The 92,500-nt window shown below is 65.2% G+C and carries 97 protein-coding genes, 1 tRNA gene, 2 rRNA genes and 1 pseudogene (1 of these 101 cut by a window edge); 49 read left to right on the top strand and 52 right to left on the bottom strand.

All coding sequences use genetic code 11. The features are described 5' to 3' along the window. Nucleotides 1–224 (top strand): annotated as a pseudogene (locus tag B5D62_RS33860) (IS110 family transposase); the annotation flags it as partial. 170 nt (nt 225–394) lie between these two features. Here the strand turns inward: B5D62_RS33860 and B5D62_RS27425 are convergent. Continuing rightward, a complete protein-coding gene (locus tag B5D62_RS27425) occupies nt 395–2,485 on the bottom strand; it encodes an acetate--CoA ligase family protein (protein WP_085937259.1) in 2,091 nt (696 codons plus the stop codon). A 44-nt stretch (nt 2,486–2,529) separates the two neighbouring features. Between B5D62_RS27425 and B5D62_RS27430 the strand changes: the two genes are divergently transcribed. After that, nucleotides 2,530–2,931 (top strand): RidA family protein, encoded by a 402-nt coding sequence (locus B5D62_RS27430; protein ID WP_085937260.1) that lies wholly within the window; start codon nt 2,530–2,532, stop codon nt 2,929–2,931. On the opposite strand, the gene B5D62_RS33535 is transcribed toward B5D62_RS27430, so the two are convergent. Beyond that, entirely contained in the window at nt 2,928–3,074 is a 147-nt protein-coding gene (locus B5D62_RS33535) for a hypothetical protein (protein WP_170921169.1), read from the bottom strand. The two genes, B5D62_RS27430 and B5D62_RS33535, sit on opposite strands and share 4 nt — an antisense overlap. Nucleotides 3,075–3,455: 381 nt before the next feature. Then, the gene (locus tag B5D62_RS27435) at nt 3,456–4,310 is read right to left on the bottom strand and encodes a LysR substrate-binding domain-containing protein (protein ID WP_085937261.1); all 855 of its coding nucleotides are present in this window, start codon (nt 4,308–4,310) and stop codon (nt 3,456–3,458) included. A gap of 212 nt (nt 4,311–4,522) precedes the next feature. Here B5D62_RS27435 and B5D62_RS27440 point away from each other — a divergent pair, with 212 nt between their 5' ends. From B5D62_RS27440 to B5D62_RS27450, 3 genes are all read left to right on the top strand, one after another. Beyond that, nucleotides 4,523–5,635 carry a mandelate racemase/muconate lactonizing enzyme family protein gene (locus tag B5D62_RS27440; RefSeq protein ID WP_170921170.1) on the top strand — a complete coding sequence of 371 codons (1,113 nt, stop codon included), beginning with the start codon at nt 4,523–4,525 and terminating at the stop codon, nt 5,633–5,635. Between the two features lie 229 nt (nt 5,636–5,864). Then, entirely contained in the window at nt 5,865–6,314 is a 450-nt protein-coding gene (locus B5D62_RS33115; protein ID WP_139374119.1) for a GNAT family N-acetyltransferase, read from the top strand. A 319-nt stretch (nt 6,315–6,633) separates the two neighbouring features. After that, nucleotides 6,634–6,813 carry a RidA family protein gene (locus B5D62_RS27450; RefSeq protein WP_218191351.1) on the top strand — a complete coding sequence of 60 codons (180 nt, stop codon included), beginning with the start codon at nt 6,634–6,636 and terminating at the stop codon, nt 6,811–6,813. Here the strand turns inward: B5D62_RS27450 and B5D62_RS27455 are convergent. From B5D62_RS27455 to B5D62_RS27475, 5 genes are all read right to left on the bottom strand, one after another. Beyond that, nucleotides 6,810–8,114: a TRAP transporter large permease gene (locus tag B5D62_RS27455; protein WP_085937265.1), complete on the bottom strand. Its 1,305-nt coding sequence runs from the start codon at nt 8,112–8,114 to the stop codon at nt 6,810–6,812. The genes B5D62_RS27450 and B5D62_RS27455 overlap by 4 nt on opposite strands. Further along, nucleotides 8,111–8,605 carry a TRAP transporter small permease gene (locus B5D62_RS27460; protein ID WP_085937266.1) on the bottom strand — a complete coding sequence of 165 codons (495 nt, stop codon included), beginning with the start codon at nt 8,603–8,605 and terminating at the stop codon, nt 8,111–8,113. Before B5D62_RS27460 ends, B5D62_RS27455 begins: the two co-directional genes overlap by 4 nt. After that, nucleotides 8,605–9,609 carry a TRAP transporter substrate-binding protein DctP gene (gene dctP / locus B5D62_RS27465; protein WP_085937267.1) on the bottom strand — a complete coding sequence of 335 codons (1,005 nt, stop codon included), beginning with the start codon at nt 9,607–9,609 and terminating at the stop codon, nt 8,605–8,607. Before dctP ends, B5D62_RS27460 begins: the two co-directional genes overlap by 1 nt. 44 nt (nt 9,610–9,653) lie before the next feature. Continuing rightward, the gene (locus tag B5D62_RS27470; RefSeq protein WP_085937268.1) at nt 9,654–10,574 is read right to left on the bottom strand and encodes an SMP-30/gluconolactonase/LRE family protein; all 921 of its coding nucleotides are present in this window, start codon (nt 10,572–10,574) and stop codon (nt 9,654–9,656) included. Nucleotides 10,575–10,771: 197 nt separating this feature from the next. Continuing rightward, nucleotides 10,772–12,175, bottom strand: a complete 1,404-nt coding sequence (locus B5D62_RS27475; protein WP_085937269.1) for an aspartate aminotransferase family protein — start codon at nt 12,173–12,175, stop codon at nt 10,772–10,774. Between the two features lie 101 nt (nt 12,176–12,276). Here B5D62_RS27475 and B5D62_RS27480 point away from each other — a divergent pair, with 101 nt between their 5' ends. Together B5D62_RS27480 and B5D62_RS27485 are read left to right on the top strand one after the other, a co-directional pair. Further along, nucleotides 12,277–13,467: a pyridoxal-phosphate-dependent aminotransferase family protein gene (locus B5D62_RS27480; RefSeq protein WP_231714961.1), complete on the top strand. Its 1,191-nt coding sequence runs from the start codon at nt 12,277–12,279 to the stop codon at nt 13,465–13,467. A 61-nt stretch (nt 13,468–13,528) separates the two neighbouring features. Then, nucleotides 13,529–13,975 carry a YiiD C-terminal domain-containing protein gene (locus B5D62_RS27485; protein WP_085937271.1) on the top strand — a complete coding sequence of 149 codons (447 nt, stop codon included), beginning with the start codon at nt 13,529–13,531 and terminating at the stop codon, nt 13,973–13,975. On the opposite strand, the gene B5D62_RS27490 is transcribed toward B5D62_RS27485, so the two are convergent. After that, a complete protein-coding gene (locus B5D62_RS27490; protein ID WP_085937272.1) occupies nt 13,972–14,703 on the bottom strand; it encodes a carbonic anhydrase in 732 nt (243 codons plus the stop codon). The genes B5D62_RS27485 and B5D62_RS27490 overlap by 4 nt on opposite strands. Nucleotides 14,704–14,745: 42 nt before the next feature. On the opposite strand from B5D62_RS27490, the gene B5D62_RS27495 reads away from it, so the two are divergent. Continuing rightward, on the top strand, nt 14,746–15,525 hold the full coding sequence (locus B5D62_RS27495; protein WP_218191352.1) for an enoyl-CoA hydratase/isomerase family protein: 780 nt from the start codon (nt 14,746–14,748) through the stop codon (nt 15,523–15,525). Continuing rightward, nucleotides 15,522–15,929: a hypothetical protein gene (locus B5D62_RS27500; RefSeq protein ID WP_085937274.1), complete on the top strand. Its 408-nt coding sequence runs from the start codon at nt 15,522–15,524 to the stop codon at nt 15,927–15,929. Before B5D62_RS27495 ends, B5D62_RS27500 begins: the two co-directional genes overlap by 4 nt. 11 nt (nt 15,930–15,940) lie before the next feature. On the opposite strand, the gene B5D62_RS27505 is transcribed toward B5D62_RS27500, so the two are convergent. Then, the gene (locus B5D62_RS27505) at nt 15,941–17,179 is read right to left on the bottom strand and encodes an MFS transporter (protein WP_085937275.1); all 1,239 of its coding nucleotides are present in this window, start codon (nt 17,177–17,179) and stop codon (nt 15,941–15,943) included. A gap of 53 nt (nt 17,180–17,232) precedes the next feature. Further along, entirely contained in the window at nt 17,233–17,976 is a 744-nt protein-coding gene (locus B5D62_RS27510) for a 2-keto-4-pentenoate hydratase (protein ID WP_085937276.1), read from the bottom strand. Nucleotides 17,977–18,017: 41 nt separating this feature from the next. Here B5D62_RS27510 and B5D62_RS27515 point away from each other — a divergent pair, with 41 nt between their 5' ends. Both B5D62_RS27515 and B5D62_RS27520 read left to right on the top strand, forming a co-directional pair. Next, nucleotides 18,018–19,199, top strand: a complete 1,182-nt coding sequence (locus tag B5D62_RS27515) for an amidohydrolase family protein (protein WP_085937277.1) — start codon at nt 18,018–18,020, stop codon at nt 19,197–19,199. Further along, nucleotides 19,196–20,026: an enoyl-CoA hydratase gene (locus B5D62_RS27520; RefSeq protein ID WP_085937278.1), complete on the top strand. Its 831-nt coding sequence runs from the start codon at nt 19,196–19,198 to the stop codon at nt 20,024–20,026. Before B5D62_RS27515 ends, B5D62_RS27520 begins: the two co-directional genes overlap by 4 nt. A gap of 45 nt (nt 20,027–20,071) precedes the next feature. Here the strand turns inward: B5D62_RS27520 and B5D62_RS27525 are convergent, their stop codons facing one another. Continuing rightward, nucleotides 20,072–20,983, bottom strand: coding sequence for a LysR family transcriptional regulator (locus B5D62_RS27525; protein ID WP_085937394.1), 912 nt, complete (start codon nt 20,981–20,983; stop codon nt 20,072–20,074). 108 nt (nt 20,984–21,091) lie between these two features. Here B5D62_RS27525 and B5D62_RS27530 point away from each other — a divergent pair, with 108 nt between their 5' ends. The 7 genes from B5D62_RS27530 (at nt 21,092) to B5D62_RS27560 (ending at nt 29,024) form a co-directional block, all read left to right on the top strand. Further along, nucleotides 21,092–22,210 carry an HlyD family secretion protein gene (locus tag B5D62_RS27530; RefSeq protein WP_085937279.1) on the top strand — a complete coding sequence of 373 codons (1,119 nt, stop codon included), beginning with the start codon at nt 21,092–21,094 and terminating at the stop codon, nt 22,208–22,210. A gap of 28 nt (nt 22,211–22,238) precedes the next feature. Continuing rightward, a complete protein-coding gene (locus B5D62_RS27535; RefSeq protein ID WP_085937280.1) occupies nt 22,239–23,819 on the top strand; it encodes an MDR family MFS transporter in 1,581 nt (526 codons plus the stop codon). A 16-nt stretch (nt 23,820–23,835) separates the two neighbouring features. Beyond that, a complete protein-coding gene (locus tag B5D62_RS27540; RefSeq protein WP_085937281.1) occupies nt 23,836–24,303 on the top strand; it encodes a carboxymuconolactone decarboxylase family protein in 468 nt (155 codons plus the stop codon). Between the two features lie 92 nt (nt 24,304–24,395). Then, on the top strand, nt 24,396–25,799 hold the full coding sequence (gene leuC / locus B5D62_RS27545) for a 3-isopropylmalate dehydratase large subunit (protein WP_085937282.1): 1,404 nt from the start codon (nt 24,396–24,398) through the stop codon (nt 25,797–25,799). Nucleotides 25,800–25,809: 10 nt separating this feature from the next. Then, nucleotides 25,810–26,412 carry a 3-isopropylmalate dehydratase small subunit gene (gene leuD, locus B5D62_RS27550; protein WP_085937283.1) on the top strand — a complete coding sequence of 201 codons (603 nt, stop codon included), beginning with the start codon at nt 25,810–25,812 and terminating at the stop codon, nt 26,410–26,412. A gap of 68 nt (nt 26,413–26,480) precedes the next feature. After that, nucleotides 26,481–27,761, top strand: coding sequence for an MFS transporter (locus tag B5D62_RS27555; RefSeq protein ID WP_269435135.1), 1,281 nt, complete (start codon nt 26,481–26,483; stop codon nt 27,759–27,761). A 15-nt stretch (nt 27,762–27,776) separates the two neighbouring features. After that, the gene (locus B5D62_RS27560) at nt 27,777–29,024 is read left to right on the top strand and encodes an arsenic transporter (protein WP_419188824.1); all 1,248 of its coding nucleotides are present in this window, start codon (nt 27,777–27,779) and stop codon (nt 29,022–29,024) included. Between the two features lie 4 nt (nt 29,025–29,028). Here B5D62_RS27560 and B5D62_RS27565 read toward each other — a convergent pair whose 3' ends face one another. From B5D62_RS27565 to B5D62_RS27575, 3 genes are all read right to left on the bottom strand, one after another. Then, nucleotides 29,029–30,378 carry an MFS transporter gene (locus tag B5D62_RS27565; protein ID WP_085937285.1) on the bottom strand — a complete coding sequence of 450 codons (1,350 nt, stop codon included), beginning with the start codon at nt 30,376–30,378 and terminating at the stop codon, nt 29,029–29,031. 160 nt (nt 30,379–30,538) lie between these two features. Then, entirely contained in the window at nt 30,539–31,015 is a 477-nt protein-coding gene (locus B5D62_RS27570) for a GlcG/HbpS family heme-binding protein (protein WP_085937286.1), read from the bottom strand. A 30-nt stretch (nt 31,016–31,045) separates the two neighbouring features. Beyond that, on the bottom strand, nt 31,046–32,584 hold the full coding sequence (locus B5D62_RS27575) for a hypothetical protein (protein WP_085937287.1): 1,539 nt from the start codon (nt 32,582–32,584) through the stop codon (nt 31,046–31,048). Between the two features lie 323 nt (nt 32,585–32,907). Here B5D62_RS27575 and B5D62_RS27580 point away from each other — a divergent pair, with 323 nt between their 5' ends. The 5 genes from B5D62_RS27580 to B5D62_RS27600 all read left to right on the top strand — a co-directional run bounded on the left by B5D62_RS27580 (nt 32,908) and on the right by B5D62_RS27600 (nt 35,556). Beyond that, entirely contained in the window at nt 32,908–33,651 is a 744-nt protein-coding gene (locus B5D62_RS27580; RefSeq protein ID WP_085937288.1) for an iron-containing redox enzyme family protein, read from the top strand. 3 nt (nt 33,652–33,654) lie between these two features. Then, on the top strand, nt 33,655–34,002 hold the full coding sequence (locus B5D62_RS27585; RefSeq protein ID WP_085937289.1) for a 2Fe-2S iron-sulfur cluster-binding protein: 348 nt from the start codon (nt 33,655–33,657) through the stop codon (nt 34,000–34,002). Between the two features lie 18 nt (nt 34,003–34,020). Continuing rightward, nucleotides 34,021–34,317 carry a ferredoxin gene (locus tag B5D62_RS27590; RefSeq protein ID WP_085937290.1) on the top strand — a complete coding sequence of 99 codons (297 nt, stop codon included), beginning with the start codon at nt 34,021–34,023 and terminating at the stop codon, nt 34,315–34,317. Further along, nucleotides 34,314–34,700: a 2Fe-2S iron-sulfur cluster-binding protein gene (locus B5D62_RS27595; RefSeq protein WP_085937291.1), complete on the top strand. Its 387-nt coding sequence runs from the start codon at nt 34,314–34,316 to the stop codon at nt 34,698–34,700. Before B5D62_RS27590 ends, B5D62_RS27595 begins: the two co-directional genes overlap by 4 nt. A gap of 91 nt (nt 34,701–34,791) precedes the next feature. Further along, nucleotides 34,792–35,556 (top strand): GntR family transcriptional regulator, encoded by a 765-nt coding sequence (locus tag B5D62_RS27600; RefSeq protein ID WP_085937292.1) that lies wholly within the window; start codon nt 34,792–34,794, stop codon nt 35,554–35,556. A gap of 61 nt (nt 35,557–35,617) precedes the next feature. Here B5D62_RS27600 and B5D62_RS27605 read toward each other — a convergent pair whose 3' ends face one another. The 6 genes from B5D62_RS27605 to B5D62_RS27630 form a co-directional block, all read right to left on the bottom strand. Beyond that, the gene (locus tag B5D62_RS27605; protein ID WP_085937397.1) at nt 35,618–36,970 is read right to left on the bottom strand and encodes an ABC transporter substrate-binding protein; all 1,353 of its coding nucleotides are present in this window, start codon (nt 36,968–36,970) and stop codon (nt 35,618–35,620) included. A gap of 275 nt (nt 36,971–37,245) precedes the next feature. Then, entirely contained in the window at nt 37,246–38,685 is a 1,440-nt protein-coding gene (locus tag B5D62_RS27610) for a TolC family protein (RefSeq protein WP_085937293.1), read from the bottom strand. After that, complete coding sequence (locus B5D62_RS27615; protein WP_085937294.1) at nt 38,682–41,816, bottom strand: efflux RND transporter permease subunit; 3,135 nt, start codon at nt 41,814–41,816, stop codon at nt 38,682–38,684. The genes B5D62_RS27610 and B5D62_RS27615 overlap by 4 nt, the downstream gene beginning before the upstream one ends. A 12-nt stretch (nt 41,817–41,828) precedes the next feature. Beyond that, complete coding sequence (locus B5D62_RS27620) at nt 41,829–43,007, bottom strand: efflux RND transporter periplasmic adaptor subunit (RefSeq protein WP_170921171.1); 1,179 nt, start codon at nt 43,005–43,007, stop codon at nt 41,829–41,831. A gap of 117 nt (nt 43,008–43,124) precedes the next feature. Further along, nucleotides 43,125–43,547, bottom strand: a complete 423-nt coding sequence (locus B5D62_RS27625) for a hypothetical protein (RefSeq protein WP_085937296.1) — start codon at nt 43,545–43,547, stop codon at nt 43,125–43,127. 144 nt (nt 43,548–43,691) lie between these two features. Continuing rightward, a complete protein-coding gene (locus B5D62_RS27630; RefSeq protein WP_085937297.1) occupies nt 43,692–44,090 on the bottom strand; it encodes a DUF1801 domain-containing protein in 399 nt (132 codons plus the stop codon). 209 nt (nt 44,091–44,299) lie between these two features. Here B5D62_RS27630 and B5D62_RS27635 point away from each other — a divergent pair, with 209 nt between their 5' ends. After that, complete coding sequence (locus tag B5D62_RS27635; RefSeq protein WP_085937298.1) at nt 44,300–44,884, top strand: hypothetical protein; 585 nt, start codon at nt 44,300–44,302, stop codon at nt 44,882–44,884. 28 nt (nt 44,885–44,912) lie between these two features. Here the strand turns inward: B5D62_RS27635 and B5D62_RS27640 are convergent, their stop codons facing one another. The 3 genes from B5D62_RS27640 to B5D62_RS27650 form a co-directional block, all read right to left on the bottom strand. Then, nucleotides 44,913–45,275 (bottom strand): hypothetical protein, encoded by a 363-nt coding sequence (locus B5D62_RS27640; RefSeq protein WP_085937299.1) that lies wholly within the window; start codon nt 45,273–45,275, stop codon nt 44,913–44,915. A 517-nt stretch (nt 45,276–45,792) separates the two neighbouring features. Beyond that, complete coding sequence (locus B5D62_RS27645; protein ID WP_085937300.1) at nt 45,793–46,302, bottom strand: helix-turn-helix domain-containing protein; 510 nt, start codon at nt 46,300–46,302, stop codon at nt 45,793–45,795. Nucleotides 46,303–46,506: 204 nt separating this feature from the next. Continuing rightward, nucleotides 46,507–47,499 (bottom strand): ABC transporter substrate-binding protein, encoded by a 993-nt coding sequence (locus B5D62_RS27650; RefSeq protein ID WP_170921172.1) that lies wholly within the window; start codon nt 47,497–47,499, stop codon nt 46,507–46,509. A gap of 171 nt (nt 47,500–47,670) precedes the next feature. Between B5D62_RS27650 and ilvD the strand changes: the two genes are divergently transcribed. Together ilvD and B5D62_RS27660 are read left to right on the top strand one after the other, a co-directional pair. After that, the gene (gene ilvD, locus B5D62_RS27655; protein ID WP_218191353.1) at nt 47,671–49,410 is read left to right on the top strand and encodes a dihydroxy-acid dehydratase; all 1,740 of its coding nucleotides are present in this window, start codon (nt 47,671–47,673) and stop codon (nt 49,408–49,410) included. Nucleotides 49,411–49,457: 47 nt separating this feature from the next. Beyond that, nucleotides 49,458–50,789: an MFS transporter gene (locus tag B5D62_RS27660; protein WP_085937302.1), complete on the top strand. Its 1,332-nt coding sequence runs from the start codon at nt 49,458–49,460 to the stop codon at nt 50,787–50,789. A 30-nt stretch (nt 50,790–50,819) separates the two neighbouring features. On the opposite strand, the gene B5D62_RS27665 is transcribed toward B5D62_RS27660, so the two are convergent. Further along, on the bottom strand, nt 50,820–51,677 hold the full coding sequence (locus B5D62_RS27665; RefSeq protein ID WP_085937303.1) for a LysR family transcriptional regulator: 858 nt from the start codon (nt 51,675–51,677) through the stop codon (nt 50,820–50,822). A gap of 95 nt (nt 51,678–51,772) precedes the next feature. Here B5D62_RS27665 and B5D62_RS27670 point away from each other — a divergent pair, with 95 nt between their 5' ends. Continuing rightward, entirely contained in the window at nt 51,773–52,675 is a 903-nt protein-coding gene (locus tag B5D62_RS27670; RefSeq protein ID WP_085937304.1) for a DMT family transporter, read from the top strand. Between the two features lie 112 nt (nt 52,676–52,787). Here the strand turns inward: B5D62_RS27670 and B5D62_RS27675 are convergent, their stop codons facing one another. The 6 genes from B5D62_RS27675 to B5D62_RS27695 form a co-directional block, all read right to left on the bottom strand. Continuing rightward, entirely contained in the window at nt 52,788–53,348 is a 561-nt protein-coding gene (locus B5D62_RS27675; protein ID WP_218191355.1) for a CBS domain-containing protein, read from the bottom strand. 110 nt (nt 53,349–53,458) lie between these two features. Beyond that, nucleotides 53,459–53,869, bottom strand: a complete 411-nt coding sequence (locus B5D62_RS27680; RefSeq protein ID WP_085937305.1) for a hypothetical protein — start codon at nt 53,867–53,869, stop codon at nt 53,459–53,461. Between the two features lie 168 nt (nt 53,870–54,037). Beyond that, the gene (locus tag B5D62_RS27685; protein ID WP_085937306.1) at nt 54,038–54,403 is read right to left on the bottom strand and encodes a hypothetical protein; all 366 of its coding nucleotides are present in this window, start codon (nt 54,401–54,403) and stop codon (nt 54,038–54,040) included. A 163-nt stretch (nt 54,404–54,566) separates the two neighbouring features. Then, entirely contained in the window at nt 54,567–54,959 is a 393-nt protein-coding gene (locus tag B5D62_RS27690) for a hypothetical protein (RefSeq protein ID WP_085937307.1), read from the bottom strand. Between the two features lie 77 nt (nt 54,960–55,036). Then, nucleotides 55,037–55,429, bottom strand: coding sequence for a hypothetical protein (locus B5D62_RS33120; RefSeq protein WP_139374120.1), 393 nt, complete (start codon nt 55,427–55,429; stop codon nt 55,037–55,039). 457 nt (nt 55,430–55,886) lie between these two features. Then, a complete protein-coding gene (locus tag B5D62_RS27695; RefSeq protein ID WP_085937308.1) occupies nt 55,887–56,339 on the bottom strand; it encodes a hypothetical protein in 453 nt (150 codons plus the stop codon). Nucleotides 56,340–56,666: 327 nt separating this feature from the next. Here B5D62_RS27695 and trxC point away from each other — a divergent pair, with 327 nt between their 5' ends. Together trxC and B5D62_RS27705 are read left to right on the top strand one after the other, a co-directional pair. Further along, complete coding sequence (gene trxC / locus B5D62_RS27700) at nt 56,667–57,113, top strand: thioredoxin TrxC (RefSeq protein ID WP_085937309.1); 447 nt, start codon at nt 56,667–56,669, stop codon at nt 57,111–57,113. A gap of 23 nt (nt 57,114–57,136) precedes the next feature. Next, nucleotides 57,137–57,394: a hypothetical protein gene (locus B5D62_RS27705; RefSeq protein WP_085937310.1), complete on the top strand. Its 258-nt coding sequence runs from the start codon at nt 57,137–57,139 to the stop codon at nt 57,392–57,394. A 12-nt stretch (nt 57,395–57,406) separates the two neighbouring features. On the opposite strand, the gene B5D62_RS27710 is transcribed toward B5D62_RS27705, so the two are convergent. After that, nucleotides 57,407–58,729 (bottom strand): lyase family protein, encoded by a 1,323-nt coding sequence (locus tag B5D62_RS27710; protein ID WP_170921173.1) that lies wholly within the window; start codon nt 58,727–58,729, stop codon nt 57,407–57,409. Nucleotides 58,730–58,932: 203 nt separating this feature from the next. On the opposite strand from B5D62_RS27710, the gene B5D62_RS27715 reads away from it, so the two are divergent. Beyond that, complete coding sequence (locus B5D62_RS27715) at nt 58,933–59,817, top strand: hypothetical protein (protein ID WP_085937312.1); 885 nt, start codon at nt 58,933–58,935, stop codon at nt 59,815–59,817. Between the two features lie 18 nt (nt 59,818–59,835). Here B5D62_RS27715 and B5D62_RS27720 read toward each other — a convergent pair whose 3' ends face one another. Continuing rightward, nucleotides 59,836–60,765, bottom strand: a complete 930-nt coding sequence (locus B5D62_RS27720) for a 1-phosphofructokinase family hexose kinase (protein WP_085937313.1) — start codon at nt 60,763–60,765, stop codon at nt 59,836–59,838. A 244-nt stretch (nt 60,766–61,009) separates the two neighbouring features. Between B5D62_RS27720 and B5D62_RS27725 the strand changes: the two genes are divergently transcribed. From B5D62_RS27725 to B5D62_RS27800, 16 genes are all read left to right on the top strand, one after another. Next, nucleotides 61,010–62,146, top strand: coding sequence for a 4Fe-4S dicluster domain-containing protein (locus B5D62_RS27725; protein WP_085937314.1), 1,137 nt, complete (start codon nt 61,010–61,012; stop codon nt 62,144–62,146). Continuing rightward, nucleotides 62,136–62,603 carry a cyclic nucleotide-binding domain-containing protein gene (locus B5D62_RS27730; protein ID WP_218191356.1) on the top strand — a complete coding sequence of 156 codons (468 nt, stop codon included), beginning with the start codon at nt 62,136–62,138 and terminating at the stop codon, nt 62,601–62,603. Before B5D62_RS27725 ends, B5D62_RS27730 begins: the two co-directional genes overlap by 11 nt. Further along, a complete protein-coding gene (locus B5D62_RS27735; RefSeq protein WP_085937315.1) occupies nt 62,581–63,441 on the top strand; it encodes an FAD/NAD(P)-binding protein in 861 nt (286 codons plus the stop codon). The genes B5D62_RS27730 and B5D62_RS27735 overlap by 23 nt, the downstream gene beginning before the upstream one ends. A 1-nt stretch (nt 63,442) precedes the next feature. Next, the gene (locus B5D62_RS27740; RefSeq protein ID WP_085937316.1) at nt 63,443–64,225 is read left to right on the top strand and encodes an NADH-quinone oxidoreductase subunit B family protein; all 783 of its coding nucleotides are present in this window, start codon (nt 63,443–63,445) and stop codon (nt 64,223–64,225) included. Further along, nucleotides 64,215–65,504: a Ni/Fe hydrogenase subunit alpha gene (locus tag B5D62_RS27745; protein WP_085937317.1), complete on the top strand. Its 1,290-nt coding sequence runs from the start codon at nt 64,215–64,217 to the stop codon at nt 65,502–65,504. The genes B5D62_RS27740 and B5D62_RS27745 overlap by 11 nt, the downstream gene beginning before the upstream one ends. Before the next feature lies 1 nt (nt 65,505). Beyond that, nucleotides 65,506–65,997, top strand: coding sequence for a hydrogenase maturation protease (locus B5D62_RS27750; RefSeq protein WP_085937318.1), 492 nt, complete (start codon nt 65,506–65,508; stop codon nt 65,995–65,997). Continuing rightward, nucleotides 65,990–66,253 carry a hydrogenase maturation nickel metallochaperone HypA/HybF gene (locus tag B5D62_RS27755; RefSeq protein ID WP_085937319.1) on the top strand — a complete coding sequence of 88 codons (264 nt, stop codon included), beginning with the start codon at nt 65,990–65,992 and terminating at the stop codon, nt 66,251–66,253. The genes B5D62_RS27750 and B5D62_RS27755 overlap by 8 nt, the downstream gene beginning before the upstream one ends. Nucleotides 66,254–66,280: 27 nt before the next feature. Further along, complete coding sequence (gene hypF, locus B5D62_RS27760) at nt 66,281–68,581, top strand: carbamoyltransferase HypF (RefSeq protein ID WP_085937402.1); 2,301 nt, start codon at nt 66,281–66,283, stop codon at nt 68,579–68,581. Next, on the top strand, nt 68,572–68,808 hold the full coding sequence (locus B5D62_RS27765) for a HypC/HybG/HupF family hydrogenase formation chaperone (protein ID WP_085937320.1): 237 nt from the start codon (nt 68,572–68,574) through the stop codon (nt 68,806–68,808). The genes hypF and B5D62_RS27765 overlap by 10 nt, the downstream gene beginning before the upstream one ends. Then, nucleotides 68,805–69,914 carry a hydrogenase formation protein HypD gene (gene hypD / locus B5D62_RS27770; protein ID WP_085937321.1) on the top strand — a complete coding sequence of 370 codons (1,110 nt, stop codon included), beginning with the start codon at nt 68,805–68,807 and terminating at the stop codon, nt 69,912–69,914. Before B5D62_RS27765 ends, hypD begins: the two co-directional genes overlap by 4 nt. Continuing rightward, nucleotides 69,907–70,977 carry a hydrogenase expression/formation protein HypE gene (gene hypE / locus B5D62_RS27775; protein WP_085937322.1) on the top strand — a complete coding sequence of 357 codons (1,071 nt, stop codon included), beginning with the start codon at nt 69,907–69,909 and terminating at the stop codon, nt 70,975–70,977. Before hypD ends, hypE begins: the two co-directional genes overlap by 8 nt. Nucleotides 70,978–71,141: 164 nt before the next feature. Next, nucleotides 71,142–72,518, top strand: a complete 1,377-nt coding sequence (locus B5D62_RS27780) for an MFS transporter (protein WP_085937323.1) — start codon at nt 71,142–71,144, stop codon at nt 72,516–72,518. Nucleotides 72,519–72,620: 102 nt separating this feature from the next. Further along, on the top strand, nt 72,621–73,583 hold the full coding sequence (locus B5D62_RS27785) for an ABC transporter substrate-binding protein (protein ID WP_085937324.1): 963 nt from the start codon (nt 72,621–72,623) through the stop codon (nt 73,581–73,583). Beyond that, nucleotides 73,580–74,368, top strand: a complete 789-nt coding sequence (locus B5D62_RS27790) for an ABC transporter ATP-binding protein (RefSeq protein ID WP_085937325.1) — start codon at nt 73,580–73,582, stop codon at nt 74,366–74,368. Before B5D62_RS27785 ends, B5D62_RS27790 begins: the two co-directional genes overlap by 4 nt. Further along, on the top strand, nt 74,365–75,123 hold the full coding sequence (locus tag B5D62_RS27795; RefSeq protein WP_231714962.1) for an ABC transporter permease: 759 nt from the start codon (nt 74,365–74,367) through the stop codon (nt 75,121–75,123). Before B5D62_RS27790 ends, B5D62_RS27795 begins: the two co-directional genes overlap by 4 nt. Then, entirely contained in the window at nt 75,120–75,863 is a 744-nt protein-coding gene (locus tag B5D62_RS27800; RefSeq protein ID WP_231714963.1) for an ABC transporter permease, read from the top strand. Before B5D62_RS27795 ends, B5D62_RS27800 begins: the two co-directional genes overlap by 4 nt. 77 nt (nt 75,864–75,940) lie before the next feature. Here the strand turns inward: B5D62_RS27800 and B5D62_RS27805 are convergent, their stop codons facing one another. The 3 genes from B5D62_RS27805 to B5D62_RS27810 form a co-directional block, all read right to left on the bottom strand. Further along, a complete protein-coding gene (locus B5D62_RS27805; protein WP_085937326.1) occupies nt 75,941–76,822 on the bottom strand; it encodes an isocitrate lyase/PEP mutase family protein in 882 nt (293 codons plus the stop codon). Nucleotides 76,823–77,030: 208 nt separating this feature from the next. Next, entirely contained in the window at nt 77,031–77,162 is a 132-nt protein-coding gene (locus B5D62_RS34225; RefSeq protein WP_269435136.1) for a hypothetical protein, read from the bottom strand. A 78-nt stretch (nt 77,163–77,240) separates the two neighbouring features. Next, the gene (locus tag B5D62_RS27810; RefSeq protein ID WP_085937327.1) at nt 77,241–77,789 is read right to left on the bottom strand and encodes a MarR family winged helix-turn-helix transcriptional regulator; all 549 of its coding nucleotides are present in this window, start codon (nt 77,787–77,789) and stop codon (nt 77,241–77,243) included. 199 nt (nt 77,790–77,988) lie between these two features. Between B5D62_RS27810 and B5D62_RS27815 the strand changes: the two genes are divergently transcribed. Both B5D62_RS27815 and B5D62_RS33540 read left to right on the top strand, forming a co-directional pair. Continuing rightward, on the top strand, nt 77,989–79,251 hold the full coding sequence (locus B5D62_RS27815; protein ID WP_085937328.1) for a Rieske 2Fe-2S domain-containing protein: 1,263 nt from the start codon (nt 77,989–77,991) through the stop codon (nt 79,249–79,251). Nucleotides 79,252–79,262: 11 nt separating this feature from the next. After that, nucleotides 79,263–80,243: a Bug family tripartite tricarboxylate transporter substrate binding protein gene (locus B5D62_RS33540; RefSeq protein WP_170921174.1), complete on the top strand. Its 981-nt coding sequence runs from the start codon at nt 79,263–79,265 to the stop codon at nt 80,241–80,243. A gap of 69 nt (nt 80,244–80,312) precedes the next feature. On the opposite strand, the gene B5D62_RS27825 is transcribed toward B5D62_RS33540, so the two are convergent. From B5D62_RS27825 to B5D62_RS27885, 13 genes are read right to left on the bottom strand one after another with little or no spacing between them, the layout of a single operon-like run. Next, a complete protein-coding gene (locus B5D62_RS27825; protein WP_085937329.1) occupies nt 80,313–81,287 on the bottom strand; it encodes a Bug family tripartite tricarboxylate transporter substrate binding protein in 975 nt (324 codons plus the stop codon). Continuing rightward, entirely contained in the window at nt 81,284–82,096 is an 813-nt protein-coding gene (locus B5D62_RS27830; RefSeq protein ID WP_085937330.1) for an alpha/beta fold hydrolase, read from the bottom strand. Before B5D62_RS27830 ends, B5D62_RS27825 begins: the two co-directional genes overlap by 4 nt. Nucleotides 82,097–82,098: 2 nt before the next feature. Then, complete coding sequence (locus tag B5D62_RS27835; RefSeq protein ID WP_085937331.1) at nt 82,099–83,052, bottom strand: cupin domain-containing protein; 954 nt, start codon at nt 83,050–83,052, stop codon at nt 82,099–82,101. 28 nt (nt 83,053–83,080) lie between these two features. Next, nucleotides 83,081–83,872, bottom strand: coding sequence for an IclR family transcriptional regulator (locus B5D62_RS27840; RefSeq protein WP_085937332.1), 792 nt, complete (start codon nt 83,870–83,872; stop codon nt 83,081–83,083). Between the two features lie 9 nt (nt 83,873–83,881). Continuing rightward, nucleotides 83,882–84,640: an SDR family oxidoreductase gene (locus B5D62_RS27845; RefSeq protein ID WP_085937333.1), complete on the bottom strand. Its 759-nt coding sequence runs from the start codon at nt 84,638–84,640 to the stop codon at nt 83,882–83,884. Then, the gene (locus tag B5D62_RS27850; RefSeq protein ID WP_085937334.1) at nt 84,637–85,440 is read right to left on the bottom strand and encodes an ABC transporter permease; all 804 of its coding nucleotides are present in this window, start codon (nt 85,438–85,440) and stop codon (nt 84,637–84,639) included. Before B5D62_RS27850 ends, B5D62_RS27845 begins: the two co-directional genes overlap by 4 nt. Beyond that, nucleotides 85,437–86,420 (bottom strand): ABC transporter substrate-binding protein, encoded by a 984-nt coding sequence (locus tag B5D62_RS27855; protein WP_085937335.1) that lies wholly within the window; start codon nt 86,418–86,420, stop codon nt 85,437–85,439. Before B5D62_RS27855 ends, B5D62_RS27850 begins: the two co-directional genes overlap by 4 nt. Before the next feature lie 24 nt (nt 86,421–86,444). After that, the gene (locus tag B5D62_RS27860; RefSeq protein ID WP_085937336.1) at nt 86,445–87,230 is read right to left on the bottom strand and encodes an ABC transporter ATP-binding protein; all 786 of its coding nucleotides are present in this window, start codon (nt 87,228–87,230) and stop codon (nt 86,445–86,447) included. A 5-nt stretch (nt 87,231–87,235) separates the two neighbouring features. After that, on the bottom strand, nt 87,236–88,147 hold the full coding sequence (locus tag B5D62_RS27865) for a VOC family protein (protein WP_085937337.1): 912 nt from the start codon (nt 88,145–88,147) through the stop codon (nt 87,236–87,238). After that, nucleotides 88,134–88,550 carry a RidA family protein gene (locus B5D62_RS27870; protein ID WP_085937338.1) on the bottom strand — a complete coding sequence of 139 codons (417 nt, stop codon included), beginning with the start codon at nt 88,548–88,550 and terminating at the stop codon, nt 88,134–88,136. The genes B5D62_RS27865 and B5D62_RS27870 overlap by 14 nt, the downstream gene beginning before the upstream one ends. Before the next feature lie 10 nt (nt 88,551–88,560). After that, nucleotides 88,561–89,595: an aromatic ring-hydroxylating oxygenase subunit alpha gene (locus B5D62_RS27875; protein WP_085937339.1), complete on the bottom strand. Its 1,035-nt coding sequence runs from the start codon at nt 89,593–89,595 to the stop codon at nt 88,561–88,563. Between the two features lie 11 nt (nt 89,596–89,606). Further along, nucleotides 89,607–89,828: a recombinase-like helix-turn-helix domain-containing protein gene (locus B5D62_RS27880; RefSeq protein ID WP_085937340.1), complete on the bottom strand. Its 222-nt coding sequence runs from the start codon at nt 89,826–89,828 to the stop codon at nt 89,607–89,609. Then, the gene (locus B5D62_RS27885; RefSeq protein WP_085937341.1) at nt 89,828–90,157 is read right to left on the bottom strand and encodes a hypothetical protein; all 330 of its coding nucleotides are present in this window, start codon (nt 90,155–90,157) and stop codon (nt 89,828–89,830) included. Before B5D62_RS27885 ends, B5D62_RS27880 begins: the two co-directional genes overlap by 1 nt. A gap of 82 nt (nt 90,158–90,239) precedes the next feature. Between B5D62_RS27885 and B5D62_RS27890 the strand changes: the two genes are divergently transcribed. Next, on the top strand, nt 90,240–91,019 hold the full coding sequence (locus B5D62_RS27890) for an SDR family oxidoreductase (RefSeq protein ID WP_085937342.1): 780 nt from the start codon (nt 90,240–90,242) through the stop codon (nt 91,017–91,019). 155 nt (nt 91,020–91,174) lie between these two features. On the opposite strand, the gene B5D62_RS27895 is transcribed toward B5D62_RS27890, so the two are convergent. The 3 genes from B5D62_RS27895 to B5D62_RS27905 form a co-directional block, all read right to left on the bottom strand. Further along, nucleotides 91,175–91,251, bottom strand: a tRNA-Met gene (locus B5D62_RS27895). A 59-nt stretch (nt 91,252–91,310) separates the two neighbouring features. Next, a 5S ribosomal RNA gene (gene rrf / locus B5D62_RS27900) occupies nt 91,311–91,425 on the bottom strand. Between the two features lie 98 nt (nt 91,426–91,523). Continuing rightward, a 23S ribosomal RNA gene (locus B5D62_RS27905) occupies nt 91,524–92,500 on the bottom strand (it continues 1,753 nt past the right edge of the window).

The following is a 92,500-nucleotide window of genomic DNA, read 5'->3' on the forward strand; positions in this document are numbered from 1 at the left end:
TACGCGGGCGCCGCACCATCCTCGGCGGCCGCGCAAACGTGCGGACCGCCCTGTATATGGCCACACTGGTCGCCACTCGGCGCAATCCCGTCATCGTCGACTTCTACCGACGCCTGCGCGCCGCCGGAAAACCCGCCAAGCTGGCCTTGACCGCCTGCATGCGAAAGCTCCTCACCATCTTAAACGCTGTCCTCAGGGAGCGACGTCCATGGCAAAGCGCTTGACACAAAAGACAGTCGCTCTCCCCCTTCGGGGGCGAGGAACATGAGGAGAGCGAAGGCAGTCTTTCGGACTCCTCGCCCCCGAAGGGGGAGAGGTGGGGTGAGGGGGGCAAGGCATGGGCTGGTGTACCGAAAAAGATCCTGAAGCCGCGATCGGGGTTGCCTCGTAGTGTTCAGCGGCGCGACAGCAGGACCAGGCCGTCGACGGCGACCACGCCTTCGCCCTCGGGCTTGACCAGGAGCGGATTGATTTCCGCTTCGGCGACATCGGCGAAGTCGTCATGCGCCAGGCGCGAGAAAGCGGCGATGGCCTGCGCCAAGGCCGCCACGTCGCCGCGCGGCAGGTTGCGATAGCCGCGGATCGTGGCGAGGCCCTTCACCTCCTCGATCATCGCCCGCGCTTCGGCTTCGTCGACCGGTGCGATGCGCGTGGCGGCATCCTTGTAGATTTCGGCCAGCACGCCGCCCAGCCCGACCGTCACGGTCGGCCCGACCAGGGGATCGCGGCGAAAGCCCAGGATCACCTCGGCGAGACCGCGCTCCATTTTCTGCACCAGGAAACCTTCGAGCCGGGCTCCGGGGACATGCCGCTTCACGCGCTTCTCGATCTCGCGCGCCGCCAGCGCCGCCGTCTGCCCGTCGGGCAATCCCAGCGCCACGCCGCCCGCCTCGGTCTTGTGCGGCACATCGGCCGACAGGATCTTCAGCGCCACCGGCGCGCCCACCTCGGCCACCGCGGCCGGAATGCGCCGCGCATCCGGCACCGCCAGGGCCTTGGCCGTGGTCACGCCGATGGCGGCAAAGAGCGCGGCGGCTCGACGTTCATCGAAGCCCGAGGCACGGCCGGCTTCCAGCGCCGCCAAGGCCGCGGGCGTCGGCGGATCCAGCTTCGGCTCGGCCTGCGGGGTCGGCCGCAGCAGGCAGAGCGCCATCGCCTCGGCGCAGGACTCAGGATGACGGAAGGCCGGAACGCCGGCCGCCGTCAGCAGCGCCAGCGACTTGTCGGCCGCGGGCGTGAGCGAGACGGCAAACGGCTTGGCCGCGCCGGCGAAGCGCAGCAGCGGCTCGACCGCCAATTCGGGATTGAACTGCGCCGACGACCCGACGACGAAGATCACCGCATCGTTGGCCTCGTCCGCCAGCAACCGCTCGATCGTGCCGGCGACGATCTCCGGCTTGGCCCCGGCCAGCGTGAGGTCGACCAGCTTGCCCTCGCCGGCGGCGATGCCGAGCGGCTTGAGCCAATCCACGAGATCGCGCGGCGGTCCCGCGATGTCGAGACCCGCGACGGCCATGTTGTCGACCACCATCGCCGCGCCGCCGCCGGTCGTCGTGGCAACCGCCACGCGCCGACCGGTCGGCCGCGGCCGCCCGACCAGCAGCGCCGGTACGTCGAGCAGCGATTCGAACATCGACACGCGCGCGATGCCATGGCGACGGCAGAAGGCATCGAAGGTGGCGTCGGAGCCGGCGATCGCGCCAGTATGCGACTTCGCCAGTTCCTGGCCGATCTCGGAGCGGCCGAGCTTGTAGGCGATCACCGGCTTGCCGGCGGCATGCGCCCGTCGCGCCGCGCGCGCCAGTCGCGGGCCGTCGCGCAGCGTTTCCATGAACAGCAGGATCGCCTTCGTCTTCGGATCGTCGACCAGCAGGTCGGTGACCTCGCCAACCGCAAGATCGACCTCGTTACCGACGGAGATCAGCCGCGAGAAGCCGATGCCGCGCGCATCCGCCCGCGACAGCAGCGCACCGATCAGGCTGCCGCTCTGACTCACCAGCGCCCAATCGCCGGTCCTCAACCTGTCGACGGCGAAGGCGGCATTGGCGGTCAGCGCGATCGGCGGATCGGTGCTGACCGTGCCGATGCTGTTGGGACCGACAAGCCGGATGCCGGTCTCGCGCACGATCCGCACCAGCTCGTCCTGTAGCGACGCACCAGCGGCGCCGGCATCCGCGAAGCCACCGGCGAGAATCGACGCGACCTTCACGCCGCGGCGTCCGCAAGCGGCCAGCGCCTCGACCGCATCCTTGCCGTTCAGCAGGATATACGCATGGTCGATCTCGCCCTCGATGGCATCGAGGTTCTTGTACGACCGAAGGCCGAGAATCTCCGTACGGCCCGGATTGACCGGCAGGATCTCGCCCGTGAAGCCATGCTTTGCCAGGAAGCGCTGCGGGCGCGACGTCGTCTTCTTCTCGTCGGCGGAGGCACCGATCAGCGCGATGCGCCGCGGTTCGAAAAGAGCGTGAAAAAGGGAACTCATGCGGCGACTATATCGCCACGAAAACGAAAGAGGAGGAAAAGCCGATGACAATCCGCCGCGTCACCTCGCCCGCCGCTCCCGAGCCGCCGCCGGAGCGCTGGTCCAACTGCCTCGTCGTCGACGGCATCGCCTATGTCTCCGGCATGACCGCGCGCGGCGAAGACCCCAAGGTGTTGGCGGGCATGGACGAATATGCGCAAGCCAAGGTGATCTTCACCAAGATCAAGGGGCTGATCGAGGCGGCGGGCGGCATGATGTCCGACATCGTGAAGATCACGGTCTTCGTCACCGACATCGCAAACAACGTGAAGGTCTGGCAGGCTCGCCGCGAGTTCTTCAGCGGCAATTTCCCCGCCTCGACCCTGGTCGAGGTGAGCGCTCTCGCGGCGCCGGAGATCCGGGTCGAGATCGAGGCCGTTGCGCATATCGGCAAGGGCCCACGCTAGCCGCTCTTCATGTGTTGCGGCAGCCAGAGCGCGATTTCGGGCCAGAAGACCAGCAGCACCAGCAGCACCAGCAGCACGAACATGATCAGGTGGAACGGGATGGTGCCGTAGACCACCTCCGACAGCTTGCCGGTCCAGTGCATTGGCGAGATCTGGCGTGAGTGCCGACGGCACAACGCCCCAGCCTCGATCAATCTGGCGAAGCGTCGAAGTAGGCAGCGATAATTCCTAGGCGTCCAGGGCTTATAGTTCTTTGATGCAAGGCTTTGCTCGAAGGACTCACAGTATTGATCGAGGGTGGTAGATTGGTCATATGTGTCCGTTGTCGCGCTCCCAGGTTTTTGGAGCACCAAGGATTACGTCGTTAAGAACGACAAAGAATGCCGGACCGCAGCTTAGTACCGCTCCACACAGCAACTCGGCACGGTTCAGAGGGGCCCGGGCAGAAGGATGCCGTCGAGCAACAAGTGGGCTCCGTACCAGCGAAGGTGATCCCGGATTGACGTGATCTTCCTCAAAGCGTGTCAGCGCAGTCCACTCATCAGGGCGCGGATCGCTTCGTCGACTGCAGGCGTTCTGGTCGCGCGGGCATAAAGCCCGTATTGGACGATTACCGGCGGCGGCATCGTTTGGGAACGAGGCAGAACCCGCATGAGTGGCACGCGGATGCACTCTGGCGTCAGGAGGGCGATGCCAAGGCCATTCTCTACTGCCGCTTGCACCGCAGCTACGCTCGGGCTGGTAAAGGCGATGCGATGGTCCACGCCTGCTTCGGCGAGTATCTCAAACATGCGCCGTCGCCAAGTGCAAGGTTCTGGGAAAACCACCAAGTCGAGCGGCCGCGCGGTGTCCGGGGCATGATCGAGCCCGCAGACCCACTGAAGTTCGACGCTCCAACTCGCCACCGCGTCGTCCGGTACGCCGGACGGGTTGGCGATCATGATGTCGAGGCGTCCCTGCTGCCACAGCGGTCCGATGGCAGCGGTGTTGTCGACGATGATGTCCAGGCTGACATCAGGATGGATACGGTGGAACTGTCCAAGCGCAGAGGGGAGAGAGGCGAGAGCCACCTCTTCGGGAAGACCGATTGTAACCGTACCCGCGAGAGGAATCTGGCGGAGTCGCGCCGCCGCTTCGTCTCCCAAGGTCAGGATGCGCGACGCATAGCCAAGGAAAACCTCGCCCTCTGCAGTCGGGAGCACCCCCCGCCCAGTGCGGCGAAGCAGCTTCTTTCCTAGCAGACCCTCCAGCCGACGCATCTGCATGCTCATAGCCGATTGAGTCCGCCCGGTCGCTTCCGCCGCACGGCTGAGATTTCCGATACGGCACGCGGCCACGAAGGCTCGAAGAAGGTCCAAGTCTACCGCCGCTGGTATCATTTAGATTGAACTCAGAGATCAATGATATCGAGGTTCATTTATATCACGCCTGCCATCATTATAGTAGGCAGAGCCCTTTGGTCGTGAACGAGCGATGGCCGTGCATCCGTCGGATTTGCTTGGGCATGAAAATTTGCTCGGACCTTTTTGGGGTGTGTCGCGTCATCAGACCTCTGAGCCGACTGCCACGCGTGCTTGAATGGAGAGTGAGCGTGAAGATCATCGCACTGCGCACCGAAATCGTGCGTCTGCCGCTGCCGCGTCCAATATGGTCGGCAACCCTTGAAATTCGCTCGACCGACGCGGTTCTGGTGTTCATCGACACCGACCAGGGCGTCACCGGCGAGGGCCTGTGTTTCGCCATCAACGGCAACCGCCTCGAAATCCTGCGCGACATGGTCCGTTCGTTCGAGCCGCTCCTGATCGGCCTCGACCCGACAATGGCGCCATCTTTTTACAAACGCGCATGGGCGGATATCGGCTTCTTCGGCCATGCCGGCATGAGCGTCGCGGGCCTTGCCGGCGTGGACTGCGCGCTGTGGGACCTGCGCGGCCGCGCTGCAGGCCTCAATGTCTCCCGCCTGATAGGTGCCGCCGCGACCGCCGTGCCGACTTACGCGAGCGGCGGACTCTGGCTCTCGTCCTCCATCGACGAGTTGCAGCGCGAAGCGGCCGACTTCCTCGCTCGCGGTTTCCGGGCGATAAAGATGCGCGTCGGTTCCCGCCCGGTCGCATGGAACGTCGAACGGATCCGCGCCGTCCGCGATGCCATCGGCCCCGACGTCAAGCTTATGGCCGACGCTAACCAGTCGCTCAGTGTACCCGAGGCGATCCGGCTCGGCCGCGCGCTGGAAGAGTACGGCCTCGATTGGTTCGAGGAGCCCGTCCGGTACTGGAACCACGCGGGCGAGGCCGAGATCGCCGCTGCCCTCGATACGCCGATCGCCAGCGGCGAGACCGAGTACACCAGCCGCGGGATGTTGACGATGTTGCAGATGAAGTCGGCCGACGTGCTGATGCCAGATCTGCAGCGCATGGGCGGACCGACCGAGTTCATCCGTGCGAGCCATGTCGCCGCAGCCTTTGAGGTGAAGCTGTCCTCGCACTTGTTCAGCGAAATGAGCCTCTCCCTACTCGCCGCCGCGCCCAACGCGTATATCCTGGAGCACATGCCCTGGTTCGAACCGATATATTCGGAAAGAATCGAGCTGGATGGCGAGGGCCGCGCGATTGCCCCCGACCGGCCTGGCTGGGGCTTCTCCTTCAATATGGACGCGGTGCGTCGACTTCAGCGGCTTTCCTCGGACAGTTCCCCCCTCGGATGAAGCGCGATTCTTTCGGACGAAGCTCGCGCCGCACAGACCTCGGCTTGCGCTTCCGAACCGCTGCAGCTCCCCGGGCTTCGCGCGTTTCACTCGCCTTTCCCTCTCGAGACAGCCATGCAGAAGCATCGCCACTGGCAAGTTCGTCCGAACCCCTTTGACGGACGCGGTCCGTACGGCGCCACAGAGCGAGGTTCTTCACTTGACTGCTAACAATGTGACGAGGCTCACCATGGCGGATATCGTCCGTCCAGCCGGCATGTCTGACCTAGATGCTATGACGCGAATCGTCATGGACGCCTACACGAAATACATCGACAGGATTGGCAAGGCTCCTGGTCCAATGCTGGACGACTACTCCGTCCACATCCGCAATCATACGGCTTGGGTTATCGAATTCAATGGGACGGTAGCTGGTCTTATCGTGCTCCTGCCAGAAGACGATCATCTTCTACTTGATAACGTTGCAGTTGACCCGGCGCGCCACGGGCGTGGCATCGGTCGGGCCTTGATGCGATTCGCGGAGATAGAGGCTTCGAGGCGCGGGTACAGCGAGCTCCGCCTCTATACTCATGTGACAATGACGGAGAACCTCGCAATGTACCTTGCCCTAGGATGGCAGGAGACAGGTCGAGGTGAGCAGGCCGGGTATCAACGCGTTTTCCTTAGGAAGCCGCTTTAAGCGTTCGCTCGCACCGGGGCAGGAGTGCCTTCGGCTGTACGGGCCCTAGTTGCCACTGCGGGCAGGGTTTGGTGTTCTTGGAGACGAGGGAGTGATGGGTGATTGCGCTCACCGACGTCAACATCGAAACGCCCCAACTTCATCGAGACCACAGATCCACAAGACCAATACTCATGCTCAGGCGGTCATCGGACGCGGAGTAGCGCAGCTGCGGGCTTTACCGGATGCCTCCTGCTTAAGCTAGGATTATGCCGATCCTCCTCGCGAGAGGCAGGCGCATGATCCATGGTCATTTGCAGCATTCGGCATAAGGTTCATCGTGAAGATCACCGTGTTCGTCACCGACATCGCAAACAACGTGAAGGTCTGGCAGGCCCGCCGCGAGTTCTTCAGCGGCAATTTCCCCGCCTCGACCTTGGTCGAGGTGAGCGCTCTCGCCGCGCCGGAGATCCGGGTCGAGATCGAGGCCGTTGCGCATATCGGCAAGGGCCCGCGTTAGCCCGTCTTCATGTGTTGCGGCAGCCAGAGGGCGATCTCGGGCCAGAAGACCAGCAGCACCAGCAGGACGAACATGATCAGGTGGAACGGGATGGTGCCGTAGACCACTTCCGACAGCTTGCCGTTCCAGATGCTCTGGATCACGAACAGGTTGATGCCGATGGGGGGAGAGATCTGGCCGAGCTCGATGAACAGGACCAGGATGATCCCGAACCATACCGGATCGATGCCGTATTTCAGCAGCACCGGATAGAGGAGCGGCACCGTGACGACGATCATGCCGAGGCTTTCCACCAGACAGCCGAGGACGGTGTAGAGCACGAACAGGGCCAGGAAGAACTCCAGCCGCGACAGCTTCAACGCCACCATCCAGGCCGTCAGCGACTCGCCCACGCCCGCGACGCTGATGGCATAGGAGAAGACGAAGGCAGTGTAGACGATCAGCAGGATATTGCCGCTGGTCATGATCGCGGACACCATCGCGGCCCGCAGCTCCTTCCAGCCGAGATGCCCCCAGATGGCCGAGACGACGAAGGCGGCGGCGCAGCCCACAGCCGCTGCCTCCGTCGGCGTTACCCAGCCGAAATAGAGGCTCCCCATGGTGCCGCCGATGACCACGGCGAAAGGGACGAGATCGCTGACGGCGGACATGAACTCCTTGAAGGTGCGCGGTCCGGTTTCGCGCGGGGCGATCTCCGGCTTGAGCAGCGCCTTGACCAGCACATAGGCCATGAACAACGCGGTCAGCAGCAGGCCCGGAACGATCCCGGCCATGAACAGCTTGGATACCGACGTCTCGGTGAAGGTTCCGTAGACGATCATGGCGATCGACGGCGGGATCAGGATGCCCAGTGTGCCGCCGGCCGCCAGCGATCCCGCCGCCAGCGGCCGATCATAGCCGCGCTGCACCAGTTGCGGCAGCGCCACCGAGCCGATGGCCGCCGCCGTGGCGACCGAGGAACCGGAAATCGCGGCGAACAGCGCACAGCCGGCGATGTTCGTCTGCAGCAACCCGCCCGGGACCACGCAGACGAGTTTGCCGAGCCCCCGATAGATCCTGAAGCTCAATCCCGAATGCTGCATGATCTCGGCCATCAGGATGAACAGCGGAATGGCGGTGAGCGCGAAGTTGTTCATCGAGCCCCAGCTCATGAGCCCAATACCCTTCAGCGCCGGCACCCCGCCATGCAGCAGAAGGTAGACGATCGCCGGTACGCCGATGGCGAAGGGAATGGCCATACCCGCTGCCAACAGGCCCAGGAACACGACCAGGACGATCGCGACTTCAAGACCTGCACTCATGTTGCCAGTCCTCGCAGGTCGTTGAGAATCGCCCTGGCCAGCACGAGCAGCAGCATGCTGGCCCCGAGGATCATCACCATCTCGGGGATCCAGAGGGGTGTCGCGAGCGGCGTGCTCGCGACCGCCTCGCGCCTGTAGGAGCTCATGACGAACTGGATGAAGTACCAGTCGGTCAGCGCGATATAGGCAAAGGACAGCAGGTCGAAGATCAGCGCGGAAACGGCCCTGCCGCGCGCGCCGAGGCGCATCTGAACGATCTCGACACGATGGAAGGCGCCGCGCGACTGGCACAGCGCCAGGCTGAGGAAGGACACGCCCACCAGCAGGTAGCCGACGAGTTCGTCCGAATTATCGGTGGTGCTGTCGAAGACTCCCCGCAGGACGATCTCGGTCAGCATCAGGAGGGTCATGGCGATCATGCAGAGCGACGCCAGCCACAGGCTCGCCCGTTCAAGCCAGTCGAACGGACGGCCGTCGGACCCTGCGCTCATCAACGACCTACCGCGTCGCGGACCTTCTTCAACGCCTCTTGCGCCTGGGCGCCGTGTCGCTTGGCCCAGGCGTCCCAATAGTCTTCCATCGCCTTGGCGCCGCGCTTGTAGTCGTCCGGCGTCGCCGCGGTCTGGATCATGCCTTCGGCCTTGCGCTTGGCTTTCTCGGTTTCCTCGTCCTCGAACAGCAGCTTGGTCATCTGGGGCGCGAGGTCGACCACCGCCTTGGTGAGGGCGTCGCGCTGCGGCGGCGGCAGCTTGGCGTAGGCCTCCTTGTTCACCACGAGGTTGGCCTCGAAGAAATTGATGCCGAGATCGTAGGTGTATTTCAGCAGGTCGTGCCAGGTGCGGCCACCGCCGGAATGCGCCGTCAGCACGCCATCGACGACGCCGCGTTCGAGCGCCGAGGGCACTTCCGCCGCGCTGACGGTAAGGCCGCTCGCGCCGAAGCGCTTGAGGAACTCGATCTGCTCCGGCGAAGTCGCCCGGATCTTCTGACCCTTGAAGTCGTCGAGGCCCGTGAGCTTCTTCGTCGACCACGCGAACTGCAGTGGATAGTAGTAGGTTGCGAGCACCGTCGCGCCGAGCTTGTCGTAGCCCTTGTCGACATAGGGCTTCATCACGGCCAGAGCCTTGTCGAATTCCTGTGGCGTGGTCAGCAACATCGGCAGCCTCAGGATACCGGTGACCGGCACATTGCCCTGCTGCATGCCGTCGTCGCCCATCTGGATGACGTTGTCGCCGACGGCGGTGGTGATATCGGTGCCCTTGATGGTGAGCGCGCCGCCGAGATGATATTTGAGCTGGAGCTGCCCGTTGGTTTCCTTGGCCACGCGCTCGACGATCTCGGCCATTACCCGAGCCGGCGCCAACGTCGCGGCCGGAACATAGGTGTAGACGATCCAGGTCGTCGGCGACTGCGCCCGCAGCACGGCCGGCGCAGCCACGGTTCCAGCGGCAAGCACGGTCAGCGCCTGCCGACGCGTCAACGGTCCATTGATCATGCGATCCCCTCCCAATCGTTCTTGGCGGGGACCGTAACGCGCCCTCAGGCGTGTGAATACATAGGCTTTCCGCCTACCGGCATCCTGGCTCGCAGGATGGTGCCTCCCGCCACTTTTTCACTGGACCGTGACACCACGAGGTAGAGGTCATGGCCGTTGAAGGCGATGTTGGTGCAGAAGATGTCGTCGCCCGCATCGACATGATGGGTCGGGCGACCGAGATGATCGAAGCGCCACACCGTCGTGCTGGGATGGGCGACGAGCAGCCCGCCCTCCGCATCGAGTGCCATGCCGTCCGGTCCGGCATGACCACCGCTCATCTGGATGAACAACCCGACCTTGCTTGCCGTGCCGTCCGCCATCAGCGGCAGGCGCCATACGGCATTGCCGCGCGTCACGCCGACATAGAGCACGGTCTCCGCCTTGTTCATCACGAGCCCGTTCGGACTCGGCACCGTGTTGACCAGCAGCGTGAGCCTGCCCGTCGCGTCGTAGCGATAGACGCGGCCAGTCGGATCATGCAGCCCCGTCTGGCCCTGGTCGGTGAAATAGAGATCGCCGTTGGCGGCGAAGAACAGATCGTTGACGCCCTTGAAGCTCTCCGAGCCGCGATGATCGATCACCGGCGTGACCTTGCCGCTATCCGGATCGAGCTGGACGATTCCGCGCTTGTAGTCGGTGATGAAGATGCGGCCGTCCTTGTGGATCTTGAGCCCGTTCGGCCAACCGTCATATTCCGTAACCAAGGTCCACTCGCCGGCCGGGCTGATGCGGAACACGCGGCCGAACGGGATGTCGGTGACGTAGAGATTGCCGGCACGATCGAAGCTCGGCCCTTCGAGGAATGAATCGAGTTCCATGCCCGCGGCATTGGCATCGCCCCACGAGGTGCGGCGCGGCTTGCGGTACTTGTCCGGCATGCGCGTGAATTCCGTTGCCGGTACTGGCTTCGTCAATCCGTACATTGCGTTTCCTCTTCAACTGCCGGGCAGATGAGCGCGCAGACGCATACCCCTCGTCTCTTTTCATGCTCCTCGCCCCCGCTAGGGGGAGAGGTGGGGTGAGGGGGTGAGGCACGTCCGGTTGCAACGAGCCCCCTCACCTAGGCTCTCCCCCAAGGGGGAGAGGAACATGAAGAAGGCGCGGACTGCGCGCGTCCGACCTAAGCCGCCTTCACTTCTTTCTCGGCCTTGAGGGCGCGCACGGTCTGGCGCAGGGCGTGCACCGTCTTCTCGATCTCGGCGCCGCCATGCGTGGCGGAGACGAAACCGCCCGGCGCGCCCATCACGTCGACGCCGTGGGTCATCAGGCCCATGCGGATTTTGCCCGTGAGCGGACCCGCGCCGCGCGCGCCCTTGAGCTTCTCGATCGGCACCTTCAGGGGATCGAAGCTGGCGGGATCGATCGGGTCGCCGTAGGGATTGGGATAGATCAGGAAGGTCGAGCTCTGGCCGTAGATGCCCCACGGCACGCCTTCCTGCACCAGCACCTCGGTCAGCGCCTTGCGCAGTTCGGCCGCCGTCTTGTTGGCCTTCTCCGCCAGATCCTCATCGCGCAGCAGCGTCAGCGCCGTCACCGCGGCCGCGGCCGACAGCGGATTGGCATTGTACGTGCCGGGATGGAGGATGCGCTCGATCTTGCGGGCCGCCGTCGCGGCGTGATCGATGCGGTCGAGGATCTCGCGCTTGCCGGACACGGCACCGCCCGGCAGGCCGCCGGCCACGATCTTGGCCTGGATGCACAGGTCCGGCGTGATGCCGAAGGCCTTCTGGGCGCCACCCGACGACCAGCGATAGCCGGTGATGACCTCGTCCATCAGCATGACGACGCCCTTCTTCGCGGTGGCGTCACGCACCGCCTGGATGAAGCCCGGCGGTAGCGGCACCTGGCCCCAGGAGGCACCCGACGGCTCGAACATCACGGCGGCGATGTCATCACGCTCCTCGATCAGCTTCACCACTGCGGCGACGTCGTTGCTCGGCATGATGATCGACAGCGCGCTCACCTCCTGCGGCACGCCCGGCGTCGTGCCACCGTCGTAGGTGGCGCCAGCGCCGGCCGTCACGTTGTCGTGCCAGCCGTGGAAGTGGCCGAGGAAGCGGACGATCTTGTCCTTGCCGGTGTGGGCGCGCGCGAGACGGATCGCCATGTGCGAGGCCTCGGTGCCCGACGCGGTGAAGCGCACCTTCTCCGCGCACGGCGTCAGCTCGCACACGAGCTCGGCCCAGCGCACCTCGAGTTCGTGGCTGGAGCCGTAGTGCGTTCCCAGTTCCATCTGCCGCTGTACCGCCTCGACGACGGCGGGATGCGAATGGCCCAGCAGCATGGCGCCGTGGCCACCGAAGTAATCGACATACTCGTTGCCGTCGACATCCCACTTGCGCGGTCCCTTGGCCTTGCCGACGTGGATGGAATAGGGATCGAGATAGCGGGCATCATGGGTAATGCCGCTGGGCAGAACCTTGCGCGCGCGCTCGAACAGCGCCGCGGAGCCGCCGGTGCGGGCGCGGTAATCGGCGACAATGGCGGAGTTGGTTGCTTGCGAATCGTTCTTCGGCGTACTCATTTGCCCTCACGTAACTAATGCCCGAACATCGCAAGCCTCGCTTGCTTCGCCAAGGGCCACGGTCCTATCGTCCCCTGTCTTTCGCAGACCGGAGCCTGCCAGTGAACGCCTCAGTGAACACCAAGCCGCGCGGACGTCAGTTCTTCAATAATCCCGGCCCCACCAACATTCCCGACCGCATTTTGCGGGCGATGGACAGGCCGGTGATGGACTTCATGGCGCCGGAGTTCCTGGAGATCCAGCGCGCTTGCATGGCTGGTGTGAAGCGCGTCCTGAAGACCGACCAGACGCTGTTCGCCCATGCCTCGACCGGACATGGTGCGTGGGAGGCCGCCGTCGCCAACCTGTTCTCACCGGGCGATACGGTGCTGGTGGTGGAGACCGGCTATTTCTCGCTGAGCTGGAAAGAGATGGCCGAGACGCTCGGCATCAAGGTCGAGACCGTGGCGGCCGACTGGCGCAAGGGCGTCGACATCGCCAAGGTCGCGGAGCGGCTCTCCCAGGACAAGGCGCACGAGATCAAGGCGATCCTCGCGGTCCATAACGAGACCGCGACCGGCCTCGTCCTGCCGCTGCCGGAGATCCGCCGCGCCCTCGACGACGCCAAGCATCCGGCCCTGCTGCTCTCCGACACCATCTCCTCCCTCGGCAGCATGGAATACAAGATGGATGCCTGGGGCATCGACGTCACCATCGGCGGCAGCCAGAAGGGATTGATGCTGCCCACCGGCATGGCGATCACGGGCGTCAGCGCCAAGGCGATGGAAGCGTCGCGCAAGTCGAAGCTGCCGAAATACTACTTCAGCTGGGAGCTTATGGAGGCGCGCAAGCCGCAGCGCTTCATCGGCACCGTGCCGGTGCATTTCTTCTTCGGGCTCCAGGAGTCTCTCAAGATGCTGGAGGAGGAAGGGCTCGATTCCGTGTTTGCGCGTCACGCCCGCCTTGCCGAGGCGACGCGAGCCGCCGTGCGCGCCTGGGGCGCCGATGGCAAGGGCCCGACTCTGTACGGCCAGACGCCCGACCGCCTGTCCAATTCCGTGACGACGGTGTTGATGCCCGAGGGTGTCAGCTCAGACGGCATGCGCAAGGCGGCGCTGGAGCGCTTCAACCTGTCGCTGGGCGGCGGACTCGGGCCGCTGATGGGCAAGGTGTTCCGCATCGGCCACATGGGCGATCTCAACGAACCCATGCTGCTGGGCTGCCTCGCCACGACCGAGCTGGCGATGAAGACGGCCGGCGTGCCGTTCTGCCCCGGCGGCGTCGACGCGGCGATCCAGTCGCTGGCCGGCTAGACTCTGCGGAGCGCGGACCTGCCCGCGCTCCTGCGATCCATCGTCGAAAGCCGGTTGGCCGATGCACTCGCTCGAAGCCTACCTGCACGCGCACATACCGCTCTCCGCGAGCATGGGCGTGTCGGTCGTCAGCGCCTCCCAGGACGAGGTGGTGCTGCGTGCACCGCTGGAGCCGAACATCAATCACAAGAGCACGGTGTTCGGCGGCAGCGCGTCGGCGCTGGCCATCCTCGCGGCCTGGTCGCTCTTGCACCTGCGGCTTACGGCCGAGGGTCTGCACGGTCAGCTCGTGATCCAATCCAACCGGATGGACTACGACCGTCCGATGACGGGTGCGTTCATGGCCGCGTCCACATTGGCCGACCCGGCCGCCTGGCCCCTGTTCGTCAGGACGCTCACGCGGCACAAGCGCGCGCGCATCGAGGCGCTGTCGACGCTCAGCTGTGACAATGCAGTTGCCGGCAGGCTGTCCGGCCGCTTCGTCGCTCTCCTGATGGAGAAGCCTTAGAAGTCCGGCTTTCCCGACGCCTTGTCGATCAGGCGCTGCGGGCTGACGGCCGACAAGGCGGTGTCCTTGCCGATCGTGGCGGTGATCTCGACGCCCTTCACCGGCTCGAACGCCGTGCTGGCCGGATTGAAAGCGTAGAGCTGCCCTTCGACGAGATTGAACCACCAGGCGTGCAGCCGGAGCTTGCCCGCGGCCACGCGCTCGGCCAGCCACGGGAAGCTCATCAGGTTCTGGACGCTCTTCAGCACCGCCGCCTGTTCGACGACGCGAGCGATCTGTTCGCGCGGCTTGCCGTCGAGCTGGCGCACGGCGACGTCGCGCACTTCCTGGGCCACCGCCATCCAGGTCGAAATATAGTCGTAACCGGCATAGGCGCTCGACCGACCGTCCACCAGGGCGGCGATGCCGCCGCACAGCGCATGCCCCAGGACCACGACATGCTCGACCTCGAGCGCCCGCACGGCAAACTCGATGGCCGCCGACGTGCCGTGATAGTGCAAGTCGGGCTCCGCCGGCGGCACCATCGCGGAAACATTGCGGATGGTGAAAATGTCCCCGGGCCGCGTCTGGGTAATGATGCCCGGATCGACCCGGGCATCGGAGCAGCCAATGAACAGGATCTTGGGGGATTGGCCTTCGGTCGCCAGCTTGTCGAACAGGTCGAGATGCTCGCGATAATAGCCAAGACGAAAATCCGCGAAGCCCTTGAGAAGTCGTTCCAACGCCATGACGCCTCGCTTACGATGGGGGCCATTCCACGGACCAGGGACATGACCCAAGAACTCCTCTACGACAAGCGCGGCGATATCGGCTGGATCACCTTCAACCGGCCGCAGGCCCGCAATGCCATGACCTTCGCCATGTATGAAGGCCTGGCCGAGATTTGTAGCCGCGTCGGCACGACGCACGAAGTCAAGGTCCTGGTGATCACCGGCGCCGGCGACAAGGCTTTCGCCGCCGGCACCGACATCGGCCAGTTCAAGTCGTTCCAGAGCGGCGAGGACGGCATCGCCTACGAGCGCAAGATGGACGGCATCCTGGGCAGCATCGAACGCTGCGCCGTGCCCACCATCGCCGCGATCGCCGGCTTCTGCACCGGCGGCGGCGCCACGATCGCCGCCGTCTGCGACTTCCGGATCGCCACGACGACGGCGCAGTTCGGCTTTCCCATCGCGCGCACTCTGGGCAATTGCCTGTCAATGTCCAACTACGCGCGCTTCGCCACGCTGATCGGGCCGCAGCGCGTCAAGGAGATGGTCTTCCTCGCCAAGCTCATGGATGCGCAAACGGCCCTTCACGTCGGGCTGGTGAGCGAACTGCTGGCCGATGTCCCGGCGCTGCAGGCTCGGGCGCAGGAACTCGCGACCATCATCGCCGGCAACGCGCCGATCACGATGCAGACGACCAAGGAAGCGCTGCGCCGCCTGCAGGCGAAGCTCGCCGACGAAAACATCGACGACCTGGTCCGGCACACTTATGGTAGCGCCGATTTCCGCGAAGGCATGACGGCCTTTCTCGAAAAGCGGGCCCCGAAGTGGAGTGGTCGATGATGACAAGTGTGTTGCGTGTATTGTCGGCCGTCGGCCTGGTGGTCGCTCTCGGCGCCTGCGATCACCGCGCCAACGTGGCGAACAAGGAAGACATGATGGTGGCGTCGGGCTTCCGCTTCGTGCCCGTGAACACGCCGGAGCGGCTGGCCCTGTTCCAGCAGCTTCCGCCGCACAAGTTCCTGAAGCAGATCAAGGGCGACAAGATCATCTATATCTACCCGGATCCGACCGTCTGCGGCTGCCTCTATGTCGGCAACGCACAGGCCTATACGAACTATCGCAAGGCCGTGTTCGACAAGCGGCTGGCCGACGAACAGGCGATGGCGGCGCAGGATCTCGATAACGCGAGCTGGAACTGGTACCCGTGGGGCCCCTACGTCGTGGATCCGGTCTTTTATTATTGAGCCGATAGACGTCAGGCGGAGCCGATGCGACTGGGCGTTGTCGCGGCGGCTCGACCGGCCAGGAACAGGGCGACGGCAGCAAGCTGGATGATCGCAGCCCCGACATAGACCGGGGTGCCACCGTCGCCGGCCAGGTCCCGCAGCGCGCCGAAGGTGGCGGGCGCGAAGGCATAGGTTCCCTGGCCGATGGCGACAATCAGGGGCACGACACGCGCCACCTGCTCGCGGCTGAATTCCACCTGGGCGATGAGCGGCGGCAGCGACGTCGTATTGCCGATGCCGGCGCCGAACAGCAGGACGCCGACAATCAGCAGCGCAACGTCCTGCCCGGCGGAGAAGATCAGCGCCACCGAGCCCGCGATCTGCACAAGGTGGCTCAAGCAGGCAACCAGACGGCGGTCGGTACCGGCCGGCATCGCCCAGCCGACCAGGGAACGGCCGCCGATCGCGGCCGCCGTCGCCGCCCCCATCACGAGGCCCGCCGTCTCCTCGCCCAGCACCGGCGCGATTAGCGAAAAGAGATGCGCGATCAACCCGATCTGGGCGAACAGGCCGAGCGCCATGGCAGCCGCGAGCGTGAGGAATTTCGGATCGCGCCACAGGCTCGCATTGTCGCGGGCCACGGCGGCAACAGGCGCCGGTTCAGGCGACAGGCCATCGGCGGACTGGCCCATGCTCTCGGGCGTCCGGCTGAACAGGCGGTCCGTCAGTAGCCAGATCGTCACGACGGTAACGATGCCGATGGCAAGGGCAGCAATCGGAAAGCCAAGCACGGCGATGGCCACGACCCACAGCGGCGAGAACAGCACGCCGCCGATGCTGGCGCCGTTATAGGCCATGGAGAGTGCCGCCGGCCGCTTCTTCACGAACCAGGGGGCGATGATCGCGTTGACCGCCGCGGCTCCCATGGCCACCCAGCCGCCGCCGCTGAAGACGGTGGCGAGCATGAGCTGCCACGGTTCGCGCGCCAGCGCCCAACCCAGGACACCTCCCGCCAGCGACAAGGCGCCGGCCCGTGTGATGGCGGGAATGCCGAAGTGCCGATAGAGCGCCGGCAGATTCGCGACCACGATCGCGCCGATCAAGAAGTGGACGGTAACGGCGGTCGAGACCAGCACCACCGGCCATCCCCGCGCCTCCTGCACCGCGTGCAGGAAAACCGGTGGACCGTAGAAGCCGAGTCCCCAGCCGAAGACGGCGAGAACGAAGACGCCGGCGACGACGCGCCAGCCGAAGAAGGGTTGTTGCATGGGCGGACCCTGCCGCCCTGGAACCGGCCTTCGTTACGGTGCGAGCCGAACTGTCAGAAGCGCGCTTCGACGGCGCCGAGCCCGACGAACTCGCCGCGCGCCACAGTGCCCGGCGGGTAGTAGCGCAGCCCGGTCCAGGAGCCGGTGGTGATGGCCTGTCCGCTTCGGATGCCACCGCGCAAACGCACAGCATGATCGATCATCCAGACGAGCGGCCGTACCGGATCGACGGCGCCGAGGCCGCCCTTCTGGTCGACCTCGACCTTGCCGTCGATCTCCAGCCTCACCTGCAGGTTCGGCCAGTCGAGCGTGCGCCAATTCCTGATGCTGTCACCGATCACCAGGGCCTCATTCATCTGGTTGTCGGCGAGAAGCCATTCGGGGGCAGTCTTCTGGAACTCGGCCAGGCGGGTATCCACCACTTCCATGCCGACAAACGCGTCGCCGACCGCCGCCAGCGCCTCCTCACGCTCCACCCGCTCACTGCGCGCGGGGATGTCGCGGACAATATGGAACGAGATCTCGATCTCCACGCCGATCATGTGCATTGCGTTGCCGTCGAACGTCGCCGGTGAGGCGACCAATGCGCCGGCGAGCAGAGGCGCGGGATTGGGCTCGGCGGTCGGCGTGCGCGCGCCGACCTTCCAGCCCGAGACAGGGCCGGTCGCGGCCGCGACACCGTCCTGGATGGCGAAGATCGCGTCACGGTCGGACAGGGCGAAGGGAGGCACGATCTGCGTGCCGGAACGGCGCGCCGCCAGCAGGGCTTCGACGGCGTGGGAAATATCGGGGGGCATGCTACGCTCCGGCAAAACGCTATAAAGACACTGGAGGGAACATGCCCTACGCAAGCGGGCGCGTCATTCACGACGCCGATGCCCATATCATGGAAGTGCCCGGCTTTCTCGAGAATCACCTCGAGGCGAAATACAGGGCCATCGTCACCGACGCAGTCCTCTTTCCGCGCCGTGACGGCTTTCACAGCCATCTGACGGACGCCCATCGCGGCGATGCCGGCGCCGATGCATTCGACGACACCCGCATCATGCTCGCCAAGAACTGGGATGCGCTGGGCTCCTATCGCCGACAGGATCGCCCGCGCTCGATCGACCTGCTGGGCTTCGCCAGCCAGCTCATGTTCACGACGGCCTTGCTGAATTATTCGACCGTGCTCGAGAGCGGCCGCGACCTCGATCTCGCCTATGCCGTGGCCCGCGCCCATACGCGGCACATGGTCGAGTTCTGCGCCGTCGACCGCCGGCTGCTGCCCACGGGCTACATCCCGCTGCTCGACTTCGAACGCACCGCGCGGGCCGCGCGCGAGGCGATCGAGCTTGGCGCCAAGGCGCTGATGATTCCGTCGCGCTGTCCCGACAGCCACTCTCCCAGTCACATCGGCTTCGATCCGCTGTGGGCGCTCGCACAGGAGGCCGGCCTGCCGATCGTGTTCCATGTCGGCGGCGGCGGGAAGCTCCTGGAAGACGCCTACTTCAACAATGGCCTGCCGCCGGTGCCGGACTTCCATGGCGGCGACGACAATTTCAAGTCGATCGACTACATGGCGATCGCCTATCCGCCCATGAAGGCGATGACGGCGCTGATCGTCGATCGCGTGCTCGACCGCTTCCCGCGCCTCAAGTTCGGCGTCATCGAGCAGGGCGCGTCCTGGGTGCCGGGCTGGATGCGCAACATGGATTCGGCCCACAACGCCTTCTACAAGAACGAAGAGCGGCTGCAGAAGATGTCGCTCAAGCCCAGCGAGTACGTGAAGCGCCAGGTGCGCGTCACCCCCTACCCGCACGAGGACACCGGCTGGATCATCGCCAACACCGGCGACGAGGTGTGCCTGTTCTCGTCCGACTATCCGCATGTCGAGGGCGGGCGCCATCCGATCAAGCGCTTCGAGGCGTCGATGGATCATGCCGGCATCAGCGAGGCGCAGAAGCAGCGCTTCTATTGCGACAACTTCATCGATCTGATGGGGGCCGGCCTCGCACCGGAACTGCGGGCCGCCGCATGACCGCCTATGAGACGCTGCTGACCGAGCAGACGGGGTCGGTCCTCAAGATCACCACCAACCGGCCGGAAGTCCTGAACGCGCAGAGCCGGATCCTGCTCGAAGAACTGGACCGGGCTTTCCAACGGGCGGTCGACGACGATACCGTGCGCGTCATTATCCTGGCCGGCGCCGGCAAGCACTTCTCCGCTGGACACGATCTCGGCAGCCCGCAGGAGATGGAGGACCAGAAGAAGACGGCGCTCGAGCCTGGCTTCAAGGGCGAGTATCGCCGTCTGTGGGAACGCTTCTTCGAGAACACGATGCGCTGGCGCGACCTGCCCAAGCCCACCATCGCCCAGGTCCAGGGCTATTGCATCATGGGCGGCATGATGATCGCCTCGGCCTGCGACCTCATTATCGCCAGCGACGATGCGCTGTTCGCCGACCGTGCCGTGAAGTGGGGTGGCGCCCACGTGCAGTATTTCTCGATGCCTTGGGATCTCGGGCCGCGCAAGGCGAAGGAATATCTCTTCACCGGCGACTTCATCACCGCAACCGAGGCCGAAAGAGCCGGCCTGGTGAACCGCGTCGTGCCCCGGGCCGAACTGGAGACGGAGACCATGGCACTGGCGCAGCGGATCGCCGAACGCGATCCCTTCGCGCTGAAATTCGCCAAGGCCTCGGTCAATGAAACCCAGAATGCGCAGGGCTGGCGCGAGGCGATGGAGGGCGCGTTCAAGAACTACATGCTCACCATCCCGCACAGAATCGAACTCGGCACCTACGGCGCCGCGGCGCGCGAGAAGGCGCCGAAGGATCGCTTCGGCGTGTTGAACAAGAAGTCGTAATGCCGGGGCGCTGTCACGCCGGCTGCATGACGTCGACCGGTCGGATCAGTCGAAACCCAGTTCCCCTCGATGGCGGGCGATGTGCTCGGCGGCGAGATCGAGGAAAGCCCGCACCTTGCTCGAGAGATGGTGCCGCGTCGGATAGGTCGCGTTGATGGCGAAGTCGATCGGCCGGTGATCCGGCAAGAGCCGCACGAGCTGTCCGCTGCGCACCTCGTCGGCCAGGCCGAGAAAGCTGGCGGCCAGGATGATGCCGTGCCCGGCCCGCGCCGCCTGCAACATGGTGGCGGCGTTGTTGGTGAACAGATTGCCGGTGACCTTGACCGAGACCTGCGTCTCTCCCGGTCCGATGAACTGCCATTCGTCGCCGAACGGGTAGAGCGCAAAGCGCAGGCAATTGTGCTGCGCCAGATCCTCGAGCCGGTGCGGCATGCCATGCCGCTCGATATAGGACGGCGCACAACACAGGATGTGATGCCAGCTGGCCAGCTTGCGGAGGACAATGTGACCGTCGGCGGGCTGCACCGCACGGATGGCAAGATCGAGTCCTTCATCGACGATATCGACCTCGCGCTCGCCGGTGTTGAGATCGATCGAGGCTTCCGGATGGCGCTGCAGGAATTCGAGCACCACGGGCGCCAGAAAGGGCACCATGTGCACCCCGATATAGAGCCGCAGCGTGCCGCGCACCGTGGATTGCAGCAGACCGGCCGCCTGGTCGGCCTCTTCCAGCTCGGCCAGGATGCGACGGCAGTGCTCGTAGTAGGTGCGGCCGACGTCGGTCAGGCTGACCCGTCGCGTGGTGCGGTTCAGCAGCCGCGCACCGAGATGATTTTCCAGCGCCTGAATATGGTTACTCACGGCCGTCGTGGACATGTTCAGGCGTCGTGCAGCAGCCGAAAATCCCGCTGACTCAGCGACTTGTACGAACACACTCAGGCTGGTGAGACGGTCCATTGCGCCATGCCGATTATCAACCAGGTCGGAATAATCCATTCAAGATAGGAAGAATTATCAATCGCGTCCATCGGACCCATCTAGGCGACCAGTAATCCGGAGTACCCCATGTCGCTGCTTTCCGATGCCGCCTTTTCGGGCCTCGCCCTTCGCGCGACGCCCGTCCTTCCGTCCAAGAAGATGCTCAAGCGGTCCGCCCTCGGCGTCGCGCTGCTGGCGGCCCTCGGCCTCGGCGCCGACCGCGGCTATGACTACTGGACGGTCGGCCAGTACCAGCAGTCGACCGACAATGCCTACGTGCAGGCCGACTATACGACGGTCGCGCCCAAGATCTCCGGCTACATCACTGAGGTTCTGGTCCAGGACAATCAGAAGGTGAAGGCGGGCCAGATCCTGGCCCGCATCGACGATCGCGATTTCCGCGTCGCGCTCGATCAGGCCAAGGCCGACGTCGAGGGGGCGGAAGCGGCATTGCGCAACCTCGATGCGCAGATCGCCCAGCAGCAATCCGTCATCGATCAGCAGAAGGCCGACATCGCTTCGGCGCAGGCGTCGCTCAGCTACGCCCAGGCCGACAACGTGCGCTACAGCAACCTGGTCAAGACCGGCTACGGCACGGTGCAGCGGGCGGAGCAGGCCGAGACGGCCCTCAAGGAAAAGACCGCACAACTGCAGCACAACCGCGCCGCCCTTCTCGTCGCCCAGCGCAAGATCGACGTGCTCACATCCGATCGCGCCCGGGCCGAAGCGACGCGCGATCGCAGCCTGGCGAACCAGCACCAGGCCGAGCTCAATCTCTCCTATACCTCGATCGTGGCACCGGTCGACGGCACCGTCGGCGCCCGCTCGCTTCGGGTTGGGCAGTTCGTACAGGCCGGCTCGGCACTGATGGCGGTCGTGCCCCTGCACGCTGTCTATATCGTCGCCAACTACAAGGAGACACAGCTCACACAGGTCCGGCCGGGGCAGCCGGTCGAGGTCGAGATCGACACTTTTCCCGGTGTGATCCTGAAGGGTCACGTCGACAGCCTGTCGCCGGCCAGCGGCCTCGAATTCTCGCTGCTGCCGCCCGACAACGCGACCGGCAACTTCACCAAGATCGTGCAGCGCATCCCGGTGAAGATCGCCCTCGACGACGACAATCTGACCGGCCTGTTGCGACCGGGCATGTCGGTCGAACCGACGATCGACACGCGCGGCGCGACGGACGTCGCCGCAGCGCGCTGATTTCCGGGACTCCAGAACGGAGGACGCCATGACCGCCGTCGCCGTAACCGTGCCTGCCGCAACGCCCAGCCTCCCGGCCAAGACCTGGATCGCCGTGATGGGCGCGGCGCTCGGCGCCTTCATGGCGGTGCTGAACATCCAGATCGTCAATGCCTCGCTTGCCGATATCCAGGGCGCGATCGGCGCTGGCATCGACGATGGCGGCTGGATCTCTACCGCCTATCTGGTGGCCGAGATCGTGGTCATTCCCCTTAGCGCCTGGCTGGCGCGCGTCTTCTCGGTGCGGATCTACCTGCTGGTGAATGCGGCGCTGTTCCTCGCCTTCTCCGTTGCCTGCGCCTTCGCCCACAATCTCGAGCAGATGATCGTGCTGCGCGCCTTTCAGGGTTTCAGCGGCGGCGTGCTGATCCCGATGGCCTTCACCCTGATCATCACCCTGCTGCCGCCGGCGAAGCAGCCGATCGGCCTGGCGCTGTTCGCCCTCTCCGCCACCTTTGCTCCGGCCATCGGTCCGACCATCGGCGGCTATCTGACCGAGAACTGGGGCTGGCAGTACATCTTCTACGTCAACCTCGTGCCCGGCGCGGTGATGCTGCTGATGCTCTGGTTCTCGCTCGATGCGGCGCCGATGCAGCTCGGCCTTCTGCGTCAAGGCGACTGGCCTGGCATCGCCACCATGGCGATCGGGCTCAGTGCGCTGCAGACCGTGCTGGAAGAGGGCAACAAGGACGACTGGTTCGGCTCGCCCTTCATCCTGCGCCTCTCTGTCGTTGCCGCCGTCGCGCTGACGCTCTTCATCTGGATCGAGCTGCGCAGCCCGCGACCGCTCCTGAACCTCAAGCTGCTGCTCCGACGGAATTTCGGCTTCGGCATGATGGCCAATTTTCTCCTGGGCATCGCGCTCTACGGTTCGGTCTATATCCTCCCCGTCTATCTCGCGCGCATCCAGGGCTACAATGCCGAGCAGATCGGCATGGTGCTGGCGTGGACCGGCCTGCCGCAGCTCGTGCTGATCCCCCTGGTACCGCGGCTGATGAGGCGCTTCGACGCCCGACTTGTGATCGCGGCGGGCTTTGCCTTGTTCGCCGCCAGCAACTTCATGAACATCTGGATGACGGCCGACACCGCAGCCGACCAGCTGATGTGGCCCAATATCGTGCGCGCTGTGGGGCAGGCGCTGGTGATGACGCCGCTGTCCGCGGTCGCGACTGCCGGCATCGAACGGGAGCAGGCAGGATCGGCCTCCGCTCTTTTCAATATGATGCGCAACCTGGGCGGCGCGATCGGCATTGCCCTGCTGCAGACCTTCCTGACCAAGCGCGAGCAGTTCCATTCCAACGTGCTGAGCCAGTCGGTCTCAGTGTTCGACGAGGCGACACGTCATCGCATCGACCAGCTGGTTCGATATTTCCTGTCCCACGGGACGATCGATCCGGCGCTGGCCTGGCATAATGCCGTGGTGGCCATCGGTCGGCGGGTGCAGCAGCAGGCCTTCACCATGGCCTTCGCCGACACCTTCTACCTGCTGGGTGTCGCCCTGGCCGCCGCCTTGATTGCCGCTCTGCTGCTCAAGAAGCCCGGACAGATGAGTGCGGGCGGCGCGCATTGATCGAACGGAGGCGAGCATGAAACCGAGACTGAACCCTTATCAGGCGGCTCCCGGGATGATGAAGGCGCTGATGGCCCTGGAAGGCCAGGTCGCCAACAGCGGTCTCGAGCCCGGCCTGATCGAGCTGGTGAAGATCCGCGCCTCGCAGATCAATGGCTGTGCCTTCTGTCTGCATATGCATACCCGGGACGCGCGCGCCAAGGGTGAAAACGAGGAGCGCATCTACCTGCTCGATGCCTGGCGGGAGTCGCCGCTGTTCACCGATCGCGAGCGAGCGGCGCTCGCCTGGACCGAGGCGGTCACGCTCGTCAGCCAAACCCATGTCCCCGACGAGGTCTATGAGCAGGCCCGCTCCCAGTTCTCTGAGGAGGAGCTGGTCAAGCTCACCCTCCTCGTCACGACAATCAACACCTGGAACCGGCTGGCGATCAGTTTCCGGTCGATCCATCCGGTGAACGTGAAGGCGGCGTCAGCAGCCGCCTAGATCGTTCTGCAAAGCGACCCCTCACCATCGAGTGACTCGGCAAGGCCCGTGATCGACTGATATCATCCACCCACAACGAAAGGGTGGAAACGATGGCCGATCCGCGGACCATGTTCGAGAAGATCTGGCAGCGCCACGTCGTCGTCGATCGCGACGACGGCTATACGCTCCTCTATATCGACCGGCACCTGATGCACGACGGCTCTGCGCCGGCCTTCGCGCGCCTGCAGGCGCGCGGCATGAAGGTCCGTCGGCCCGATCGCAGTTTTGCGACGCCCGATCACTACATCCTCACCAGCAGCAGCCGCCCGCAGGACATTGCCGATCCGCAGCAGCGCCATCTGGTGGAAGTGATCAAGGAGAACTGCGACGCCGATGGCGTCACCGTATTCCCCGCCGGCGATCCGCGCCAGGGTATCATCCATGTCGTCGGCCCGGAGCAGGGCCTGACACAGCCCGGTCTGTTGATCGTGTGCGGCGACTCCCATACCTCGACGCATGGCGCCCTGGGTGCTCTTGCCTTCGGCATCGGTTCCTCGGAAGTGACGCATGTGATGGCGACGCAATGCCTCTGGCAGCGCAAACCCAAGGCCATGCGCATCAACGTCGATGGAACGCTGGGCGAAGGCATCACCGGCAAGGACATCATCCTCGCCATCATCGCCAGGATCGGCGCCGCCGGTGCGGTCGGTCACGTGATGGAATATGCCGGCAGCGCCATCCGCGCGCTCTCCATGGAAGGCCGCCTCACCCTCTGCAACATGTCGATCGAAGCCGGCGGGCGCGCCGGCATGGTCGCCCCCGACGACACCACCTTCACCTATCTCCAGGGCAAGCCCTTCGCGCCCAAGGGCGAAAACTGGGACAAGGCCATGGCCTTGTGGAAGAGCCTGCCGACCGACGAGGGGGCGACCTTCGATCGCGAGGTGACCCTGAACGCAGCCGAGATCGCTCCCATGGTCACCTGGGGCACCAGTCCCGAGGATGCGTTGTCCGTGACGGCGCGCGTGCCGGATCCCGCCTCCGCACCGGATCAGACAAAGCAGGAAAGCATGCGCCGCGCATTGGACTACATGGACCTGAAGCCGGGCACGCCGATGGAGCAAGTCGCGGTCGACCGCGTGTTCATCGGTTCGTGCACCAACAGCCGCATCGAGGATCTGCGTCTCGCGGCCAAGGTCGCGAAAGGGCGCAAGGCTCAGGTGCCGGCCTGGGTCGTTGCCGGGTCCGGCCTGATCAAGGCGCAGGCCGAGGCCGAGGGCCTCGACAAGATCTTTCGCGACGCCGGCTTCGAATGGCGTGAGCCTGGCTGCTCCATGTGCATCGGCGTCAATGGCGATACCGGCCTTCCGGGCCAACGCATCGCCTCAACCTCCAATCGCAACTTCGTCGGTCGCCAGGGCCAGGGGGTGCGCACGCATCTCGTCAGCCCGGCCATGGCGGCAGCAGCCGCCGTAACGGGCCGCTTCACCGACGTGCGCAAGATGCTGGGTTGAGGAGATCGCCATGGACCCGTTCACCACGCTTTCCGCCATCGCGGTGCCGATCGACCAGGCCAATGTCGATACCGACCAGATCATTCCGGCGCGCTATCTCGGCAAGCCGCGCGAACAGCAGGTCGAGGGCTTCTTCCACGACATGCGGCTCGACCCGAACGGCCGGCCGCGCGAGGGCGTGACGCTCAACAACCCTGCCTACAAGGGCGCGCAGATCATCGTCGGCAACCAGAACTTCGCCTGCGGCTCGTCGCGCGAGAATGCGGTGACGGTGATGGTCGACCACGGCTACCGCGCCTTCATCGCCCCGAGCTTCGGCGACATCTTCTTCAACAACTGCTTCCAGAACGGTTGCCTGCCGATCCGGCTCCCGGCCGAGCGTGTCGCTCGCCTGCGCGTGATCCTGCACGAGCTGCCGGGTGCAAAGATCTCGATCGATCTTGCCGGCCAGACGGTCAAGGGGCCCGACGGCCAGACCGATTCGTTCGAGATCGATTCCTTCCGCAAGGAGATGCTGCTGAAGGGGACCGATTCGATCACCTTCACACTCGGCTACGAAAAGGACATCGCCCGCTTCGAGACGGCGCAGCGTCAGGACGTGCCCTGGCTCTGAGTCGCGCCGGCAGGTCGATACCCGGACGCTGACGGCAACTTTTCCCTGTCACGTCCGTTACGAGGCGGTTGACTGCTACTGCTGCCTCCGTGGCGCGCAGCAAGCCGGGTGTCTGGCCGCTGCAGGCGCTCAACTTCTTCATGGCCGACATGCAGGCCGGGATCGGGCCGTTCCTGGGAGTCTTCCTGCTGGGCCACGGTTGGCTGAGCGGTCCCATCGGCACCGTCATGACCGCCGGCTCGATTGCCGGCATGCTGATTGCCGCCCCCGCCGGCGCCCTCGTCGACGCCACCCGTTACAAGCGCGCGATGGTCGTCGCCACGGGAACCTGCACCGTCCTGGCCTCAGGCCTCGTGCTGTTGTCGCAGAATTTCTGGCTCGTGACAGTGTCGCAGGTGGCGACGGCCATCGCGGGGGGCGCCATCGGTCCCGCCGTGAACGGCATCACCCTTGGGATCGTGCGGCAAGCCGGCTTCAACTGGCAGAACGGCAAGAACCAGGCGTTCAACCATGCCGGCAACATGGTGGGAGCAGCGCTGTCCGGCTTTCTCGGTTGGCGCTTTGGCCTGCCCGCCGTGTTCTGGCTGGCGGCGCTGTTCGCCGTACTTTCGATCGTCTCGGTCCTGATGATCCCAGCCGACGCCATCAACCGGCGCGCCGCCCGCGGCCTGGCCGAAGAGGGAGCCGACGACGAAGGCCTGTTGGGATTGGGTGTCCTTCACCGCTGCAAGCCGCTGCTGATCCTCGCCATCGCCCTGGCAATGTTTCATCTCGGCAATGCAGCCATGATGCCGCTATACGGATTGGCAGTGGTCTCGGCCGGCCGGGGCGAACCTGCCAGCTTCGTTGCCAAGACCATCGTGGTCGGCCAGGGCGTGATGATCCTGGGATCGCTGACGGCAACGATCTTGGCCGAACGCAAGGGCTTCTGGGTGGTGATGCTGATTTCGTTCGCAACGCTTCCGATCCGCGGGGTCGTTGCCGCGCATGTGATCGCGGATTGGGGTGTCTATCCGGTCCAGATCCTGGATGGCATCGGCTCCGGTTTGCAGACTGCGGCGGTACCGGTCCTGGTGGCGCAGATGCTGCATGGCAGTGGCCGTGTGAATGTCGGACAGGGCGCGGTGATGACGGTGCAGGGTATAGGCGGCGCATTCAGCCCTGCGATCGGCGGCTGGCTGGCACAGACCATCGGCTACTATCCCACCTTCATGATCCTCGGCGCTTTCGCGCTCGGATCGATCGGCCTGTGGGTCGCGTTCGCCGGCCTGCTTCGACCGGAATGCGAGAGGCCTCTGGGCCATCGGTCGTCACCGCACGCCCACGTCACAGCGCGTCGCACGGCCTGAGCGATGTCCGTCGACATGGCCATCTGGGCGATCGCTGCGATCGCCACCGCCGGAGTCATCGTGCGGCCGTTCGGAGCGCCGGAGGCGATCTGGGCCGTGCTCGGTGCCGGCCTGCTCGTTCTGGCCGGCCTGATCTCTCCCGGCGATGCCCTGGTGGGAATCGGCAAGGGCACGGACGTCTATCTGTTCCTGATCGGCATGATGCTGCTGGCGGAGACGGCGCGCGCCGAAGGCCTGTTCGACTGGATGGCCGCACATGCCACGCGCCGCGCCCGCGGCTCGGCGTCCCGCATGTTCACCCTTGTCTACGCGGTCGGCACCCTCGTCACCATCTTCCTGTCCAACGACGCGACCGCCGTGGTGCTGACCCCAGCTGTGGCCGCCGCCGCCCGGACCGCCCGCGTCAAGCATCCCCTGCCCTATCTTCTGATCTGCGCTTTCATCGCCAATGCCGCCTCATTCGTGCTGCCGATCTCGAACCCGGCCAATCTCGTCCTCTATGGCAGCCATGCACCCGCCCTGCTCGACTGGCTGCCGCGCTATCTTCCGGCATCGGTGGTCTCGATCGTCGTGACCTACGGCATATTGCGCTGGACGCAGCGCAAGGCGTTGGCGCAGCCGATCGCCGCGGACGTGCCCGTCCCTCGTCTCTCCCGTACCGGCATGGCGGCCGCCGCCGGCATCGTGGTCACCGGCATCGTCCTGCTGGCGGCCTCGGCGTTGGACAGTCAGCTTGGGTTGCCGACCGCGATTGCCGGCGTGGCGACGACGGCCCTCGTCCTGCTGTCGGCGCGCAAGGCGCCGTGGCAGACCCTCAAGGATATCTCCTGGAGCGTGCTGCCTCTGGTCGCGGGACTGTTCGTCCTTGTCGAAGCGCTCGCCCGGACCGGCCTGATCGGGCTGCTGGGAGAGGCCCTTCATCATGCCGCGGCACAGTCCGTGGCATCGACCAGCTGGGCGGTGGGCGTGCTGGTCGCGATCGCCAGCAACCTGATGAACAATCTGCCGGTCGGCCTGATCGCCGGCAGCGTCGTATCGAGCGCCGGTCTCTCGGATCAGGTGACGCAGGCTGCGCTTATCGGCGTCGATCTCGGCCCCAACCTGTCGGTCACGGGATCGCTGGCCACGATCCTGTGGCTTACGGCGCTGCGACGCGAGGCGCATCACGTCAGCGCCTTCACCTTCCTCAAGCTGGGCCTGCTGGTCATGCCGCCGGCGTTGCTGCTCGCTCTCGCCGTCGCCTTGTTGCCGTGCTGGACGTGACCGCCTACTGATGCTTCACACGCAGCAGGCTGAGCAGCGCGGCCACGGCAGCGATTGCCGTCGCCAGCCCGATCGCCAGCGGGATGCTGTTGGCGGGATAGAGCCCGAACAGCAACGCGACGACCGCCGCGCCTATGGTCTGGCCGATCAGGCGTGCCGTCGCCAGCATGCCGCTCGCACCGCCGGAGCGCTCGCGCGGCGCCGAGGAGAGCAGCGTACGATTATTCGGTGATTGGAAAAGGCCGAAGCCCAGGCCGCAGATCGCCATGCGCCAGGCAATGTCGAAATCAGAGGGATGCGCCGACAAGGTCGCCAGCAATCCAAGCCCGATCGCCATCGCTCCCAGGCCGATGCCGCCCAGCATGCCGGATGGATAGCGATCCGCGAGTCGTCCGGCCAAGGGAGCGATGACCGCCGTCATCAGAGGCCATGGCGTCATCAGCAGGCCGGTCGTCACCTCGCTGCGGCCGAGCGCGTTCTGCAGGTAGAAGGGCATCGACACATAGGCGAGCATCTGCGCACCGAAGGAGCAGATCGAGGTCAGGATCGAAAGGCGGAAGACCGGGATGCGCAGCAGATCGACGGGCAGCAGCGGTGACGGCAGCGAGAGCTGGCGGCGCACCAGAGCCACGCCGATGAGTGCCGCGAGGACCAGCTGAATGATCTCGAGGCCGCCGCTCTCGCCCTGCCCCAGCCCGTCGATGCCGGTGATCAGCAGCCCGAACGTGAGAGCGTTCAGGAGCGCGCTCAGCATGTCGAAGCGCTGACCGCTCAAAGGATTGACCGGAAGCGAGCGGGCGGCGATGGCGAAGGCCGCCAATCCGATCGGCACATTGACAGCGAACAGCCACGGCCATGACGCGACCGACAGGATACCGGCCGCCACCGTCGGCCCAACCGCCGACGAGACTCCGACCAGGAGGGCATTGAGACCGATGCCGCGGCCGAGCTGATGGCGCGGGTAGATGTAGCGCACCAGCGCGCCGTTGACGCTCATGATGCCGGCGGCCCCGAATCCCTGCACGACGCGCGCGAGCGTCAGCGTGGTGAGCGAGCTCGACAGGGCGCAGGCCAACGAGCCGATGGTGAAGACCGCCAGCCCGACCTGATAGACGCGGCGATAGCCATAGTGCTCGCCGAGCGACGCCATCGGCAGCAGCGAGATGGTGATGACGAGCTGATAGGCGTTCACCACCCAGATCGAACTGGCCGGACTCGCCTGCACATCGGCGGCGATGGTCGGTAGGGCCACATTGGCAATGGCGCCATCCAGCACCGCCATGATGAGGGCGAGTGCCACGGTGAGCATCGCCCAGTAGCGTTGCGGAACCGGCAGACCGTCTGGTGCCTCCATACCTCTCCACTCCAGCTCTTGCGTCGCCCCTCGGGCACAACGACCGACAGCGGCCGACGGGTTCTACTGTCGGGAAAGAGTCAAGGTAAGCGCTGGTCGGTCGTCGAAGGGCCAGGCCTGGTCACGCTCAAGTGATCGGCAGGAGTGTCGCGTCCTCCTTCTACTTCTTGATGTCGGCCTGCACCAATACGCTGTGCTTGCCGGCCAGCAACTCCTGCAGCGCCTGCAGGGCTGCCACGCCGCAGGCGGTGTCCTGCTCGCCATTGCCGCCGCTCAGGCCGACGCCGCCGATCACCTCGCCGTCGACCACGATGGGGAAACCGCCAACGAAGACGGCGAACTTGCCCTCGAAGCTCCACTGGATGCCGAAGGCCTCGTTGCCCGGCAGGGCCGGGCCGTTGGGCGGCTGGTTGAACAGATGCGTCGAGCGCTTGTGCCCAGCGGCCGTGAAGGCCTTGTTCCAGGCGATCTGCGGCCCGGTCACGCGCGCGCCGTCCATCCGTTCGAGCGCCAGCGGATAGCCGCCCTCGTCGGTGATGCACACCGTTTCGAGCACGCCGATTTCCTTGGCCTTGCCGATGGCCGCCGCGATCATGCGGCGGGCTTCCTCGAGTTCGAGCTTGAGGGAGGTCTTCATCTTCTTCCTTCTCCTTTTACAGTCGCGTCGTCAGCCCCAGAACACCACGGCGAACAGCGTCGAGGCGACGAGGCCGGTTAACACCGGCACCAGCAGAGCGCGCACCGTCTCCAGCACCGGCACACGGGCGAAGCCGGCTACGGCGATCAGCGACGACCACGCGATCAGCGTCCCACCGCCGGTCCACACCGCGCCCATCTGCCCGATGGCGCAAAGGGTCGTGACATCGATGCCGACTGCTGGTCCCAGCGCGCCCGACAGCGAGCCCGTCAGCGGCAGCCCGGCGAAGCCGGAGCCATCGATGCCGGTGATCATGCCGACGATGAGGACGCCGAAAGCCACCAGCGTGTGATTGTGGGGGATCCAGGATTCGGCCGCACTCACCAGGTCGAACAGCAGCGACGGTGCGCTGCCGGGTGGCACATTAAGGACTGCCGCCGCCATCTCGCCGCCGGCGCCCGTAAAGAAGAAGCCGGCAATCGGCAGCACGGCGCCCATCGCCTTGAAGGCGAAGACGAAGCCGTCGGTGATGTGATCGGCACAGACGTCGAGCGCCTTGCGCGCGCCTTCTCCGGCGACGGTCGCCAGGATCATCAGCGCCGCGCCCATGCCGCCGACCAGGGCAGCGGCGTCACCGCCCTTGAGGTCGGCCACGCCCACGCCCAGCCGTGGCAGCACCATGACCGCGATCACCGCGGCGAAGCCAAGCGGCGTCACGACGGCAAAAACCTTGGACCACAGCGCCCGCCGTGGATCGATCGCCTGCGCCCCGCCGTTGCGCAGCCTGGCGTCGAGCGGCTCCTCGCCGGTGGCGCGGGCGATCTCGGCCTTGTCGAAGGTGCCGACAGTCTCCAGCCGCGCCGTCTCCCCATCGCCGGATTGGCGCTGCCACTGATCGAGCAACGCCTCGCTGCCCGGGCGGATGGACTTGCGGATCGAGATATAGGCCAGCGCCAGGGCAATGATGCCGGTGACCAGGGACAGGACGAGCGCCCGGTCAGCGACCTGGGCCGCGCTTACCGCAGCGCCCGCCGCCTTGGCGCTGATGCCTGGCGCGACGCCGATGACATAGTCCGACGACAGCGCCATGCCCTGCCCCGCGATCGCGATGGCCAAGGCGCCGGCGAGCGGCGGCAGTCCGGCGACGATCGCGGCCGGCAGCAGCACGGCCGATACCAGCGGCACCGCCGGCGTCGGCCAGAAGAACAGGGAGATGACATAGGTGATCGCCGCCAGGATGAAGAACGCCGTGTGACCGTTGGTCATCACGGCACGGAAGGGCTGCACCATCAGCACGTCGGACCGCAGGGCCTTCAACGCGTTCAGCAGCGAGGTGATCAGTGCGATCACCAGGAAGATGTTGAACAGCTCCTTGGCGGCAACGAAGCTCGCATTGAAGATACTTCCGAGGGCATTGACCGGGCTGTGCGTCCAGGCCAGCGACACCACGAAGGTGGCGACGATGGACGGCACGACGACGTTGGCGCGCAGCACCATCGTCAGCACCACGGCGATCACGCCGGCCAGATAGGCCCAGTGGGCCGCGGTAATTGCCACATGCGATGTCATTGAGTGATGTCTCCCCCTGATTGGCCAGACCTGCGACGCATCCCAGCACCGCCGAGCCGACAGCGCTTTGTATACGATCCAGTTGCGCCTGCTAGCAAGAAGCGGTCCATGTCGACGTGGACGCCAGACGGCATCGCTCCTGTGGATAGCGATGGATGTTGGTTCCAAAGGCTTTGCCGGGTCCTCCCCGCCAGAGGGCGAAGAGCGGCCGGCAACCTTTTCACGGCGACGTGCGTTGACAGCCTTGGTGGATTGTATACAAATTTGAACCTGTCTGGCGTCATTCCACCACCCACACCACCCGCAAGACTGGGAGCGCGCGCATGCCTCAACTGATGGATAAAGCGGAGTTCCGCACCGCCCTCGAAAACGCGATCAAGAGCCAGAGCGCCAACAAGGCGCCGTTCAGCATCGCCTGGGCCAACGGGCTGCTGAGCCGCGACCATCTCGCCCGCTGGGCCGAGAACCATTACCACTATGTCGGCCCGTTCGCCGATTATCTGGCCTACGTCTACGGCCGCATGCCCGAGCGCTACACCGAGGCCAAGGACTTCCTGCTGCACAACATGTACGAGGAGGAGATCGGCGGCGACCGTCACACCGATCTGCTGATCCGCTTCGCCGAGGCCTGCGGCACCACGCGCGAGCGCGTGAAGGATCCCGACAACATGAGCGCCACCACGCGCGGCCTGCAGAGCTGGTGTTACACGATCGCCATGCGCGAGGATCCGATCGTCGCGGTGGCCGGTCTCGTGGTCGGCCTCGAATCGCAGGTGCCGTCGATCTACCGCAAGCAGACCCCGACGCTGCGCGACCGGTACAAGTTCACTGACGAGGAGGTCGAGTTCTTCGACCTGCACATCGTCTCCGACGAGATCCACGGCGAGCGCGGCTACCAGATCGTGCTGGAGCATGCCGACACGCCGGAGCTGCAGCAGCGCTGCCTGAAGATCTGCGAGATCGGCGCCCAGATGCGGCTGCTCTACACCACCGCGCTCTATTGGGACTACGTCGCCAAGGATCTCCCGATCAGCCAGCTCGAGGCGCTCGAGCGCAAGGCGGCCTGATCGGTGCCCAAGGTCGTCCTGCATCGCGAGGGGCAGGTCCATGAGGGCGAGGTGAAGGACAACACCAACCTCGTCGTCATGGCCGGCATCCGCCAGTTCCCCTACCCCAACCTGCGCTACGGCTGCGGCATGGGGAAATGCGCGCGCTGCGCCTGCCGCGTGCTGTCGGGCGGCGAACACCTGCCGGAACCGAACTGGAAGGAGAAGAAGCAGCTCGGACCGCGGCTGGAGGAAGGCTATCGCCTGATCTGCCAGCTGTGGATCACGCACGATATCGAGCTGCTGCAGGACAAGGATCCGATCCGCCCGATGACGGCGCCGGCCACGACCGCCGGCACCGCCTCGGGCTGAGCCGGCCGGGGTCGCGCCATGTATGTCATCCTGACCAGCAAGCCCGGCAAGTTCCGCACCGAGATCGTGCCGGGCCTTCGCCCGCACGAGGCCTACGACTATCTGTTCTACGGCCGGCACGAGGCTCACTTCGTCATCGCCGAGCTGGTCGATTCAGCGGCGCGCATCCGCGTGATCGAGGAGGAAAGCGGCCTGGTGAACGAAGTGCCGTCGAAGTTCCTGGAGAAGTTCGAGACCGCCGAGGGCGCGCTCGACGGGCTGCGCCAGCTCGTCACCTTCGGCCGCATGGACACCACCCTGCGCAGGGCATCGTGAGCGATCCGTCGCAAGTCTCCTCGCCACCGCCGGCCACGACCGTGCGCGTCACCTTCGTGACCAGCGGCAAGCAGGCGACCGCGCCGGCCAACAGCAACCTGCTGCGCGTCTCCCTGCGCGAACAGGGCGGCATTCCCTTCAAGTGCGGCGGCGGCATCTGCGGCACCTGCAAGTGCCGCATCGAGCAGGGCATCGAGAACACCGACGCGATCAAGCCCAAGGAACGCAAGCACCTCACCGAGGAGCAGTTCGCCAAGGGCTGGCGCATGGCCTGCCAGACCTTCCTCAAGGGCGATGTCAGCGTCGCCTGGGATCCGCCGGCCGCCGGTGCCGGCCTGCGTCCCGCCTCTCCGACCACGACCGCGGCAGGCGGCCAGAGCTGACGGCGGATGCGGGTCGCTCGCAGCCCTGTTGTGGGAAGGAGCGGCGAGAAGCGGCAGGTATTCCTGCTCGATCTGATCTAAGGTCCGCGCCATGGCCGCACCTCGCCCCAAGATCAAGAATCCGCCGGATGGCGGGCAATCTTCCCTGCATCGCCGCGTCGTCGACGAGCTGCGGCAGCTCATCCTCGCCCGCCGGTTCAAGCCCGGCGAACGCCTGGTCGAGGAGCGGCTGGCGGAAGAGCTGGGCGTGTCGCGCAATCCCGTGCGCGAGGCGATCCGCGTCCTGGCCGCCGAGGGCCTGGTCGAGGTCAGCGCCAATCGCGGCGCCTCGGTCACCACCATGTCGGCGCAGGAGGCGCGGGAGACGATCGAGCTGCGCGCGCTGCTCGAGGGCCACAATGCCCGTCTGGCGACGCGTCGCCAGGACAAGGAAGTCATCAAGCGCATCGAAGCGGTCCTCACCAAGGGCTCCCTCGCCGTCGCCAACGGCCGCTTCGAGCAACTGGGCGACCTCAACCAGAAGTTCCACGCCGAGCTCGCGGCGGCGAGCCAGAATACCGTGCTGGGCGACGTGCTGAAGCGGCTGCGCGACCGCACCGCCATGCTGTTCTCGACCGACGATCCCGATTACCAGGAGCGGACCTGGAACGAGCATGCCGCGATCCTGCGCGCCATCATCGATGGCGACGAGCGGCGCGCCGCATCGCTGGCGGCCGAGCACGTGATGCACGCCGGCTCGGATTACCTGCTCGCCCTCGACCTGCAGATGCCGTGGGATGCGGCGGCGCCGGAGCATGCGCGCCGCACCGAGATCGCCCCGCCGCGGACGCGCACGCCCCGCAAGTCCGCGGCCTGACCCTACAGCCGCGCGACGGCGCTTCATCGGTTCACGCCGTCGCGGCAACGGTGATGGCGCCTCAGTTGCGCATGAAGCCCTCCAGCTCGCTTTCGGCCCAGGCGATGGTCTTCTCCATCGCCTCGCCGCGGAAGTAGCGCACGGCCATCTGCGTCTGCGTCGCCTGGGTGTAGATGCGTTCGGCGATCGCATGCGGCGCCGGCGCGCCGGCCACCGACAGGACCTGGTGGTTGTAGGGATTGGGATAGTGGAACAGCGTCCCCTTGGGCGGTTCCGCCTCGGCCCACACCTTGAACAGCGTCAGCTTCTCGAACGACGGCAGATCGTAGCCGCCCGACGCCTCGACCATCTGCTCCGACGCCGAGGCGCTCGACAGGTAGGCCAGCAGGCTCTTGGCGGCCGGGATGTTCTTGCTGAAGTTCCAGATGCTCCAGAAGAACGGCGTGAACGGCGCGAAGCGGCCCTTGGGCCCCTGCGCGAAGCCGTGCGTCCACAGCTGCTCGGCGACCTTGGGCGCGTCGCGCTTGGCGACCGCCCAAGCGCTGGGCGGGTTCATGATCATCGAGCCCTGGCCCGACACCAGGAACTTGTTGTTCGAGGCATCGTCCCATGCGGCCACGTCGGCCGGCAGGAACTGCATCAGCTTCTTGTAGAAGTCGAGCGCCTGGCGCACGGCATCGCTCTTGGCGGTGATGTTGCCCTTGTCGTCCACCAGCATGGCGCCGAAGCCGTGGAAGATCGCGCCCGCCGTGTCGACATTGTCGGCCGTGGTGCCGAGCCCGATGCCGAACGGATGGCCGCCCTTGTGGCACGCCTCCGCCGCCTTCAGGAAGGTATCGTAGGTCCAGGCCTCGGCCTTCGGCGGCGATCCCGCCGGATACATCGCCTGCACATCGATGTTGGCATATTGCTTCATGTAGTCGATGCGCGAGCACGGACCCTTGATCTGGCTGCCCACCGTCGCAGGAATGCCGATCCAGTGGCCGCCGATCTTGCCGAGATATTCGACCGTGGCGTTGACGGCACCGTTCTGCTGGATCAGCGGCCCCATCACGTCGTCGACCGGCACGAGCTGCCGCGCATAGCGGGCCGGCAGCCAGGTCGCGAGCGCCAGGATATCGTGCCCGGCCTGCGCCTGCGATTCGGCGGCGCTGGTCAGCAGGAGCTTGTTGCCCTGCGAGGTGATGAAGTCGATCTGGACCTCGACCTTTTCCTTCTCGGCCCACTCCTTCACCAGCTTCTCCGTGGCGCCATTGGCGCCCGGCACCCAGTGATCCCAGAAACCCAAGGAAAGCTTGCCGGCCGCATGGGCGCCGCGCACGAACGGTGCGGCGACCAGGCCGGCGGACAAAGCCGCCGTGCCGGCGATGAAGCGACGACGCGTACGCACGAACGCCTTGTTCGACGATGCCATCATCATTTCCTCCACTGGAAACCGGCCCCATCTGACGCGGGACCTTGCCGCCGACGGTAGGCGCGTGAGGATGCACGGGCAATGAAATTCCGCTGTAAGGAATCGGTGGCTGGGATCGACTGCAACAAGCACCTCGCCGGTGGCCATCCTTCGAGATGCGCTTCGCGCTCCTCAGGATGAGGACACTCGGGATCCTTCGCGAGAGTCCGGGTGAAGTCGCCAGCCTGTGGCCTACCATCCAACCGTAGGGCCAATCTGCGAGATCGAACTGTTACTTAGCTAGGCGCGGGCAGCTTCAGGCTCGTCTCGTCCGCGTCGAACATCGGGACCTGCAGCGCGTCCTCGATCTGGGCCAGGGCCTCGCGCTGCTGGACGATGGCCTCGAAGCGCGCCTGTTCGACCACGACCTGTTCGAGTTCGGCGGTCAGGCCGGCGAGGCGGTCGGCCTCGCCGAGCCGGACCGCGCGCTCGATCCGGGCGCGGCGGAGCGTCTCGGCCCGCACCAGTTCCTCGGCGGTGCCGAGTCCGCGGCCGGCCGATTGCCATGCCGCCAGCGAGCGGTCGATGCTGCCGATGACGGTCGCCTGCAGCGCCACCACGCGCGCCGCCGCCTCGCCGCGGCGCGCTTCCGCTTCGGCGATCGGGCCCTGGTTCTGGTTGAGGATCGGCACCTCGGTGCCGACGGCGAAGGTATAGAGATTGTCGCCCTGGTCGTAGGCATAGCCGGGCCCGACCGAGAGGTCGGGATACTGCTTGGCGATCGCCAGCTTGAGCGCCGATTGCGCCGCCTCGTATTGCGCCAGCAGGCCGAGCACGTCGGTGCGCGCGCGCAGCGCCGTGCGGCGCATCTCCCCGGCCGACAAAGCCGCGGGATCTGGCGTGCGCAGTGGATCGTCGAAGGCGGCGAAAGCCGGCCGCAGCGCCTCGACTGCACGCAGCGGCACGCCGACGGCGGTGGCCAGACGCGCCCGCGCATCGGCGGCCTGGCGCTCGGCCTCGCGCAGGGCCAGTCGCGCCTGGCCGAGGGCGATGCGCTCGCGCGCGACATCGAGCGCCGAGGCCTCGCCGGCGCCGAAGCGGCGCTCCAGCAGGGCAACCACCTGCTCCTGCACCGCCTGGCGGCGCACAGCGAGCCGATGACGCCCGTCGGCCGCCCAGAGATCGAGCAAGCCGGTGCGCACGCCGCCGCGCACCTGCCAGCCGGCGGTGGCGAGATCCTGGCGCGCCGCGTCGACGAGGTTGCGCGCCTGCTCCAGCCGCTTGTCGCGCTTGCCCGCCGTCTCCAGCACGAAGGTGATGAGGAAGCCGACCGTCCAGGGCGAGGGATCGACGACGACGCCATGCTGGGTCGGGTCGAGGGTGAAGGTGGGATTCGGCAGCTGCCCCGCCGTCTTCACGCCCGCCCGCGCCAGCGCCAGCCGTGCCTTCGAGATCTCGAGGTCGGGATGGAAATAGAGCGCGGCCAGGGTGAGCGACGAGAGATCCCAGGATGCGGTGTTGGCTGCCGCCTGCTGCGGTCGCGCCGCGGCGAGGAAGCTTTGCAGGCCGGCATCGTCGAGCGAGCGCTTTTCCAGCGCGGCGGCGGTCGCGGCCGGCTCGATCGGCCGCGCCGTGTAGGAGGCGCAGCCGGCCGCCAACAGCATCGCCATCGCGACGGTCGCGCGCGCGACCGCCTGTCGGCACCACAAGGACGACTTCAAGATGGAAGGCCTCATGACAGGGCGCCTCCTGTCGCCGGCCCAGTGGAGGGCTGCGTCGAGGCCGCCCGGCGCGCGGCGCGGCGCGCTTCGACCCACTCGTACATCAGCGGCAGCAGCAGGAGCGTGAGCAGGGTCGAGGTGACGAGGCCGCCGACGACCACGGTCGCCAGCGGCCGCTGCGTCTCGGCGCCGACGCCCTGCGACAGCAGCATCGGCAGCAGGCCGAGGATCGCCACCGAGGCGGTCATCAGGACCGGCCGCAGACGCAGCGCCGCCGCCTCCCGCACGGCGTCGCGGACCGAATGGCCGGCGCGGCGCTGCTCGTTCATGAACGAGACCAGCACAATGCCGTTCAGCATCGCGACGCCGAACACCGCGATGAAGCCGATCGCCGACGGCACCGAGAGATGCTGGCCGGTCACGAACAGGCCGACGATGCCGCCCACCAGCGCGAACGGCACGTTGGCGATGATCATGGTGGCGTGCGGCACCGAGCCGAAGGCGGTGTAGAGCAGGATGAAGATCAGCCCGATGGTGAGCGGCACGATCAGCCCCAGCCGCGCCAGCGCGCGCTGCTGGTTCTCGAAGGCACCGCCCCATTCGACATAGTAGCCGGTGGGCAGCTTCACCTTGGCAGCGATGGCGCGGTTGGCGTCGGCGACGAAGGCATCGACGGCGCGGCCGCGCACATCCATCTGGATGACGGCATAGCGCTGAAGCTGCTCGCGGCGGACAAAGGAATAACCGTCGTCGACCTCGATGCGGGCGAGCTGCGCCAGTGGCACCAGCGCGCCCGACTGGGTGCGCACGGGGATGTCCTGGATCGCGGCGATGTCCTTGCGATAGGCCTCGGGCAGCCACACCACGATGCTGAAGCGGCGGGTGCCGTCGATCAGCGTGCTGACCGCCTGGCTGCCGATGCCGGCCCGCACCACCTCGAGCAGTTCCGCCGCGCTGACGCCGTAGCGGGCCATGGCCGCGCGGTCGGCGCGGATGGCGATCTGCGGCTTGCCGGTGTTGGCTTCGAGCGACAAGTCGGCGACGCCCGGCACGGTCGCCAGCACGTTCTTGATCTCGCCCGAGACGCGGTCGAGGGTCGGCAGGTCGGGACCGTAGAGCTTCAGCGCCAGCGTGGCGCGCACGCCGGAGATCAGTTCCTCGACGCGCGACTGGATCGGCTGCGTCGGCACCGCGACCATGGTCGGGATCGCCGCGGTCAGCTTCTTCTGCATCTCGAGCGCCAGCGCCTGGTAGGACATCGGCACCGGCCAGGCGTCGAGCGGCTTCAGCGTGACGTTGACCTCCATGTAGTTGACGTCGTTGGTCTCGCCCTTCTCGGCGCGGCCGATCGCGGCCAGCGTCGAGACAACCTGCGGGAAGGTCTTGAGCACGTCGTCGACCTCCTGCGAGACGCGGATCGATTCGTCGAGCGAGGTCGAGGGGATGCCGACGACGCGGAACTGGATCATGCCTTCCTGAAGGTCGGGCATGAATTCCTTACCCAACATCGGGAACAGCGCCGCCGCCCCCGCCAGCAGCGCCAGCGCCGCCGCCAGGGTGCGGCCCTTGTGCACCAGCGCGCGGTCGAGCAGCGGCAGGTAGAGTTCCTTGGCCCAGCGCACGATGAAGGTGTCCTTCTCCGCCTTCGGTCGCAGCAGCAGCGCCGACAGGACCGGCACCAGCGTCAGGGTGAGAACGAGCGATCCGACCATGGCGAAGGTGATGGTGAACGCCATCGGCTTGAACAGCTTGCCTTCGAGATCGCTCAGACTGAACAGCGGCAGGAACACGACGATGATGATCAGGATGGCGAAGGCGATCGGGTTGGCGACCTCCTTGGCCGCCTCCAGGATGACGGCGCTGCGCGACCGGCTGTCCGCGCCGCCGCGATGGGCCAGCAGCCGGAAGCCGTTCTCCACCATCACCACCGCGCCATCGACCATCATGCCGATGCCGATCGCCAGCCCGGCCAGCGACATCAGGTTGGCCGACAGTCCGGTCGCCTGCATCAGGATGAAGGCGATCAGCATGGCGAGCGGCAGGGCCACGATGACCACCACCGCCGAGCGCAGTTCGCCCAGGAACAGGAACAGCACGATCGCGACCAGCACCGAGCCCTCGACGAGGGCGCTCTGCGCCGTGCCCACGGCCTTGTCGACCAGTTCGGTGCGATCGTAGACGATGTCGAGCGAGACGCCGGCCGGCAGCGCCTTGCGCGCGACCTCGAGCTTGGCCTTCACCGACTCGGCGACGCGCGCGGCATTCTCGCCGATGCGCTGCAGGGCGATGCCCAGCACGGTCTCCTTGCCGTCCTGCGTGACGGCGCCGAAGCGCAGCGCCGGCCCTTCCCGCACCTCGGCAACGTCCTTGATGCGAATCGGCGTGTCCGCGCGCGTGGCGATGACGATGTCGGCAATGTCGGCGACGCTGCCGACGCGGCCCAGCCCGCGCACCAGGAACTGCTCGCGGCCGCGATCGATGTACTGGCCGCCGACCTGGCGGTTGTTGGTGTCGAGCGCCTCCATCACGTCCTTGAAGCCGAGGCCGTACTTGATGAGGCGACGCGGGTCGATCAGCACCTGGTACTGCTTCTCGTGGCCGCCCCAGGAGGTGACGTCGTCGATCCCCGGCGCGGTGCGCAGCAGCAGGCGGACGGTCCAGTCCTGCAGCGTGCGCAGGTCCATGTTCGAGAGCTTTCCGTCCTCCGACTTCAGCGTGTACCAGAGCACCTGCCCCAGGCCGGTCGAGTTGGGCCCGAGTTCCGGCTCGCCGTAGCCGGCCGGAATGCGCGCCCGCGCCTCGGCCAGCTTTTCGCCGACGAGGCGGCGGGCAAAATAGATGTCGGTCGAATCGTTGAAGTAGACGCTGACATAGGAAAGGCCGAACAGCGATACCGAGCGGACCTGCTCGACACCCGGCAGGCCCGCCATCGCCGTCTCGACCGGCACGGTGAGCAGCGTCTCGACATCCTCGGCCGCCAGGCCCGGCGACTCGGTGTAGACATTCACCTGCACCGGCGTGACGTCCGGAAAGGCATCGACGGGCACCTGCTGGAAAGCCCGCACGCCGAGGAAGACGACGATCGCGAAGGCCACGATCACCAGCAGCTTGTAGCGCAGCGACAGGTCGACAAGGGCGGTCAGCATCGCAGGCGGCTCCTAGTTCGAGTCGCCAAGCAGCGACTTCAGCAGCCGCGCCTTCAGCGCATAGGCGCCGTCGACGACGACGCGGTCGCCCGCCTCGAGGCCCGAGCGCACGACGATCCAGCCGCCGCCGCGGCTGGCGATCTCCACCGGGCGCGGCACGAAGCCCTCACCCTCGGCGACGAACACGGTCATCTGGCCCTGCAGCAGCAGGACGGCTTCCTCCGGCACGCGCAGGACGGCGCGCCGGCCCGGCCGCGCGATCTCGACATTGGCGAACAGGCCGGGCTTCAGCAGGCCGTCGGGATTGGCGACCTCGATGCGGGCCATCGCGGTGCGCGTCTCCTTGTCGAGGATGTTGCCGATATAGGTGACGGTGCCGTCGAAGCGGCGGCCCGGATAGGCCCCCAGCCGCACGGTCGCCGCGGCACCGACGGCAACGCCGGCCAGGTCGCGTTCGTACAGGCTGGCCTCGACCCAGACCGTCGACAGGTCCGCCACGGCGAAGAGCGGCTGATAGGCCTGGGCATATTCGCCCAGCACGGCGGTGCGCTCGACCACGGTGCCGGCCAGCGGCGCGGTGACGGCGAGCAGCGCCGGCGAGGTGCCGGCCGGCACGGCGGCGGTCACGCCGAGGGTGGCGAGCCGGGCGTCGGAGGCGGCCAGCGCCGCGCGCGCCCGCTCGTAATCGGCGCGTGCCCGCAGGACGTCCTTCTGCGCGATCGAGGCGTCGACAGCGAGCTTCTGCGCCCGCTCGTAGTTGACCTGGGCGAGATCGAGCTCGGTCTTGTTCTGCTGATGGGCGGTGCGCGCTTCCGCCAGATCGGGACTTTCGAGCTGGGCAAGCAGGGCGCCGGCCGCAACCGTCGCGCCGAGATCGACCGCGATCGTGGTCAGCCGCCCGGCCACCGGCGCGCTTACCCGGGCGAAGCGATTGCGATTCGGCCCGACCGTTCCGAACGCCTCGAGCATCTCGCCGACCTCGGTCGGTTCGATGCGCTCGACCTTGAGACCGGCGCGGCGCGCCGCATCGGCATCGAGCGTGAGCGCCGCGGCATGATCGGCGCCTGCCGCGGCAGCCGTGGCGGCGGTATCACTCGAGGCCGTTACCGGCGGCGTGAAGTGGACGATCGCGCCCGCCGCGGCGATCGCGGCAAGAACGCAGGCATAGAAAATCTTCTTTGAACGCAACATGAAGCAGCCCTCGTCGACATGGCGAGGGTGGCGCGACATGCGGCGCCGGTCCTTCGCCCCAGCCAGGTCCGGACACCGCGCGCCCGCGCCCGAAGGCGCAGGTGCCGCAGGCCGGTCTCAGACGAGGGCCGGCGGGCCGCGAGGATCGAAGCTGGTGGAGGCGGACGCCGCCGCTTGTGGCGGCGCGCGCGGCTGCTGTAGCCGCAGGACGATGCCGCGGCGGACGATCACGACGTCGGCCGGCAGGAGGACGGCGCCGAGCGGACCGGAGACGAAGGACTGATCGAGCCCGGTGCAGAACTTGCTGCCGCAGATCGGGCAGACCGCAACCTGCTGTTCAGGCGCGGTGCCTACGGTGCGATCCGCAGGAGCGATCTCGACTCGCCGCTCTATCGTCGTGTTGAAATGCCCGTACCAGGGGCGGTTCTCCGTCCATGCCCCCAGCAGCGACACCAACGCCAGCAGCACGACGAGTCCGTTCGCCGTAGCGAACCGACGTCGTCCGCCGAACGGCAGGGTGAGACGCGACAGGAAGGTCATGACGGGAGGCTCATACAGCAACCGCCTCGCGTTATGCAATTGCGCGATCGAGGCCGAATAGCGTCACGAAGCGGTCATAATCGCGGCCGCGCAGGTATTCAGATGATGTCCGCGACGAGAGCGACGCTCCAGGTCGAGGCGCACTCAACGCCGTCGTTTCGATTTGTTCAGGGCCACGGCGGCGCGGATCAGCGCTTTCAAGGCCTGCTCGTCGATCGTCTCGCCTTCATGGAGATCGATCGCCCGTCGCGTGTTGCCCTCCAGGCTGGCATTGAACAGGCGGGCGGGATCGTCGAGTGATGCGCCCTTGGCGAAGGTCATCTTCACGACGTTCTTGTAGGTCTCGCCGGTGCAGATGATGCCGTCGTGCGACCACACCGGAACCCCTCGCCACTTCCACTCCTCGACGACCTTGGGGTCCGCTTCCCTGATGAGAGCGCGCAGGCGCGCGAGCTTCTCGCCCCGCCAATCACCCAGCTCCCGGATACGCGCGTCGATCAGTCGGGAAGCGGATCTGCTGTCGGGCGACGTGGTCTTCGTCATGCGTGCTTGTCCTCCTTGAGTCCGAGGGCGCGACATCCGGCGGCGATGCAGTTGACGCAAGTCGCCGTCTCGATGCAAGCCGTTCGCAGCGATCCCCTCGGCAAACCGGCCGATTGAATCGAAGCCGCGGCCAGCTACGATGCGGTGACGGGAGAGTCGGGTCGCAGCGGTATCCTCGCCGCTCGTGACCCTCGGGGGAGAGAGAAGCTATGTGGCGCGTCGCGAGCGTTGTGGCGTTGTCGGTCGGCCTGGCCGTGCCGGCCCTGGCGAGGGATACAGCCAAATGGGGCCAGGTCGGCGGCTGGCAGATCATGGTGGACCGCACGGTCGGCAACGGCTGCTTCGCCTCGCAGGTGTTCGAGCATGGAACAGCCGTGCGCATCGGCTTCGACATCAACGAGCAAGCCATCTACCTGCTGTTCGGCAACGACGACTGGCAGTCGCTCGAAGTGGGCAAGATCTATCCGATGCGCATCGTCTTCGACGACGGCGTGGCGGTCTATGACGGCGAGATGCAGGGCGCAGCGCTGGGCGACGAGTCCACCGTCTTTCTCTCCCACCACGATATCAGCCCCGACTTCGTCAAGGACTTCATGGAGCGCAACGTCCTGCAGGTCTTCTACCAGGATCGGGAAATCGCCCGCCTGTCGCTGGCGAACACCTACAAGGCGGTCGCGGAGATCCTGAATTGCCAGAAGGAGCTCGGCTTCGGCACCAAGGCGCAACCCGGCGCGTCCTCCGACCCGTTCGCCCGCCCTGCCCCGGTGCGCACGCGCGATCCGTTCAGCCGGTAGAGCCATCGCCTCCGTAAAGGCCGCCGCCTCAGCGACCGGCGCAGACGGTCCTGGAGGGCAAATCGGGAAGATTGAGCAGCGGGAAGTTGAGGCAGTCTCGGCTGCGGTGCGCGGTAACGTCGACGAACGGCGCAATGGAGAGAGCGATGATCGTCACCAGCGCGGCGACGATCGCAGCTTTAGCGCCCATGAACAGCCTCTTCTGTCGGCGCTCCAGGCCGCGCCACTTCTCGAACAACCACTTCTCGACCTCGCCGCGGTCGATGGCGCCGCAGGGGAAGCCGTGGACGACGTCGCGACGATCGCGGTTGCTGGCATCCAGGCATCGGACGGTCACGGCCCTTGCGCCGATCCGTTCGAGTTCGCGGCGTTGCGGGACGGTCAGTGGCATGATGGCCTCCCTCTCCTGGACTACGGAAAGGCAGCGCGACGAGCGGGCCGCATCCTGCGCCGCCTGCTCTCGCCTGGACGCCGACCCGTACGGGGATCGACGAGATGGACGCCGCCACAGGCCACGCAGGGCTGAGCGACGTAGTGATCGGCCGGAGGGAGACCCTCGATCCTGTCCTGAACGAGGACGTCCTTGAGAGGACAATGGAAGATGACGTGCAACATGGGACGAGCGTTCGACGAAGAGAGCGGAGGCGTGAGCAGGGACCCTCCAGAAAGTGCTCCATGCCAGTACCGGAACGCGGCACCCGTAATGGTTGTACAGATGACGGAATCGCAGACGACCTGCGTTGACTTGAATCAAGCAAGCGGCCTGTCCCGCCCCCGAACGCTGTACGAATTGGTACAGGTCAAAAGAGTGACGCGCGCGTCATGGTTGTAGATGGGCTGATCGAGCCTGCCCAAAATCGAGGCGTGCTGCCTACTCGATGAAGTCAGGCCGGATTTGTCCTATCGGATCAATCGTTCGCCGCCGGCGGCGCGGCCAACAGTTCCTCTTTCAATGCCCCTTGCGGGTTTGCGGCATTGCCAATGCGCCGCACCATCTGGATCACATGGCGGCGCAAGTGATCGTCCCGGATATCGCAAAAGGCCCGCACGAGATTCAGGGTCTCGTGCAGCGCCATGACGTCGAACAGATGCCGGGCATGCTTGCGGATGCGGATTTCGCCCTGATCGATGTCCAATGCCGCCAGCATGTCGTCGAAGAAGTAGGAGACGGGAACGCCCATTGCCGCGGCGAATTCGTACAAGCGGCCGGCACTCAGGCTGTTGGCGCCGATTTCGTATTTCTGGATCTGTTGCGCGCTGAGGCCGACCGCCGCCGCCAGATCCTGCTGGTTCCAGCCCAGCAGGGCTCGCGCCTGGCGCAGCCTGAGGCCGATATAGATATCGACGGGATGGAGTACGGCCATCGACTTCGCCGGCGACGACGGAAGAGGATCGACACGCAACTGATGCAGACTCATACGCAACGCTCGAACTTAAAAAAAAGTGCCCTCGGCCGATAGGCCGAGGGACACAAGGAGGAAGGACCATATCCGACTGGAGATCGGACGCGCCGCCCGGGCTGATGGGAGCCGTGGGCGACGCGCTGTCAGCGAAGCAAATTCAAGACCAGAGTCGGGCGCGTCATGATCACAAGGCTGCGACCGGCGAGGCCAGCGCCTCCATTACTCGACGATCCGGTCCGCGCGGCCGAGAATCGATGGCGGAAAGGTAAGCCCCAGCCGTTTGGCAGTCTTGAGATTGACCGAGAGCAGGAAGGTGGTCGCCTGGTAGAAGGGAATCTCGCCCGGCTTCGCGCCGCGCAGGATGGCAGCGATATCGGCGGCGGCCTGACGATTGAGTTCGGCAAGGTCGAAGGAATAGGCCATCAGGCCGCCTGCCTGCACCGCTTCGGGGAAAGTGTGCATCGCCGGCAGGCGTAGCGCGGCAAGCGCCGACAGGATGGTGGTCTCGTTGGCCATGGTGTCGGCACTGTCCCCCACCATCATGGCCTGGGCGCCGTCCCGCGCCGCACCGGCGATGGCGGCGCGATAAGCACCCTCGGTGGTCGGTTGCTCGAGCAGCACCGGCGTCAGCGCAATCTCGGCCGTCCGGGCCGCGGCCTGCACGCCGGCTCCCTGAACCATCTGCCACGCGATACGCATGCCCAAATAAGCGAGCTTCGAGAGCTTGGGCACGACCTCACGCAACAGCTCGATGCGCTTGCCGTAGATCGACGGCCCGGTATCGACACTGACGCCGGTGAAGTTGCCGCCGGGCCGCGCCAGGCTTTGCGCGACGCCGAGGGCGACCGGATCGCTGCTGATGGCCACAACGGGAATGGTGGTCAGGCCCCTGAAATAGGTAAGTGCTCCGATGGCATAGATGACATCGGGAGCGCTGCGGACGATCTCGGCCGCCATGGCCTCGAGTCCGGCCGCCGTCTGCTCCTTGCCGTAGCGCTCGACGGTGAGGTTCTGCCCTTCGACAAAGCCGAGCCGGCGCAATTCCTCGAACAGCACGCGGTAATACGCATTGGGCCCATCCTCGCGCATCAGGCCGGTCGATTCCGACGGGCTGAAGATCGCCAGCCGCCGCTGCTTCCCGCCCGACTGCGCCCGCGCCGTCGAAGCGGCCGCCAGCGACAGGCCACCGCCCAGAAGTTCGCGCCGTCTCATTCGTTCTCCCTCCCCAGGGGCCCCCTCCCCATAAGCTCGAAGCCTATCACGCGACGAGACAGGCGGCGCAGCCTTATGAAAGGACGTTGTTACGGTCATCACGCCATTTGACTTCAGTCCCCGTCCCGTCTGCGCCATAGGCCGTTGCTCAAACAAAAGAGGAAACGGGCGATGGATGGGCAACAACGGGATCCGGACGATGGCGACGAAAACCCGATGCGGCCCAGCCACGCCGTCACCCGCGGCGCCGCACGTGCGCCCAACCGGTCCTATCTGCGCGCGATGGGACTGACGGATCGCGAGCTCTCTCGCCCCTTCGTCGGAATCGCCGGCACCTGGGCCGAGACGGCGCCCTGCCACATCGGCCTCGGCCGCCAGGCGCAGGCCATCAAGCGCGGGGTCATCGCGGCCGGCGGCACGCCGCGCGAGTTCAACACCATCGCCGTGACCGACGGCATCGCGATGGGTCATATCGGCATGAAATACTCCCTGCCCAGCCGCGAGCTGATCGCCGACTCGGTCGAGATGGTGGTACGCGGCCATGCCTATGATGCGGTGGTGGCGCTGGGGGCCTGCGACAAGACCTTGCCCGGCCTCATGATGGGCATGGTCCGCCTCGACCTGCCGGCAGTGTTCCTCTATGGCGGCTCGATCCTGCCCGGCCGGCCCCGTGGCCGCGACCTCACGGTCCAGGACGTGTTCGAGGCCGTGGGACGTCACTCGGCCGGCGAGATCGACGACGCCGAACTGGCCGCGATCGAAGGCACCGCCTGCCCTTCCGCCGGCGCCTGCGGCGGGCAGTTCACGGCCAACACCATGGCCTGCGTCTCGGAGGCGATCGGCCTCGCCCTGCCCGGATCGGCGAGTGCCCCCGCCGTCTACGACAGCCGCGACGTCTTCGCCGTACAGTCGGGCGAGTCGGTGATGGCACTGCTCGCGCGCAACATCCGTCCGCGCGACATCGTCACCCGCAGAGCGCTGGAGAACGCAGCGGCGGTGGTCGCCGCAACCGGCGGCTCGACCAATGCGGCGCTACACCTGCCGGCCATCGCGCACGAAGCCGGCATCGACTTCGATCTCCATGCCGTGGCCGCCGTGTTCCGGCGCACGCCCCTCGTCGCCGATCTCAAGCCCGGCGGCCGTTACGTGGCGAAGGATTTCCACGAAGCGGGCGGATTGCCGGCATTGATGAAGCTGCTGCTCGAGGGCGGCCATCTGCATGGCGACTGCCTGACGGTCAGCGGCAGGACGATTGCCGAGAACCTCGCCGCGATCGTCGTCGATCCCGACCAGCCGGTCCTTCACCCGCCCGCGGCGCCGCTGTCGCCGACCGGCGGTGTCGTCGGCCTCAAGGGCACACTGGCGCCGCAGGGCGCGATCGTAAAGGTCGCGGGCCTGAAGCAGCTTCGCTTCCGCGGCCCGGCCCTCGTCTTCGATCGGGAAGAGGACGCATTCGCCGCCGTACAGGCACATGCCTATCGGCCGGGCTCGGTCATCGTCATCCGCTACGAAGGACCTCATGGTGGACCGGGGATGCGCGAGATGCTGGCGACCACCGCCGCGATCTACGGTCAGGGAATGGGAGAAACGGTCGCGCTGATCACCGACGGCCGTTTCTCGGGCGCGACGCGCGGCTTCTGCGTCGGACATGTCGGGCCGGAAGCAGCGGCGGGCGGGCCGATCGCGCTGGTCCGAAACGGCGACATCATCACCATCGATGCCGAAGCCGGCACTCTCGATGTCGAGCTGAGCGAGGCCGACCTGCTGCAACGACACGCCGCCTGGAGGCCACGTCCGCCGACGATCACGTCCGGCGCGCTGTGGCGCTATGCGCAGGTGGTTGGCAATGCCGTCGACGGTGCCGTCACCCATCCGGGCGTGCGTTCCGGGGAGAGGCGAATCGACAGCTAGCCAAGATCACAAAACATAAATAAATCGGGCGCAAGCGGGAGGAATCGATGAGTGTGAGTACGAGTACGAGTGGACGCGCGGACGACGGGCTGTATCGCAAGATCGGGATGCGGCTCATCCCCTTCATGATGGTGCTGTACCTGGTCGCGTTCCTGGACCGGGTGAATATCGGCTTCGCCGCGCTCACCATGAATGCCGATGTCGGCCTGTCGCCCACCATCTACGGCTGGGGCGCCGGCATCTTCTTCTTCGGCTATTTCATCTTCGAGGTGCCGAGCAACGTCATCCTGGAGAAGGTCGGCGCCCGTCTCTGGATCGCGCGCATCATGATCACCTGGGGCGTGGTGTCGGCTGCGATGGCATTCATCAGCGGACCGTGGAGCTTCTTCATCCTGCGCTTCCTGCTCGGCGTGGCCGAGGCCGGCTTCCTGCCCGGCATGATTCTCTATCTGACCTACTGGTATCCTGCTGCCGAGCGCGCGAAGTTCATCGGCCTGTTCATGGCCGCGGTGCCTCTCGCCACAGTCGTCGGCGCTCCGGTGTCGGGACTCATCATCGGAATCAACGACACGCTTGGCCTCAAGGGCTGGCAATGGCTGTTCATCCTCGAAGGCCTGCCTTCGTGCCTGCTCGGACTTGCGGTCCTGCGGCTGCTGCCGGACGGACCTCGGCAGGCCGACTGGCTGACGCCCCAGGAGCGCGCCGTGCTCGAGGACCGGCTGGCCCAGGATCGCGAGGCGCATCCGGTCGGTACGCATCATGCGCTGTGGCCGGCCCTGATCGACGGTCGCGTGCTTCTCCTCGGCCTCGTCTATTTCGGCATCGTGATCGGACTCTACGGCATCGGCCTATGGTTGCCGCAGATCATCAAGGCGATGGGCTTCTCCAACGCCCAGGTCGGCTACATCACCGCGCTGCCCTATCTCGCCAGCGCGCTGGCCATGATGTACTGGGGCCGGCGCAGTGACCGGACCGGCGAGCGCGTCTGGCACGTGGCCCTCGCCGCTGGCGCCAGTGCGCTGGGCTTCGTCGGCAGCATCTACACCGGCTCGCACGTCGTGGCGCTTTGCTGCCTCGGCCTGGCGGCCGTCGGCATCTACGCGACGCTGGGACCGTTCTGGGCCATGCCGCCCCTGTTCCTGCGCGGCACGGCGGCCGCCGGCGGCATCGCGCTGATCAATGCGGTCGGCAATCTCGGCGGCTTCGCTGGCCCCTATCTCGTCGGCTGGATCAAGGAAAGCACGGGCAGCTACAATGCCGGCATGGGCGTCCTGGCCTGCGGACTCGCCGCCGCCGCGATCCTGGCCCTGGTGCTGGGCCGCTTCTTGCCCTCATCACAGCGAGGCCAGGCGGTCGGACAGCCCGTCTCTCCGGGCTGAGACGCGGCCGCTGCTATCCGGCGACGGCGCTCAGGCCGTCGTCGCCAGGGCCGAGCCGAGATGGTCGGCCAACAGTGTCGCCGCGCGCGAAAGGTTCGAGGCACGGTGCAGGCGGATATCCGCCGCCGGCAGTCGCGGCAGGCCATCGCGGTCGGACAGCGCGCGCAGGCGCGACGGGAAGGTGCCGGCCTTGACCACCGTCACCGCGAGGCCCTGGGCGGTGACGGCCTCGACCGCTGCCAGGCTGTGACTGACGAAGGCGAGGCGCCAGGACCGTCGCCTCGCATCGAGCGCCTCCGTCGCCCATTTGCGAAACAGACAGCCTTGCGGATAGAGCGCAACGGGCAGCGGATCCAGGGTCTCGGTCGCGTGCGCCGGACTGGCCGCCCAGACCGCCTGCTCGCGGCGCAGAAATTCGCCACCGCCGCGACCTTCGGGATGCATCGCGATCACGAGATCGAAGGCTTCGCCGAGACGATCCGGCATCGATGCCGTCAGCCCGGTCTGCATCTCGATGTGAATGCCCGGATAGCCGGCGACGAAGTCGGACAGCAGGGCCGGCACGACCAGCGTCCCATAATCGTCCATGACCCCCAGCCGGACGATGCCCTCGATCCGGTGCTCGCGCAGACGGCCGACCGCTTCGTCATTCAGGATCAGGATCCGGCGCGCATAGCCCAGCAGGCTTTCGCCAGCGGCGCTCAGATCGACGTTGACCTTGGTGCGATGGAACAGCTCCGCCCCGAGCCGCTCTTCGAGGCGCTTGATCTGCATGCTGACCGCGGACTGCGTGCGGTTGAGCATGGCGGCAGCACGCGTGAAGGAGCGATGGTCGGCCACCGCAATGAAAGCCTTCAGCAGGTCGGGATCGAGGGCAGGCAGGCTCATCAAGAATCCTGATAAAGATCATCATGGGAATTCGATTCCGGAATTATAGCGCCCTTCGATAGCCTGCCGGCAACCGTGGATTTGGAGGGCCTGAAATGGGTGAAATCTGGGGTGTGCTGGCTGCCGTGCTGTCGAGCGGTCTCGGCGGCACCGCCATCGGCGCCACCCGCTATGTCATCGGGGCCAGCGATGCGCTGACCATCGGCGCCTTCCGCTTCGGCATCGGCTTCGCGTTCCTCCTGCCGCTGGCGCTGAGGCAGCGCGCGCGATGGCCGGCCCGTGCCGACTGGCCGGCCGTCATCGCCCTCGGCCTCCTGTTCTTCGGGCTCTTTCCGATCCTGTTCAATGCCTCGCTGTTGTTCACGACGGCGGCGCGAGGCGCGCTCGCCCTGTCGACCCTGCCGCTGCTGACCATGGCCGTCGGCGCCGGGCTGAAGGTCGAGCCTCTGACCGGGCGCAAGACGGCAGGCGTGCTGATCGCCATGGCGGGCGTTGCCGTCGCCCTGCTCTCCGGCCTCGCGACCGCGCCGGTTGGGGCCTGGCGTGGCGACCTCCTGATGGTGGGCGCCGCCCTGTGCATGGCGCTGTACAATGTCTGGTCGAAGCCCTTCATCCGGCGTTCGGGCCCGCTTCACTTCACGACGATGGGAATGGGCGTGGGTGCCCTCTGCCTTGCGGTCGTCTCCGCCATCCGCGGTGGGTTCGCCGCAGTCGGCGCTTTCGACGGCGCCCAGTGGCTGGCGATCGCCTATCTCGGCATCTTCGGCGCCGCGATCATCTTCTTTCTCTGGGCCTACGCGCTGGAGCGCACCACACCGACTCGGGTCGCGATCTCCGTGGCGGTCAATCCCGTCACCGCATCGCTGGTCGGCGCTGTCCTTCTCGCCGAGCCGATTGCCTGGAACCTGATCGTCGGGCTGGTCACCGTCCTCGGCGGCATCACGCTTGCGACCACCACGGGACGACGCTGCGTCGATCCGTTACCGGCAGCCGATTAATCGACGCGCCGCTCGAGCTTCGAAACTTCAGCCTCGTACGACGACCGCGCGCCTCGACCTTTCGAGGCCGAGGCGCGCAGCCTTCGTCGCGAGCTGCCCTGCGACGCACCGATTATCGTTCGTTGGGGGCGTAGCGCCGGCCGCCATCGCCATAGCCGCCGGTCCCGTACAGATAGTCATAGCCCTCGTTGCGGTAACTCTCCGACGGCTCGCCTGCATACCGTCCGCCCAGCTCATCGAAATCCTGGTCACGGTCCTGTTCCGAAGGCTCCGAGATCGAGCGCAGGGCATCGTCGGTACCAGGCGCGCGCTCGGTAATGAGGTCGCCCAAGCTGACCACGCCGACCAGCCTCTTCGCCCGATCGACGACCGGCATGCGGCGAATCTGCATATAGGCCATCTCCTGCTCGACCTTCTCGACGGAATCGTCCTCGAAACACCAGCAGATGTCGTCGGTCATCACCTCGTGTACCCGAGCCAGCACCGGCGACTCGCCGGCCGCCGTGGAGCGCACGACGATGTCGCGGTCGGTGATCAGGCCGACCAGCCGTTCCCCATTGCAGACCGGCAAGGCTCCCACGTTCAAGTCGTCCATCTTCTGCGCCGCCTCGCACACGCTGGCGTAGGGAGAGATGGTGGCCACGTTTGTCGTCATGACATCGCTGACTTGCATCCTGTCCTCCTCGCTTCGTTGCCTCCTCTCCGGATCAACTTCCCACCGGGGGGCGAGGTTACAAGAGACGGAGTCCACGGGCGGAAATGACAGGGAGGACGGCGAATGCCTCAGTGCAGGCTCCGGTCGCTCCGCCTGTCGGTCCGCCGGCCAACGCTCATCTTCATGGCCGTCAGCTCCGGAACCGTATCCTTGATATCGTCGAAGAACATCGCGAGGTAACGCGGAAGGATCTGGCGGACCGCTTCGCTGGGAGCGAGGTCGTCATCATCAGGGAGGATCGACACGCTCTCGCCGCCGAACGTCCACAACATCGGTTCGTGAGGTTCGCCCGGTGCATCCATGATCGCCAGCAGGCCGAAGGCGACGGCCTGCTGCTCCCGTGCGATCGCGACGGTCCAAAAGTCGTAGGCCGGATCGGCCAGGGCAAAAGCGATCGTGGCCGTGATCCCTGACGGCAAAGGGACCCGGTATTCGCGCCACGCGCGAGTGCCCGGAAGATGGAGGCGACGCATCTTCATTCGACCTGCAATCCCTAGACCAAGAGTCTCGGTCTGGCTACTCCCTCGAGGGGCAACAGGCTCGAGCACAAGTTCACACGTGATGAACTTGACCGCGCAACCGCTGGCGATGCCGACGTCCAGAGTCGGTTGGTCGGCTACTGCTTGCAGTCCGACAAGCGTCTCGGCTCACTGCGGGTAGGGGACGGACGAGGACTCGGGATAGGCGCGCTGATGCAGGACATAGCGCGTGGCCTGCATCGTTGCGTCCTTGCGGATCGCCTCCGTGATCTCGGCCTCGCCGCTGGGATCGGCCGTGGACATGGCCTGGATCAGACGATCGTTCTGGGCGTTGCAAGAGGCAGCGGCGGCGCGTCCGACGGTGTCGGCGGCGGAGGCGCGATCGTCCTGCTGACGGGCCTGCGCCCTCAGGCAGGCATCCCGAGTCTCACGTTCGCGATTGATGAAACGCGACAGATGGCCGTTCTCGTACGCCGGAGCACAGGCCTGGAGAAGAAGCGCGGAGGACAGCGCAAGCACGAAAGAGAAGCGCATGAATGTGTCTTGCCTTTGGGCGAGAGGGTAAGGCAGATGCCGGATGGTAGCCGTTGCCTTTGAATAGCTGGCTTTCTGGGTGTTTTTTATGGCCGTCGTGCGGCACCTCAGCCCAAAGCAATCGTTGGACCAAGTTGGTTCAAGCCGGCTCGGCCGGCCCGCCCTAATGCAGCGTCGTGTCGCCAAGGCATGGCATGAGGACCTCTCTCGCGGCGAGCTGCGGCGCAAGATCCTTGATATCGTCGAAGAACATCGCGAAGTACCGCGGCAGGACGCGCTTCACCTCTTCGCTGTGATCCGGATCGTCCCGCTCGCAGATGATCGACAGACGGTCCTGTTCGACGGTCCACAGGACGGCTTTCTCGGGTGCATCGGGAACATCGTCGATCGCCAACATGCCAAAGGCAAGGGCACCGCGCTGGCGCGCGACAACCGCGGGCCACGCCTCATGATCGGGATCGCCGAGGGTGAAGGACAGGGTCGCCGTGACATGCGACGGCAAATGCACCTGATATTCGCGCCATGCCAGAGCGCCGGGCACAACCAGATCATTCATCAGGTTCGTCTCCCCGTGGAGGATTGTCCCTATGGTCAGAGTAGCGGTCCGACGCCGCGTCGCCGTACGGCAGCCTGTCAGTGCAGACTCCTGCCGAGCGACCGGCGCAAGATCCTTCTTCCTTCGGCCAGTTCAGGAGCGACATCTCCAACCTCGTCGAGAAACCTGGCAAAACAGCCTGGCAAAGCTTCCTGTACGTCTTCGCCGGGGTGCGGTTTGCCGTTGTCAGGCACGAGCGACAACCCGCCGTGGTCAAGTATCCAGAAGACTGCTTCTTCAGCTTCGCCGGGTACATCGACGACAGCCAGGAGGCCGAACGCCAGCGGTTCCCGACTTCCGGTGATCGCTGCCGGCCAGAAATCACAGCTCGGATCGCCCAGCGCGAAAGCAATCGTTGCGGTGCGCCCCGAAGACAAGCGTACCCTATATTCGCGGCAGGCGATCGTCCCTGAAAGGCGCCGGTTGCTCATTGCCCATCGTCCCACAGAGCCAACCTCTCATCCTCATGCGAGGTTGCATGTTTGACGTCGCATCGATGCTGGTCGGAGTCGATCACAGGCAGGCAGATTGGCTCAGGCAGATCGACTAAGGCAGATTGGGACCGGCGCGGCGACAAACGTCAGCCCGACACCGGTCCCCTCCCCCGCGTCCCCCCGATGCGGGCCCGCGAGTGCCGCCCTGCCAACGTGACCCGGGCAAGTCAACCATCCGCTCGTCGCCGAAAATGGTCCTGCTGTTTGATCGCTATGGTCGTCGCATCTGCAGAAGATTCCGGTCTAGGAGAGCCCGTCCGTTGCTCCTCCCGGCTGGGCCCTGGCGTTGCCCGGAAGCGCCGCCAGCCAGAACATGATGCGCGCGGAGCCGGAGCCGTCGCTTGATCTGAATCAAGAACGTCGCGCTTGGTACGTTTTCATGCCGTCGCGATGATCAACTGCCCCCGGCACCCGGAAGGAAGCAGTAGATGTAATTCGTTTCGCGATGCGCACAGATGTGCGCGTGCAACGGATCGCGATTGAGATGTGGATCGAGCACCGCCTGCGGCGGCACCGGTATCCAGGTCCCGTCGAGCCAGACGCGCCAGGTGCCGTCGCTGTCCTGCCGTGCCTGCGCCGGCCGGCAATCGCCGTGGTCGGCGTCGCCGTTGCAGCAGCTGACGCCGCGGTGATCGCGCAACTGGCTGTACCAATCGTGATTCAGGGAGTGGCCATGGCCCCACTTGCCATCCGGTCGATCGTCCAGCGCATCGGTCGTGTCGCCCGCCGTGCAGATCTCGCCCGAGAACCGGGAGCGCTGCTGAGCGCGTATATCATTATGGAGAAAGATCATGCCACCGATCAGCAGCACCGACAGCGCAAGAAACGCCAAGCGGCCTTTGTTCATCGACCATGCTCCGCTCCCCACCGGTGACCCACGCGCCAACGCGATCTTCGGTACGAAGTTCCGTGGTAACGCCGGTCACAGCCTGAGCCGGATGCCGCAGCCATTCCAATCGTTGTCGCCGATCGCTGTGCAAGTTCGAGCGAGTCTTGGCTGCCGCCGCGGCCGTACGCTCTAGTACGCGGAAGGTCAGCTTGCGATGGCTCATGAGCCAGATGATTTGACTTGCCTCAAGGAAGGCCGCGCAAAGCCGATCATAATGCATGTTGACTTCCGAGGATCAGGCTGGCTTGCCGGTCCTCGACGGATCCGTTCCCATCGAGGCATGCGATGTCCGAGACGCTGCTCGTAGCCTGTCCACGCTGTCACACGCTCAACCGCGCGCCGCGGGAGAAGCTGGCGGGCGGTGCGTCGGGCAAATGCGGCAAATGCGGTGCGGCCTTGTTCGACGGCCACCCCGTGACACTGTCGGCGGCGAACTTCGAGCCGCACGCGGTGGAGAGCGATATTCCGTTGCTGGTCGATTTCTGGGCCCCCTGGTGCGGACCCTGCCGGGCGATGGCGCCGCAGTTCGAGCGCGCCGCCGGAGCACTCGAACCGGCCGTGCGACTTGCCAAGCTCAACACCGACGAAGAGCAGGCGTTGGCGTCGCAATTCGGCATCCGCGGCATCCCGACCATGATCCTGTTCAGTCACGGCCGGGAGGTCGCCCGCCAATCCGGCCTGATGGATGCCGCCTCCATCCAGCGTTGGGTCGCGAGCGCGGTCGGGCAATGATGCGTTTCAGGAGAGCAAACATCATGACCAAGTTGCTGCCGGCACTCGTTGTCGCCGGAACCGTGTTGATCACGACGGCGATCGTCAATCTCAGCTATGCCCTGTTCTGGCTCGCCAGTTCCGCCGCGGACACCGCGCCGACCTACGATTGGGGCGGCGCTCTATTCGCTTCGGCCATCGCCAGCATGGTTGTCCTGCTTGCAAGTGCGCTGGCCCAGGACCTTGTCGAGCGCCAGGCGATCCGCGTTCCCGTCCGCGTGCGGCGACTTCCCCGCCGCTAAAGCCGTCGACTATCAGCGCTGCTGGCGCCTCGGTCGACGACCGCCAAGAGCGGCCAGCAGGCGATCGACGAATTTCGGCGAGTAGCCCAGCAGCGCATCGCGGTCGCCGAGTTCCGCCTCGAATCGTCCCAGCGCCTCGACGAAGTTGCCGCCTTTCGACAAGGCTTGCTCGACCAGGAGCTTGGCTTTGTCCTTGCCCATCTTTTCCGCCAGCAGAAAGGTCGCTCGTTCGGCCAGGACCGCGCCGTTTGTACCCTCCAGGTTCGCGCCCATGCGATCGGCGTAGATGGTGAGACCCGGCGCCGCCTCCGCCATCGCCTCGACCGCCGATCCGAAGGCTTCCAGCAAGCCGGCGAGGCTCGGCCACTCCGCCTGCCATCCGCCCAGCGCTCGTTCGTTCTCCTGCGGCATACCGGCGACAATCGTGGCGGCGAGTTGAGGCGCGCGAGCCGCTGCCGTCAGCACCAGCCCGGCGGCAACCGGATTGCGCTTGTGCGGCATCGTCGACGACGCGCCCCGGCCGGGACCTGAAGGTTCGGAAAGCTCCTGAAGCTCGTACTGCATCAGCAACGCGATGTCCTTGGCTGCCTTGCCGAGCGCCCCGACGACCAGCGCCACATCCTGCGCGAACGCGGCAACGCGGACGCGTTGGGTGAACCAGGGCGCCGGCGGTAGCTCGAGTCCCAGGCCCTTGGCCAAGTTCTTCATCACGGGCTCGGCCTTCTTGCCCAACGCCGACAACGAACCCGAGGCACCGCCGAATTGCACGATCTGCGTTTCGGCGTAGCTCTCTTCCAGGCGCCGTGTCGCCCGATCGATATCCGAGGCCCAACCCGCCACCTTCTGTCCGAAGGCCAGGGGCGTGGCCGGCTGCATCAACGTCCGGCCCATCGTCAGCGTCTTGCGATGGGCCTTCGCCAGTGCCGCAAAGGCGGCGACGATGGCGTGCAAGTCCGCGATCAAGGGCGGCACGGCCTGCTGCAGCTGCAGCACCATCGCCGTATCGAGCACATCCTGGCTCGTGGCGCCCCAATGAACATAGCCGGCTGCCGCCTCGTCGCGCTTGCGGACTTCGGCCGTCAGAGCAGACACGACGGCAACGGTCAGCGTCATGCTTCGTCGTGCCACTGGCACCAGTGCCGCAACATCATAAAGCGACGGGTCGCACGCCTTGACGATGGTCGCTGCATGCTTCCTGGGAACGAGGCCGACAGCGGCGACGCTGCGGGCAAGCTCGGCCTCGAACCGGAGCATATGGCGCAAGGTCGCCTCATCGGAAAACGCGTCGGCGACCCTCGTCGAGGCGTTGAGAGCATTCACCAGCCGACCAGACATGGGGATCGCGCTTCCTTTCATTCGGCGGCCAATTGGCACGCTGCCATCTCCCCATCCATACCATACGACGGACAGCGAGGAAGGCGGCTTGCCCTCACGGAACCTCGAGATCGATGTTGATCCACGTCAATCGACTCCGCCGGGAAATCGTCTCTACTGATCGCCGATTTTCCCGCCCAGTACGCTGCAACAGGATGACGACCATGGCCGACACCCTCAATGTCGCACTCGAACAACTCCGGCAGAAGATCGCCCAGGACGGTGGCATGCCCGTCGTCATCGCCCTGCCGGATCTCGAACGGGAATTCCATGGCCTCAGCCTTCACCAGCTGGTGTTGCTGACGGATGCGCCGGCCTTGGGTTCCTTCGCCGAGCTCCGCTCCGCCGAGGGCGGCCGCATCGAGCAGTTCGTGATCGACGGCAAGAACACGGAGCGATGCGAGGCGCTGGCGCGCGACCTGCTTCTCAGCGAGTCGGCCTTGAGTGCGGGCGATGTGCGCGAGGTGCGCCTGCCGGCCGACGGCACGAGCAGCCACATTCTGGTACGGGATCACAACGATATCGTCTATCGGGTGACCGATCAGGAAGCGGTCGTCGATCAGCTTCTCACAAGCGCGTTACAGCACCGTCGGCAGGCACGGCAGGCCCAGCAGCCCGCCCCTGTCGACGCCTCACCCCGCCCCATCGTCATCGAAAATGGAGTGGCCTTCACCGGCACCGCCGGAGAGATCCTCCACGGGCTGGCCGCGGTCCGGGCGCGCAACGGCATTGCGGTCCAGGAGATCGAACGTCTGATCCGGGCGACCGGCCAACGAGATCTCGGGGCCGCCCTCGCGGCGGCGGGCCCGCAGGCTCTGGCGCAATCGCTGACCCGCGTTACCGTGGCTTCGCAGCAGATCGAGTCTCTCATCGAGGCGATGTACCAGCGTATGCGCCTCCTGCTTCAACTGATCGAGGAGGCTCGGATGGGCGGCGAGGCAGAGGCTCCTGCTCGCAGCGCGCCGACAATGACCGCCGCCGCCGATCCAACGGCCGGGATCTCGACGAATCCCGGCGCTGAAATGCCTATCTTCCAGCGGCGGGTCTGAACCGTCGCTCCGCAGCGGTCAGCCGCACGGGACCGGACCGACCAGGGCTTCGACCCCGGCCCGATCGACTTGTGCCGTTCCGGTGGAACGGACCGCCACAGCGCCACAGGCCAGCGCCAGGCGCAACGCAGTTTCCGAGGACCAGCCTGCGGACAGACCGAGGACGAGCCCGGCCAGGAAACTGTCGCCGGCGCCGACACCCGTCCGCTCCGCTGCCGGAATGGCCGGCAGCTCGACGGCTCCTTCCTCGGTAGCGAGTATCGCCCCGGCGGATCCAAGCGTCAGCGCGATCATCCGGGCGGCGCCGGAGCGCACCAGGGCGACTGCCTGGTCCTTTCGCGACATGAGGGTCCGGGCCTTTTCGTCCAGGATCGATTCGAACTCGGACAGGCTCGGCTTGAGCAGGTCGATGCCGCTGCCCAGCGCCGCCGCGAGCGCGCCTCCAGACGTGTCCAGGGCGAACCTCATCCCGCGTTCCGCCGCGATACGCGCGACCTCCCTGTAGAAGGACGACGGCACGCCGGGCGGCAGGCTGCCGCTGGCGACCAGCCAGGACGCCTCGAGCTCGCCGAGCACGTTGAGGATGTTCGCGCAATCTTTGGCCGTCAGCTCCGGGCCCTGCGGGACAAAGCGATATTCGAGGGCGTTCGACTGGTCGCGAACGGTCACGCTGATGCGTGTGACACCGTCGATCCGAATGCTTCGCGTCGGTACATGTGCCGTCGACAGCATGTCCTCGATGTAGCGGCCGGTGACGCCGCCCGAGCAGAGAATGGCGAGGGCTTTCCCGCCCAATTGGGTGACGACGCGGGCTACATTGATGCCGCCGCCACCTGGATCGTATCTCTCTCCAAAAGTGCGCGTCTTATGGCCAGGTCGCACCGACGTCGCTTGGGCGGCGATGTCCAGCGCAGGATTGACGGTAAGCGTTGCAATCAGACCGGACATCGCAATTCAACCAGCAGCGTGCGTTATCGCACTGGCGAGGCTCGCGCCCTTCCAGGCGACGGCATGTTAGGGACCATTCGCCGGAAGACGCTTGATCTGGGTCAAGCTCAATGTCCGGCTCGATCGGCGGACTCAAGCCACTGCGCTTTGCAGACTTCGTCTGACTGACTAGACTGTCACGTCATCGCGTCTCCGATAGGCGACGAGGATCGGAATTCACCTCCAGGTCGGGCCTGAAGGAGAGATGGCCGAATACATCACCTTGGCAGTCGACGGGCTGCAGGCTCTCCTCGATGAACTGAAGCGCCGGGAGTATCGCGTTCTCGGTCCGACCATCCGCGACCAGGCCATTGTCTATGACGACATAGAGAGCTTGCGCGATCTTCCGATGGGTTGGACGGACGAGCAATCCGGCGGCCATTATCGCCTGGTTGCGCGGCAGGACGATGCGATCTTCGGCTACCCCGTCGGTCCTCATAGCTGGAAGAGATTCCTGCATCCTCCGGTGCTGCCGCTGTGGCAGGCCGAGTCCGCCGGGAATAGCGTGCGGATCACGACGACACAGGGGCCTGACCAGCCGTTCGCCTTCATCGGCGTAAGGTCGTGCGATCTGCACGCCATCGCCATTCAGGACCGGGTCCTGATCGGCGGTCAGCATGTCGATCCGTCCTATCGCGATCGACGCAAAGGCGCCTTCATCGTTGCCGTCAATTGTGGCGAGGCCGGCGGGACCTGCTTCTGCGCATCGATGAATACCGGACCCAAGGTCGAGGACGGCTTCGACCTTGCCCTCACCGAGATCGTCATCGACGACCAGCGCCTGTTCCTGACCGAGGTGGGTTCGCCCGCAGGCCGCGACGTGCTGCTGCAGGTGCCGCATCGACCGGCGACGCCCGACGAGATTGCCGCCGCCGATGGCGTCACGGCCCGGACAGCGGCGAGTATGGGCCGCGTCATGCGCTCGGACGATGTACGCGAACTCCTGCTGGGCAATCTCGATCATCCGCGCTGGGACGAGGTTGCCGAGCGATGCTTGACCTGCGGCAACTGCACCATGGTTTGCCCGACCTGCTTCTGCACGTCGGTCGAGGACTCGAGTGACCTACTCAGCGGGAAATCCGGCCGCACACGACACTGGGCGTCGTGCTTCACCCTCGACTTTTCCTATATCCATGGCGGCAGCGTGCGCGGCAGCGCCCGCTCGCGTTACCGTCAATGGATGACCCACAAGCTTGCCTCCTGGGTCGACCAGTTCGGGTCCTCGGGCTGTGTCGGATGCGGTCGATGCATCACCTGGTGCCCGGTCGGAATCGACATTACGGAAGAGGTGCGCGCCATCCGCGAGGATCGACCGGCGGAAAGGACCCATCATGAAGATTGAAGGTCTCGAGAGGATCATCAGCGAGCATCGCTTCTTCGCCGGGTTGGACGACGGCTACTGCAGGCTGGTCTGCGGATGTGCGAAGAACGTCCGCTTCGAGGCCGGCCAATATCTGTTCCATGAAGGCCAGCCGGCGAGCCAGTTCTACCTGCTGCGCCATGGGCGCGTGGCCCTTGAGATTTCGGCTCCGGGCCGGGGAACGATGCAGTTCCAAACGCTGCGCGAGGGCGAGATCGTTGGTGTGTCCTGGCTCATCCCGCCCTACCGCTGGACCTACGACGCCAAGGCCCTCGAACCGGTGCGCGCCATCGCCATGGACGCGACATGCCTGCAGCAGAAATGCGAGGCAGACCATCGCTTCGGCTATGAGATGATGAGGCGATTCGTGCCCGTTCTGGTCGAACGGCTGCACGCTACCCAGCTACAGATCCTCGATGTCTACGGCAATCCTGCCTGACACGCTGCGGGCCGGGCCCGACCCGATGCTACCGCGCCTGGCGACGGTCCGGCGCCGGCGGCGTGACACGTCCCAGGTCTGGACGCTGGACATCGAGGACAGCGTTGTCTCGAACGAGCCTTTCGTGCCGGGTCAGTTCAACATGCTCGGTGTCTTCGGTGTGGGAGAGGTACCGATCAGCCTCAGCGGGGACCCCGCCGTACAAGACCAGCTCGTCCATACGATCCGCGCCGTCGGACCGGTGTCGAAGGCCCTGGTCCGCCTCAAGCCGGGAGAAGTGCTCGGCCTGCGCGGGCCGTTCGGCACCGGCTGGCCGGTGAGCGACGCAGTCGGGCGCGACGTGATCGTGATCGCCGGCGGCCTTGGTCTGGCTCCGCTTCGCCCGGCTCTCTACCGTCTGCTGGCTCAGCGCGAGCGTTACCGGAGCATTCAGCTGCTCTACGGGACGCGCAGCCCGGACGATATCCTGTTCCGGCGCGAGCTTCTGGCGTGGCGGCGCCGGCACGATATCGCCGTCGAGATCACCGTCGACCATGCGCCCGCCGACTGGACCGGCCATGTCGGCGTCGTGACGACGCTGGTCTCGCGGTCGTCTTTCGACCCGGCGCAGGCGATCGCCTTCGTCTGTGGCCCGGAGATCATGATGCGGTTCGCGATCGCCGCATTGGGTCAGGCCGGGCTGGCCGACGAGGCGATCTATCTGTCCATGGAGCGCAACATGCAATGCGCCGTCGGCGTCTGCGGCCACTGCCAGTTCGGCCCCAGCCTGGTCTGCCGCGACGGGCCCGTCTATCGGCACGATCGCGTCCGATCCTTCCTTGGCGTGAAGGAGCTCTGACATGCCGACACGGTCGAAGAAGCCGCGACTGGCGGTGTGGAAGTTCGCCTCGTGCGACGGCTGCCAGCTCACCCTGCTCGACTGTGAAGACGAGCTGCTGGCGGTCGCCGGCGCGATCGACATCGCCTATTTTCCGGAGGCGACCCGCGGCAAGATCGAGGGCCGCTATGACCTTTCCCTGGTCGAAGGCTCGATCACAACCCCGCACGATGCCGAGCGCATCCGCGAGGTGAGGCGGCGATCCGCTACCCTCGTGACCATCGGCGCCTGTGCGACGGCCGGCGGCATCCAGGCCTTGCGCAATTTCGCCGACGTCAAGGAATACGCCTCCGTCGTCTATGCCAGGCCGGACTATATCGACACACTCGCGACATCGACGGCGATCGCCGATCACGTCGCGGTCGACTTCGAACTGCGCGGCTGCCCCATCTCCAAGAAGCAACTGCTCGAGGTGATCGCGGCATATCTCGCGGGACGGCGCCCCCAGGCGCCCGCGCACAGCGTTTGCGTGGAGTGCAAACACAAGGGCAATGTCTGCGTGATGGTGGCGCACAAGACGCCCTGCCTCGGCCCCGTCACCCATGCCGGCTGCAACGCCCTCTGCCCGTCCTACGGTCGTGGCTGCTACGGCTGCTACGGTCCGATGGAATCTCCCAATGCCGTGTCGCTCAGCCAGTGGCTGAAGCCCCTGGGATTGGACGAACGGGATCTTCAACGCCTCTACCGGACCTTCAATGCGAATGCGCCCGCCTTTCGCAAGGAGAGCGAGCGCCATGGCCCGTAAGACCATCAAGGTCAATTACCTCAGCCGCGTCGAGGGCGAAGGATCGTTGAAGGTCGTGGTGCGCGACGGCATCGTGCGCTCGGCCGAGCTCGGCATCTTCGAACCGCCGCGCTTCTTCGAAGCCTTCCTGCGCGGCCGATCCTTCGCCGAAGCGCCGGACATCACGTCGCGGATCTGCGGCATCTGCCCGGTGGCCTATCAGATGAGCGCGGTCCATGCGATGGAGAATGCATTGGGCGTTTCGATCGACGGCCCGCGGCGCGACCTCCGGCGATTGCTGTATTGCGGCGAATGGATCGAAAGCCATGCGCTGCACATCTACATGCTGCATGCTCCAGACTTCCTGGGCTTCAACGGCGCCATCGACATGGCCCGCGAGCATGGCGACATCGTTCGGCGCGGCCTTGGCCTCAAGAAGGCCGGCAACGAGATCATGTCGTTGCTTGGCGGACGCGAGATCCATCCGATCAATGTGCGCGTCGGCGGCTTCTACAAGGTTCCAAGACGCCGCGAGCTCGCTACCCTGGCGGAGTCGCTGAAAGCAGCGCGTGATGCCGCCATCGAAACCGTGCGCTGGGTCGCGGGCTTCGAGTTTCCCGACCGCGAGCGGGACTATGTCTTCGTCGCGCTCAGCCATCCCGACGAGTACGCCCTGAACGAAGGGAGAATCGTCTCGAATCGCGGCCTCGATATTCCCGCAAGCCAATACGAGGAGCATTTCGAGGAAAGCCATGTCGCCCGTTCCACGGCCTTGCAGGCGCGCCTCAAGGATGGGCGCTCGTACCTGGTCGGCCCGCTGGCCCGGTATGCCTTGAACTTCGATCGGCTCTCGCCGCTCGCTCGCGAGATGGCGCGCGATGCCGGCCTCGGCCCGGTCTGCCGCAATCCCTTCAGGAGTATCGTGGTCCGTGCCGTCGAGGTGGTTTATGCCTGCGACGAAGCCCTGCGAATCATCGAGGGTTATGAAGAGCCAGCCCACGCGGCCGTCCCGGCCGAGGGTCGGGCCGGCACGGGCTATGGCGCGACCGAAGCGCCGCGCGGCCTGCTCTATCATCGCTATCGGCTGGACGCCGATGGCAGCATCGCCGAAGCGCGCATCGTGCCGCCGACCTCGCAGAACCAGGCCAGCATCGAAGAAGATCTTGCCGGTTTCGTGCAGGACTCCCTCGATCTGCCGGACGAGGCCCTGCAACATCGCTGCGAACAGACGGTGCGGAACTACGATCCCTGTATCTCCTGCGCCACCCACTTCCTGCGCCTCGAGATGGATCGGGCCTGACATGGAAGGAGCCGCCGGGCGAACCCTCGTCATCGGGATCGGCAATCCCGCCCGGGCGGACGATGCGGTCGGCCGTGTCGTTGCGCGACGGTTACGGGCCGGCGAGACACTGCCCGGAGTCGAGATCGCCGAACTCGAGGGAGAGACGACTTCCCTCCTCGCTCTGTTCGAACGGGCCGATGTGGTCATCCTGATCGATGCCTGTGCGTCAAATCGGGCACCTGGAACGATCCATCGCTTCGACGCGCAGGCAGGCTCCCTGCCTGCGACAGCATTCAACGTCTCGACCCACGGCCTCGGCCTTGCTGAGGCGATCGAACTCGCACGCGTGCTCGGACAGTTGCCGCCTCGGTGCATCGTCTATGCCATCGAAGCAGCATCGGTCGAGCCGGGTCAATCGCTGTCACCACAGGTAGCAGCCGCTGCGGATACGGTATGCGAGCGGATATTCACGGAGCTGGCGTCGGCAGCAGGAGAGTCGCAACATGCATGAGGCCTCGCTCATGACCAACCTCATGCGCCAGATCGACCGGATCTCGCAGGCCGAGAAGGCCAACCGTGTCGTGACTGTCTCCGTGTGGCTGGGCGCGCTGAGCCATATGTCGCCGGAGCACCTTGCCGAGCATTTCGTGGTGGCCGCCAAGGGTACGGTGGCGGAAGGAGCACAGTTGCGCACGACGGTATCCGATGATCCTGGACATCCCAACGCTCAGGACCTCCTGCTCCAAAGCGTCGAGCTGGACACCTGACGCGCCATGGCCGCTTCAGAGACATCGATGGCTCTCGTCACCGGCATACGCCGGCGGCAGCGCATCGAGGTGCACGGAGCGGTACAAGGCGTGGGCTTTCGACCCTTCGTCTATCGGCAGGCCACGGCACTGGGCCTGACCGGCTGGGTCGCGAATTCAATGGCTGGCCTCACCGTAGAGGCCGAAGGCGATGCGACCGATGTCGCGACGTTGATCGATGTCCTGCAGCAACCTCCCCTCCCCAATACCCGCATCGCCGGCATATCGGTCTGCGACGTCGCGCTTCGGGGTGACGCCGGCTTCTCCGTCCGCGCGAGCGAGACTCTCGGTGCCTGCGCCGCCCAGATCCAACCCGATATCGCCACGTGCCCGGCCTGCCTGGCCGAATTGTTCGATCCCGCAAATCGCCGCCATCGCTATCCCTTCATCAACTGCACCCAGTGCGGACCGCGCTACAGCATCGTCGAGGACCTTCCCTACGACCGAGTGCGGACATCGATGCGCCATTTCACCATGTGCCCCGCCTGCCAGGCCGAATACGATAATCCAGCCGACAGGCGCTTCCATGCCGAACCGAATGCCTGCCCCGTGTGCGGTCCGCGACTGTCGCTTTGGAACGACCAAGGCGCGCCCCTGGCGCAGGACGAGCAGGCTCTGCAGACTGCAGTCGCGGCCATCCACGCCGGCAAGATCGTCGCCGTGAAAGGCATCGGCGGCTTTCACCTCATGGTCGATGCCCGCAATGACGATGCCGTTCGCCGCCTGCGCGTCGGCAAGAGACGGCCAGAGAAGCCGTTCGCGGTGATGTTTCCCGACCTCGGCGACGTACGTGCGAGCTGCCGGGTCGATGCCGAGGCAGAGGTTCTGCTCGCGGGGGCCGCCCGGCCGATTGTCCTGCTGGCTCACGAGGGCGGACCCATTGCCCCATCCGTCGCTCCGGACAGCCGGCGGTTGGGCGCCATGCTGCCATACTCGCCCCTTCATCATCTGCTGATGGCGGAACTCCGCTTCCCCGTCGTCGCGACGAGCGGCAATGTCAGCGACGAGCCGATCGTGACCGAGGAGGCGTCGGCGCCCGAGCGGTTGTCGGGATTAGCCGATCTCTTTCTGGTTCACGATCGCCCCATCGTCCGGCCGCTCGACGATTCAGTCGCTCAGATCGTTTGCGGGCGCCCGCAACTGCTGCGTCGTGCTCGCGGTTATGCCCCCGAAGCGCTCGCCGCCAAGAATGTCGGCGACGGCATCCTTGCCCTTGGCGGTCACCTCAAATCCGCCGTCGCGCTCTCAACCCGTGCCGGCATCCTTGTCAGCCAGCATCTGGGCGATCTCGAAACGTCACGCGCGCGCGAAGGCTTCCGTCAGGCGCTGGCCGAAGTCACCCACCTGACACGTCAGCACCCGCGCCTCGTCGCCCGCGACCTGCATCCAGACTATGCCTCGAGCCGGGCCGCCGATGCCTCCGGCGTGCCGGTCGTCGCCGTTCAGCATCATGTCGCCCACATTGCCGCGTGCCTCGGCGAACATGGGCTCGAGCCGCCGGCCCTTGGTGTTGCCTGGGACGGTACCGGCTATGGGCCCGACGGGACCGTCTGGGGTGGCGAGTTCATCCACCTCACCAAGGGAAGATGGCATCGCGTCGCGAGCCTGCGGCCCTTCCGCCTTTCCGGGGGTGACGCCGCCGCCCGCGAACCGCGCCGCTCTGCACTCGGATTGTTGTACGCGGCGTTCGGCGAGAAGGCCTTTTCAATGACCGATCTACCGCCGGTCGCGACATACACTGCGGCAGAGTTGGCGATCCTGGGGACCGCGATGGCACGCGGCATCAACGCGCCATCGACCTCCAGCGTCGGCCGCCTGTTCGATGCCTTTGCGTCGTTGTGCGATCTGCAGCAACGAACGAGCTACGAGGGACAGGCCGCTCAGCGGTTCGAAGCGCTGACCGGGGGCGGCATCCCCTACGACCTTCCCATCCGAGCCGGCGCCGACGCGGCAGCCCCATTTCTGGTGGATTGGCACCCGGCCCTGGAGGCCATGCTGGCGGACCGCCACAAGCCTGCCGATCCCAGCGCCGTCAGCGCGGCTCTGCATGGCGGGCTGGTTCGCGCGATCGTCGAGGTCGCGAGGCAGGTCGGCGAACACCGCGTGGTGCTGACAGGGGGATGCTTCCAGAATGTACGTCTGACCGAAGCGGCGGTATCGGCGCTGCAGGAGGCTGGGTTCACGCCCCTCTGGCATCAGCGGATTCCACCCAACGACGGCGGTATTGCCCTGGGGCAAGTCGCCTGGACCGGCTGGCTGGAAGCGAAAGGAACCTCGTCATGTGCCTAGCCGTTCCAGGACGCATCATCAGCCTCTCCGACGAGCAGACAGTGATGCGCACCGGCAGGATCGACTTTGGCGGGCTGATCAAGGAGGTCAATCTCGCCTATGTGCCCGAAGCGAGGATCGGGGACTACGTTCTCGTCCATGTCGGCTTCGCCCTCACCGTCATCGACGAAGCGGAGGCGGAGCGCGTGATCGGGCATCTGCGTCGGATCGATGAGCTGTCGGCATGAAATTCCGCGACGAGTATCGGGATCCTGCCCTTGCCCGCAGCCTCGTGGATCGCATTGCTTCCACGGTTACCCGTCCCTGGACGCTCATGGAGGTCTGTGGTGGTCAGACACATGCCATCGTCCGCTTCGGTATCGACCGACTGCTGCCCCTCGGGCTCGACCTCGTACACGGTCCCGGCTGTCCGGTGTGCGTCACGCCCGTCGAATACGTGGATAAGGCGATCGAGATCAGCCAGAGCCCGAACGTCATCTTATGCTCCTTCGGCGACATGCTGCGCGTACCAGGCAGCGAAGGCGATCTGCTCGCGGCAAAATCGCGTGGCGGGGACGTCAGGGCGATCTATTCCCCGCTCGATGCCCTCGACATCGCCCGCGACAATCCGCAACGGCAAGTCGTGTTCTTCGCCGTCGGGTTCGAGACGACCGCCGTGGCCAATGCCATGGCGGCGTACCGTGCCCGGCAGGAAGGGCTGAGCAATTTCTCGATGCTGGTCTCGCACGTGCTCGTGCCGCCGGCCATGCGCGCCATCCTCGACGCTCCGACAAATCATATCCAAGGCTTCCTGGCCGCCGGCCACGTCTGCACGGTGATGGGCACCGAGGAATATGAACCGCTTGCCCAACGCTATCGCGTGCCGATTGTCGTTACCGGATTCGAACCGGTCGATATCCTGGAAGGAATCCTCCTTTGCGTCAGCCAGCTCGAGGCCGGCCGAGCCGAGGTGGAGAACCAATACAGCCGCTCCGTCCGTCGAACCGGGAATCAGGCGGCGCAAAAGATCATGCGCGACGTCTTCAAGGTCCGGCCCCGGCGCTGGCGCGGCATCGGCGACATTCCCGAAAGCGGCTTCGGTCTGGCCGACGCCTATCGGGATTTCGATGCCGAACATCGCTTTGGCGCCGTCGACACCGAAGACGAGCGGACCGGTGACTGCATCAGCGGTCTGGTTCTGCGCGGTGAGCGCAAGCCGCCCGAATGTCCGGCCTTCGGCACGCGCTGCACGCCCGAGCATCCACTCGGCGTTACGATGGTGTCATCCGAAGGCGCTTGCGCCGCCTATCATCGCTATGGACGGCCACGTTCGGCAGAGCCTCGCCATGAGTGACGGGAGCAAGAAAGGGAGAGACGGCACCTTCGCGCTGACCTGCGCGGTGCCGGATTCCGGCAATGACACGATTCAGCTTGCGCATGGCGGTGGTGGTCGCGCCATGGCGCGATTGTTCGACTCGATCGTTCGGCCCGCCTTCGACGATCCCGAGCTCGACCGCCGCCACGATGGCGCCGTCCTGCCCATTGAGGGCGCTCTTGCCTTCACCACGGACTCCTATGTGGTCAAGCCGCTCTTCTTCCCGGGCGGCGATATCGGCACGCTGGCGGTGAACGGCACGGTCAACGACTTGGCCATGTGCGGCGCCAAGCCCCTTTATCTCAGCGTCGGCTTCATCTTGGAGGAGGGCTTCCCGCTCGCCAGCCTGCGCCGCATTGCGTGCTCGATGCGCGATGCCGCAAGAGCAGCCCATGTCAGGCTCGTTACCGGGGACACCAAGGTGGTCGATCACGGCAAGGCCGACGGAGTCTTCATCAACACGTCGGGTGTGGGGCAGATCGTGGCGCCGACGCCCATCGGCCCCAACGCGATCTGCAGCGGCGACGCGATCATCCTGAGCGGAGATATCGGCCGACACGGAATGGCGGTCATGGCCGCACGCGAAGGATTTGGTTTCGAGACGCCGATCGAAAGCGATTGCGCGCCCATCGCGGCTCCGGTCCTGGCATTGATCGAAGCGGGCATCGGCGTTCACTGCCTGCGCGATCTTACGCGCGGCGGGCTGGCGAGCGCCCTGGTCGAGATCGCCGAAACAGGCCGACAGGCCATCACCATCGATGAGACGGCGGTGCCGGTGCGTCCTGAGGTCGGGGCCGCATGCGAGTTGCTCGGCCTCGATCCGCTGCATGTCGCCAACGAAGGACGGTTCGTGGCTTTTGTCTCCCGTCGGGACAAGGACCGGGCGCTGGAGGTGCTCCGACGTCTGGACATCACGAGCGGCGCGGTGGTCCTTGGCGAAGTGCACGATGGTCCTCCCGGTCAGGTTTCCTGTCGCGGTCCACTCGGTGTCGATCGCGTCCTCGACATGCTGAATGGCGAGCAGCTTCCGCGAATCTGCTAACTGGCGGGTCGCCTGAATCTGACTCGAGCGTCACGTTCTCATCGCGGAATGTACCAGCCGCCGTCTGTTGTGCACCCGTTTGCGCCTCCTCTAGCCTCGACACTGCGACAAAGGGCTAGCACCGCAAGAAACAAACAGCAAAAGCGCCGAAGGGGGAAACACTGATGAGTGTTGCAAACCAAGGAGCACTCACCGCCGGTGAACGCTTGGACCGCCTACCCTTCGGAAAGCCTCACTGGCGAATCCTGGGGTTGATCGCCAGCGGGATGTTTCTCGACGCCATGGAGCTTTATCTGGCCGGTGGCGTTCTCGGCGCACTCGTCAAGGAAGGCTACTCAACCGTCGCCCTGAATGCGCAATTCATTTCGTGGACCTTCTTCGGCCTCGTGATCGGCGCCTGGTCGGCCGGCGTGCTGGGTGATCGCTTCGGCCGGCGTTTCTGCTACCAGCTCAATCTCGCCATCTTCGGCGTGGCCTCGCTTGCGGCAGCGGCAGCACCCAACATGCAGGCGTTGATTGCATGCCGTTTCGTCATGGGCATCGGTCTCGGGGCGGAGATCGTCATCGGCTACGGCACCCTTTCGGAGTTCGTGCCGGCGGCCGTTCGAGGCCGCGCGATCTCGATGCTTGCCCTCATCACCAACATGGCGGTCTTCGTCGCAGCATTTCTCGGTCTCTGGATCATCCCGAACTTCGGCTGGCGCTACATGTTCGTGATCGTGGGGGTATCTGCCATTGGCGTGTGGTTCCTGCGAAAGTCCATGCCGGAATCGCCGCGCTGGCTCGAGACGAAGCGGCGTTTCGACGAAGCGGACGCGATCCTGAGAAAGATCGAGGCGGATGCCGGCGTGACGACACCGGTGCGGCAGGCCAGGGCCTCGATCCCCGAGGATACGGTGCCGGTCTGGATCGTGTTCTCCCGCCCCCTCCTCAAACGTACCCTGATCGGCATCCTGTTGAATGTCGTCATGGGATTCTGCCTTTATGGATTCCTGGGGTGGCTGCCGACCTTCTTCGTGAAGCAGGGTTTCAGCATCGCCTCGTCCCTGCAATGGACAACAGTCATGGGGCTGGGCGGTCCGATCGGCGGCCTTATCGGGCTCCTCGTCGCCGACCGCTATGGCCGCAAGTGGACAGTGGTGGTGAGTTCACTCGTGGCGGCCGCCACAGGCGCCATCTATCCCACCGTGCATGACCCGTACCTGCTGATGGCCGTGGGCTTCGTTCTTGTCACGGCCGCCTACGTCATCGTTGCCGTCGGCTTCGCGCTTTGGACGCCCGAGCTATACGAGACGCGCTATCGCATGCGCGGTGCGGCCGTGTGTGGCACGGCGGGGAGGCTCACGACCGCGGGCGTCCAATTCGTGGTCGTTGCCCTGTTCAGCTGGGGCGGCGTTTCGGGTGTCGTCGGCCTACTCGTCTTGTTGCTGCTCCTGCAAGCGGCCGTCTTCGCGGCCTTCGCCATGGAAACGAAGCAGAGGGCTCTGGAGGAGATATCCCAGGAAGATGGCCTGGCGGTTCGCGCTTCCCTGGCCGATTGAAGGCAGGGCTCGTAGGCTGACCTGACAAGACCGGGATTCTCGGACGGGACTTCACCGAGATCACGCAAAGAAAATGGACGAAGAACAAATTGGGAGGGATACATGAAACTGCGAGCCGTCCTTCTTGCGTTGGCAGCCATCGTTTCCGGTGGCGTCGCCCATGCAGAGACAATCACGGTCACGCACTGGGGAGCCGCATTCTATGGCGCGCCCTACGCGGTGGCGCGGGCGAAGGGCTACTTCCAGCAGCAAGGCGTGAACGTCACCGATTTCCTGACGTCCACCGGCGGCGGCACCTCGGTCAGGAATACGCTCGCCGGTGACCTGCCGTTCGGTGAGGTCGCCTTGCCGGCAGCGGTGGATGCCATAAACCACGGCCAGCCGCTCAAGATCATCGCCGGCGGCGTCAATAGCGTCGGCGATATTCTCTGGATCGCCAAGAAAGGCTCGCCGCTCACCTCGATCAAGAGCCTGATTGGACGACGCGTCGGATACACGTCGCCGGGATCCGTGACAAACATGCTGATCTTGATGGCCTTGAAGGCCCAGGGTATCGAGCCGTCCCAGGTCAAGCTGGTCGCCGCCGGCGGCATCGGCGCGAATCTCGCCGCGGCCATGAGCGGAGCGCTCGACGCGGCCATGACCGGCGAGCCCACCTGGTCGGAAAACATCGACAAGGTACAGCCCGTCTTCTGGGTAAAGGATGTCCTGCCGGCGAACATGACCCAGACCGTCTGCGTGACGACCGACGAGTACCTTGGAACGGGCGCCACGAAACTTCGAGGTCTCATCGCCGCCCGCAGGCAAGGCGTCGAATTCATCAACAGCAACCCGGACGAAGCCGCCGATATCGTCGCCAAAGCCTATTCCGGCGACGCGGCGCTTTATCGCCGCGTGTTCCGCAACCTCGTGTCGATCCACTACTGGTCGGACGGGCGATTCGATCTCGAGGGGATGAACCGCATGGTCGAGGGCCTGCAGATCGTCGGCAAGCAGACGGGCCCGGTTGACTGGTCCAAGATCGTCGATCGGTCCCTGCTGCCTGCAGACCTTGCCAGCCAATGACGGCAGTTCACGCGGAGCTGCGTGGCATTACGCGCATCTACAGCGGAGCCAGAGACGTCCACGCACTAGGGCCGCTCGATCTCGACATCGCCCGTGGCGAATTCTTCGCCGTTGTCGGCCCGTCGGGCTGTGGCAAGTCGACATTGCTCGATGTTCTGGCCGGGCTGGCCGCGCCGACACAGGGCACCGTGACCTTCGAGGGCAAGCCCGTGGTCGGCAGCGTGCCCGACGGGATCGGGGTCGTCTTCCAGGAAGATGCGAGCTTTGCCTGGCTCGACGTTGCCGACAATGTCGCCTTCGGTCTCCGCCGCGCCGGCGTCGATCCGACGGAGGTGAGACGCCGCGTCGACTATGCGCTGGGCTTCATGGGCCTGGCCGATTTCCGCCGCGCCTATCCAGCCCAGCTTTCGGGCGGCATGCGTCAGCGCGTCTGCATCGCCCGCACGCTCGTGATGCAGCCGCGTCTGCTCCTGCTCGACGAGCCGTTCGGCGCCCTGGATCAGCAAACGCGGCTGTTGATGGGCGACGAACTCCTCCGGCTATGGCGGGAAACGGGCTCGACGGTTCTGCTGATCACGCACGCCCTGGACGAAGCGGCCATGCTCTCCGACCGCGTGGGCGTCATGTCGGCGCGACCGGGCCATTTCATCGACCTCGTCACCACAGGATGGCCGCGCGAGCGCGACAGCCGCATCGTTTCCGACCCCGGCTTCGGCGTCATTACGGCCCGTCTGTGGTCTTCCCTGCGCGCCGAGTCGATGAAAGCAATAGGAAGGACGAAATGAAGGGCCGGCAGGCCGCGATGGCGGTGCGGGTGGCCGTGGTCGCCGTTTTTCTGCTGTTGCTCGAGGTGCTATGCCGATCCGGTGTGATCAGCCCTCTGGTCATGATCCCGCCGAGCGCCATGCTCATCAGCCTGTGCGAGATGCTGCTGGCCGGAGACCTTACGGACGATATTGTGCGCACCTTCGGCACCGTCGCCGTGGCGTTTGCGGCAGCGACGGTGGTGGGATTTGCCGTTGGCGCGCTTGTGCACGCCCTTCCCCGCTTGCGCCGCGCGCTCGATCCCATCCTGGCGTCCTACTATTCGGTACCTTTCTTCGTGTTCTACCCGCTCCTGGTCGCCTTGCTGGGCCTCTCCGTTCTGCCGCTCATCGCCATTGCCTTCGCCTTCGCCGCCCCCGCTGTCGTGATGTCGACATTGCTCGGTCTCGATCGCGTGCCGCCCGTGCTCTTGAAGGTGGCCCGCATCCATCGTCTGGGTCCAGCCTCGACGGTCTTCCACGTCGTCCTGCCGGCGGCATTGCCGAGCATCCTCAACGGCATCAAGCTCGCCCTGGCATATGCATTCATCGCCGTGATCGCCGGCGAGTTCATCTTGTCCGGCGGCGGTCTCGGCTACCACATCGCCTATGCCTACGAGAGTTTCGACAACAAGACCATGTACGGTCTCATGCTGTTCGTGCTGGTGAGTGCCATCCTTCTCAATGGCCTTTTGCATATGTGGGAGGGGCGCCTGCTGCGCCGGCGTCAGCGGTGAGCAGATTCACGCGCGCAACCGATCTCGCGGTCTTCACGATCGTCATACTGGCCCTATGGCAGTGCCTCTACGATTATGCCGGCGAGGTTGCCATCACCGCCCCCATGGCCACGTTTCGCAACGCCGGGGACCTGCTGGTGAAGCCCGAATTCTGGCCGAACGTCGGCGCGACGATGCTGGCTTTCGCCTACGCCTTTGCGATCTCGGCGGTAGCCGGAGTTGCGCTGGGCGTCCTGCTCGGCGTTCGCCGCTTCGCGGGCGAAGTCGCCGAACCCATCCTGGCCGCGATCTACACCATTCCGAAAGTGACCCTGTACCCGGTCATGCTGCTCGCCTTTGGGCTGGGAATGTCGGCCAAGGTTGCGTTCGGCGTCATCCACGGCGTGATTCCCATCGTCCTGTTCACGATGTCGGCCGTGAAGAACCTGTCGCCGACGCTGCTCCGGACGGTTCGGGTCATGCGATTGACCGGCTGGCAGGCCGCCAGCACCGTCATCGTGCCGGCGATCCTGCCGGAGGTCATATCGGGCCTGCGGGTGGGGTTCTCGCTGACCCTGCTGGGCGTCCTCATCGGCGAGATGTTCGCCTCGCAACGCGGCCTGGGATTCCTGATCATCAACGGAATCAACGGCCACAATGTCCGGATGATGACGGCCGTCACGCTGATCGTCGTGCTTTTCGCCGTCACCGCCAACAGCCTCCTGCTCGCACTGGATCGGCATATCCATCATCACCGGTAGAAAAGATCTGCCGGCCGGAATCCAGGACCGATGCCGGACCACGCGCTTGCGGTGATCCGGTGCGCTTCTCGTTCGGATTATTCGGCAGCTTGGGTCGAGGGTTGGCGGAACCGCGTACGAAGAGGATCCCAATCGTCGGCTCCGACACGGGCAAAGGCCTGCCGCACGGTCATGTGGTGACCCGGCGTAGGATGGCGGTGATTCTTCTTCAGCGCCGCCAGGACATCATCGCAGGCGGACATCACCGTCTTGAACAGAAGGCCGGGAACGATGGCCAAGCGATAGCCCATCGCCTGGACGTCACGCAGGTCGAGATCGGGAGTCTTCCCACCCCAGACGACGTTCAGCAGGCAAGGCCCCTTCACCAGTTTCGGGACCGCCGCAACCTCCTCCATCGTCTGCGGCGCCTCGACGAAGGCCATATCGGCCCCGGCTGCCAAAGCGAGATTTGCCCGCGCAATCGCTTCATCGAACCCCATCCGGGCTCGGGCATCGGTTCGCGCGATGATCGTGAAATCGGGATCGACCCGCGCCGAGGCGGCCGCGCGGATCTTCGCCAGCCAGTCTTCACGAGGCACGATCTCCTTGTCGTCCAGATGGCCGCATTTCTTGGGGAAGCCCTGATCCTCCAGATGCAGCGCGGCCACGCCACGGCGTTCATACTCGCGCACCGTCCGCACCACGTTCAGCTCGTTGCCATAGCCGGTATCGGCATCGGCAATGACCGGAACCTTCACCGCCCTGGTGATGCGCTCGGCGTTTTCGGCCATTTCACTCATGGTGACCAGGCCGTAATCCGGAAAGCCGATCGTCGCCGCCGTTCCCGCCCCCGTCATATAGATCGCCGGGAATCCTGCCTGGTCGACGAGACGGGCGGTAATGCCGTCATAAGCGCCAGGCGCGATCACCATGTCACTGCCTGAAAGAAGCGCTTTCAATCGTGTCGCATTGCTCGTCATGACTTCCTCCGCTTCATCGTTATGAGCACGTCGCGATTGCTCGCCGAGCCCGAACCGGTCGTACGGAGCCTGGCGCATCACCGAAGGCGGCCCAGTCGCCGGCGCGACGACGCATATGGTCTAGTCTGCCCCTAGATTTGCGCGCTGTCTCGGGTGGAGGAACCGCCTCTTCCACGGATCGAACCCGCCTGAAAGGCGACAGACAGCGTCAGTCGAGGCTTGCCCCGGTCCGTTTGACGATCGGTTCCAGGCGGGCGAGATCACCGGTCAGGATCTTCCCGAGTTCCGGCGGCGTGCTGGAGGCCGGCTCCGCGCCGAGGGCAATCACGCGCTCGCGCACGCTGCGCCGACATCAGGTCGGCTGCAGGAGCGTGTTCAACCGACCGATCACCTCGTGACGATCGTCTATCAGGAGATCCTATTCGAATGATCCATCCACTGCCGGATTCGCTTCGAAATCGAGCAGGATGCGCTCGCAGAGTTTCATCATCAGCTCGCGTTCCTTCCGCGAGAGCGATATCTGGCTTTTTGACAGGATCGAGTCATCGGCCAAGCTCTCGATCGCCTGGTCAGCGATGTGTTTACCCTTAGCGGTCAAGTGGACGAGAAAACCGCCTTTGTCCGCCGGATCGGCGCGACGCTTGACGAGACCTGCAGCCGTCAAGTGACCGACTTTCTTGGTAATCGCCCCCGAGGTTACCAGCAATGCCCGGAAGAGATCGGTTGGCCGGAGCGCGTAGTCGCCGCCGGACCGCCGCAGCGCGAGCAGCACGCGGATCTCCGAAGCGGACAAGCCAAAAAGTCGCTGCCATTTCCGGTCGCCCACCCGATCAACGATACGGCCGATGCGGATCAGGTAGATTGGCAGGAGGTAGTCGAGCGGGTCGAGGTCCGGACGTTCGCGTGTCCAACTTGTGGCAATGTCCCGCGCGGGGCTGCTCGTGATGGTCTTTCTCGTTCTCGCCATGGACGCTGAAAGCTCGGCCTCTCGGATGCGGTCGGACTATACGCGGCTGGCCCTTGACCGCCAATTCAGCAGGTGTCTTCCGGAAAGAGGCGTCACCTTCAATCGCGGACAGGGGGGTTGACAATACGTCTCACCAGGAAGACGAATAATAATTAATCGTCCTAGTAAGACGAATTGTCATCTGAAGGGAGCAAGCGCCATGATGAGCCAAACGGATAACGACCGTCTGTGCCGAACCGGCCCGGGCACGCCGATGGGTGCCGTCTTCCGTCGCTTCTGGCTGCCGATCTGCACTTCCGACCGCGTGTCGCTGCCAGGTGGGGCGCCACGCCTCGAGCGATTGCTGGGCGAGAACTTCGTCGTGTTCCGTAATGCCCAGGGTGAAGTCGGCGTGCTTGACGAGCTGTGCCCGCATCGCGGTGCGTCGCTGACCCTAGGCCGCGTCGAGGATTGCGGCATCCGCTGCATCTATCATGGCTGGAAGATCGGCAATGACGGCGCACTACTCGAGATCATGAACAATCCGGCGAACAAGCGACCGCCGAATGTGCGCGCTCCGTCATTTCCGGCGGTCGAGGCCGGCGGCATCGTATGGACCTACCTGGGGCCGCAGGAGCATCAGCCGCCGGTGCCGAATTTTGCGTTCATGGATCTGCCGGAGAACCAGCGCGTGCTGCTCCGGGTCGACGGCAACTACAACTGGATGCAGTCCCTGGAAGGCGGACTCGACAGCTCACATGTTGGCATCCTGCATTCGAACGCCGCGCGTCCAAATTGGAACGGGCCTTCCGAGATCAGGGTCGGCGCTTTCGAGGATACCGGCCCGGTGCTCGAGGTCGAGGACACCGAATTCGGCTATCACTATGCTGCCTTCCGTCGAGGCGCGCCCGGCCAACCGTCCAACGTGCGCATCGTGCCCTTCATCATGCCGAGCGGGCGCATCATTCCAGGCGGCGCGCTGCAAGGCGCCGGCAATCACACCATCGCCTTCGAGATCCCCATCGACGACGAGCACACCGCAACCTACACCGTGCGCTACGGCAGCGCGCCGATCAGCCGCGAGAGTCGCCTGCGCGAGACCGGTTTCGACGATCCCGAGGTCTATTCGCAGGAGCAGCAGCGCTTGCTGCTGACGCGGGCCAACTACAATCGACAGCGGCGCGACATCATGGATCGCAACTGGTCCGGCCTGAACGGCATCGCTTTCGAGGACACGGTGATCGCCACCTCGATGGGGCCGATCCAAGACCGTACGAAGGAGCACCTGATCGCCTCGGACCTAGCGGTTGCCCGGCTACGCCGGCGGTTGCTCGATTCGGCGGCGCGGCTCGAACTCGGGGAACCGCCGATCGGGGCGCATGCCGACACGCGGCTGATTTCGTCGATCGATGCGCCGGCCCCTCAAGGTGCGCATTGGCGGACCCTGGTGCCGAGCCACCGCGTCATCGCGGCGATACCGTGAGGTCCAAGCCCATGAAGCCAATGATCCTTCTGCCCGCTGCCCTTGGGCTTGTGCTCGTCGCGTTACAACCAGCTTCGGCGGCCGATGGGCCCGCGCCTTATCCCGACAAGATCGTGCGGCTCCTGGTGCCCTTCCCTGCCGGCGGCGCCGTCGACGTTGTGGCCCGCGCTTTGGCTGCGCGGCTCAGTGAGAAATGGAATCAGCCGGTCGTGGTCGACAACAAACCCGGCGCCAGCGGCGCTATTGCCGCCGCTGAACTCGCCCGAGCTCCCAAGGACGGCTACACATTGATGACGGGCGTCGGGACCAACACCTCGATTCTGAAAGTGCTAAAACCCAAGCTCCCGTTCGACCCGGTTGCCAGTATTGCGCCGGTCTCGCTGATCGCGACCTTCCCGAACCTCCTGGTCGTCCGGCCCGATCTGCCAGCCGCCAATTTCACCGAGCTCGTCGCGTTGCTGAAGGCCAATCCGGGTAAGTATACGTTTGCGAGCTCGGGTTATGGCAGCCCGCTCCACCTGGCCGGTGAACTGTTCAAAATTGCCACTGGCACCGATATTCTGCACGTGCCCTTCACGGGCAGCGCGCCGGCGGCGGCCGCCTTGATGGGCGGCCATGTCGACATGAGCTTCGACACCATGCCGTCGATCTGGAGCGCCGTACAGGGCGGCAAGCTCCGCGCCCTCGGTGTCGTAAGCGCGGAGCCCACGCCGGCCGCGCCCGAACTGCCTGCCCTGTCGAAGGGACTGCCTGAATTCGAAGTGACGTCGTGGGAAGGCATCGTGGCGCCGGCCGGAACGCCTGACACGATCGTCGCGCAGATCGCGGGCGACATCGCCAAGATTGCAAGCGACCCCGCGTTCGTAAACACCATGCAGGAAATGGGGGCGGTCATCACGACCGACACGCCAGTACAGTTCGCCGATTTCATCAAGCGCGACCACGACAAGTGGCAGCGGGTGATTGGCAAAGCGGGGATTACGGTGGAATAGGAATGCCGATGGGAAAGCGAAGCGGCGCGCTTTGCTGCCTTGGAGCCGCGTGAAAGGTGACAGACAGCGTCAGTCGAGGCTTGCCCCGGTCCGCTTGACGATCGGTTCCAGGCGGACGAGATCGCCGGCCAGAATCTTCCCGAGTTCCGCCGGCGTGCTGGATGCGGGCTCCGCGCCGAGGGCAATCACGCGTTCGCGCACGCTGACCGACATCAGGATCGGCTGCAGGAGCGCGTTCAATCGGTCGATCACCTCAGGCGACGTCCCTGCCGGGGCGAACAATCCGTGCCAGCCGGACGCCACATCGACGCCCAGAATGCCGTGCTCCGCCAGCGTCTTGACGTCGGGAAGCGCAGGCAGGCGGTTCGGCCCGATCACGGCAAGGGCCTTCAGCCTGCCAGCCTGGATATGCGACATGGTCGTGGCCGAGTCGAACATGTAGTCGATCTGCCCGGCGAGCAGATCGTTCACGGCCGGCGCCAACCCCTTGTACGGCACGTGGTTGGTTTCGATACCAACGGTCGTATTGAACAGCTCCGAGGCGATCTGGATCAGGCTGCCATTGCCGGCCGAACCGTAATTGAGCGTCTTCGGCTTGGACTTGGCGAGGGCAATGAACGACTCCACGGTGTCGACGCCGAGTTTCGGGTGCACTACGAGAATGAAATTGGTGCGCGCAGTCAGCGCCACCGGCGCGAAGCTCTTGACCGGATCGAACGGCAGCGAGCGGTACAGAAACGGATTGAGATTGAGCGTGCTACCGCCCGTGGCCAGCAGCGTGTAACCGTCCGGCGCCGCATGCGCCACCGAGGCCGCCGCGATATTGCCGTTTGCTCCCGGTCTGTTCTCGATCACGACGGGCTGCCCGATCTGCTGCGACAATGCCTCGCCATAGGCACGGGCGATGGTGTCGATCGACCCTCCGGCACTCACCGAAACCACGATGTGAATTGGCTTGAAAGGATACGGCTCCTGGGCATCCGCAGCTCGTGCGATGATGGCCGGCGTTACCGCCAGCAGCCCGATAAAGCTCCGCCGATTCATGTCGATGTACCTGAACGCTTGGAAAGAAAATTTGCAACCAGCTCGTTGAATGCATCCGGCTGCTCGAGATAGAGCGCGTGACCGGCGCCCGCCACGACATGGACTTCGGCGCCCGGCCACTGGGCCGCAATCGCGCGATTGCGAGCGGGAGGCGTGATGAGATCGTTGTCGCCGAAAATCACCTGACCAGACAGTCTGCTCGGCAGACGCTTGATGTCTGCCGTGATCTCTCCGGTCGACAACATGCGCGCCGCTTGACCGTATCCGCTTGCCCGAACGGATCCCATGGTATCGATCACGCGCTCCAGCGCCCCGGGAGGCGCCGTCGGACCGAGTAGTCGCGGTGCGCGCTTTTCAGCCATGCCTTGCGCGCCGAGCGTGGTTACATCGCCAATCCGTTGCTCGAGCAGTTTGAGACGTTCGGGTTCCGGCAGAGCACCGTGTCCGCCCGCGATGCTGCACAAGGTGAGCGACAGCACACGGTCCGGATGGTCAGCGCAAAAACGCGCCGCCGTGAGGCATCCAAGCGAATGGCCCAGCAGGTGGCACTCCCGGATATCCAGGGCCGTGAGGAATGCCAGCAGAGCCTCCGCATAGTCCGCTGCCGTCGGGCCGTCGATGGCAAGGTCGCTCGAGCCGCCATAGCCAGGCGCATCCCAGGCGACAACGCGCCATCTCCCCGACAGGCCGCCAACTTGCTGGTCGAAGGAGCGCGCCGCCGAGCCGATGCCGTGCAGCAGCACCAGGGGCTGGCCGGCGCCCTGGTCGAGGTAACTGAAGGTCCGACCACCCAGGTCTAGAACACGCACCGTCACGCCGCGACGAAGGCGACGGGATGCGGCGCAGGCGAACCGATGACCATCGTAAACTGCGCGTCCGAGACGCCGTCGTTTCGAAAGTAGTGCGGACGTCCCGCGGGATTGAATAGGAGGTCGCGCTCGCCCAGACGGCGCTCGATCACCTCACCATCCTGCTCCCAACCGACGATGATCGTGCCGCCGAGAACGAAATAGACATCCTCGACCTCCCGCACATAGGGCTTGATCGCCACGCCGCGCGGCAGGTGAATCATGTCCATGCTGTAGCTGACCGCTGGAGCGCCGCCTTCGCCGATATAGGCCATGCGGGCGAAGCCCGCCTTCTCCCAAACCGGCCGGCGGTCGCGATAGCGGACGATCTGTCCGGCAAGCTCGCGGTGCCGCCAATCGCTGCTCTCCGGCGAGAACGCCTGAACCTTGTCCGAGTTCGGCGCGCCGAACCGCCGCGCCAGTTCCAGGTCCTTGTCCTTGGGATGGCAGACATGCACCGGCATCTCAGGCGTGCCGCTGCCGACGGTGATCTGCATCAGCACCGGCTCGACGCCGTCATTACGGAAACCATGCGGACGGCCGCTCTTGTTGAGGAGCAGGTCCTTCGGGCCAAGCTTCACCTCGACCACCTCGTCTCCCCACACCGTGCCGACGGTCAGCACGCCCTGCAGCACCATGAAATGTTCGACCACTTCATGCGCGTGCGAGGCGGCGAACTTGCCGACGGGCTGATTGACCAGGCTGAAGGTGAAATGTTCGGCCTTCATCGTGCTCGGATCATTGGTCTTGGGCGATCCACCGGCTCCGACATAGCGCAACTGTGCGCGTAACAGATCCGGAAAACCGCGGCTGGCCGGAAAGGCATCCCAGTCGAAGGTCTTCTCCGTGAACAGGCCGGCATGGGCGCGCATCTCGGTTGCAAGCATACTCGGCTTCGACAGGTTGGTGTCTGGCATGTCACTTCCTCCGATTTGAATCATCTCGCTAACTTCTGCGCGCCAGCCAGCGGGAGATCTCGCTGGCTGCTTCGAGCACGGCATCCTTGAGTTCGCTATGCATGGCCTGCTCGTCGATATGGGCGTTGACGGCAGTAACGTTGATCGCCGCCACGATATGCCCGCCGCCATCGCGCACGGGAGCCGCGATCGCACTGACGCCCTCCTCGAAAAACGCCTGACTGACGGCGTAGCCCCGCTTGCGGTCATCCTGCAGCAAGGCCTTCAACGCCTTGAGAGTGGTCGGGGTTTGCTTCGTGAACCGCTGCATGGTGTGGCCGCGGAAAAGGTCGGCCAACTGGCTGTCGTCCATGTCGAGGATCGTCATCCGGCCCATGATCGTCGCATGAACCGGAAACCGCGTGCCGACGCTGACACCACTCGCGATGGTGCTGCGGGCGGGAAAGCGGGAAACGTAAACGATCTCAAGGCCGTCGCGGACGACCATATGCGACGACAGGCCCGTAAGATCGCGCAGCCGCTGCAGGACCGGCTGCGCCACCTCGACCATGTCGAGCGAGGCGAGATATTCGAAGCCACAACGCAGCAGCGCGGGCCCCAGGCTGAAGTGGCGCTTGCTCTCGTCGCACCTTAGATAGTCCATCGATTGCAGTGTCTGGAGCAGACGAAAGACCTTGGTTCGGGGAAGCGACAACCGACGGGCAATCTCGGGTGCCGTGAAGCTGCGATGCTCTCCCCCGAACAGCGACAGGATGCCCAGCCCCTGCGCAAGCGCCGGCACGATGTATTTGTTCTCAGCGAGGGCGGAATCGTTCGACATGCCTCGCCCTCAGTTGAACACGAAGCCGCCGTTGACCGGCACAAGCTGACCCGTGACGAATCCCGCCCCCTGGCCGAGGAGGAACACGATGACCCCGCTCACGTCCTCCGGCATCTGTGCGCGCGGCATGGCACGGCCGGAGACATAGAGACGCTTGCGTTCCTCGGGCACGTACTCGGTTGCCTCGACCAGGACCAGGCCGGGAGCAATCGCGTTTACGGCAATGCCATCCGGGCCGAGCTCACGGGCCAGCGAGCGTGTCATCGAGATCACCGCCCCTTTGCTGCCAACATAGTGCAGGAGGCGAGGCGCGCCCCACAGCGCCGTATCCGACGCCAAATTCACGATGCGGCCGCCCAGGCTTGACCGCCGGAGCAAGGGCGCCATCGCCTTGATCATCAGCCATGTGCCGCGAACGTTCACCGCCATCACCCTGTCCCAGGTGTCGATGTCGATTTCCTCGAACGTCTTGCCGCCGATTCCCGTGGCGATCGCGCCGTTGTTCACGAGGCCATCGATCGCGCCATAGCGGGCACCGACTTCCGCCCCCAGCGCCTCGATCGATCCGGGATCGCCGAGATCGACATCGAAAAATGCTGCCTCTGCCCCGCGCTGGCGCAGACTTTCGACGGTCGCCTCTCCCCAATCGCGGCGAATATCGGCAACTAGTATTTTCTCCGCGCCCGCCGCCGCGCAGGCTTCGGCGAAGGCCCGGCCCAGTCCACGCCCGCCGCCGGTTATCAGAATGGTGCGTCCCTGCAGGCTCATGTGGCCAACCGCGCCCGGGCAGGCAGGTAATGCAGTACCCGCGCCTCCATGGCGACGACGAGGCTATAGAGCGCGATGCCGATCACCGTCAGCAGAATGATGGTGACGAAGACCTTCGCCGTTTCGCCGGCACCCTCGGCAACGGTCAGCAGATAGCCCAGCCCCGTGTTTCCGCCGACCAGTTCGCCGACCAGCACGCCGATGACCGCCAGCGTCGCTGCAATCCGCAAGCCGGCGAAGAGCGACGGCATCGCCGCGGGAAACTCGATCTTCCAGAACACCTGGAAGCGGTTGGCCGTGAAGGCCCTGGCCAGCCGCACGATGTCCGGATCGAGGGCTCGCACCGCCCCCAGCACATTGATCATCACCGGGAAGAAGACGATCAGGATGCAAACAAGGATCTTGGGATAGACCGTATAGCCGAACCAGATGATGAACAGTGGCGCGAACGCCACCTTGGGCGCGATCTGCAGGGCAAGAATGTAGGGCGAGAGCACGAACTCCGCCGACGGCGACATGCCAAGCGCGAAGCCGCACACGATCCCCAGCGCCACGCCCAACACGAAGCCCACGCCGACCTGCATGGCGGTGATCGCAGTATGATAGAGAAGACGGTCATGGCCGAGCATCCGCAGGAACTCGCGCCATACCTCGCTGGCCGACGGGATGATGAATTGCGGGATGCCGAACATCCCCGGCCCCCACTGCCAGGCGGCGAGGAAGGCGATGAACAGCAGCGCGCTCAGCAACGCCTTGTTGCGGAGGCCAGGCTGCAGGACGGCAGACGTCGCGGCGCTCATTTCACGAACTGGTTGGTATAGAGGTCCTGCACCGGCGTCTTTGACCGGACGAGCCCCTCCTTGACGTAGAAATCCTGGAGAGCGGACAGCCGTGATTCGTCCATCTCGCCGAGCACCGCCTGGCCGCCATAGACATACTGGTTGTAGAGCTTGAAGGAGAGCGCGACGAAGTCCTCCTTGCCGGCCAGTTCCGGTGTCGCTTTCACGAAGTCGGCGGCGGCGGCGACCGGATCGGCCATGATATCCTTCATGCCCTTGAGCGTCGCACGGACGATTCTCTGAATGAGCTGGGGATTCTTCCTGATCGTCTCGTCGGAGGCGATGATTGCCTGAGCCATGCTCTTGAAGAGCCGGTCGGACGGAATCACCTCGATATTCTTTTTCGCCATCATCACCTGGGCCGTCCAATCGGGGGTGGAGGCGAAGGCATCGGACTGGCCGGCGAGAAAGAGTTTCCAGACATTGACCGGACCGACGGCCTGCGCGTTCACGTCGTCCTTGGTCATGCCCTGGCTCGCCAGCATGCCGAGCAGTGCGAAATAGGTCGTGTCCTGGTACGCCAGCACCGTGATCGTCTTGCCCTTGAGGTCCTTGACCGTGTCGAGGCCCTTGTCCTTGTCCATCACGAGCTGCATCAGTGCGCCGCCACCCAGCACGGCCACCGCCTTGACCGGTACGCCGTTTGGTCGAACGATGATCGGCGTGTCGCCGATGCCGCCGCCGATCACCGCATTGCCGGCCCCGACCTGCTTGGCGACATCGACGCCGCCCTTGCCGACCTGGAACTCGACATCGAGGTCTTCCGCCTTGAAGTAGCCGCGCTGCTTGGCCAGCACGAAGGGACCAAAGGCTGGAAGCGACAACGGCGCCGGCAACAGATAGGTGATCGTCTCGGCCAGGGCGGGGCCCGCCCCGACGGCCATCGCAGCGCCAAGCGCGGCGCCGGCCAGGGCGATCCTCAATCTCGAAAGCATCGGCATTGAAAGGCCCTCCATTCTTGAACGCTAGGCCGCGGCCTGTTCTATTTGCAGCAACTGCATGAGCCGCACGACATAGGTCGCGACCTTGGGATGCTGGCGGCGCTTCATGGGATTGTCGCGGTCTTCGATGTCGACCTCGATCTCCTCGATGATGCGACCTGGACGCTGGCTCATGACCAGGATGCGGTCGGACAGAGCGATTGCCTCGACGAGATCATGCGTGATGAACAGGGCAGTCTTGCCGGTTTCGGCGAGCGTGCGGCCGAGGTCCTGCTGCAGCACCATCTTGGTCTGGGCATCCAGCGCCGAGAAGGGTTCGTCCATCAACAGCACCGTCGGATCGACCGCGAGCGTCCGGGCAAGTGCCGCGCGCTGGCGCATGCCACCGGACAGCTGATGGGGATAGTGATCGATGAAGTCGGTCAGGTGGCACTTCCCGAGCAGATCGAGCGCCCGCTGTCGGCGCTCGCGCCGCGAAAGGCCCTGGATTTCCTGGCCGAATTCGACGTTCTCGATGATCGTGCGCCAGGGCAGAAGGAGATCCTTCTGCAGCATGAAGGCGACGTGGCGATTGGGCTTGGTGACCAGTTCGCCATCGACATGAACTTCGCCGGAGGAAACGGGATCGAGACCCGACCCCATGTTGAGCAGGGTGCTTTTGCCACAGCCCGACGGACCGATCAGCGACACGATTTCGCCGTCGGCGATGGAAAGGCTGACGCCCTCAACGGCGACGACGTGACCGCCCTGGCGGTGATTGGCGAAGCGCTTGGTGACGTTGCGGAACTCGATCCGCGGCGTATCCGGCATCGCGGTCACTCCTGCTTCTGGCGCCGCGTATTGCCGTCGATTCCACCGTCGACGGCCCATTCCGCAAACACGCTCGGACTCGGTTGGAAATCGCGTGGCTTCCAATGCTCGGTCAGGATGTCCTCGTCGGCGAAATACTCGACCAACGCTCCGGCCGGACATTTGAAGTACCAGAACAGCGCCGACGAAATCGGATGGCGCCCCGGTCCGATCTGGGTCTCCCAGCCACAGCGCGACAGATGCATGCCGCCGCCGATCACTTCGTGAAGATCGCGCACCGTGAAGGCGACATGGTTCAGGCCGCGCTTGGCCTCCGGCAGCTGGAGCAGAAAGAGATCATGATGGCCGCCACGCGCGGCGCAGCGAAGGAAATGTCCCCGTCCCGGATAGCGATCGGACAGATGGAAGCCGAGTTCCTCGTAGAACTGGGTCGTCCGATCGAGGGCATCGGTGAAGAAGACGACGTGACCAACCTCGACCGGTTCCGCTCTCTCATAGATCGGGCTGGGTTGATCGATGCGCGCTGCGCGCCCCCAGACATTCGCCGGCGAGCCCGTAACCGAAACCGGCCTCTTGTGGGTCATCCGAAAGCCGATGCCGACGCCGGTGGGATCGACGCCGATGATCGTTCCGTCGATCTCGCGGAAACCGGGCCGGCGCCGAAGTGCGCCGAGCCTGCTCGGATCATCCACCCCCCAGATCACTTCCCGCAACGTCGGGCCCGCTTCCATGGCCGGCGGCAACGACGGATCATCGATCTTGCGGATGAACACCTCGCACCCATTCAGGCTCTCGAAATCGAGCCCGTCAGCATGCTCGGCAACAAGGCGAAGTCCCCAATCGAGGAAGAAGTGGCGACATGCACCGACATCTTCCACGCCGTAGGTAATGCGATCGATACCCTCAATGCCGGACATGGCGATCCACCGAGAAGTTGGCGAAGGCATCGATCTCCACCAGAAGGTCGGGGAAGACCAATCCCTTGACCTCCAGAAGCGTCGAGCAGGGATAAATACCTTCGAAGAACGCCGCCCGTGCGCGGTTCACCTCGTCTTTGCGAGCGATATCCGTCACGTAGATCACGAGCTTGTAGATATTCTGGACGCCGCCACCGGCTGCCTCGACCATCTCGACAACACGCTTCAGCACGGCGAGCGTCTGCTTCTCGAGGCTCGCGCCTCCGATCGGCGCTCCGTCCCTGCCCCGCGCGGTCACGCCCGATGTCACGATTTCATTGCCGACCACCAGGCAGTTCGACCACGTGGCTGCCGCTGGCTCGGCGATCGCGGGTGTCGACACCCGCCGGAACGAACCGATCATGGCGACATCCTCACTGAATGGGATGGCCCGCGGCTTCCAGCGCCTTGAGCTGCGCCTCGGCCTTGCCGCGGAAGACGTGACGCAGACGCGCCAGGCCCATGTCGTGCTGATAGAGATATTCGCGCTGATTGGCGTCAGGCTCGAATTGCTCGAGCATGACGCGATCCTGTTCGAGAACCCGCCAATGCCGCGCCTCCAGACGGTTCTTGTAGAGGAAGCGCCAGGTGTCCCGCTGCCACCCCTCCACCTTGCGGCAACGCCAGTGAAAGACCGCGGCGCGCGTTTCGGAGATCGGCGTATAGACGCCAACGATATGGAAATTCCCGCCCGGCCCGCCACTCGGCGGATAGGGAATTTCCAGACGCAACCAGTGCGCACCCGTATCGACGAATTCCGTCCAGTCGAAATTGATGTTTCGCTGCCCTACCTTCTCGAACACGAATCCGGTCGGCGTTTCGCGCGTGCGAAACGTGGCGGTCGTGTCGCCGAACGACATCGAATGCGACTGCTTGTGCAGGAACGTGCCGTGCATCGGGTCCATGACGTTGTCGTAGACATACCGGTAGTCGCCTTCCCATTCGCAATAGCAAAGGAAGGAGCTGAATTCGGGCGACGTAAGTTGTTCGGGAAATCGGAGCTCGACCGGTTCCGGATGCAGCGCGTCCCCGACATAGGCGAAGATGACGCCGTGGCGCTCCTCAGTCGGGAACGACTTGACGCAATTCCGGCCTTCGAGCTTGCAGCCGGGACTGCCGGGGACGGACATCACCGTCCCATCCTTGCGCACCTGCACGCCGTGATAGCCGCAAGCGATGCGGTCGCCCATGGGAATGCCCATCGACAGCGGCGCGCCGCGATGCGGGCAGTGATCTTCCAGCATGACGGGCCGGCCGGCGTCATCGCGCCAGAGCACAACCTTGAGACCCAGGCGGCGCAAGGAAATCGCCTTCTCGCCGAGAAAGTGCGAGGGGCAGATCGGATACCAGATGTTCCTCACGCCCTTGGCCAGAAGCTTGTTGATCGCCAGGTTTGTCACGGCACTCATTGCTCGCTCCCTCAGGCGCCCAGGCGCTTCATTTCTTTCCGGAACAGGTCCTCGTTCCAGGTCTGACCGTTCGGCGCGGGCACATTCGCCTCGACAAGGCTTGCAACCAGTCCGGGCAAATCATGAATGCCCGCGGCAAACGCACGCTCAATCGCGTCCCCCAGCAGATTCTGATAGTCGTCCGGCTCGCGATCGCGCGCCTGGTGCGGATTGAGGTAGCAGGGACGCTCCATCACTTGCCTCCTTTGCGGACTCTTTCCTTGATGCGCTCGCGCACCGGCATGAAATCGTAGGCCGGGTAGCACTCGGTCCGGAACACGCCCCACGCCGAACGTTCGAGCTCGACATTCACCTCGGCGAGCCTCGAAGCAGGCAGGCGAAGCGTGACGATCTGGCCGAAGCCCATGGCGACATACCACGACACGATTTCGACGTCCGGCGGCGGAAAGCGATCCCACCACTCGGCGTCCTTCAGCCTCGATTGGATCGTGTCGAGGTTGTTCGACTGGTCGTGACGCAGGAACACCGTCAGCAGCAGTGTATCGGGCGAGGTGTCGCTCAATGGATATGTTCCATTAGTGAAACATTAGTTCCTATTTGAACAACGCTACGGACTCGCTACCTTCTTGTAAAGGGAGTTTGCGATGGATTTTGAGTTGCAGGGTCGGACAGCCATTGTCTGCGCGTCCAGCCGCGGGCTCGGACGAGCTTGCGCCGAGGCGCTGGCCGCGGAAGGGGTAAATCTCGTGCTCAACGCCCGCACAGCCGAGGCGCTCGACCACGCGGCCGCCGAGATCCGCGACAGGCACGGCGTCAAAGTGTGGACCGTCGTCGGGAACGTTGCCGACGCCGCCTGCCGCGATGCCTTGCTGTCCGCCTGCCCCGCTCCCGATATCCTCGTGAACAATGCCGGCGGACCGCGCCCCGGAAAGCTGACCGACTATTCGACGGAGGATTGGGAAAAGGCGCTCGACGGGAATCTGCGGGCGCCGGCGGCGATGCTTGCCGCTGTGCTCGACGGAATGGCCGAGCGCGGCTTCGGACGAACCGTCAACATCACGTCCAGCGTCGTGAAACATCCGATCGACGTACAGGGATTGAGTGCTGCCGCGCGATCAGGCTTGCACGGGCTGGTGAGTACGCTCGTGCGCCGCTATGTGGGCTGCAACGTCACCATCAACAACATCCTTCCCGGGCCGTTCGCCACGGACCGGCTCGTCAGCAACTTCACCCATCAAGCCAAGCTCAAGGGAATCTCGCCGCAAGAGGCGATCGACGCTCGCAAGGCCGAGCTGCCGGCGCGGCGATTCGGCGACCCGATGGAGGTCGGTCGCCTTTGCGCCTACCTGTGCAGCGCCCACGCCGCATACATTTCCGGACAAAGCATCCTCATCGACGGCGGAAATCACCCGCAGATCATTTGAAGAGAGCTTGGCATTCCAGCGCCGGACCGATCGCCGTACGCGGTGACAGCGCAGTCGGACATGTCCAGCGCGGGCAGACATGGCGATGTCATAGACGACGCCAAAACGAAAAACCCCAGCACCTGTTGAAAGGGGCTGGGGTTTTTCGTCTGATTTGGTTGCGGGGGCAGGATTTGAACCTACGACCTTCAGGTTATGAGCCTGACGAGCTACCGGGCTGCTCCACCCCGCGGCAAATCCATGCGCGTTCGCTTGTGTCGTTTGATCGGAAGATGCCTTCGCGCTTGGAAGACCTGGCAGCGACCTACTCTCCCGTGTCTTGAGACACAGTACCATTGGCGCTGAGAGTTTTCACGGCCGAGTTCGGAATGGGATCGGGTGGACACCTCTCGCTAGTGCCACCAGGTCGTCGAAGCGCGAAGGATGAGGATCTGAATTTCGTGCGTGTCCTTTCGGACAATGATCAAGACCGTCAGCGGATGTCGACCGCTGCACGGAACGAATGAAATCAAGCCGATCGAGCTATTAGTACCGCTAAGCTGAATGCATCACTGCACTTGCACATGCGGCCTATCAACGTGGTGGTCTACCACGACTCTCAGCGAGACCTAGTTTCGAGGCGGGTTTCACGCTTAGATGCTTTCAGCGTTTATCCCTCCAGTACATAGCTACCCGGCGCTGCGACTGGCGTCACAACCGGTACACCAGAGGTACGTCCATCCCGGTCCTCTCGTACTAAGGACGGCTCCTCTCAAGTCTCGAACACCCACAGCAGATAGGGACCAAACTGTCTCACGACGTTTTGAACCCAACTCACGTACCACTTTAATCGGCGAACAGCCGAACCCTTGGGACCTGCTCCAGCCCCAGGATGTGATGAGTCGACATCGAGGTGCCAAACACCACCGTCGCTGTGGACGCTTGGGTGGTATCAGCCTGTTATCCCCGGCGTACCTTTTATCCGTTGAGCGATGGCCCACTCACGCGGAACCACCGGATCACTATGGCCGACTTTCGTCCCTGCTCGACTTGTCAGTCTCGCAGTCAGGCGGGCTTGTGCCATTGCACTCAGCAGCCGATTTCCGACCGGCCTGAGCCCACCATCGCGCGCCTCCGTTACTCTTTGGGAGGCGACCGCCCCAGTCAAACTACCCACCATGCAGGGTCCCGGATCTGGATGACAGACCGCGGTTAGACATCAAAGAACGAAAGGGCGGTATTTCAAGGTTGCCTCCACGCAAGCTAGCGCCCGCGCTTCAAAGGCTCCCGCCTATCCTACACATCCTTTCTCTAATGCCACTGCAAAGTTGTAGTAAAGGTGCACGGGGTCTTTCCGTCTAACTGCGGGTACCCCGCATCTTCACGGGGAATTCAATTTCGCCGAGCCGGTGTTGGAGACAGCGGGGAAGTCGTTACGCCATTCGTGCAGGTCGGAACTTACCCGACAAGGAATTTCGCTACCTTAGGACCGTTATAGTTAC

The sequence above is a fragment of the Enhydrobacter aerosaccus genome, assembly GCF_900167455.1.
GTDB lineage: Bacteria > Pseudomonadota > Alphaproteobacteria > Reyranellales > Reyranellaceae > Reyranella > Reyranella aerosaccus.

Coding starts and splice junctions, on each gene's coding strand:
- B5D62_RS27425 (WP_085937259.1), bottom strand. CDS start 2,485: ATGAGTTCCCTTTTTCACGCTCTTTTCGAACCGCGGCGCATCGCGCTG.
- B5D62_RS27430 (WP_085937260.1), top strand. CDS start 2,530: ATGACAATCCGCCGCGTCACCTCGCCCGCCGCTCCCGAGCCGCCGCCG.
- B5D62_RS33535 (WP_170921169.1), bottom strand. CDS start 3,074: ATGCACTGGACCGGCAAGCTGTCGGAGGTGGTCTACGGCACCATCCCG.
- B5D62_RS27435 (WP_085937261.1), bottom strand. CDS start 4,310: ATGATACCAGCGGCGGTAGACTTGGACCTTCTTCGAGCCTTCGTGGCC.
- B5D62_RS33115 (WP_139374119.1), top strand. CDS start 5,865: ATGGCGGATATCGTCCGTCCAGCCGGCATGTCTGACCTAGATGCTATG.
- B5D62_RS27455 (WP_085937265.1), bottom strand. CDS start 8,114: ATGAGTGCAGGTCTTGAAGTCGCGATCGTCCTGGTCGTGTTCCTGGGC.
- B5D62_RS27460 (WP_085937266.1), bottom strand. CDS start 8,605: ATGAGCGCAGGGTCCGACGGCCGTCCGTTCGACTGGCTTGAACGGGCG.
- dctP (WP_085937267.1), bottom strand. CDS start 9,609: ATGATCAATGGACCGTTGACGCGTCGGCAGGCGCTGACCGTGCTTGCC.
- B5D62_RS27470 (WP_085937268.1), bottom strand. CDS start 10,574: ATGTACGGATTGACGAAGCCAGTACCGGCAACGGAATTCACGCGCATG.
- B5D62_RS27475 (WP_085937269.1), bottom strand. CDS start 12,175: ATGAGTACGCCGAAGAACGATTCGCAAGCAACCAACTCCGCCATTGTC.
- B5D62_RS27485 (WP_085937271.1), top strand. CDS start 13,529: ATGCACTCGCTCGAAGCCTACCTGCACGCGCACATACCGCTCTCCGCG.
- B5D62_RS27490 (WP_085937272.1), bottom strand. CDS start 14,703: ATGGCGTTGGAACGACTTCTCAAGGGCTTCGCGGATTTTCGTCTTGGC.
- B5D62_RS27495 (WP_218191352.1), top strand. CDS start 14,746: ATGACCCAAGAACTCCTCTACGACAAGCGCGGCGATATCGGCTGGATC.
- B5D62_RS27500 (WP_085937274.1), top strand. CDS start 15,522: ATGATGACAAGTGTGTTGCGTGTATTGTCGGCCGTCGGCCTGGTGGTC.
- B5D62_RS27505 (WP_085937275.1), bottom strand. CDS start 17,179: ATGCAACAACCCTTCTTCGGCTGGCGCGTCGTCGCCGGCGTCTTCGTT.
- B5D62_RS27510 (WP_085937276.1), bottom strand. CDS start 17,976: ATGCCCCCCGATATTTCCCACGCCGTCGAAGCCCTGCTGGCGGCGCGC.
- B5D62_RS27515 (WP_085937277.1), top strand. CDS start 18,018: ATGCCCTACGCAAGCGGGCGCGTCATTCACGACGCCGATGCCCATATC.
- B5D62_RS27520 (WP_085937278.1), top strand. CDS start 19,196: ATGACCGCCTATGAGACGCTGCTGACCGAGCAGACGGGGTCGGTCCTC.
- B5D62_RS27525 (WP_085937394.1), bottom strand. CDS start 20,983: ATGGACCGTCTCACCAGCCTGAGTGTGTTCGTACAAGTCGCTGAGTCA.
- B5D62_RS27530 (WP_085937279.1), top strand. CDS start 21,092: ATGTCGCTGCTTTCCGATGCCGCCTTTTCGGGCCTCGCCCTTCGCGCG.
- B5D62_RS27535 (WP_085937280.1), top strand. CDS start 22,239: ATGACCGCCGTCGCCGTAACCGTGCCTGCCGCAACGCCCAGCCTCCCG.
- B5D62_RS27540 (WP_085937281.1), top strand. CDS start 23,836: ATGAAACCGAGACTGAACCCTTATCAGGCGGCTCCCGGGATGATGAAG.
- leuC (WP_085937282.1), top strand. CDS start 24,396: ATGGCCGATCCGCGGACCATGTTCGAGAAGATCTGGCAGCGCCACGTC.
- leuD (WP_085937283.1), top strand. CDS start 25,810: ATGGACCCGTTCACCACGCTTTCCGCCATCGCGGTGCCGATCGACCAG.
- B5D62_RS27560 (WP_419188824.1), top strand. CDS start 27,777: ATGGCCATCTGGGCGATCGCTGCGATCGCCACCGCCGGAGTCATCGTG.
- B5D62_RS27565 (WP_085937285.1), bottom strand. CDS start 30,378: ATGGAGGCACCAGACGGTCTGCCGGTTCCGCAACGCTACTGGGCGATG.
- B5D62_RS27570 (WP_085937286.1), bottom strand. CDS start 31,015: ATGAAGACCTCCCTCAAGCTCGAACTCGAGGAAGCCCGCCGCATGATC.
- B5D62_RS27575 (WP_085937287.1), bottom strand. CDS start 32,584: ATGACATCGCATGTGGCAATTACCGCGGCCCACTGGGCCTATCTGGCC.
- B5D62_RS27580 (WP_085937288.1), top strand. CDS start 32,908: ATGCCTCAACTGATGGATAAAGCGGAGTTCCGCACCGCCCTCGAAAAC.
- B5D62_RS27590 (WP_085937290.1), top strand. CDS start 34,021: ATGTATGTCATCCTGACCAGCAAGCCCGGCAAGTTCCGCACCGAGATC.
- B5D62_RS27600 (WP_085937292.1), top strand. CDS start 34,792: ATGGCCGCACCTCGCCCCAAGATCAAGAATCCGCCGGATGGCGGGCAA.
- B5D62_RS27605 (WP_085937397.1), bottom strand. CDS start 36,970: ATGGCATCGTCGAACAAGGCGTTCGTGCGTACGCGTCGTCGCTTCATC.
- B5D62_RS27610 (WP_085937293.1), bottom strand. CDS start 38,685: ATGAGGCCTTCCATCTTGAAGTCGTCCTTGTGGTGCCGACAGGCGGTC.
- B5D62_RS27615 (WP_085937294.1), bottom strand. CDS start 41,816: ATGCTGACCGCCCTTGTCGACCTGTCGCTGCGCTACAAGCTGCTGGTG.
- B5D62_RS27620 (WP_170921171.1), bottom strand. CDS start 43,007: ATGTTGCGTTCAAAGAAGATTTTCTATGCCTGCGTTCTTGCCGCGATC.
- B5D62_RS27625 (WP_085937296.1), bottom strand. CDS start 43,547: ATGACCTTCCTGTCGCGTCTCACCCTGCCGTTCGGCGGACGACGTCGG.
- B5D62_RS27630 (WP_085937297.1), bottom strand. CDS start 44,090: ATGACGAAGACCACGTCGCCCGACAGCAGATCCGCTTCCCGACTGATC.
- B5D62_RS27635 (WP_085937298.1), top strand. CDS start 44,300: ATGTGGCGCGTCGCGAGCGTTGTGGCGTTGTCGGTCGGCCTGGCCGTG.
- B5D62_RS27640 (WP_085937299.1), bottom strand. CDS start 45,275: ATGCCACTGACCGTCCCGCAACGCCGCGAACTCGAACGGATCGGCGCA.
- B5D62_RS27645 (WP_085937300.1), bottom strand. CDS start 46,302: ATGAGTCTGCATCAGTTGCGTGTCGATCCTCTTCCGTCGTCGCCGGCG.
- B5D62_RS27650 (WP_170921172.1), bottom strand. CDS start 47,499: ATGAGACGGCGCGAACTTCTGGGCGGTGGCCTGTCGCTGGCGGCCGCT.
- ilvD (WP_218191353.1), top strand. CDS start 47,671: ATGGATGGGCAACAACGGGATCCGGACGATGGCGACGAAAACCCGATG.
- B5D62_RS27660 (WP_085937302.1), top strand. CDS start 49,458: ATGAGTGTGAGTACGAGTACGAGTGGACGCGCGGACGACGGGCTGTAT.
- B5D62_RS27665 (WP_085937303.1), bottom strand. CDS start 51,677: ATGAGCCTGCCTGCCCTCGATCCCGACCTGCTGAAGGCTTTCATTGCG.
- B5D62_RS27670 (WP_085937304.1), top strand. CDS start 51,773: ATGGGTGAAATCTGGGGTGTGCTGGCTGCCGTGCTGTCGAGCGGTCTC.
- B5D62_RS27675 (WP_218191355.1), bottom strand. CDS start 53,348: ATGCAAGTCAGCGATGTCATGACGACAAACGTGGCCACCATCTCTCCC.
- B5D62_RS27680 (WP_085937305.1), bottom strand. CDS start 53,869: ATGAAGATGCGTCGCCTCCATCTTCCGGGCACTCGCGCGTGGCGCGAA.
- B5D62_RS27685 (WP_085937306.1), bottom strand. CDS start 54,403: ATGCGCTTCTCTTTCGTGCTTGCGCTGTCCTCCGCGCTTCTTCTCCAG.
- B5D62_RS27690 (WP_085937307.1), bottom strand. CDS start 54,959: ATGAATGATCTGGTTGTGCCCGGCGCTCTGGCATGGCGCGAATATCAG.
- B5D62_RS33120 (WP_139374120.1), bottom strand. CDS start 55,429: ATGAGCAACCGGCGCCTTTCAGGGACGATCGCCTGCCGCGAATATAGG.
- B5D62_RS27695 (WP_085937308.1), bottom strand. CDS start 56,339: ATGAACAAAGGCCGCTTGGCGTTTCTTGCGCTGTCGGTGCTGCTGATC.
- trxC (WP_085937309.1), top strand. CDS start 56,667: ATGTCCGAGACGCTGCTCGTAGCCTGTCCACGCTGTCACACGCTCAAC.
- B5D62_RS27705 (WP_085937310.1), top strand. CDS start 57,137: ATGACCAAGTTGCTGCCGGCACTCGTTGTCGCCGGAACCGTGTTGATC.
- B5D62_RS27710 (WP_170921173.1), bottom strand. CDS start 58,729: ATGTCTGGTCGGCTGGTGAATGCTCTCAACGCCTCGACGAGGGTCGCC.
- B5D62_RS27715 (WP_085937312.1), top strand. CDS start 58,933: ATGGCCGACACCCTCAATGTCGCACTCGAACAACTCCGGCAGAAGATC.
- B5D62_RS27720 (WP_085937313.1), bottom strand. CDS start 60,765: ATGTCCGGTCTGATTGCAACGCTTACCGTCAATCCTGCGCTGGACATC.
- B5D62_RS27725 (WP_085937314.1), top strand. CDS start 61,010: ATGGCCGAATACATCACCTTGGCAGTCGACGGGCTGCAGGCTCTCCTC.
- B5D62_RS27730 (WP_218191356.1), top strand. CDS start 62,136: ATGAAGATTGAAGGTCTCGAGAGGATCATCAGCGAGCATCGCTTCTTC.
- B5D62_RS27735 (WP_085937315.1), top strand. CDS start 62,581: ATGTCTACGGCAATCCTGCCTGACACGCTGCGGGCCGGGCCCGACCCG.
- B5D62_RS27740 (WP_085937316.1), top strand. CDS start 63,443: ATGCCGACACGGTCGAAGAAGCCGCGACTGGCGGTGTGGAAGTTCGCC.
- B5D62_RS27745 (WP_085937317.1), top strand. CDS start 64,215: ATGGCCCGTAAGACCATCAAGGTCAATTACCTCAGCCGCGTCGAGGGC.
- B5D62_RS27750 (WP_085937318.1), top strand. CDS start 65,506: ATGGAAGGAGCCGCCGGGCGAACCCTCGTCATCGGGATCGGCAATCCC.
- B5D62_RS27755 (WP_085937319.1), top strand. CDS start 65,990: ATGCATGAGGCCTCGCTCATGACCAACCTCATGCGCCAGATCGACCGG.
- hypF (WP_085937402.1), top strand. CDS start 66,281: ATGGCTCTCGTCACCGGCATACGCCGGCGGCAGCGCATCGAGGTGCAC.
- B5D62_RS27765 (WP_085937320.1), top strand. CDS start 68,572: ATGTGCCTAGCCGTTCCAGGACGCATCATCAGCCTCTCCGACGAGCAG.
- hypD (WP_085937321.1), top strand. CDS start 68,805: ATGAAATTCCGCGACGAGTATCGGGATCCTGCCCTTGCCCGCAGCCTC.
- hypE (WP_085937322.1), top strand. CDS start 69,907: ATGAGTGACGGGAGCAAGAAAGGGAGAGACGGCACCTTCGCGCTGACC.
- B5D62_RS27780 (WP_085937323.1), top strand. CDS start 71,142: ATGAGTGTTGCAAACCAAGGAGCACTCACCGCCGGTGAACGCTTGGAC.
- B5D62_RS27785 (WP_085937324.1), top strand. CDS start 72,621: ATGAAACTGCGAGCCGTCCTTCTTGCGTTGGCAGCCATCGTTTCCGGT.
- B5D62_RS27790 (WP_085937325.1), top strand. CDS start 73,580: ATGACGGCAGTTCACGCGGAGCTGCGTGGCATTACGCGCATCTACAGC.
- B5D62_RS27795 (WP_231714962.1), top strand. CDS start 74,365: ATGAAGGGCCGGCAGGCCGCGATGGCGGTGCGGGTGGCCGTGGTCGCC.
- B5D62_RS27805 (WP_085937326.1), bottom strand. CDS start 76,822: ATGACGAGCAATGCGACACGATTGAAAGCGCTTCTTTCAGGCAGTGAC.
- B5D62_RS27810 (WP_085937327.1), bottom strand. CDS start 77,789: ATGGCGAGAACGAGAAAGACCATCACGAGCAGCCCCGCGCGGGACATT.
- B5D62_RS27815 (WP_085937328.1), top strand. CDS start 77,989: ATGATGAGCCAAACGGATAACGACCGTCTGTGCCGAACCGGCCCGGGC.
- B5D62_RS33540 (WP_170921174.1), top strand. CDS start 79,263: ATGAAGCCAATGATCCTTCTGCCCGCTGCCCTTGGGCTTGTGCTCGTC.
- B5D62_RS27825 (WP_085937329.1), bottom strand. CDS start 81,287: ATGAATCGGCGGAGCTTTATCGGGCTGCTGGCGGTAACGCCGGCCATC.
- B5D62_RS27835 (WP_085937331.1), bottom strand. CDS start 83,052: ATGCCAGACACCAACCTGTCGAAGCCGAGTATGCTTGCAACCGAGATG.
- B5D62_RS27840 (WP_085937332.1), bottom strand. CDS start 83,872: ATGTCGAACGATTCCGCCCTCGCTGAGAACAAATACATCGTGCCGGCG.
- B5D62_RS27845 (WP_085937333.1), bottom strand. CDS start 84,640: ATGAGCCTGCAGGGACGCACCATTCTGATAACCGGCGGCGGGCGTGGA.
- B5D62_RS27850 (WP_085937334.1), bottom strand. CDS start 85,440: ATGAGCGCCGCGACGTCTGCCGTCCTGCAGCCTGGCCTCCGCAACAAG.
- B5D62_RS27855 (WP_085937335.1), bottom strand. CDS start 86,420: ATGCCGATGCTTTCGAGATTGAGGATCGCCCTGGCCGGCGCCGCGCTT.
- B5D62_RS27860 (WP_085937336.1), bottom strand. CDS start 87,230: ATGCCGGATACGCCGCGGATCGAGTTCCGCAACGTCACCAAGCGCTTC.
- B5D62_RS27865 (WP_085937337.1), bottom strand. CDS start 88,147: ATGTCCGGCATTGAGGGTATCGATCGCATTACCTACGGCGTGGAAGAT.
- B5D62_RS27870 (WP_085937338.1), bottom strand. CDS start 88,550: ATGATCGGTTCGTTCCGGCGGGTGTCGACACCCGCGATCGCCGAGCCA.
- B5D62_RS27875 (WP_085937339.1), bottom strand. CDS start 89,595: ATGAGTGCCGTGACAAACCTGGCGATCAACAAGCTTCTGGCCAAGGGC.
- B5D62_RS27880 (WP_085937340.1), bottom strand. CDS start 89,828: ATGGAGCGTCCCTGCTACCTCAATCCGCACCAGGCGCGCGATCGCGAG.
- B5D62_RS27890 (WP_085937342.1), top strand. CDS start 90,240: ATGGATTTTGAGTTGCAGGGTCGGACAGCCATTGTCTGCGCGTCCAGC.